The 97,370-nt window shown below is 63.9% G+C and carries 103 protein-coding genes and 1 pseudogene (1 of these 104 cut by a window edge); 61 read left to right on the forward strand and 43 right to left on the reverse strand.

Going from position 1 to position 97,370, the window contains the following annotated elements:
* The 3 genes in view from RLDS_RS51245 to RLDS_RS51255 are tightly spaced (at most 1 nt apart) and all read right to left on the reverse strand, a layout consistent with a single transcriptional unit that may run on beyond the window.
* Positions 1 to 322, reverse strand: the 5' end (the start) of a protein-coding gene (locus RLDS_RS51245) for an SMP-30/gluconolactonase/LRE family protein (protein ID WP_021228233.1). Its footprint begins 554 nt before the window's first position; the window shows 322 of its 876 coding nt (coding positions 1-322); it begins with the start codon at positions 320 to 322; the stop codon falls past the left edge of the window.
* Between the two features lies 1 nt (position 323).
* Complete coding sequence (locus tag RLDS_RS51250) at positions 324 to 1,082, reverse strand: SDR family NAD(P)-dependent oxidoreductase (RefSeq protein ID WP_021228234.1); 759 nt, start codon at positions 1,080 to 1,082, stop codon at positions 324 to 326.
* The gene (locus RLDS_RS51255; RefSeq protein ID WP_040603947.1) at positions 1,079 to 2,221 is read right to left on the reverse strand and encodes a fumarylacetoacetate hydrolase family protein; all 1,143 of its coding nucleotides are present in this window, start codon (positions 2,219 to 2,221) and stop codon (positions 1,079 to 1,081) included. The genes RLDS_RS51250 and RLDS_RS51255 overlap by 4 nt, the downstream gene beginning before the upstream one ends.
* Before the next feature lie 192 nt (positions 2,222 to 2,413).
* Here RLDS_RS51255 and RLDS_RS56590 point away from each other — a divergent pair, with 192 nt between their 5' ends.
* A complete protein-coding gene (locus RLDS_RS56590) occupies positions 2,414 to 2,575 on the forward strand; it encodes a hypothetical protein (RefSeq protein WP_021228236.1) in 162 nt (53 codons plus the stop codon).
* 103 nt (positions 2,576 to 2,678) lie between these two features.
* Here RLDS_RS56590 and RLDS_RS51265 read toward each other — a convergent pair whose 3' ends face one another.
* Positions 2,679 to 3,119: an EF-hand domain-containing protein gene (locus tag RLDS_RS51265; protein WP_021228237.1), complete on the reverse strand. Its 441-nt coding sequence runs from the start codon at positions 3,117 to 3,119 to the stop codon at positions 2,679 to 2,681.
* Between the two features lie 284 nt (positions 3,120 to 3,403).
* Here RLDS_RS51265 and purB point away from each other — a divergent pair, with 284 nt between their 5' ends.
* Positions 3,404 to 4,720 (forward strand): adenylosuccinate lyase, encoded by a 1,317-nt coding sequence (gene purB, locus RLDS_RS51270; RefSeq protein ID WP_021228238.1) that lies wholly within the window; start codon positions 3,404 to 3,406, stop codon positions 4,718 to 4,720.
* Positions 4,721 to 5,110: 390 nt separating this feature from the next.
* Here the strand turns inward: purB and RLDS_RS51275 are convergent, their stop codons facing one another.
* The 7 genes from RLDS_RS51275 to RLDS_RS51310 form a co-directional block, all read right to left on the reverse strand.
* The gene (locus RLDS_RS51275; protein ID WP_021228239.1) at positions 5,111 to 6,235 is read right to left on the reverse strand and encodes an AAA family ATPase; all 1,125 of its coding nucleotides are present in this window, start codon (positions 6,233 to 6,235) and stop codon (positions 5,111 to 5,113) included.
* Positions 6,236 to 6,268: 33 nt separating this feature from the next.
* Positions 6,269 to 7,026, reverse strand: a protein-coding gene (locus RLDS_RS55590) for an IS5 family transposase (protein WP_152528122.1) whose coding sequence is annotated in 2 segments (ribosomal slippage) — positions 6,269 to 6,687 and positions 6,687 to 7,026 — 759 coding nt in all. Because the reading frame shifts where the segments join, the coding sequence is not laid out codon by codon here.
* 55 nt (positions 7,027 to 7,081) lie between these two features.
* A complete protein-coding gene (locus RLDS_RS51290) occupies positions 7,082 to 7,438 on the reverse strand; it encodes a hypothetical protein (protein ID WP_021228240.1) in 357 nt (118 codons plus the stop codon).
* Between the two features lie 373 nt (positions 7,439 to 7,811).
* A complete protein-coding gene (blaSGM, locus tag RLDS_RS51295; protein ID WP_021228241.1) occupies positions 7,812 to 8,777 on the reverse strand; it encodes an SGM family class A beta-lactamase in 966 nt (321 codons plus the stop codon).
* 11 nt (positions 8,778 to 8,788) lie between these two features.
* Positions 8,789 to 9,124 carry a 2Fe-2S iron-sulfur cluster-binding protein gene (locus tag RLDS_RS51300; RefSeq protein ID WP_031299026.1) on the reverse strand — a complete coding sequence of 112 codons (336 nt, stop codon included), beginning with the start codon at positions 9,122 to 9,124 and terminating at the stop codon, positions 8,789 to 8,791.
* A 17-nt stretch (positions 9,125 to 9,141) separates the two neighbouring features.
* Complete coding sequence (locus RLDS_RS51305; protein ID WP_021228243.1) at positions 9,142 to 10,230, reverse strand: cysteine desulfurase family protein; 1,089 nt, start codon at positions 10,228 to 10,230, stop codon at positions 9,142 to 9,144.
* Positions 10,227 to 11,273, reverse strand: coding sequence for a cysteine desulfurase family protein (locus RLDS_RS51310; protein ID WP_021228244.1), 1,047 nt, complete (start codon positions 11,271 to 11,273; stop codon positions 10,227 to 10,229). Before RLDS_RS51310 ends, RLDS_RS51305 begins: the two co-directional genes overlap by 4 nt.
* Before the next feature lie 156 nt (positions 11,274 to 11,429).
* On the opposite strand from RLDS_RS51310, the gene RLDS_RS51315 reads away from it, so the two are divergent.
* Positions 11,430 to 12,086, forward strand: coding sequence for an alpha/beta hydrolase (locus RLDS_RS51315; RefSeq protein ID WP_021228246.1), 657 nt, complete (start codon positions 11,430 to 11,432; stop codon positions 12,084 to 12,086).
* 99 nt (positions 12,087 to 12,185) lie between these two features.
* On the opposite strand, the gene RLDS_RS51320 is transcribed toward RLDS_RS51315, so the two are convergent.
* The 4 genes from RLDS_RS51320 to RLDS_RS51335 all read right to left on the reverse strand — a co-directional run bounded on the left by RLDS_RS51320 (position 12,186) and on the right by RLDS_RS51335 (position 13,867).
* On the reverse strand, positions 12,186 to 12,734 hold the full coding sequence (locus RLDS_RS51320) for a hypothetical protein (protein ID WP_021228247.1): 549 nt from the start codon (positions 12,732 to 12,734) through the stop codon (positions 12,186 to 12,188).
* Positions 12,735 to 12,901: 167 nt separating this feature from the next.
* Positions 12,902 to 13,282 (reverse strand): hypothetical protein, encoded by a 381-nt coding sequence (locus RLDS_RS51325; protein WP_021228248.1) that lies wholly within the window; start codon positions 13,280 to 13,282, stop codon positions 12,902 to 12,904.
* Between the two features lie 54 nt (positions 13,283 to 13,336).
* Positions 13,337 to 13,591 (reverse strand): hypothetical protein, encoded by a 255-nt coding sequence (locus RLDS_RS51330; protein WP_021228249.1) that lies wholly within the window; start codon positions 13,589 to 13,591, stop codon positions 13,337 to 13,339.
* Positions 13,592 to 13,657: 66 nt separating this feature from the next.
* Positions 13,658 to 13,867 carry a hypothetical protein gene (locus tag RLDS_RS51335; RefSeq protein WP_021228250.1) on the reverse strand — a complete coding sequence of 70 codons (210 nt, stop codon included), beginning with the start codon at positions 13,865 to 13,867 and terminating at the stop codon, positions 13,658 to 13,660.
* A 160-nt stretch (positions 13,868 to 14,027) separates the two neighbouring features.
* On the opposite strand from RLDS_RS51335, the gene RLDS_RS51340 reads away from it, so the two are divergent.
* Positions 14,028 to 15,137 (forward strand): sensor histidine kinase, encoded by a 1,110-nt coding sequence (locus RLDS_RS51340; RefSeq protein ID WP_021228251.1) that lies wholly within the window; start codon positions 14,028 to 14,030, stop codon positions 15,135 to 15,137.
* A 7-nt stretch (positions 15,138 to 15,144) separates the two neighbouring features.
* A complete protein-coding gene (locus RLDS_RS51345) occupies positions 15,145 to 15,885 on the forward strand; it encodes a LytR/AlgR family response regulator transcription factor (RefSeq protein ID WP_021228252.1) in 741 nt (246 codons plus the stop codon).
* A 3-nt stretch (positions 15,886 to 15,888) separates the two neighbouring features.
* Here the strand turns inward: RLDS_RS51345 and RLDS_RS51350 are convergent, their stop codons facing one another.
* A complete protein-coding gene (locus tag RLDS_RS51350) occupies positions 15,889 to 16,080 on the reverse strand; it encodes a hypothetical protein (RefSeq protein ID WP_031299028.1) in 192 nt (63 codons plus the stop codon).
* 104 nt (positions 16,081 to 16,184) lie between these two features.
* Between RLDS_RS51350 and rpiB the strand changes: the two genes are divergently transcribed.
* The 4 genes from rpiB to RLDS_RS55595 all read left to right on the forward strand — a co-directional run bounded on the left by rpiB (position 16,185) and on the right by RLDS_RS55595 (position 19,723).
* Positions 16,185 to 16,622: a ribose 5-phosphate isomerase B gene (rpiB, locus tag RLDS_RS51355; protein WP_021228254.1), complete on the forward strand. Its 438-nt coding sequence runs from the start codon at positions 16,185 to 16,187 to the stop codon at positions 16,620 to 16,622.
* A 12-nt stretch (positions 16,623 to 16,634) separates the two neighbouring features.
* Positions 16,635 to 17,954: a serine hydroxymethyltransferase gene (gene glyA / locus RLDS_RS51360; protein WP_021228255.1), complete on the forward strand. Its 1,320-nt coding sequence runs from the start codon at positions 16,635 to 16,637 to the stop codon at positions 17,952 to 17,954.
* A 6-nt stretch (positions 17,955 to 17,960) separates the two neighbouring features.
* Positions 17,961 to 18,422, forward strand: a complete 462-nt coding sequence (nrdR, locus tag RLDS_RS51365) for a transcriptional regulator NrdR (RefSeq protein ID WP_031299029.1) — start codon at positions 17,961 to 17,963, stop codon at positions 18,420 to 18,422.
* Between the two features lie 83 nt (positions 18,423 to 18,505).
* A complete protein-coding gene (locus tag RLDS_RS55595) occupies positions 18,506 to 19,723 on the forward strand; it encodes a TrmJ/YjtD family RNA methyltransferase (protein ID WP_021228257.1) in 1,218 nt (405 codons plus the stop codon).
* Positions 19,724 to 19,731: 8 nt separating this feature from the next.
* Here the strand turns inward: RLDS_RS55595 and RLDS_RS51370 are convergent, their stop codons facing one another.
* Positions 19,732 to 20,493: a competence/damage-inducible protein A gene (locus tag RLDS_RS51370; RefSeq protein WP_021228258.1), complete on the reverse strand. Its 762-nt coding sequence runs from the start codon at positions 20,491 to 20,493 to the stop codon at positions 19,732 to 19,734.
* A gap of 79 nt (positions 20,494 to 20,572) precedes the next feature.
* Here RLDS_RS51370 and map point away from each other — a divergent pair, with 79 nt between their 5' ends.
* The 4 genes from map to RLDS_RS51390 all read left to right on the forward strand — a co-directional run bounded on the left by map (position 20,573) and on the right by RLDS_RS51390 (position 24,627).
* Positions 20,573 to 21,400, forward strand: coding sequence for a type I methionyl aminopeptidase (gene map, locus RLDS_RS51375; protein ID WP_021228259.1), 828 nt, complete (start codon positions 20,573 to 20,575; stop codon positions 21,398 to 21,400).
* A gap of 236 nt (positions 21,401 to 21,636) precedes the next feature.
* Positions 21,637 to 21,975, forward strand: coding sequence for a P-II family nitrogen regulator (locus tag RLDS_RS51380; protein WP_009821456.1), 339 nt, complete (start codon positions 21,637 to 21,639; stop codon positions 21,973 to 21,975).
* Positions 21,976 to 22,061: 86 nt separating this feature from the next.
* Positions 22,062 to 23,474, forward strand: coding sequence for a type I glutamate--ammonia ligase (gene glnA / locus RLDS_RS51385; protein ID WP_021228261.1), 1,413 nt, complete (start codon positions 22,062 to 22,064; stop codon positions 23,472 to 23,474).
* A gap of 103 nt (positions 23,475 to 23,577) precedes the next feature.
* Positions 23,578 to 24,627: an NAD(P)H-dependent flavin oxidoreductase gene (locus RLDS_RS51390; protein WP_031299032.1), complete on the forward strand. Its 1,050-nt coding sequence runs from the start codon at positions 23,578 to 23,580 to the stop codon at positions 24,625 to 24,627.
* Here the strand turns inward: RLDS_RS51390 and RLDS_RS51395 are convergent.
* Positions 24,624 to 25,271: a histidine phosphotransferase family protein gene (locus RLDS_RS51395; RefSeq protein WP_031299033.1), complete on the reverse strand. Its 648-nt coding sequence runs from the start codon at positions 25,269 to 25,271 to the stop codon at positions 24,624 to 24,626. The two genes, RLDS_RS51390 and RLDS_RS51395, sit on opposite strands and share 4 nt — an antisense overlap.
* A 90-nt stretch (positions 25,272 to 25,361) precedes the next feature.
* Entirely contained in the window at positions 25,362 to 25,763 is a 402-nt protein-coding gene (locus tag RLDS_RS51400; RefSeq protein WP_021228263.1) for a M67 family metallopeptidase, read from the reverse strand.
* Between the two features lie 17 nt (positions 25,764 to 25,780).
* Between RLDS_RS51400 and RLDS_RS51405 the strand changes: the two genes are divergently transcribed.
* The 3 genes from RLDS_RS51405 to RLDS_RS51415 all read left to right on the forward strand — a co-directional run bounded on the left by RLDS_RS51405 (position 25,781) and on the right by RLDS_RS51415 (position 28,519).
* Positions 25,781 to 26,734: an RluA family pseudouridine synthase gene (locus RLDS_RS51405; RefSeq protein WP_021228264.1), complete on the forward strand. Its 954-nt coding sequence runs from the start codon at positions 25,781 to 25,783 to the stop codon at positions 26,732 to 26,734.
* Between the two features lie 75 nt (positions 26,735 to 26,809).
* Positions 26,810 to 27,721, forward strand: coding sequence for an RNA polymerase sigma factor RpoH (gene rpoH, locus RLDS_RS51410; protein ID WP_021228265.1), 912 nt, complete (start codon positions 26,810 to 26,812; stop codon positions 27,719 to 27,721).
* A 165-nt stretch (positions 27,722 to 27,886) separates the two neighbouring features.
* Positions 27,887 to 28,519, forward strand: coding sequence for a glutathione S-transferase family protein (locus RLDS_RS51415; RefSeq protein ID WP_021228266.1), 633 nt, complete (start codon positions 27,887 to 27,889; stop codon positions 28,517 to 28,519).
* Between the two features lie 76 nt (positions 28,520 to 28,595).
* On the opposite strand, the gene RLDS_RS51420 is transcribed toward RLDS_RS51415, so the two are convergent.
* A complete protein-coding gene (locus RLDS_RS51420) occupies positions 28,596 to 29,333 on the reverse strand; it encodes a Bax inhibitor-1/YccA family protein (RefSeq protein ID WP_031299036.1) in 738 nt (245 codons plus the stop codon).
* Between the two features lie 122 nt (positions 29,334 to 29,455).
* Between RLDS_RS51420 and thpR the strand changes: the two genes are divergently transcribed.
* Positions 29,456 to 30,013: an RNA 2',3'-cyclic phosphodiesterase gene (gene thpR / locus RLDS_RS51425; RefSeq protein WP_031299038.1), complete on the forward strand. Its 558-nt coding sequence runs from the start codon at positions 29,456 to 29,458 to the stop codon at positions 30,011 to 30,013.
* Positions 30,014 to 30,028: 15 nt separating this feature from the next.
* Here the strand turns inward: thpR and RLDS_RS51430 are convergent, their stop codons facing one another.
* Positions 30,029 to 30,574 carry a superoxide dismutase family protein gene (locus tag RLDS_RS51430; protein WP_021228269.1) on the reverse strand — a complete coding sequence of 182 codons (546 nt, stop codon included), beginning with the start codon at positions 30,572 to 30,574 and terminating at the stop codon, positions 30,029 to 30,031.
* 193 nt (positions 30,575 to 30,767) lie between these two features.
* Here RLDS_RS51430 and trmFO point away from each other — a divergent pair, with 193 nt between their 5' ends.
* A complete protein-coding gene (gene trmFO / locus RLDS_RS51435) occupies positions 30,768 to 32,117 on the forward strand; it encodes a methylenetetrahydrofolate--tRNA-(uracil(54)-C(5))-methyltransferase (FADH(2)-oxidizing) TrmFO (RefSeq protein ID WP_021228270.1) in 1,350 nt (449 codons plus the stop codon).
* Positions 32,118 to 32,179: 62 nt separating this feature from the next.
* Here the strand turns inward: trmFO and RLDS_RS51440 are convergent, their stop codons facing one another.
* Positions 32,180 to 32,644, reverse strand: a complete 465-nt coding sequence (locus tag RLDS_RS51440) for an EF-hand domain-containing protein (RefSeq protein ID WP_021228271.1) — start codon at positions 32,642 to 32,644, stop codon at positions 32,180 to 32,182.
* Between the two features lie 45 nt (positions 32,645 to 32,689).
* The gene (locus RLDS_RS51445; RefSeq protein WP_021228272.1) at positions 32,690 to 33,346 is read right to left on the reverse strand and encodes a hypothetical protein; all 657 of its coding nucleotides are present in this window, start codon (positions 33,344 to 33,346) and stop codon (positions 32,690 to 32,692) included.
* Between the two features lie 111 nt (positions 33,347 to 33,457).
* Here RLDS_RS51445 and RLDS_RS51450 point away from each other — a divergent pair, with 111 nt between their 5' ends.
* The 6 genes from RLDS_RS51450 (at position 33,458) to RLDS_RS51475 (ending at position 40,125) form a co-directional block, all read left to right on the forward strand.
* Positions 33,458 to 35,536 (forward strand): pilus assembly protein, encoded by a 2,079-nt coding sequence (locus RLDS_RS51450; RefSeq protein ID WP_236616927.1) that lies wholly within the window; start codon positions 33,458 to 33,460, stop codon positions 35,534 to 35,536.
* 17 nt (positions 35,537 to 35,553) lie between these two features.
* On the forward strand, positions 35,554 to 36,132 hold the full coding sequence (locus tag RLDS_RS51455) for a TadE/TadG family type IV pilus assembly protein (RefSeq protein ID WP_021228274.1): 579 nt from the start codon (positions 35,554 to 35,556) through the stop codon (positions 36,130 to 36,132).
* 2 nt (positions 36,133 to 36,134) lie between these two features.
* A complete protein-coding gene (locus RLDS_RS51460) occupies positions 36,135 to 36,803 on the forward strand; it encodes a hypothetical protein (RefSeq protein ID WP_040603926.1) in 669 nt (222 codons plus the stop codon).
* Between the two features lie 189 nt (positions 36,804 to 36,992).
* Positions 36,993 to 38,897 (forward strand): TadE/TadG family type IV pilus assembly protein, encoded by a 1,905-nt coding sequence (locus RLDS_RS51465; RefSeq protein ID WP_161626758.1) that lies wholly within the window; start codon positions 36,993 to 36,995, stop codon positions 38,895 to 38,897.
* Entirely contained in the window at positions 38,894 to 39,475 is a 582-nt protein-coding gene (locus RLDS_RS51470; RefSeq protein ID WP_021228277.1) for a TadE/TadG family type IV pilus assembly protein, read from the forward strand. The genes RLDS_RS51465 and RLDS_RS51470 overlap by 4 nt, the downstream gene beginning before the upstream one ends.
* Complete coding sequence (locus RLDS_RS51475; RefSeq protein ID WP_021228278.1) at positions 39,475 to 40,125, forward strand: TadE/TadG family type IV pilus assembly protein; 651 nt, start codon at positions 39,475 to 39,477, stop codon at positions 40,123 to 40,125. Before RLDS_RS51470 ends, RLDS_RS51475 begins: the two co-directional genes overlap by 1 nt.
* A 45-nt stretch (positions 40,126 to 40,170) precedes the next feature.
* On the opposite strand, the gene RLDS_RS51480 is transcribed toward RLDS_RS51475, so the two are convergent.
* From RLDS_RS51480 to eno, 4 genes are all read right to left on the reverse strand, one after another.
* Positions 40,171 to 41,556: a pyruvate dehydrogenase complex E1 component subunit beta gene (locus RLDS_RS51480; protein ID WP_021228279.1), complete on the reverse strand. Its 1,386-nt coding sequence runs from the start codon at positions 41,554 to 41,556 to the stop codon at positions 40,171 to 40,173.
* Positions 41,556 to 42,632 (reverse strand): pyruvate dehydrogenase (acetyl-transferring) E1 component subunit alpha, encoded by a 1,077-nt coding sequence (gene pdhA / locus RLDS_RS51485; RefSeq protein WP_021228280.1) that lies wholly within the window; start codon positions 42,630 to 42,632, stop codon positions 41,556 to 41,558. Before pdhA ends, RLDS_RS51480 begins: the two co-directional genes overlap by 1 nt.
* A 240-nt stretch (positions 42,633 to 42,872) precedes the next feature.
* Positions 42,873 to 43,184: an FtsB family cell division protein gene (locus RLDS_RS51490; RefSeq protein ID WP_021228281.1), complete on the reverse strand. Its 312-nt coding sequence runs from the start codon at positions 43,182 to 43,184 to the stop codon at positions 42,873 to 42,875.
* 90 nt (positions 43,185 to 43,274) lie between these two features.
* Positions 43,275 to 44,549 (reverse strand): phosphopyruvate hydratase, encoded by a 1,275-nt coding sequence (gene eno, locus RLDS_RS51495; protein ID WP_021228282.1) that lies wholly within the window; start codon positions 44,547 to 44,549, stop codon positions 43,275 to 43,277.
* A 214-nt stretch (positions 44,550 to 44,763) separates the two neighbouring features.
* Between eno and RLDS_RS51500 the strand changes: the two genes are divergently transcribed.
* From RLDS_RS51500 to RLDS_RS51520, 5 genes are all read left to right on the forward strand, one after another.
* A complete protein-coding gene (locus tag RLDS_RS51500) occupies positions 44,764 to 45,375 on the forward strand; it encodes a hypothetical protein (RefSeq protein ID WP_021228283.1) in 612 nt (203 codons plus the stop codon).
* 55 nt (positions 45,376 to 45,430) lie between these two features.
* Positions 45,431 to 45,820: a hypothetical protein gene (locus RLDS_RS51505; protein WP_031299042.1), complete on the forward strand. Its 390-nt coding sequence runs from the start codon at positions 45,431 to 45,433 to the stop codon at positions 45,818 to 45,820.
* Positions 45,817 to 46,131: a hypothetical protein gene (locus RLDS_RS51510; RefSeq protein WP_021228285.1), complete on the forward strand. Its 315-nt coding sequence runs from the start codon at positions 45,817 to 45,819 to the stop codon at positions 46,129 to 46,131. The genes RLDS_RS51505 and RLDS_RS51510 overlap by 4 nt, the downstream gene beginning before the upstream one ends.
* A gap of 3 nt (positions 46,132 to 46,134) precedes the next feature.
* On the forward strand, positions 46,135 to 46,776 hold the full coding sequence (locus RLDS_RS51515; protein WP_021228286.1) for a DUF883 family protein: 642 nt from the start codon (positions 46,135 to 46,137) through the stop codon (positions 46,774 to 46,776).
* 104 nt (positions 46,777 to 46,880) lie between these two features.
* Positions 46,881 to 47,102, forward strand: a complete 222-nt coding sequence (locus tag RLDS_RS51520; RefSeq protein ID WP_009821422.1) for a DUF4170 domain-containing protein — start codon at positions 46,881 to 46,883, stop codon at positions 47,100 to 47,102.
* Positions 47,103 to 47,163: 61 nt separating this feature from the next.
* Here RLDS_RS51520 and RLDS_RS51525 read toward each other — a convergent pair whose 3' ends face one another.
* The 3 genes from RLDS_RS51525 to carB form a co-directional block, all read right to left on the reverse strand.
* Positions 47,164 to 47,823 carry a rhomboid family intramembrane serine protease gene (locus RLDS_RS51525; protein ID WP_021228287.1) on the reverse strand — a complete coding sequence of 220 codons (660 nt, stop codon included), beginning with the start codon at positions 47,821 to 47,823 and terminating at the stop codon, positions 47,164 to 47,166.
* 4 nt (positions 47,824 to 47,827) lie between these two features.
* Positions 47,828 to 48,304: a transcription elongation factor GreA gene (greA, locus tag RLDS_RS51530; RefSeq protein WP_021228288.1), complete on the reverse strand. Its 477-nt coding sequence runs from the start codon at positions 48,302 to 48,304 to the stop codon at positions 47,828 to 47,830.
* An 80-nt stretch (positions 48,305 to 48,384) separates the two neighbouring features.
* Positions 48,385 to 51,720, reverse strand: a complete 3,336-nt coding sequence (carB, locus tag RLDS_RS51535; protein ID WP_021228289.1) for a carbamoyl-phosphate synthase large subunit — start codon at positions 51,718 to 51,720, stop codon at positions 48,385 to 48,387.
* 30 nt (positions 51,721 to 51,750) lie between these two features.
* Between carB and RLDS_RS51540 the strand changes: the two genes are divergently transcribed.
* The 3 genes from RLDS_RS51540 (at position 51,751) to RLDS_RS56145 (ending at position 53,089) form a co-directional block, all read left to right on the forward strand.
* On the forward strand, positions 51,751 to 52,047 hold the full coding sequence (locus RLDS_RS51540) for a FitA-like ribbon-helix-helix domain-containing protein (RefSeq protein WP_021228290.1): 297 nt from the start codon (positions 51,751 to 51,753) through the stop codon (positions 52,045 to 52,047).
* On the forward strand, positions 52,037 to 52,447 hold the full coding sequence (locus RLDS_RS51545) for a PIN domain-containing protein (RefSeq protein WP_031299045.1): 411 nt from the start codon (positions 52,037 to 52,039) through the stop codon (positions 52,445 to 52,447). The genes RLDS_RS51540 and RLDS_RS51545 overlap by 11 nt, the downstream gene beginning before the upstream one ends.
* A 132-nt stretch (positions 52,448 to 52,579) precedes the next feature.
* Positions 52,580 to 53,089, forward strand: a complete 510-nt coding sequence (locus RLDS_RS56145) for a hypothetical protein (protein ID WP_152528137.1) — start codon at positions 52,580 to 52,582, stop codon at positions 53,087 to 53,089.
* On the opposite strand, the gene carA is transcribed toward RLDS_RS56145, so the two are convergent.
* Complete coding sequence (gene carA / locus RLDS_RS51550; RefSeq protein ID WP_021228293.1) at positions 53,078 to 54,244, reverse strand: glutamine-hydrolyzing carbamoyl-phosphate synthase small subunit; 1,167 nt, start codon at positions 54,242 to 54,244, stop codon at positions 53,078 to 53,080. The two genes, RLDS_RS56145 and carA, sit on opposite strands and share 12 nt — an antisense overlap.
* Positions 54,245 to 54,399: 155 nt before the next feature.
* On the opposite strand from carA, the gene RLDS_RS51555 reads away from it, so the two are divergent.
* From RLDS_RS51555 to RLDS_RS51595, 9 genes are all read left to right on the forward strand, one after another.
* Positions 54,400 to 54,852, forward strand: a complete 453-nt coding sequence (locus RLDS_RS51555; protein ID WP_021228294.1) for a GatB/YqeY domain-containing protein — start codon at positions 54,400 to 54,402, stop codon at positions 54,850 to 54,852.
* Positions 54,853 to 54,992: 140 nt separating this feature from the next.
* Entirely contained in the window at positions 54,993 to 55,400 is a 408-nt protein-coding gene (locus RLDS_RS51560; RefSeq protein ID WP_021228295.1) for a GIY-YIG nuclease family protein, read from the forward strand.
* Entirely contained in the window at positions 55,397 to 57,274 is a 1,878-nt protein-coding gene (gene dnaG, locus RLDS_RS51565) for a DNA primase (RefSeq protein ID WP_021228296.1), read from the forward strand. The genes RLDS_RS51560 and dnaG overlap by 4 nt, the downstream gene beginning before the upstream one ends.
* Positions 57,275 to 57,320: 46 nt before the next feature.
* On the forward strand, positions 57,321 to 59,375 hold the full coding sequence (rpoD, locus tag RLDS_RS51570; protein ID WP_021228297.1) for an RNA polymerase sigma factor RpoD: 2,055 nt from the start codon (positions 57,321 to 57,323) through the stop codon (positions 59,373 to 59,375).
* Positions 59,376 to 59,512: 137 nt separating this feature from the next.
* Positions 59,513 to 60,193 (forward strand): DUF6975 family protein, encoded by a 681-nt coding sequence (locus RLDS_RS51575; protein WP_021228298.1) that lies wholly within the window; start codon positions 59,513 to 59,515, stop codon positions 60,191 to 60,193.
* A gap of 77 nt (positions 60,194 to 60,270) precedes the next feature.
* On the forward strand, positions 60,271 to 61,116 hold the full coding sequence (locus RLDS_RS51580) for an AAA family ATPase (protein ID WP_021228299.1): 846 nt from the start codon (positions 60,271 to 60,273) through the stop codon (positions 61,114 to 61,116).
* A 3-nt stretch (positions 61,117 to 61,119) separates the two neighbouring features.
* Positions 61,120 to 61,527: a GFA family protein gene (locus RLDS_RS51585; protein WP_021228300.1), complete on the forward strand. Its 408-nt coding sequence runs from the start codon at positions 61,120 to 61,122 to the stop codon at positions 61,525 to 61,527.
* 86 nt (positions 61,528 to 61,613) lie between these two features.
* Positions 61,614 to 62,651 carry a hypothetical protein gene (locus RLDS_RS51590; protein ID WP_031299047.1) on the forward strand — a complete coding sequence of 346 codons (1,038 nt, stop codon included), beginning with the start codon at positions 61,614 to 61,616 and terminating at the stop codon, positions 62,649 to 62,651.
* A gap of 44 nt (positions 62,652 to 62,695) precedes the next feature.
* Positions 62,696 to 63,553, forward strand: a complete 858-nt coding sequence (locus RLDS_RS51595; RefSeq protein ID WP_021228302.1) for a DUF817 domain-containing protein — start codon at positions 62,696 to 62,698, stop codon at positions 63,551 to 63,553.
* Here the strand turns inward: RLDS_RS51595 and RLDS_RS51600 are convergent.
* Positions 63,541 to 64,905, reverse strand: a complete 1,365-nt coding sequence (locus tag RLDS_RS51600) for a methyl-accepting chemotaxis protein (RefSeq protein ID WP_031299048.1) — start codon at positions 64,903 to 64,905, stop codon at positions 63,541 to 63,543. The two genes, RLDS_RS51595 and RLDS_RS51600, sit on opposite strands and share 13 nt — an antisense overlap.
* Before the next feature lie 145 nt (positions 64,906 to 65,050).
* On the opposite strand from RLDS_RS51600, the gene RLDS_RS51605 reads away from it, so the two are divergent.
* Together RLDS_RS51605 and RLDS_RS51610 are read left to right on the forward strand one after the other, a co-directional pair.
* Complete coding sequence (locus tag RLDS_RS51605; protein ID WP_021228304.1) at positions 65,051 to 66,226, forward strand: vWA domain-containing protein; 1,176 nt, start codon at positions 65,051 to 65,053, stop codon at positions 66,224 to 66,226.
* A 139-nt stretch (positions 66,227 to 66,365) separates the two neighbouring features.
* Entirely contained in the window at positions 66,366 to 66,806 is a 441-nt protein-coding gene (locus tag RLDS_RS51610) for a hypothetical protein (RefSeq protein ID WP_152528138.1), read from the forward strand.
* A gap of 235 nt (positions 66,807 to 67,041) precedes the next feature.
* Here RLDS_RS51610 and RLDS_RS51615 read toward each other — a convergent pair whose 3' ends face one another.
* On the reverse strand, positions 67,042 to 67,395 hold the full coding sequence (locus tag RLDS_RS51615; protein ID WP_021228307.1) for a response regulator: 354 nt from the start codon (positions 67,393 to 67,395) through the stop codon (positions 67,042 to 67,044).
* Between the two features lie 5 nt (positions 67,396 to 67,400).
* Complete coding sequence (locus RLDS_RS51620) at positions 67,401 to 68,288, reverse strand: iron-containing redox enzyme family protein (protein ID WP_021228308.1); 888 nt, start codon at positions 68,286 to 68,288, stop codon at positions 67,401 to 67,403.
* A 156-nt stretch (positions 68,289 to 68,444) separates the two neighbouring features.
* On the opposite strand from RLDS_RS51620, the gene RLDS_RS51625 reads away from it, so the two are divergent.
* On the forward strand, positions 68,445 to 69,125 hold the full coding sequence (locus tag RLDS_RS51625; protein WP_031299049.1) for a GNAT family N-acetyltransferase: 681 nt from the start codon (positions 68,445 to 68,447) through the stop codon (positions 69,123 to 69,125).
* A gap of 64 nt (positions 69,126 to 69,189) precedes the next feature.
* Here RLDS_RS51625 and groL read toward each other — a convergent pair whose 3' ends face one another.
* Positions 69,190 to 70,833: a chaperonin GroEL gene (gene groL / locus RLDS_RS51630; RefSeq protein WP_021228310.1), complete on the reverse strand. Its 1,644-nt coding sequence runs from the start codon at positions 70,831 to 70,833 to the stop codon at positions 69,190 to 69,192.
* Positions 70,834 to 70,883: 50 nt separating this feature from the next.
* A complete protein-coding gene (gene groES, locus RLDS_RS51635) occupies positions 70,884 to 71,171 on the reverse strand; it encodes a co-chaperone GroES (protein WP_021228311.1) in 288 nt (95 codons plus the stop codon).
* Positions 71,172 to 71,488: 317 nt separating this feature from the next.
* On the opposite strand from groES, the gene yghU reads away from it, so the two are divergent.
* From yghU to RLDS_RS51650, 3 genes are all read left to right on the forward strand, one after another.
* A complete protein-coding gene (gene yghU / locus RLDS_RS51640) occupies positions 71,489 to 72,361 on the forward strand; it encodes a glutathione-dependent disulfide-bond oxidoreductase (protein ID WP_021228312.1) in 873 nt (290 codons plus the stop codon).
* 140 nt (positions 72,362 to 72,501) lie between these two features.
* Positions 72,502 to 73,806 carry a chromate efflux transporter gene (gene chrA, locus RLDS_RS51645; RefSeq protein ID WP_021228313.1) on the forward strand — a complete coding sequence of 435 codons (1,305 nt, stop codon included), beginning with the start codon at positions 72,502 to 72,504 and terminating at the stop codon, positions 73,804 to 73,806.
* Positions 73,807 to 73,912: 106 nt separating this feature from the next.
* Positions 73,913 to 75,733 carry a DUF885 domain-containing protein gene (locus RLDS_RS51650; protein WP_021228314.1) on the forward strand — a complete coding sequence of 607 codons (1,821 nt, stop codon included), beginning with the start codon at positions 73,913 to 73,915 and terminating at the stop codon, positions 75,731 to 75,733.
* 100 nt (positions 75,734 to 75,833) lie between these two features.
* Here the strand turns inward: RLDS_RS51650 and RLDS_RS51655 are convergent, their stop codons facing one another.
* The gene (locus RLDS_RS51655; RefSeq protein WP_021228315.1) at positions 75,834 to 77,318 is read right to left on the reverse strand and encodes a replicative DNA helicase; all 1,485 of its coding nucleotides are present in this window, start codon (positions 77,316 to 77,318) and stop codon (positions 75,834 to 75,836) included.
* A 113-nt stretch (positions 77,319 to 77,431) separates the two neighbouring features.
* Between RLDS_RS51655 and RLDS_RS51660 the strand changes: the two genes are divergently transcribed.
* The 5 genes from RLDS_RS51660 to RLDS_RS51680 all read left to right on the forward strand — a co-directional run bounded on the left by RLDS_RS51660 (position 77,432) and on the right by RLDS_RS51680 (position 82,514).
* Complete coding sequence (locus tag RLDS_RS51660; protein WP_021228316.1) at positions 77,432 to 77,914, forward strand: UPF0262 family protein; 483 nt, start codon at positions 77,432 to 77,434, stop codon at positions 77,912 to 77,914.
* A 67-nt stretch (positions 77,915 to 77,981) separates the two neighbouring features.
* The gene (locus RLDS_RS51665; protein ID WP_201767514.1) at positions 77,982 to 78,611 is read left to right on the forward strand and encodes a GH25 family lysozyme; all 630 of its coding nucleotides are present in this window, start codon (positions 77,982 to 77,984) and stop codon (positions 78,609 to 78,611) included.
* The gene (locus RLDS_RS51670) at positions 78,611 to 79,069 is read left to right on the forward strand and encodes a cytidine deaminase (protein WP_021228318.1); all 459 of its coding nucleotides are present in this window, start codon (positions 78,611 to 78,613) and stop codon (positions 79,067 to 79,069) included. The genes RLDS_RS51665 and RLDS_RS51670 overlap by 1 nt, the downstream gene beginning before the upstream one ends.
* A gap of 5 nt (positions 79,070 to 79,074) precedes the next feature.
* Positions 79,075 to 79,629 (forward strand): dCTP deaminase, encoded by a 555-nt coding sequence (dcd, locus tag RLDS_RS51675; RefSeq protein WP_021228319.1) that lies wholly within the window; start codon positions 79,075 to 79,077, stop codon positions 79,627 to 79,629.
* A gap of 110 nt (positions 79,630 to 79,739) precedes the next feature.
* On the forward strand, positions 79,740 to 82,514 hold the full coding sequence (locus RLDS_RS51680; protein WP_031299051.1) for a TonB-dependent receptor plug domain-containing protein: 2,775 nt from the start codon (positions 79,740 to 79,742) through the stop codon (positions 82,512 to 82,514).
* 5 nt (positions 82,515 to 82,519) lie between these two features.
* On the opposite strand, the gene RLDS_RS57325 is transcribed toward RLDS_RS51680, so the two are convergent.
* From RLDS_RS57325 to RLDS_RS51695, 3 genes are all read right to left on the reverse strand, one after another.
* Positions 82,520 to 83,125 (reverse strand): methyl-accepting chemotaxis protein, encoded by a 606-nt coding sequence (locus tag RLDS_RS57325; RefSeq protein WP_021228321.1) that lies wholly within the window; start codon positions 83,123 to 83,125, stop codon positions 82,520 to 82,522.
* Between the two features lie 144 nt (positions 83,126 to 83,269).
* Entirely contained in the window at positions 83,270 to 83,977 is a 708-nt protein-coding gene (gene ctrA, locus RLDS_RS51690) for a response regulator transcription factor CtrA (protein ID WP_009821390.1), read from the reverse strand.
* Between the two features lie 279 nt (positions 83,978 to 84,256).
* The gene (locus tag RLDS_RS51695) at positions 84,257 to 85,150 is read right to left on the reverse strand and encodes a LysR family transcriptional regulator (RefSeq protein ID WP_021228322.1); all 894 of its coding nucleotides are present in this window, start codon (positions 85,148 to 85,150) and stop codon (positions 84,257 to 84,259) included.
* Positions 85,151 to 85,256: 106 nt separating this feature from the next.
* Here RLDS_RS51695 and RLDS_RS51700 point away from each other — a divergent pair, with 106 nt between their 5' ends.
* From RLDS_RS51700 to RLDS_RS51740, 9 genes are all read left to right on the forward strand, one after another.
* Positions 85,257 to 85,976 carry a pirin family protein gene (locus RLDS_RS51700; protein WP_021228323.1) on the forward strand — a complete coding sequence of 240 codons (720 nt, stop codon included), beginning with the start codon at positions 85,257 to 85,259 and terminating at the stop codon, positions 85,974 to 85,976.
* A 121-nt stretch (positions 85,977 to 86,097) separates the two neighbouring features.
* Positions 86,098 to 86,697, forward strand: a complete 600-nt coding sequence (wrbA, locus tag RLDS_RS51705) for an NAD(P)H:quinone oxidoreductase (RefSeq protein WP_031299052.1) — start codon at positions 86,098 to 86,100, stop codon at positions 86,695 to 86,697.
* A gap of 258 nt (positions 86,698 to 86,955) precedes the next feature.
* Entirely contained in the window at positions 86,956 to 87,363 is a 408-nt protein-coding gene (locus RLDS_RS51710) for a hypothetical protein (RefSeq protein WP_021228325.1), read from the forward strand.
* Positions 87,350 to 88,099 carry a TorF family putative porin gene (locus tag RLDS_RS51715; protein ID WP_040603928.1) on the forward strand — a complete coding sequence of 250 codons (750 nt, stop codon included), beginning with the start codon at positions 87,350 to 87,352 and terminating at the stop codon, positions 88,097 to 88,099. The genes RLDS_RS51710 and RLDS_RS51715 overlap by 14 nt, the downstream gene beginning before the upstream one ends.
* A gap of 69 nt (positions 88,100 to 88,168) precedes the next feature.
* Positions 88,169 to 88,564: an MAPEG family protein gene (locus tag RLDS_RS51720; RefSeq protein ID WP_021228327.1), complete on the forward strand. Its 396-nt coding sequence runs from the start codon at positions 88,169 to 88,171 to the stop codon at positions 88,562 to 88,564.
* Between the two features lie 50 nt (positions 88,565 to 88,614).
* Positions 88,615 to 89,319 (forward strand): tRNA (guanine(46)-N(7))-methyltransferase TrmB, encoded by a 705-nt coding sequence (gene trmB, locus RLDS_RS51725; RefSeq protein ID WP_021228328.1) that lies wholly within the window; start codon positions 88,615 to 88,617, stop codon positions 89,317 to 89,319.
* A gap of 105 nt (positions 89,320 to 89,424) precedes the next feature.
* On the forward strand, positions 89,425 to 90,558 hold the full coding sequence (locus RLDS_RS51730) for a glycoside hydrolase family 43 protein (protein ID WP_021228329.1): 1,134 nt from the start codon (positions 89,425 to 89,427) through the stop codon (positions 90,556 to 90,558).
* 166 nt (positions 90,559 to 90,724) lie between these two features.
* A complete protein-coding gene (locus RLDS_RS51735; protein ID WP_021228330.1) occupies positions 90,725 to 92,044 on the forward strand; it encodes a chloride channel protein in 1,320 nt (439 codons plus the stop codon).
* 49 nt (positions 92,045 to 92,093) lie between these two features.
* Positions 92,094 to 92,945: an SDR family oxidoreductase gene (locus tag RLDS_RS51740; RefSeq protein ID WP_021228331.1), complete on the forward strand. Its 852-nt coding sequence runs from the start codon at positions 92,094 to 92,096 to the stop codon at positions 92,943 to 92,945.
* Between the two features lie 85 nt (positions 92,946 to 93,030).
* Here RLDS_RS51740 and RLDS_RS51745 read toward each other — a convergent pair whose 3' ends face one another.
* From RLDS_RS51745 to RLDS_RS57330, 3 genes and pseudogenes are all read right to left on the reverse strand, one after another.
* Positions 93,031 to 93,384: a UrcA family protein gene (locus tag RLDS_RS51745; RefSeq protein WP_021228332.1), complete on the reverse strand. Its 354-nt coding sequence runs from the start codon at positions 93,382 to 93,384 to the stop codon at positions 93,031 to 93,033.
* Positions 93,385 to 93,972: 588 nt separating this feature from the next.
* Entirely contained in the window at positions 93,973 to 94,791 is an 819-nt protein-coding gene (locus RLDS_RS51750) for a phosphotransferase family protein (protein WP_021228333.1), read from the reverse strand.
* Positions 94,792 to 94,861: 70 nt separating this feature from the next.
* Positions 94,862 to 97,370: pseudogene (locus RLDS_RS57330) on the reverse strand (hypothetical protein); the annotation flags it as partial.

Consider the following 97,370-nt stretch of genomic DNA (forward strand, 5'->3'; position numbering starts at 1 on the left):
CCACGCAAGCGTCATTCTGACGATTGCCGGGCAAATGCGCCTCGGGCGCGTGCAGCAGATCGAAGCGAGAACTGGCAGGATCGAAGCGATGCACGCCAGACTGAAGGCCAACGGCAAATTTGCCGTCCGCGGTGGGCACTATCCATCCCACCTGACAGGGCGCTGTCCAGCCGCGCGCCACTTCCTGAACCGGGTCGTAGCGGTGGATGCGATGCGTCTTGATATCCACGAACCAGAGCGCCGCGTCGCGCGCCACCCAGACAGGTCCTTCGCCCAGCGTCGCGCCTAGGGACAAAATGCTCTGCGGCTCCGCCACGCCCATGTCAGCGCCAGCCGGCGTCGATGAAATAGTCGTGTCCCGTGCAATAACGCGCATCATCCGAAGCGAGGAACATGGCCAGCGCGGCGACATCGACGGGAAGGATGCGGCCATCCAGACACTGGGCTGCGACGATTTCCGCCTCCCCTTCGGGCGTGTACCATTTTTCCTGACGCGGCGTCTTCACATTGCCCGGGATGATCGTGTTGACGCGAATGTTATCGCGACCAAGGTCGCGCGCCAGGCTCCGGGTCAGCCCCTCGATGGCGGCCTTCGCCGTCTGATAAAGCGTCAATTCCGGAAGCGCGAGATGCCAGCTGATGGACCCGAAATTGAGGATCACGCCGCCGCCCGCGCGCTTCATCGCCGGCGCAGCAGCCTGCGCGGCAAAGAAGAGATGCCGCAGATTGACCGCCATGCGATCGTCCCAATAGTCCGGCGTGACCTGTTCTATGCCATGACGGTCGTCATTGGCGGCATTGTTGATGAGGATGTCGATGCCGCCAAGCTGTTGCTCGACCTCAGCCATCATCGCCTGCACCTTGCCGATATCGCGCAGATCGACCTCGTAAAACACGGGCGCAAAGTCGCTTCCGGCCAGACGCGTGACCAAAGCCTGACTTTCGTCCCTTGCAATATCGCAAAAGGCGACATGCGCGCCCTGACCGGCGAAGGCTTCGACCAGCCCTTCACCGATGCCGCTGCCACCACCGGAAATGAAGACCCTTTTCCCCTTGAGGCTGGGGTAGATGGCGCGGCTCATGCAGGATCTTTCTGTTGTGTGTTCAGCAGGCCGCGAGCGGCGAGATTGGTCATCAGGGCAACGACACCGAAATCCCAGGCGGCAGCATCCTTCGATGTCACGACCTCATTCACCAGCGTGCCCAGGCGCGGGGTGGAAATGGCGACGCGGTCGCCCACCTTGTGGGTAAAGCCGCGACCAGGTTCATCCCGATCCTGAACCGGCGCGAACAGCGTGCCAAGGAACAGCGCAAAGCCGTCGGGATAGTGATGTTCCGACAGGGTCTGCCGGACCAGTTCAAGCGGATCGCGACTGATCTGGTTCATGCTGCTGACGCCTTCAAGCCGATACCCTTCGGGTCCGTCGATGGTGAGAGCGACTTCGGCATTGCGGACATCGTCGATGGTGAAATCCTCATCGAACAGGCGCACCAGCGGGCCGAGCGAACAGGAGGCATTATTGTCCTTCGCCTTTCCCAGCAGCAACGCTGACCGCCCCTCAAAATCCCGCAGGTTGACGTCGTTGCCCAGCGTGGCGCCGATGGCTAAGCCGGCTGCGTTAACGAGCAGCACGATCTCTGGCTCGGGATTGTTCCAGGTGGAATCCGATCGAATGCCGATTTGGGCGCCCGGCCCCACCGACGACAGGATCGGGGCCTTGGTGAAGACCTCTGCATCAGGGCCGATCGCAACTTCCAGATATTGCGACCAGAGCCCGTCCTCGATCAGCGCCGCCTTCAGCGCAGCAGCCTCCGATGTTCCGGGGACAACGTTGCGGATCGAACCGCCGACCCTGTCCTCCAGTCGTGCGCGGATTTCGCCGGCGGCGGCAGCGTCGCCCCGCGCGCGTTCCTCGATCACGCGTTCCAGCGCGGATACCGCAAAGGTGACGCCGCAGGCTTTCACACATTGCAGGTCGATCGGGCTGAGAAGGGGGGCGGGCAGGCTATCCAACGGCCCCATGCTCTGACCGGAGCCGGCTGCAAGAGGCAGCATGTCCGCTAACTGCGCGACCGTCGGGGCGACGCCGCTCATATCATAGGCAATGCCGTCACGCACCAGGATCGGGCTTGGACCGTCAGCGGTCTGCACGCGGCCGAGGAACAGGCCTTTACGCCAATCGCTCGGCAGAAAATCGAGCAAGGAAACAGCCCCCGACATCATCACCTCTCCACAAAAACCGCGTCATTGTTGATAGCGCTACCACCACAATTTCGGGGCTGGTGTCAAGTGTTGTCATGCGAATGAGACGTTTGGCGTATGCAGAATGCTGTTCGAAAAAATCCTCTTTCCGGGGTGCGCGGGTTGCGGCATTGTCGTTGCGTCAAATCGAAAGAGCCGGGAAACGGGATTTTGGAACAAGAGAGCGCGCCGATAAAGGATGGCAAGGCCAAGGAGGATCTGGCTGGTGCGGCGGGGACCGCGGCGGGGAAATCCGTGTGGATGGGCACGGCGGTGGGCATCGGGTCGGCGGCGATCGTGGCGGCGCTGCTCTATGCGCGGCGCAGGAAATAAGCGGATATGCCAAAGGGCGGCATGGCCTTCGTTCCATGCCGCCCCCTGGTGCGACCCGTTTGGGTTCTTTTTCCGCCCTTCGTGACTGGCGGGGATATTCGGCTCAGGCGCCGGCGCTGAGATAGGTGATGAGTTCAGGCTTGCTGACCATAAGGCTCTTGTCCGCGTCCGCCGTGCTGAACGCGCCATTGGCCCAGGCCGTGACCTGATCGGTGGGAAGCTGCTGGCCGGTCGCCTTCATCTCCTGATTCTTGAGCGCCAGCATCCAGCGGAAAAATTCCGACTGGTCGAGCTGGCCATCGCCATTGGCATCATAGGCCGGAAATTCGCTATCGACGATCGAGGCCACCGATGCGGCCGGGGTCGATTGGGCCGGGGTCGATTGCGCGGGGGTCGATTGCGCCGGGGTAGCGGTGGACGGCTGCGCCGGCATGGCGGCCGACGGCTGGGCGGGCTGCGTCGCGGTGCCGGGAGTCATGGCCTGCTGCGCCAGAGCCGGGGTCGCGGCCGTCAGAACGGTTGCCAATAAAAGTGCGCGGATCATCATGATCTCCTGTTTCTAATCTTCTTGGGCCAGCAAAGGCGAAGACGCCAGCCTGCCCATTAGTGAAGATAGAATAGATCAATCCGCCCGGATGTTCCTGAACCCCCGTTCATTTTGCGTCATTCGACCAGTAAAATCGTTCGATTCGTCCCTTTCTTCGTCATGGATCCGCTCGCTCGTCCACGCAGGCGGGAGAAAAAGCGCGCCGATTTGCCCGCGGCGGGCGACGCTGCTAGGGGGCGCGGCACATCGACTTTCCGTTTCCAGCCAGACAGGATTCGCCCATGATCCCCCGCTATTCCCGCCCGCAGATGACCGCCCTCTGGGAGCCGGAAGCCCGCTTCAAAATCTGGTTCGAGATCGAGGCGCATGCGACAGAGAAGCTGGGCGAGCTGGGCGTGGTGCCGCCGTCGGCCGCCAAGGCGCTGTGGGACTGGTGGGCGACCAGCCCCGCGATCGACGTGGACGCGATCGACGCGATCGAGGCCGTGACCAAGCATGACGTCATCGCCTTCCTCACCTGGGTCGCCGAGCAGGTGGGCGACGAAGCGCGCTTCATGCACCAGGGCATGACCAGTTCGGACGTGCTCGACACATGCCTGGCGGTCCAGCTGACCCGCGCCGCCGACATATTGATCGAGGATCTCGACCGGCTGCTGGACGTCATCAAGCGCCGCGCGTTCGAACATAAGCTGACCCCGACGATCGGCCGCAGCCATGGCATCCATGCCGAGCCGGTGACGTTCGGCCTGAAAATGGCGGAAGCCTATGCCGAATTCAGCCGCTGCCGCACCCGGCTGATCGCGGCGCGGGCCGAAGTCGCCACCTGCGCCATTTCCGGCGCGGTCGGCACGTTCGCCAATATCGACCCGCGCGTCGAGAAGCATGTGGCGGAGCAGCTGGGCCTGGCCATCGAACCAGTGTCGACGCAGGTCATCCCGCGCGATCGCCATGCGATGTTCTTCGCGACGCTGGGCGTCATCGCATCGTCGATCGAGCGGCTGGCGGTCGAGGTGCGCCACCTGCAACGCACCGAAGTGCTGGAGGCGGAGGAATATTTCTCGCCCGGCCAGAAGGGGTCGAGCGCGATGCCGCACAAGCGCAACCCGGTGCTGACCGAAAACCTGACCGGCCTTGCCCGCATGGTGCGCGCCTATGCCCTGCCCGCGATGGAGAATGTCGCGCTGTGGCATGAGCGGGACATCAGCCATTCGTCGGTCGAACGCTATATCGGCCCGGACGCGACCATCACGCTGGACTTCGCGCTCGGCCGCCTGACCGGGGTGATCGACAAGCTGCTGGTCTATCCCGAACGGATGATGAAGAATCTCGACAAGATGGGCGGCCTGGTCCACTCGCAGCGCGTACTGCTGGCGCTGACGCAGGCGGGGGTCAGCCGCGAGGACAGCTATCGCTACGTCCAGCGCAACGCGATGAAAGTGTGGGAATCGGACGGGCAATTGTCGCTGATGGAATTGCTCAAGGCCGACGCCGACGTCACCGCCGCCCTGTCGCCCGACCAGATCGAGGAAAAATTCAACCTCGATTATCATTTCCGGCAGGTCGATACGATTTTCGAGCGGGTTTTCGGCAAGGCCTGACCCCCTGACGCTCGGCGGCGCATTGCCGAGTCGCCGGGTGAAGTGGACAACAGGGCGAAGTTCACAGTGTCGTGGGCGATTTTCGGCCCGAAGCGACCCTGACGCGACCGCGAAGCGACCATGAGGCGACCACGAAGCGACACCCTGCGCGCGGCGTACGGGCGGCCTGTGAGGCGTCCGAAAAGCGTTGGCGCGGGCGAGCGAATGCGTCATCCGCAAGGGTAGATCAGAAATAATCCTACATTGGTAGGGGGTGTGGGTAACGACGCAGGCCGGTGCTTCGATCCCGAGCCGATCGCGATGACGCGGATTATTGACGAGCGAGGAATTGAACTTCGTACACGTCTGCTTTTCGCCATTTGTAGTCATTAGCGTGTGGGCGATGATGCCCTAAAGCGGGCACTCATCTTTTCTGAAGATGATGTTGCTAACCATTTCAGCACCTAGAAAAGCGATTAACATATTCGAGTTTGTAAAGTCATTCTTCGTGAGTGTTCCGATCGCCTGACCAACGACGACTTCCCATGGCTTCTTGCAATCGAGGACGGCGCAAATGAGTTGACGGATTTCCTTGATCTTCGTGTGTCGAAGCCGATCACCCGATGCGGTGGCCTGTTGGAGCATGCCGATGTCTGCATGGCCTGGATTGGCTGCGATCCATGCGGCCGCTTTTTCAACAAAACCGTCCCAAGATGCGTTCATCACCGCTAGGCAGGGATCGGTCAGCAATACATTCTCGATCGCGTAGCAATCGAGCCGGTATCGCATCAGCGGTAGGTTATGTTCGAGCGGTTCATCGACGACTCCATCGCCGTCGCGGAGGGAGAAAGCTATAGCGCTGTCGTAGAGCGTCGCGAGCAAGTCGACGCAGAACCGTTCGAGTTCCCCCTGTTGGTCAACGTTGCCTGCCAAGACCGGAAATACCTTAATACGGCCCTGTGACGTGCGCGCTGCCTGCTGCCAAACACGTTCGTCATCCTCACCTTCGAGGATAAGCGCCGCATCTTCGTTGAGCGAGAGTGATAACGGATGGCCGAAGAATGGCGCGATCTTACGTAGCTGATCGCTTGTCGGCTTTAATTCGACAGTGTTAACTTCGAAGCTCTTTGTGCCAATGGATACGTACTTCGAATCCGCAAGTGAGCAAACCAGTGGTGCGCTGTGTGTCGAGAGACATATTGCAATGTTTTCAGATTTATCCACGAACTCTTCCAGCATGGCAATGATTAGCTTACCAAGCCGCGCTTGAAGGTCAGGGTGAAGATGGACATCGGGCTCATCAAGAAGCAGCACATTGAACTTTTCAGGGTCTATTGTATCGAAAAAGTACAAAATCTCGGCAGCAAGCGCGACTGCCTCAGACTCGCCACTGCTGATAGCTTCAGGGTTTATGGTCTCGCCGCTGGCCAATGAGCGAAACTCGAAATCTGCGTTACCCATTACCAATTCAATATTCGTGAGCAACTGGTTGACCTTCCCAAGGCGGTCGACCGCAAAACTGCGAGTTGGATCCATCCTGATTTCCGGTGTGCTAGGGTTGAGACTCAATCAGAGCCAGAAGGCCAGCGCGGTGACAAGGGCTACGCCTGACAGGAAGTTGTCGGCGAGTTTGTCGTAGCGTGTGGCGACGCGGCGGAAATCCTTGATGCGGCAGAAGGCGTTCTCGATGAGATGTCGGCCTCGATAGCGTTGCTGATCGTAGCGAATGGCACGCTTGCGGTTACGCCTGCCGGGGATGACCGGGCTGGTGCCGTTGTCTCGCAGGGCCTTGCGCAAGCTGTTGGCATCGTAGCCCTTATCACCAAGCAGGTAGCGCATGCGGCCCGCGCGTTCGAGCAGCGCCGGGGCGGCCTTCACGTCGCTGACATTGCCGGCGGTAAGCATCAGCGCGTAGGGGCGACCGAGCACATCGGTCAGGGCATGGACCTTGGTTGTCCAGCCACCGCGAGAACGCCCGATCGCCTGCGTCTGGCGCCCCCTTTTCCCCCGAACGCCGAGCGCTGGGCCTTGATGTAGGTGCTGTCGATCGCGGTACTCTTCGTGACCGCGCCCGCTTCAGTCAGCGTGTCGAGCAACTTCGTCCAGAAGCCCCGCCGCGACCAGCGGTTGAAGCGGTTGTAGATCGTTGTCGAAGGCCCGTAGTCCGCCGGGCAATCGCACCAGCGGCAACCAGACTTCAGCACGTGGAAGATGCCCGAAATTACCCGCCGATCATCGACGCGCCGTGCTCCAGGCTGGTTCTTTGGCAAGTGCGGTTCGATCGCCAGCCAGGCTTCGTCCGACAACCAGAACAGCGAGCGCGACATCGACAGGGCCTCCCTCCATTGTGGAAGCCCATTGAATCAACCTATGCACATACTTTCAAGAGGCTGATTGGGTTTTAACCCTAGCGAGGCGGCGCAAGTAGAGCACCTCCGCTTCGCGAAAGAGCATTGCTGAAGCAGCTTTGAAGTCGGACGCCTGGTTAACAGCACGGGTCAGCCGAAGCCATTCAGGGTTATTACCCATGTTTGTGAGGATATTGCCGTCGCGCTTGAAAGACCCAGCCCGCTCTGGGCTGACATAGCGGACATAATAGAGCTGCTTGCTCCGATTGGTTATTTCTTCAATGTCACGCAGGAAGCGGCTTTTCCCTGCGCCGTTGCGTCCCATAATTACGTTGATGTTGTTCAGGCCGATCAGGTGGGCGGTTTGCCCTTTCAGTTCGTTTTCTTTCAATGTTACCCCCCGCGCTTCATCGCCTGTATATTCGGGGTTGCACCAGAGGGATAGGGCATCTCACCAGAAGAGCAGGCATGACGACTACTATCGCAAATCTGCCGCCCAAAACCCGTCAGTCAGCAATCGGCCACTTCGCACCAGTCAAGCGCAGCTCCCTAAGGTCCGAAATGCTTGGTCGCCAAATTTTTGCCCCAGATAGATGCGACGCCCACGACAAAGCGCCCCCTCGCTATCGTCACACCCCTCCGTCTGGCCTTTGGCCAGCCACCTCCCCTGCCAGGGGAGGATGCGGGGCGGATCGGGTGGGGTGGTCTTGGGTGACCCGTCCGGCGCTGGGATGGGCGCGGACCCAGCCGCCCGCCCTGCCCTGCTATTCCAACCCGCTCTTGCGCGCTTGGCCGACGAAGTTCAGCGCGGCGCGGGCGGTTTCGGCTATTGCGGCTTCGGCTTTCTTGGCGTCGATAGTCGGGCGGTCGAGATAGATGGCGAGGATATATTCCTCGCCCGTGGGGGACTTGACCAGCGCCACGTCATTATAGGCGGTGCCGCAGCTGCCGGTCTTGCTGCCCGAGGTCCAGCCTTCGGGCAGGCCGGCCTTGATCCGCTTGTCGCCGGTGCTGCTGGCGTTGAACCAGGCGCGCAGGCGGTCGGCGCTCTCCGCTTTGAGGTCGCGGAAGAAAAGGCGCGCCATCAGGCCCGCCATGGCGGCGGGCGTGGTCGTGTCGCGCGGGTCGCCTTCCGCATTCTCATTGAGCGTGGGCTCGTTGCGGTCGAGCCGGGTGACATCATCGCCATGGACGCGCATGAAGGCGGTCAGCCCTTCCGGCCCGCCCAGCATCGGCAGCAGCAGATTGGCGGCGCTATTGTCGCTGACCTCCACCGCCGCGCGCGCCAGTTCCTCCATCGACATGCGGCCGCGCTTCAGGTTCTTCTTCACCACCGGCGCGTAATCGAGCACATCCTCCTTGCCGAAGGGGATGGTCCCTTCCAGCCCGAACTTGCCGCCATCCGCGCCGGTCAGCACGGCGGCGGCCAGCGGCGCCTTGAAGGTCGAGCACATGGCGAACCGCTCGTCCCGGTTGAAGCCCAGGAGCAGCGCGCCCTGCCGGTCGACCAGCGCGACGCCCAGGCGGCCGCCCGTCTCCTCCTCAATCTCCTTGGGATTGCGGACCTGCTCCAGCGCCGATTGCGGCACCAGATAGCGCGGCGCGGCGGGCATGAGAGTGTCGAGATTGCCGGTCGGCGCGGGCTCCTTCGCCGGGGTCTTCTGCCGATCAGCGGCAGACGCGGGCGCGGCGAGCAGCGCCAGCAGGCCAAGGGCGGTGACGATCTTCATGGGGCGGCCCCTTACATTCCCTGCATATTGTTGAATTCGCCCGGAATGCGGACGGTGAGGCTATCCAGCGCGGGATCGAGGACGATCTGGCAGGACAGGCGGCTGGTGCGCGTGGCGGCGGCGGCGAGATCGAGCATGTCCTCCTCATCCTCACTGGCGCGGGGCAGCCGGGCGAAGTCGGCGGCGTCGACGATGACATGGCAGGTGGAGCAGGCCATCTGGCCCTCGCACGTGCCCTCCAGCGGCTGGCCGGCGGCCTGCGCGACCTCCAGCAAGATGGAGCCGGCCGGCCCGTCGACCTCCTGCCGCCGCTCCCCATCGGCGCTGATGAAGGTGACCCTGGTCATGATATGCGCTCCCTTCGTCACGGCGCCGCTTGTGCGGCTGCCGCCTCATTCAACGCCCTTGCAGCCCTCTCCACCTCATCCGGCGTCGTGTAGCGGCCAAAGCCGATCCGCACCGATCCGCGCGCCTGGCCATCGCTCAGCCCCAGCGCGCGCAGCACATGGCTAGGCCGCCCGGACCCGCTTGCGCAAGCGCTGCCGAGCGAAAAAGCGATATTGCGGCAATAAGACAACAGCCGCGCGCCGTCGATCCCGTCGCGCCGCAGGTTGAGATTGCCGGGATAGCGGTGCGTCGCGCTGCCGTTGAGCGACCAGTCGGGGAGAGCCGCGCGGGCGAGCGCGGCGAGGCTTTCGACATGGGCGCGGTCGCTGGCGGCATTTTCGCGCATCAGGCGGGCGGCGACGCCAAAGCCCGCGCACAACGCCGGGGACAGGGTGCCAGAGCGCAGCCCCCCTTCCTGCCCGCCGCCATGGAGCAGCGGCGCGGGACGGACGCCTTCGCGCAGCCAGAGCGCGCCCACGCCCTTTGGCCCATGGATCTTGTGCGCGCTGATCGTGATCATGTCGCAGCCATCGGGGATGGGCACGCGGCCATAGCCCTGCACCGCGTCGCACAGGAACAGCGCGCCCGCATCGCGCGCCAGTGCGCCAAGCGCCTTTATCGGCTGGATCACGCCGATTTCGTTGTTGACCAGCATCGCGGCGACCAGCGCCACACCGGGGCGGATGGCGGCGCGGGCCGCGTTCATATCGACCAGGCCGTCGCTATCGACCGGCAGGATCGTCACGTCCCGCCCCTGCCGCCGCATCGCGTCGGCCGTATCGAGCACGGCCGCATGTTCGGTCGCGATGGTGACGATGCCGCCGGACGGCGCGCCCTGGATCGCGATGTTGAGCGCCTCGGTCGCGCCGGAAGTGAAGATCAGCCGGCCGCCGGGGGGCAGCAGGCGGGCAATCTCGTCGCGCGCCACCTCGACCTGCGCGGCGGCTGCGCGGCCGGGGCGATGGGCGCTGTGCGGATTGGCGAACTGGTCGCGCAGCAGCGGGACCATGGCGTCGAACACTTCGGGCGCGAGCGGCGTCGTCGCCTGATAATCGAGATAGATCATGACCGCGCCCGGTGCGCCATGGTGGTCCAGGCGGCAAGGAACCGGTCGACGTCGTGCTCGCTGGTCTGCGGGCCGAAGCTGACGCGGACGACTTCGCCGGCCGCCGCCTCGTCCCAGCCCATCGCGCCCAGCACATGGCTGGTCTTCAAGGAGCCGGACGAACAGGCGCTGCCGGCGGACACCGAAATGCCCTGCATGTCGAACTGGATGAGTTGTGCGCGGGCGGAGAGGCCGGGCATGCGGTAGCTGGCGATGGTGGGGATGCGGGGCGCGTCGCGCGCGACGATCGTGCCGCCCGCAGCTTCGATCCCGGCGTCGAGGCGTGCGCGCAAGGCGGCGGCGCGGGGCAGCCAGTTGCTTTGCGCGTCGAGGGCGGCGGCCATGGCGAGGATCGCGGGCAGATTTTCGGTGCCCGCGCGATAGCCCTGTTCCTGACCGCCGCTGGGCGCGATCAGGGCAAGATCACCGATCAGCAGTGCGCCCACGCCAGGCGGACCGCCGAATTTATGCGCGCTCACCGCGATCATGTCGGCGTCCGGCAGGGGCAGCTTGCCCGCGCTCTGGGCGCAGTCGGCAAAGAGGATGCCGGATGCGCGGTCGATCCGGTCCAGGGGCTGGATGACGCCGGTTTCGTTATTGACATGCTGGATGGCGAGGATGGCGTTTGCGTGCGGACGCTCAGCCCGAACGGCATCCAGGACAATCCCGTTGGCGTCGACCGGAAGGCGGTCCGCGCCCGGCGTTACGCGCAGCACGGCGTCATGTTCGACCGGCGAGGTCACGACCCGGCGCGCCCTGGCGCGGGTCAGCGCGATGGCGATGGCTTCGCTGGCCCCGGAGGTGAAAATGACATGCCCCTTCCACCCCAAGGCGGCGGCGATCCGGGCGCGCGCATCCTCCAGCGCGGCGCGCGCGGCGCGGCCGTCGGCATGGGGGCTGGACGGGTTGGCCCACAGGTCCAGCGCAGCGACCATGGCGGCGCGCGCCTGCGGCAGCATGGGGGTCGTGGCGGCATGATCGAGGTAAAGGCGGTCGGCGGCCAAGCGGCGTTACTCATTGATTGCGGAAATGGCGGCGGCTTCTATATAGGCGGTCTGCCGCGCCGCGCCAGCTTCGCCTGATGCGTGCGCCAACCCTTTTTCCCCGCCGCCCCGGTCCTTGCCCAAGGAACAGGACGGCCCAGAACGATAACAGGTGCCATGCCCGACGTCATTTTCCCCGGACCCGAAGGCCGTCTCGAAGGCCGTTTCAGCCCCCCGCCGCGCCCGCGCGCGCCGGTCGCCATGATCCTGCATCCCCACCCGCAGGGCGGCGGCACGATGAACGACCGGATCACCCAGGCGCTCTACAAGACGTTCGTCAAGCGCGGCTTTGCCGTGCTGCGCTTCAATTTCCGGGGCGTGGGCCGCAGCCAGGGGACGTTCGACAATGGCGTCGGCGAATTGTCCGACGCGGCAGCCGCGCTCGACTGGGTGCAAAGCTTCCACCCCGAAGCGCAGACGACGTGGATTGCGGGCTTTTCCTTCGGTGCGTGGATCGGCATGCAGCTGCTGATGCGCCGGCCCGAAATTCGCGGCTTCATCTCGGTCGCGCCACCCGCCAACATGTATGATTTCTCGTTCCTGGCCCCCTGCCCGTCGAGCGGCATCATCGTGCAGGGGACGGCCGACGAAGTGGTGACGGCCAGCGCGGTGCAGAAGCTGGTCGACAAGCTGCGCACGCAAAAGGGCATCACCATCCATCATGACGAAATTCGCGGCGCGAATCATTTTTTCGAGCATGAGCTGGATCAGCTGATGAAGTCGGTCGACAATTATCTGGACATGCGCCTGTCGCCAGATTCGCCGATCCGCTGATCGGACCGCCCACGGCCGGATAGGCAAAAAGGGCGCGGTTGCCATTTGGCCACCGCGCCCTTTTTTGCTGACCCCGCGCTCCCCCCGAAGCGCAGGGCGTCAGTTCGCCTTGCTCATGTCCACCTTTTCCACCCATTCGGGGTAGAAGGTCGGTTCGCGGTTGGACCAGCCGGCCGCGGTCGCAGCCGCTTCGCTGATCGACTGGAGCAAGGTGCGGCGCTTTTCCGGGTGAAGGTGCGGCAAGCTCGCCGCCGCGCAAAAGGCGCCCGGCAGCCAGGGCCGCGATCCCGCGCCGAGCAACCGTTCATAGAGGAAGCGATAGGCCGAAAAGCTGCCCAGCCGATCCTGCCCCAGGTCGAACGCGGACACAGTGACCAGCGGCGCCATGAAGGGTTCGGCCTGTTCCAGGCCGCTGTCATCGGGCACGCGCATCTTGATGTCGTCGAGACGCCCGTAAATGCGGGCCTGCGCCCGGATCGAGGCTTCCTCGACCAAATCGCGCGACCACAGCTTTGTCGCGTCGCGACGGCGCAGGCCGATGTCCAGGGATCTGCGGATATAGCGTTGTGTCGCAGACGGGAAGCTCGCGAATTCGCGCAGTTCCGCCAAGGTGATGGCGCCGTCCGCTGGTCTTGCACTCGTGCCCATAGTCTTGCCCTCCGACTTCAAGTCGTACGACAGACTATGCGCCTTCCATGGTTACCGAAGGCTTAAGCGCCTATTCTGCCGCCATTCACAAGGGATCAGATTTGGTTGTGCAGCGCAACATGAAAATCCGCGTTTGCGACAAATGGATGACGGTTGCGCTACCGGGATCAGGCCACCGCGGCGACATCCTGCGTCAGCCAGGCAAAGGCCGTGTCGGCCCTGTCGAAAATTTGAAGGTAGGATTGCGTCATTTCCCGCTGCACCTGCAACCGCGCCAGTGCGCTGGCCGTGACGATGGCTATGCGGCGCGCTTGGGGGAAGCCGGCAAAATGCGTGCGAAACATGGCCAGCGCATCTTGCGGCTGAATGGCGCTTTGACTCATATCCATGCGCAGAAGGTAGCCGGGATAAAATCCGTTACGGTCAAATTCGGTCCAGCAGGCGCGGGCATAGGCTTCGACGTCGTGGACAGTGAAATAACGATGCCAGGCCACGTCCATCAGGCGCAGGTCAGAACGGAACGCGATATCATAATGACGGTCGGGCATTGACGGCGAACTCCAGGATCGCGCGTCAATGCCCTAAAAATCTTAGCAAAAGGCTTAGGCGTTCGTTCTGCTCGCCAAGGCCGCGCCGATCATGCTGCGCCATACCGCGACATCGCCAGCGCTCGCCATCTGAGCGTCAGGCTCCCGCAGGGTATGGAGGATGGCATAGGCATCCTCCACATGATCCGGCCAGGACGCGTCGACCGCGCTTGATGCATGGGCATCCTGGCCTTCGCCATTGAGACTAAGGTGACGGCCGGCCAGTACCCGGGCAATACGCTCCACGGCGGGCGTGCAGGACGTTGGCATCGAACGGGTCACTCCTTTCATTCTTCTATGTTCGCCGCATGATAGCATCAATATGGGCCGCCGCCATCATTCCTCTTCGCGATAGCCCGACGATGGCACGGGATCGCCCTTGTCGCCCGACCGCGCGGTCGATGGCGGATCGGAGGCATCCATCGAATCCTTGAGGCCCTCCTCCAGCTTTTCCTCCGCGCTCACGACATGATCCTGCTGATCGGTTTCGCGCTCGTCGCGCGCTTCCTCGCGGCTGTTCGGGCGGATGTCGCTCTTGTCACTCATGTCACTCTCCTTCTGCGCGCCGTTAGCGCGTCTTCGCCTAAGTCAACGACGGGTGGGAAGCGCGGTTCCGCTGTTGATCGTTCGACCAACACGCATCGCGGTTCGACCAGTTACTGCGGCGCAGGGCGACAAGAATGGCGGATAGCGCTAGACAGGCGCCATGACATTGTTTCCCGAAGACGGCGATCGCGGCGTTTCACCGGCCATCGCGCTTTATTCGATTCTGGGCTTCTGGCTGTTCTACACCATGCTGGTCAGCCTGCGCGCCGCCGTCGTGGGCTTTGAATCGCAGATGGAGATGGCCGCCCGCCGCATGGTGGTGGCGATCATCGGCATCATCATCACCTGGGTGCTGTATCTGGTGCTGCGCCGGTTCGATGCCCGGCCGCTGGCGCTGCGGATCGTCGCCGCCTTTTCGCTGGCCGCGCCCTTCGCGCTCGCGATGGCGGCGACCAACTATTATATGTTCAACGTCTATGACCCCACGATGTTCGCCGACGCGGACATGCAGAAAAAGGCGCTGGAGGAAAATTACGCGCTAGTCAGCATCGTCGAGGATGCGATCAGCCGCTTCTTCTTCTTGTCGGCCTGGGCGGGACTCTATCTTGCCCTGTCCTACGCCAGCGAAGCGCGACGCGTGGAGCGCCGCGCCGCCCGGCTGGAGCGCGCGGCGCAGCAGGCCGAATTGCGGTCGCTGCGCTATCAGGTGAACCCGCATTTCCTGTTCAACACATTGAATTCGCTGTCGTCGCTGGTGATGAAGGACCGGCGCGACGAGGCCGAGCAGATGATCATGTCGCTCAGCAATTTCTATCGCACGAGCCTGACCGGCGATCCGCTCGACGATGTGCCGCTGGCGGAGGAAGTGCATCTCCAGAAACTTTATCTGGATATTGAGGGCGTGCGCTTTCCCGACCGGTTGAAGACGGTGATCGACATCCCGCCATCGCTGCTGACCGCCTGCGTCCCGGGGCTGATCCTGCAACCCGTGGTCGAAAATGCGATCAAATATGGCGTGTCGCGCACGTCGCAGCCGGTGGAGATTCGCATCACCGCCCGCGAGGATGGCGATCTGATGCATATCAACGTGACCGATGATGGTCCCAATCCGCCCGGTGACGCCGATGGCGGCAACGGCATCGGCCTTGCCAATGTGCGCGACCGGCTGACCGCGCGCTTTGGCGAGAGCGGGCGGATCGTCTATGGTCCGCGTGAGGCGGGCGGCTTCGCCGTGCTGCTGACCCTTCCCATCCTTCGCAAGGGGTGCTGAACGCATCATGTCCATTCGCACGATGATCGTCGATGACGAACCGCTGGCGATCGAGCGGTTGCAGATGCTGTGCGCGCGTGAACCGCGCATCGCCCTGGTGGGCACCGCCAGCGATGGCGAGGCGGCGCTGCGCCTGATCGAGGGGTTGAAGCCCGACCTTGTCATGCTGGACATCGCCATGCCGTTGCTGGACGGCATCGGCGTCGCGCGCGCGGTCGGGCGGATGGGGATGCGTCCCGCGGTCATTTTCGTGACCGCCTTCGAAGGCTTCGCGGTCGAGGCGTTCGATCTGGCGGCGGTCGATTACATGCTGAAACCCGTCGCGCATGATCGCCTGTCGCGCGCCATCGACCGGGTGGAGGCGGCGCTGCGCAACCGCTTGCCCGAAGGCGAAGCGGCGGCCGAGCCGCAACCTGAATGGGCCGAGGAATTCTGGGTGCCGCACCGGTCCGAGCTGATCCGCCTGGCCGCCGACCAGATCGACCGGATCGAGGCGGAGCGCGACTATATGCGGCTGCATGTCGGGCAGCACAGCTATTTGCTGCACCAGACGATCAGTTCGCTGGAGGAAAGGCTGGACCCGCAGCAATTTGTCCGCCTGCACCGGTCGCATATCGTGCGGCGCGACCATATCGCGCGGCTGCGCCATGATGGCAGCGGCGTGTGGTTCGCCGCGCTGGCGGACGGGGGCGAGATCAGGATCGGTCGAACATTCCTGGCGAACGCGCGGGCGATGACGGGGCGCTGAGCCTCAGCGCGTTTCCAGCAGGCGCGCGTCCGGCCCCGGCAGCGCCGTGATCGCGACATTGGCGAACATGACGAGGCCGGCGATAATCATCAGCGCGCCGCGCTTGCGATCGCCCTTGCGCATGATCGCATAGATGCCGCCGCCCGTCAGCAAGACGCCCGCGAGCATGAGGATGGAAAGAAGCGTGCCGGCCATGGCCGATGCCATAAGCGGCAAGCTGGACTGTGGCAATTGCCGCCTTGTCCTCCTATGAGGCGCGCAGACACGAATCACCCGCAGGTGAAGGACCGTTGCAACCCATGAACATCGCCATCGCTTCCGATCATGCCGCCGTCGAATTGAAGGCGGAACTGGCGCAGTGGCTGCGCGCGGAGGGGCATGCGGTCGAGGATCTGGGACCGGCGACCGCCGACCGGGTGGATTATCCCGATTATGGTTACAAACTCGCGACGGCGATCGCGTCTGGCGCGGCCGATCGCGGCATTGCGCTGTGCGGATCGGGCATCGGCATTTCGATCGCGGTCAACCGCAACCCGGCGTGCCGCTGCGCCCTGGTCGGTGAGCCGCTGTCGGCCGCGCTGGCGCGCGAGCATAATGACGCCAATGTGCTCGCCATGGGCGCGCGCCTGACCGGCGTCGACATGGCCAAGGCGTGCGTGACCGCATTCCTGACCACCGAATTTGGCGGCGGGCGCCATGCCGGCCGCGTCGACAAACTCTCCCAGCCTGCGCTCTGAAAGGACCCCGCGATGAGCACCGACACCCTCTCCCCCCCCGCCCTGTCGGACATTCGTTCGGACGGCTATTTCACCCGCAGCCTGGCTGATGCCGACCCCGCCGTCTTTGGCGGCGTGCAGCAGGAACTGAAGCGCGAGCAGACGCAGATTGAACTGATCGCGTCGGAAAACATCGTGTCCAAGGCGGTGCTGGAGGCGCAGGGGTCCGTCTTCACCAACAAATATGCCGAAGGCTATCCGGGCAAGCGCTATTATCAGGGCTGCGCGCCGTCGGACGTGGTGGAGCAGCTGGCGATCGACCGCGCCAAGCAATTGTTCGGCTGCAACTTCGTCAACGTCCAGCCCCATTCGGGCGCGCAGGCCAATGGCGGCGTCATGCTGGCGCTGGTGAAGCCGGGTGAGACGATCATGGGCCTTAGCCTGGACGCGGGCGGCCACCTGACCCATGGGTCCAAGCCCAGCATGTCGGGCAAATGGTTCAACGCCGTGCAATATGGCGTGCGCGAGGACACCCACCTCATCGACTATGACGATGTCGAGCGGCAGGCGATCGAATGCCAGCCAAAGCTGATCATCGCTGGCGGCAGCGCCTATCCGCGCCAGATCGACTTCGCCCGCTTCCGCGCCATCGCGGACAAGGTCGGCGCGCTGTTCATGGTCGACATGGCGCATTTCGCAGGGCTAGTGGCCGGCGGCGCGCACCCGTCGCCCTTTGGCCACGCCCATGTCGTGACGACCACCACGCACAAGACGCTGCGCGGTCCGCGCGGCGGCATGATCCTGACCGATGACGAGGCGATCGCCAAGAAGATCAATTCCGCCATCTTCCCCGGCCTTCAGGGCGGCCCGCTGATGCATGTCATCGCCGCCAAGGCGGTGGCGTTCGGCGAGGCGCTGCGCCCTGAATTCAAGACCTATGCGCAGCAGATCGTCACCAACGCCCGGGCGCTGGCGACGAAGCTGGAGCAGCGCGGGCTCGCCGTCATTTCCGGCGGCACCGACACGCATCTGGCGCTCATCGACCTACGCCCCTACGGCATTTCGGGCAAGGACGCGGACGAGGCGCTGGAGCGCAGCTTCATCACCTGCAACAAGAATGGCGTGCCGGGCGACCCGCTGCCGCCGACCAAGACCAGCGGCATCCGCGTGGGTTCGCCCGCCGGCACGACGCGCGGTTTCGGCGTGGCGGAGTTCGAGGCGATCGGCGACATGATCGCCGACGTGCTGGAGGGCCTGCGCGACAAGGGCGAGGAAGGCGACGCGAGCGTCGAAGCCAATGTGCGCGAGCGCGTCAGCGCCCTGTGCGCGCGCTTCCCCATCTACGAGGGGTAAGACCGCTTGCGCTGCCCCTTCTGCGCCCATGAGGACAGCCAGGTGAAGGACAGCCGGCCGACGGAGGATGGCGCCGCCATCCGCCGTCGCCGCCAGTGCGAGGCGTGCGGCGCGCGCTTCACCACGTTCGAACGCATCCAGCTGCGCGACATCTGGGTGGTGAAGAGCGAGGGCCGCAAGGAAGCGTTCGACCGGGACAAGCTGGCGCGATCGGTCGGCATCGCCTGCCGCAAGCGGCCGATCGACCCCAGCCGATTGGAAAAGCTGATTTCCGGCATTCAGCGCCAGCTTGAAACCAGCGGCGAGGGCGAAGTCCCTGCGCGCGCGATCGGCGAAATGGTGATGGAAGGGCTCAAACGCCTCGACAGCGTGGCCTATATCCGCTTCGCCAGCGTCTACAAGGACTTCACCGACGCCAAGGATTTCGAAGAATTCGCCGGCACGGTGCAGGAGGTGGGGCGTGAGTGAGGGGCCTTGGCCCACACGCCAACTGCCGTTCGTCCTGAGTAGCCATTGAGCGAAGCCGAAATGGCGTATCGAAGGACCGCGAGATGAGTTTTCACACCTATATGCTGCGCTGCGCCGATGGCAGCTATTATCTCGGGCATACCGATAGTCTCGATGCGCGGATTGCGCAGCATCAGTCCGGCGACATTGCTGGCTATACGCACAGCCGCCGGCCCGTCTCCCTGGTGTGGCAGCAGGACTTTGGCTCGCGTGAGGAAGCCATAGCTGCCGAGCAGCAGATCAAGGGTTGGTCGCGCAAGAAGAAAGAGGCGCTGATCGACGGCGATTGGGGCTTGATCAGCGCGTTGGCGCGCAAATCCTTCGATACGGGGCTTCGGCAGGCTCAGCCCCTGCTCAGGACGAACGGGGAAAGGGGGCACATATCTCCTGCGATCGTCCTCGTCCGCCCGCAAATGGGCGAGAATATCGGCAAGGCGGCCCGTTCTCGACCACGGGTCCCGGCTCCGCTCGACCCTGGCTCGAACCGAACGGAAGATGGCGTAGCTCCGCAGGCCCAGCCCCCACTCAGGACGAACGGGGATGTGGAGAAAGCATTCCCCGTCATCGTCCTCGTCCGTCCGCAACTGGGCGAGAATATCGGCAAGGCGGCGCGGGCCATGCTGAATTTCGGGTTGACCGAGATGCGGCTGGTCAGCCCGCGCGATGGCTGGCCCAATCCCGATGCCGGGCCGGCGGCGGCGGGCGCGGACGTCGTGCTGGACGGCGCGCAGGTCTATGAGACGCTGGCCGATGCGGTTGCCGATTGCGCCCATGTCTATGCGACCACGGTGCGCAAGCGCGGCGTGACCAAGCCGGTGGTCACGCCCGAGGAAGCCGCGCGCGAAATCCATGGCGCGACGGGGCGCAGCGCGTTCGTCTTCGGCCCGGAACGATCGGGCCTGGAAACCGACGATGTCGCATTGGCGCGCAAGATACTGACGGTGCCGATCAACCCCGACTTCGGATCCCTCAATCTGGCACAAGCGGTGATCCTGTGCGCCTATGAATGGTCGAAACAGGCGTCGCTGACGCAGCCCACCATGTCCGATCTGGGCGAACCCGCGCCGCAAGAGGAGCTGGAAGGGATGATCGGCCAGCTGGAAACGCTGTTGGACAGCGCAGGCTATTTCTTCCCGCCCGATCGCGCGCCCGCGACCAAGCGGACGCTGCGCAACCTGCTGACCAAGCCGGGCTGGAATCATCTGGAGGTACGGACCTTGCGCGGCGTATTGTCCGCGCTGGGCAATCCGCGCGCCCGCTGACCCGCCGGTCAGATGCCGCCGGGATGCACCGGCCAGCCGCCCTGCTCCAGCGCGTAGGTCAACGCGGACACGCAGGCGTCAAGCCGCGCCTGATCCGTCGAGCGCACGACGAAATTCGCGCCAGTGCGGCCTTCGCGGAAAAAAGGGTAGCTGCCGATCTGGCAGCCTTCATGCGCCCTCTCGGTCTTGCCCAGCAGGTCGGCAACCTCGCTTTCGGCGACCCAGCAGCCGATCGTCGTCGCCAGCAGCGGGCTGCCCCCTTCCAGCGTGCCCGTCAGGGCTTCGAGCATGCCGGCGGTGATCGACGGCACGCCAGCCATGATGAAGATATTGCCATGCCGGATGCCCGGTGCGCCCGACATGCGGTTTTCGATCAGGCTCGCCCCATCGGGCACGCGCGCCATGCGCAATCGCGCGTCGGTGAGGCCACCGCGCGTCTCATAATAGCTTTCAAGCACCGCCCGCGCCTTGGGATGGACAATGACCTCGACGCCCAGCGCCGCCGCAATGGCGTCGACGGTGATGTCATCATGGGTGGGGCCGATGCCGCCGGTGGTGAACAGATAATCATTGCGTGCGCGCAGGATATTGACCGCCTCGACAATGGCGGGCTGGTCATCGGCGACGACGCGCACTTCGGCCAGCCTGATGCCCTGGACATTAAGCCAGGTCGCGATCTGCGCCACATTCCTGTCCTGCGTCCGGCCCGACAATATCTCGTCACCGATGACGATCAGGGCGGCGGTCCAGATGCGGTTGGGATCAGGCATGGCGCGGTCATAGCCGCGCCTGCGCGCCCTGCCTAGACGCCCCCTCGCATTATGGCGTGCGAGCGATTATAAACGGGTTATGACCGAATATATGACGATGACGGCCGATGCGCCGGTGAGCCGATCGACCGCGATCAAGCTGCACGACGAATCCGGCTTTGCAGGCATGCGCAAGGCCGGGCGGCTGGCAGCCGAGATACTCGACGCGCTGGTCCCCCATGTCGTGCCCGGCGTCACCACCGGCGAACTGGACGATATCGTGCGCGGCATGACGCTGGAGGGCGGCGGCGTCCCTGCGACGCTGGGCTATCGCGGCTATACGCATAGCTGCTGCATCAGCCTCAACAATGTCATCTGCCATGGCATTCCGGGCGACACGAAGATCAAGGATGGCGACATCCTCAACATCGACGTCACGCCGCAGGTCGATGGCTGGCACGGCGATACCAGCCGCATGTATATTGCCGGTGACGCGCCGATCAAGGCGCGCCGGCTGGTCGAGATCACCTATGAATGCCTGATGCTGGGCATAGAGCAGGCGAAGCCGGGCAATCATCTGGGCGACATCGGCCATGCGATCCAGCGCTTTGCCGAGAAGCATCGTTATGGCGTGGTGCGCGATTTCTGCGGCCATGGCCTGGGCCGCGTATTCCATGACAGCCCGGAGGTCGTGCATATCGGCCGCCCCGGCACGGGTCCGGAACTGCGGCCGGGCATGTTCTTCACGATCGAGCCGATGATCAATATCGGCAAGCCCGACGTGCGCATGCTGGACGATGGCTGGACCGCGGTGACGCGCGACCGCAGCCTGTCGGCGCAATTTGAACATAGCATCGGCATCACCGAAAGCGGATGCGAGATTTTCACGCAAAGCCCGGCCGGCCTGCACTGCCCGCCCTATCGCTGATCGAGCGATGCCCATTATTTGGGCAGGGCGACAGGATATTGCCCGGAATGCGGGCAATATGGACAAAGATTGCTGCATCGCCGAAAGCAGTCCTAGCGATTCGCCGATTGGCACGGTAATTGATAGCCATGAGGGACGGGAACCAGCCTTGCGGGGGCATGGGATCGTCGCTTGAGGAGAGGCATGGAGGCACCGCCCTGCATGTCGGGGCGCGTCATGGGTTGGGATTATTTGCGATGAAGAAGATCGAGGCGATCATCAAGCCGTTCAAGCTGGACGAGGTGAAGGAAGCGCTGCACGAAGTGGGCGTTTCGGGCATCACCGTTACCGAAGCCAAGGGGTTCGGCCGGCAGAAGGGCCATACCGAACTGTATCGCGGCGCCGAATATGTGGTCGATTTCCTGCCCAAGGTGAAGCTGGAAGTGGTGGTCGACGATTCGGTCGCCGATCGCGTGGTCGAAGCGATTTCCGCCGCGGCCCAGACCGGCCGGATCGGCGACGGCAAGATCTTCATTTCCAACATCGAGGGCGCGGTGCGCATCCGCACCGGCGAGCGCGACAGCGACGCAATCTGACAAGACGGCCGGTTCCACCGGGGCCGGCCGGCCAGGCATCAACAAACCCCTTCGGGGGGGTTTTTCTGAAAGAAGGGCAAGCGCATATGGCCAACACGCCAAAAGACATCCTGAAGATGATCGAGGAAAAGGAGATCGAGTGGGTCGATGTCCGCTTCACCGATCCCAAGGGCAAGTGGCAGCACCTGACCATGGTGTCGAGTGTGCTTGGCGAGGATGAACTGACCGACGGCCTGATGTTCGACGGCTCCTCGATCGAGGGGTGGAAGGCGATCAACGAGTCGGACATGATCCTCAAGCCCGACCTGGACGCCGTCTATGTCGATCCGTTCAGCGCGACGCCGATGCTCATCATCTTCTGCGACATTGTCGAGCCGGACACGGGCGAACTCTACAGCCGCGATCCGCGCTCGACCGCCAAGCGCGCCGAAGCCTTCGTCAAGTCGGCCGGCTTCGGCGACACGGTCTATGTCGGGCCGGAAGCCGAATTCTTCATGTTCGACGATGTGCGCTTCGAAAACGACTATTCGCAAAGCTATTACAAGATCGACGACATCGAATTGCCGACCAACACCGGCAAGGAATATGAAGGCGGGAACCTCGGCCACCGTCCGCGCGCCAAGGGCGGCTATTTCCCGGTCGCGCCGGTCGATCCGTGCACCGACATCCGCGCCGAAATGGTCAGCACCATGCTGGAAATGGGCTTGCCCTGCGACAAGCATCACCATGAAGTCGCCGCCGCGCAGCACGAACTGGGCCTGACCTTCGGCACCCTGGTGCAGACCGCCGACCGTATGCAGATCTACAAATATGTCGTGCAGATGGTCGCGCAGGCCTATGGCAAGACCGCGACCTTCATGCCCAAGCCGATCGCGCAGGACAATGGCAGCGGCATGCACACGCATATGTCGATCTGGGAAGGCGGCAAGCCGCTGTTCGCGGGCGACGGCTATGCCGGCCTTTCGGAAACCTGCCTCTATTTCATCGGCGGCGTCATCAAGCATGCCAAGGCCCTAAATGCCTTCACCAATCCGACCACGAACAGCTACAAGCGGCTGGTGCCGGGCTTCGAAGCGCCGGTGCTGCTCGCCTATTCGGCGCGCAACCGTTCGGCCTCCTGCCGCATTCCCTATGGCGCGGGCGCCAAGGCGAAGCGCGTAGAGTTCCGCTTCCCCGACGCGATGGCCAACCCCTATCTGTGCTACGCCGCGCTGCTGATGGCGGGCCTCGACGGTATCGAGAACAAAATCCATCCGGGGGCCGCGATGGACAAGAATCTCTACGACCTGCCGCCCGAAGAGCTGAGCCAGGTGCCGACCGTCTGCGCGTCGCTGCGCGAGGCGCTGACCAGCCTGGAAGCCGATTACGAATTCCTGCTCAAGGGCGATGTCTTCACCAAGGATCAGATCGAAGCCTATATCGAACTGAAATGGCCCGAAGTCTATCGCTGGGAAATGGCCCCGTCGCCGGTCGAATTCGACATGTATTACAGCGCCTGATCCTTTCCCAGGCATTGTGATGAGAAGCCCGGCCGCGCGAGCGGTCGGGCTTTTTTGCGTTTCGACGCTTGTTCGGTCGGCCCGGCCCCCTCACATCGGCGCGATGAACCCGCTTGCATCGTTCGGCCTTTCCGTCCCCATCATTCAGGCGCCAATGGCGGGTGTGTCCTCGCCCGACATGGCGGCGGCCGTCAGCAACGCCGGCGCCTTAGGCTCGATCGCGGTAGGCGCCGTCGACGCGAGCCAAGCCCGGGCCATGATCGATGCCGTGGCCGCACGCACCAACCGCCCCTTCAACGTCAATCTGTTCGTCCACCAACCCGCTATCCCGCGCCCGGACGTCGAAACGCGATGGCTGGCGGCCATGGCGCCCCTGTTCTCGCGGTTCGATGCCAAACCGCCACCTGCCCTGCGCGCCATCTATCGCAGCTTCGCCGAAGATGACGCGATGCTGGCCATGCTGGTGGAGGCTCGACCAGCAGTCGTCAGTTTTCATTTCGGCCTGCCCGATGACCGGCAAATCACCTTGTTGAAATCGGTCGGCTGCATCCTTCTTGCCAGTGTGACGAATGCGCGCGAAGCGCGGGCGGCGCGGGAAGCGGGCATCGACCTGCTGGTGGCGCAGGGGTATGAAGCCGGGGGACATCGCGGCATGTTCGACCCAGCCTTGCCTGATGCGCAACTCGGCACGATGGCCCTCACCCGGTTGCTGGTCGAGCAGTCTGGACTGCCCGTGATTGCTGCGGGCGGGATCATGGATGGCCGCGGCGTCAGGGCCGCGCTGAACCTGGGCGCGGTAGCGGCGCAGATGGGCACGGCCTTCATCGCGTGCCCCGAAAGCGACGCCGACGCCGCCTATCGCGCGGTGCTCTTCAACGAGGCCGCCCATGACACGGTCATGACCCATGCTGTTTCCGGCCGCCCGGCGCGCTGCCTGCGCAACGCTTTTGTCGATTGGGGTGAGGGGGTCGCAACGGCCCCGCCCGATTATCCGATCGCCTATGATGCGGGCAAGGCGCTGCACCGGGCGGCCAGGGCGCATGGCGAAACCGGCTTTGGCGCGCAATGGGCGGGCCAGGGCGCGCCACTGGCCCGCGCCATGCCGGCCGCTGAGCTGGTGGCGCGGATCGCGGCGGAAATGGCCGCGACTTAGCCCGGTATAACGGCCCCGAATAACAGGGTCGGCTCGCCGGCGGGGGACAGGACGATCTGGCCGCCGGCCTCCATCACCAGCTGGCGCACCATCCAGGCGGCGGCGGTCCGCGACGCCAGCCCCTCGATCGGCAGCGTGCCGGCCAGCGCGGCGCGCAGGTCGGGATCAAGCACCAGTTTCGGCCCTTCGGCGCGCACGACGATTTCGGTGACGCCCGGCCGCGTTTCCGCGCCGATGTCAAGCTGCCCGCCGCGCACCAGCGCGTCGCCCGCGATCAGCGCCAGATTGAGCAGAATCTTGGCCGCCAGCTTGCCCAGCATCTGTTCATCGACCATCCAGCCGACCTTGACCCGGCCGGCGCCCGCGAACATGCCTTCGATCGCGACCTTGGCCTCATGCGGCGGGACAGCCTCGCCAAAGCCGCCGGCCGAACCGAAGGCCAGGCGAAAGAATTTTAGCTTGTTCGCCGACGTCCGCGCGCTGTCCCCCAACAGGTCGAGGCAGCGTTCGCGCATCGCCGGATCGGTTTCGTCCGCCATCAGTTCCAGCCCGTTGTTGAGCGCGCCGACCGGGCTCAGCAGGTCGTGGCACAGGCGCGAACACAGAAGGCTGGCAAATTCGATGCTGTCGGTCGGGTTGGTCATGCGGATGCGGATCGCCAATGCTTGTAAGGGGACTGCTTGGCTAATGCGCCGCCCCGCCCCCCGATGCAACCCCGACTCACCGCCTTTCCGTCACCTCATGTCGAGCTTCGCCTCGGCAAATCGCACCGCGCCCCCCTCGCCCGGTCCGGCGACCCACAACCGCGCCACGCCGTCCGCCACGATCAGCCACAACGCGCCGTCGGGCGCGGCGCAGGCGGTGTCTGTCGCCGATGGGACCGCTACCCCCGATGGGTGCGAATGATAATGGCCGATGATCACCGGACCACCGTTCCGTGCGGCGCGATGGGCGGCGATCAGCACGGCCGGATCCAGTTCGAAATGCCGGGACGGATCGGACGCGACATTGGCCGCCGGCGCCAGGGCATCGATGCGCCCCGCGCTGCCCAGCAGCAGTCCGCATACCTCATTGCGATCGGCCGCGGACAAGGCCCTGATTTGCGCCAGCACGCCCCTTGCTATCTCGACCTTCATGCCTATCTCCCTAGCCAATGGTTCCGGGGGATTCCATCATCGAAGCGACAATCGGCCCGGCGCAGCATGGACTGCGGCTGGATCGCGCCTTAGCGGACCTGTTACCCGACCTGTCGCGCGAGCGGTTGAAGGCCTTGATTGGCGAGGGGCAGGTGCATGCCGCGCCCGCCGACAAGATCAGCGGATCGATGAAGGTCGCGGAGGGCCAGCGTTTCACCATCACCCTGCCCCCGCCCGTGCCATTGGACACGGTGGCGCAGGATATTCCGCTGACCATCGTGCATGAGGATGCCGACCTGCTGGTCGTCGACAAGCCCGCGGGCCTGGTCGTCCATCCCGCCGCCGGCAATCTGGACGGCACATTGGTCAATGCGCTGCTGCATCATTGCGCGGGACAGCTGTCGGGCATTGGCGGTGTCGCGCGGCCGGGCATCGTCCATCGCATCGACAAGGACACGTCGGGCCTGCTGGTCGTGGCCAAGACGGACAGGGCGCATGAAGGGCTGGCCCGCCAGTTCAAGGATCACAGCATCGAACGGGCCTATGCGGCGATCACCTATGGCGTCCCCGTGCCGCCGGCCGGCACCGTGGACAGCTGGATCGGCCGGTCGGACGCTGATCGAAAGAAGATGGCGGTTCATCGGGAAGGCCGCGGCAAACATGCCGTCACCCATTATCGCACGCTGGACAGGCTGCGCGGTGCGGCGCTGGTGGAGTGTCGGCTGGAAACCGGCCGCACGCATCAGGTCCGCGTCCATATGGCGCATATCGGGCACCCCTTGATCGGCGACCCGGTTTACGGTAGAGAAAGAAAAGGTTTCAAATCAATACTGGAAACGCTGGGTTTCAGAAGGCAGGCATTGCACGCCAGAACGTTGGGGTTCATACATCCGGTGAAGGACGAACCGCTTATGTTCGAAAGTGCACTTCCTGCCGATATGCAGGAACTGTTAAGCGCGCTTCACGTATAGGTTTCGACAAGTTTGCGACGGCGCCTGTGACGCCTCTTCTGGGTCCCGCCGCGCATGAAAGGGAAAGGTGACGACATGGCCAAGAGCAATGTCCCCGCGGTTCCGGCGCTGGGCGGTGAAGCCAGCCTCAACCGCTATCTGTCGGAAATTCGCAAATTTCCGCTGTTGACGCCCGAGCAGGAATATATGCTCGCGAAACGCTATCAGGAACATCAGGATCCTGAGGCGGCCGCGCAGCTTGTAACCTCGCACCTGCGGCTGGTGGCCAAGATCGCCATGGGCTATCGCGGCTATGGCCTGCCGGTCAGCGAGTTGATCAGCGAAGGCAATATCGGCCTGATGCAGGGCGTGAAGAAGTTCGAGGCCGATCGCGGCTTCCGTTTGGCGACCTACGCCATGTGGTGGATTCGCGCGTCGATCCAGGAGTTCATCCTGCGCTCCTGGAGCCTGGTGAAGATGGGCACCACCGCCGCGCAGAAGAAGCTGTTCTTCAACCTGCGCCGGATGAAGAACAATATCGAAGCGTTCGAGGATGGCGACCTGCGCCCCGAGGACGTGACGAAGATCGCGACCGACCTGGGCGTCAGCGAAGATGACGTCATTTCGATGAACCGTCGCATGGCGATGGGTGGCGACACGTCGCTCAACGTGCCGATGCGCGAGGATGGCGAGGGCCAGTGGCAGGATTGGCTGGCCGACACCGATCCGTTGCAAGACGAGCGCGTGGCCGACGAGCAGGAAAAAGTCATGCGCCACGACATGCTGGTCGAGGCCATGGATGACCTGAACGATCGCGAGAAGCACATCCTGGCCGAACGCCGGCTGGCCGAAGAGCCCAAGACGCTGGAGGAGCTGAGCCAGGTCTATGGCGTCAGTCGCGAGCGCGTCCGCCAGATCGAGGTGCGCGCATTCGAAAAGCTGCAAAAGGCGATGATGCGCATCGCCGGCGGGCGGCTCGACAAGCTGGCGCGGTTGGCGACGGCCTGATCGAACGGAAATCTTATCGGAAAGGCCCCGGAGTGATCCGGGGCCTTTTTTGTTTGCGCTGTTCAACATGCCGCCGGGCCTGACCGTTAAGCCAACGCAAAGGGATGGCGCACGCCGCCATATCGCGGCATCCTGATACTCCAACTGATTCACGGGAGCATCGATATGGCCCTGGACCTGACCCTTTATACCAATCCCATGTCGCGGGGGCAGACTGCCCGCTGGATGCTGGAGGAGGTGGGCGAACCCTATGACACCATCCTGCTGGGCTATGACGACGGGGGCATGAAATCCGCCGATTACCGCGCGATCAATCCGATGGGCAAGGTGCCCGCGATCGTGCATGGCGGGCGGATCGTCACGGAATGCGCGGCGATTTGCGCCTATCTGGCCGACGCCTTTCCCGCCGCCGGCCTCGCTCCGCCGCTTGAGGCTCGCGACGCCTATTATCGCTGGCTCTTCTTCGCCGCAGGGCCGGTCGAGGCCGCCGTCACCAACAAGGCGATGGGCTTCGTCGTGCCGGAGGGGCGCGAGAAGATGGCGGGATATGGTAGCTTCGATGATGCGATCGCGACGCTTGAAATGGCAGTATCGGGCGACGCCTGGATATGCGGAGAGCAGTTCACCGCGGCCGATGTCTATGTGGGGGCGCAGGTGGACTGGGGCCTGGCGTTTCAGTCGATCCCCTCCCGCCCCGCATTCGAAGCCTATGCCGCGCGACTGCGGGAACGGCCCGCCTATAAGCGGCAGAAGGAGATCGACAACGCCCTTATTGAAAATATGCAGAAGGACGGCTGAGCAGGCTTTCACGACCCATAAAAAGGCCCGGCGGGATGGTTTCCGCCGGGCCTTTCTGTCTTGCCTGAAATTGCGATCAGTCGCGGCTGCCGCCCATGAAGCGCAGCAGGAACAGGAACATGTTGATGAAGTCGAGATAGAGGTTCAGCGCGCCCATGACGACCGACTTGCCCATCATGTCCGTGCCGGCGACATGCGCGTAGATGCTCTTGATCTTCTGTGTGTCATAGGCGGTGAGACCCGCAAACAGCAGCACGCCAACAAAGCTGATCACCAAGTCCATCGCGCTGGAGCGCAGGAACAGGTTGATGAGGCTGGCGACCAGCAGGCCGACCACACCCATGATCAGGAAGGTGCCGAAACCCGACAGATCCTTCTTGGTGGTGTAGCCCCAGAGGCTAAGGCCCGCGAAAGCAGCGGCGGTCGCGAAGAAGGTCTGCGCGATCGACGTGCCGGTATAGACCAGGAAGATCGACGAGAGCGACAGGCCCATGACGGCCGCATAGACCCAGTAAAGCGTCTGCGCCGTGGCCGTGGACAGCCGGTTGATGCCAAAGCTCAGCACCATCACGAACGCCAGCGGGGCAAACATGATGACATATTTGAGGATGCCCGGCCCGGCGAGCACCTGATAGGCAAGACCGCTCGACGCGAACAGCAGCGCGACGATGCCGGTCAGCAACACGCCGCTCGCCATATAATTATAGACCGAGAGCATATAGCGGCGCAGCCCGGCGTCGAACGCCTCGCCGCGTGCGGTGGTGGCGTTGCCAAAACCCGCAACGCCGGATCGGGGGTCGGACCAGTTGGCCATGAAATTCATCTCCTTTGCCGGCGCTTGTCGCCGGTCCCCTCATTATCGGCGCTAATGGCCGCGACTTCAAGCCAAACCGGAACAGAACTGGCACATTGGCGATGCGCGGCTATAGTCGACCCATGCACCGCCTGTTCGTCGCCATCCGCCCCCCTGCCCCGGTTCGGTCGGCGCTGCTATCGCTGGCCGGCGGCGTGGAAGGCGCGCGATGGCAGGATGACGAACAATTGCATCTGACGCTGCGCTTCATCGGTGATGTCGACCGCCACCGGGCCAACGACATAGCCGACCTGCTGGGCGGCATCCGCTTCACGCCCTTCGACGTGCGGATCGAGGGGGTTGGCAGTTTCGACCGCAGGGGCGTGGTCGATACATTATGGGCGGGCGTGCAGCCGCGCGAAGCATTAGCGCAACTACACCGCAAGGTCGATCGCGCCTGCGCGCGGGCGGGTCTGCCGCCCGAAGGGCGCGCCTATCTGCCGCACGTGACGCTGGCGCGCTTTGGCCGGGGTGGAGCCTTGGTCGATGCGTTCCTGGCGGTTCACGCCGGCCTCGCCGGTCCGTCTTTCCGTGTCGATGGCTTCACCCTGTTCGAAAGCCGCCTTGGCCATGACGGCGCGCGATATGAGGCGGTGGCCGACTATCGCGCCGATGGCGGGAGCGTGTCCCCCGCCACCTGACCCTGTGCCGGGCGATCAGCCAGCCTTGAGCACGCCGCACGCTACGCGACCGCCAGCATTGCCCGCCGGGTCGCTCTTATTATCATCCGCCTGCGCATGGATGACCACCGCCGCGCCATCGCTGTCCAGCAAGGGCATGGACCCGGTCGCAATCATGCCGCCGGGCACGACATATTCCAGTTCACCCATGCCGTCCGATCCCGCCATCATGTTGGGCATGTCGCCCATATGCTTGCCAGCGGGATTTTCCGAGCCATGCTGGCGATTGGTCGGGTTCCAGTGACCACCGGCGCTGGTGAAATCGGGCGGCGTGCACATGCCGGTGGTGTGGATATGCACAGCGTGCATGCCCGGCGTCAGCCCCTGCGCCTTGACGAGGACGTGCAGCCCATCGGCGGCCTCCGTTACGGTGGCGGTGCCGCGCGCGCTGCCGTCGGCGGCCATCAGCTTCGTGCTGGCCATCGGCGCTTCGGCGGGCATCGGGGCGTCGGTGCCCGTCGTGGCGCAGGCTGACAAGGCGGCACCCAGCGGCAGGGCGAGCAGGACAGGCAGGAATTTCATGAGCAAATCTCCAAGGGCAGAAAGGCAATTCTGGTAGGCGAACGCGGCAGGCCGGCATTTGTTGCCGATGCGAACCGATTTGTCACGATGGGCGCCTTCGATGGCAAAGGGTGTGGCTGTTCCACATGGACGGCAAAGACCTGACAATAGGCCCTGTGCATGCTAGGGGCCGCGCTTTCCGGTTGAATTTGGAATGAGTGTGACGACGCATCAGGTGCATATCATTGGCGGCGGCCTTGCCGGGTCGGAGGCCGCGTGGCAGCTGGCGCGGGCGGGTGTTCGCGTGCGGCTGTCGGAAATGCGCGGCGCGGGCGACATGACGCCGGCGCACCAGACGGACGGACTGGCGGAGCTGGTCTGCTCCAACAGCTTTCGGTCCGACGACGCCGACAAGAATGCCGTCGGCCTGCTGCATCAGGAAATGCGGCGGCTGGATTCGCTCATCATGGCGAGCGCGGAGCCGGCCAAGGTGCCGGCCGGATCGGCGCTTGCGGTCGATCGCCATGTATTTTCGCAAGGCGTCACCCGCGCATTGGCCGAGCATCCCAATATCGAGATCGTGCGCGAACGGATCGACGCGCTGCCCCAGGACGGCATGACCATCGTCGCCACCGGCCCGCTGACCGCGCCCGCCCTCGCCCAGAGCATCGGCGCGGCGGCGGGGATGGAGCATCTGGCCTTTTTCGACGCTATTGCACCCGTCATCCACCGTGACAGCATCGACATGGAGCAATGCTGGATGGCCAATCGCTGGGACAAGATCGGTCCCGGCGGCGGCGAAGGCAAGGATTATATCAACTGCCCGATGGACAAGGACCAGTATCAGGCCTTCGTCCAGGGGCTGCTGGACGGCGAGAAGACCGAATTCAAGGAATGGGAGGCCAGCACCCCCTATTTCGAGGGCTGCATGCCGATCGAGGTGATGGCGTCGCGCGGGCCGGAAACGCTGCGTCATGGCCCCATGAAACCGATGGGCCTCGATAACCCCCGCACCGGCCGCTGGCCCTATGCGGTGGTGCAGTTGCGGCAGGACAATGCCAGCGGCACATTATGGAACATGGTGGGCTTTCAGACCAAGCTGAAGCATGGCGCGCAGGTCGAATTGTTCCGCACCATCCCGGGCCTGGAAAAGGCCGAGTTCGCGCGGCTGGGCGGGCTGCACCGCAATACCTTCATCCAAAGTCCCAAGCTTCTGGACGAGACGCTGCGTTTGAAAAGCGCGCCGCATATCCGCTTTGCCGGGCAGATGACCGGCTGCGAAGGCTATGTCGAAAGCGCGGCGATCGGCCTCATCGCCGGACGCTTTGCGGCGGCCGAACTGCTGGGCCGGGCGATGACGCCGCCACCGGCCGACACGGCGCTGGGCGCGCTGCTGGGCCATGTGACGGGCAATGTCGCCACCGCCGACTATCAGCCGATGAACGTCAATTTCGGCCTGTTTCCACCGCTCGACGACGTGAAGAAGAAACAGCGCAAGGAAGCCTATACCGCGCGGGCGCGATCATCCCTGGGCGCATGGATGGGCGAACTGGGACTGGTCTGAACATATATACACCGTCCGGTTCGAGCGCCGGTTCACGACACGCTCGAACTGAACGGGGAGCCTTAGCATTTGCATTTGGGCTTGGGCGTCCGTTTGGGCGCGGTGGTGGCGAATTCCGCCGGGGTCAGCTTGCCGTCCTTGTTCGCATCGGCGCTGGCGAAGCGATCGGACGTCGCGACCGCCCATTCCTCAAAGGACAGGAGGTTGTCGCCATCCTTGTCCAGCGCCTTGAACGCCTTGGTCCGGCTGCCCATCATTTCCAGCCGGGTGATGACGCCGTCGCGGTCCTTGTCATAGCGGGCAAAGCGCTTCTGCTCGCGGGTCTGGGGGCTTGCCTCGGCCGGCATGGGCGGCGGCTTGCCCTTGGCGTTGGGGTCGCCTTTGGGCAGCGGTTCGATCGCGGGCGGCGGCGGTGGCGCGGCGGCCAGTTGCGGCAAGGGCGCCTGGCTCGCGCGGCTCGACCACCAGAAGAGGCCGCCCGCCATCAGCAGCAATGCCGCCATGCCGCCCGTCAGCATACGCCCCATCGTCGCCCTCCTCCGTTCGCGCGACGGGCAACCTAGCCCGATGCGTCAGCGTCCGACAAGCGCGATCCGCAGCAGCCGGAACGCCTGACCACGGGGCATGCCGCGCGGCATCCCGCGCCCCTTGGCGACATCCTGCCGCGCCAGGGTTGACGCGATGCGCAGCGGTCGCCACGCAGCGGGCCAGCGTGCTTGATCGACGCGCGGCGACAAATCCCGAGCCAGCGCCAGCGCCGCATCAGCAAGCGCCGCCTCCTCGACATGGCCGGCCAGGTCCCACAATGCCCAGACCTGCCCCGCCGCGACCAGCCAGTCGGGCGCATCATCCTGCCCGGCAAGCGCGCGGAACAGCCCGCCCCCGCGCCCGGTGGCATAGTCGCGCAAGCCCTGCGCGTCGATTTCAGCGTCGACCACCAGCACTTCCCAACCGTCGATCATCGCGACGAGGCCCGGCGCCGCCATGCCGCCGCTTGCGCGCAGGGCGTCGATGACCGGCTCCCCCTGCCCCTTCACGCCGGACGGGTCTTCGATGACGTCATTCCACCAGGCGAGGCGCATCTGGCCGATGGCCCGCTCGCGCGTCGTGCGCGCGACCTTGGCCAGCTGTGCGTCGAACGCCCAGATCGCCCGGTGGCGCGGCCCATCCGCCCCGGCATGGGCCGACAGCAGTGTCGGCAGCGGCGTCAGCAGCAATTCGATGCTCACGACCGGCCTGCGCGCCGCGGCTTTTCGAGGCCGATTTGCGATATTTTAAGCATTATCCTCCTAAAGACGTCCCGCGTGCGCACGCAGACGCGCGCAAAGCGCCCAGCCTAGATGTGGGGGGTTGTCGGGCGCGACATGGGTGATTGCGGACTGATGGGCAAGACGAACACACATGCCAAGGGCTTTATGAGCCGTCTGGCGCGCAACCAGAAGGGCAATGTCATGGCGATGGTGGCCGCGGCCATCATCCCGCTGGCGGCGCTGATCGGGGGCGGGCTGGACATGGGCCGCGCCTATATGGCCCGCGCGCGCATGCAGCAGGCCTGCGATGCCGCCGCGCTTGCCGGTCGGCGGGCGATGACGACGTCTTCGATGACCCCGGCCAACATCACCGAAGCCAAGAAATTCTTCGACTTCAATTTCCCGCAGGGGACGTTTCAGGCCGCGACCTTCACGCCCGTCATCCGCAGCAAGCCGGGCGAAACGACCACCGTTCAGGTCACGGCGTCGACCACGATGCCGACGACGGTGATGAAGATTTTCCGCTTCGAAACCCTGCCCCTGTCGGTGACGTGCGAGGCGCGCTTCGACATCGGCAATACCGACGTGATGCTGGTGCTCGATACCACCGGGTCGATGGCCTATGCCATTTCCGACGGCAATGGCGGCACGACGACGCGGTTGGCCGCGCTCAAGCAGGCGGTCAAGGATTTCTACGACACGCTGGGCGCGGGATCGAACGCGACCGGCCGCATCCGTTACGGCTTCATGCCTTATAGTTCGACGGTGAATGTCGGCTATCAGCTGCCGACCAATTATCTGGTGGGCGGCATCAGCGGCGAGACATGGGATTACCAGACGCGGCGGCTGTTGACGAGCTATGGCACGGCGGTCAACGAGACGGGATCCTGGGTCCATACATCAGGAACGGTTTCTTCGCCGACAACCTATAGCAGCACCAGCGGAGGAACGGCTGCGCAATGCGTTGCGCCCGCCAGTGCCACGCCCGTCGTCAATACGCCGACCACGACGACCACAACCGACCCGGTCACGGGCGTTCGCACGACCACCACGGTCACGACGCGCACCACCAATGGCTACACCTATAACGCGAGCTATACCCAGGCGGTCACCGGAGGCTGGCAGTGGCAGGGATGGAGCCTGGTCTATGTTGCTCCAAAGCCAAGCCAGTGCGTCATCACGCGTAGCCAGTATAGCAACTATGTTGAAACGAAAACGGACCGGGGCGTACAGACGCCGCAGAAGAGCTGGGAATATGGCAAATTCCCGCTGACGGTATCGTCCTTCATTACTGGCAGCGCCGTTGCCAACCCGGCCTATGACGCCAGCGTGCCGACCGACTCCAGCGGCAATGTCGTGGCGGCCACGTCGACCTGGGCCGGCTGTATCGAGGAACGGGATACCGACAGCACTATCACCGCCAGCACATCGACCAGCAGCACGCCGTCCAATGCGCAGGATCTCAATATCGACGCCCTGCCCGACCCGACGCAGAAAGGCACCAAATGGCGCCCGCACTGGCCCGATGTCGAATTCACCCGCAGCAACAGTGCATCGGGCACCTGGCTCAACACGCAGGCGCGCAAGGATGGCGGTTGGAACGCCTGCCCCAGCCAGTCGCGCAGGCTGACCAGCTACGCCAACCGGACGAGCACGCCCACGGGCCAGTCCAGCAGCTTCAACAGCTATGTCGACAGCCTGATCGCGGTCGGTGGCACCTATCACGACATCGGCATGTTGTGGGGCGCGCGCTTCCTGTCGCCCAAGGGCATTTTCGCCAGCGACAACAGCAACGCGCCCAACGGGTTCAACATTTCCCGCCATATCGTCTTCATGACGGATGGAGACATGAGCGCCTATCAGCAGGTCTATGGCGCCTATGGCTATCAATTGCTCGATGCGCGCGTTGCCGCCGGCAGCACCAGCGACACCGACCTGACCGCGATCCACAACACTCGCCTGCAAATGCTGTGCAATGCGATCAAGGCCAAGGGCATCACCATCTGGGTCATCGGGTTCCGCAACCAGTCCGAAGGCGATATTCAAACTCCGCTGAAAAATTGCGCCACCAGTGCCAATCACTGGACCATGGCCTATGACGCCGCGTCGCTCAGCCAGAAATTCAAGGACATCGCCAAGAATATTGGCGGTCTGCGCGTGTCGCAATGAGGGGGCGGATCACGTCCATGCTGGCGCGGCTGCGCAGGGATGCGCGCGGCGTCACGCTGCTGGAATTCGGCCTCATCGCGCCGCCGCTGATGCTGACGATCATGGCGATCGGCGACATGGGCTATCAATCCTACTGGCGCGCCGTTGCCCGCGGGGTGCTCGAAAAGGCCGCGCGCGCCGCGTCGGTCGGCACGCTCAATGACACGCAGTTCGATGCCTATATCACGCAGCAAATGCGTGCCATCAGCGCCCGGAACGCCAGCCCACCCCATATCGTCAAGAAAAGCTATTATAATTTCTCGCGCGTGGGAAAGCCCGAGAAGATCACGTCCGACACCGCACCGCTGGGCGTCTATAATAGCGGCGACTGTTATGAGGACGCCAATGGCAATGGCAGCTTCGACGCATCGGGCGGCAGCACCGGACTGGGGAGCGCGGACGACATCGTCTATTATGAGGTCACCTTGTCGCAGCCGCGCCTGTTCCCGATGGCCAGGCTGCTGGGATGGAGCGCCACCCAGTCGGTAACGGTGTCGACCATGGTCCGCAACCAGCCCTGGGCGAACCAGGCCACGCCGACGGTCCGCTGCTCATGACGATGCGGCATCCCCTGCTCTCGGCCCTGATCCCGGCCCTGCGCCGGTTGCGTCGCGACGATCGCGGCCTGGCGCTGATCGAGTTCGCCTTTTCGCTGCCGGTGCTGCTGATCCTGTGCATGTGCGGGCTGGAAGCGGCCAATCTGGCGCTGGCGCATCTGCGGATCAGCCAGATCGCGATGCTGGTGGCGGACAATGCCTCGCGCGTGCGCACATCCATCGACGAAGCCGACGTCAATGAAATCATGATCGGCGCCAATCAGTCGACGCAGTCGCTTGCGCTTCAGGCCAATGGCCGCATCTTCCTGTCGGACCTGGAACCCAACGGCCTGGCTGCGCCGAACGAGGGGCAATTTATCCGCTGGCAACGCTGCTGGGGCAATGGCGCCTTCACGTCCAGCTATGGCGTGGCAGGGAACGGTCAGACCAACGCCAGCATGAAGGACGGCATGGGTCCAGGCACGACCGCCGCGACCAAGGTCAAGGCGATGAGCGGGACCGCGGTGATGTTCGTCGAGGTTGCCTATCGCTATCAACCGATCGTCAGCAACGCCATCTTCGGACCCAAGGTGATCCGCTACACCAGCGCCTTCAATGTGCGCGAACGCACCGACCAGGCGATCAAGAATGCGGGCAATCTGGCGGCGGCGAACACGGCCCGTTGCACCTGACAGGGGCACAGGGCGCGCGGTCGCGCGCCTCCTGAATATCCCGCCAAAACAGCTCATCGCCCTTGCGGATTGAGGCGATTTCACACGCCATGGGCTTTTCCGCGTGACGTGAAACGGCAGCAATATCGGCACATCAAAAATTAGGAAATTTCATCCATATTGCACAATATTACACCGGAATGGATGATCATGAGCTCGCCGCGTCAGAAGATAACAACCGTGGTCCGTAATCGCCTGCATGATGCACAGGGAAGGATGGGAAGGCTGTGGGCTGACCGTCGCGGCTCCACGCTGGCCTTGATGGCGGCAGGCCTCATCCCCGTGATCGCTGCTTTGGGCGCCGGGATCGACGCCGGGCGGCTCTATCTGGTAAAATCGCAGCTTCAGGCCGGGGTGGACGCCGCAGCGCTCGCCGGCGCCCGCGCCTTCGCCGTGACCGATGGCTCCGCAGCATCGCGCGACAAGCAGGCGCAGGCCTATTTCTACGGCAATTTCTCCAAGGATTATATGGGCGTCAGCAATTTGCAGCTGACCCCCGATTTCAAGACGGTCAGCGGGATCAACGTGACCACCGTGACGGCGCGCGCCATGCTGCCGATGACCTTCATGCGGATCTTCGGCTTTCAGCCGCGCACCATGCAGGCCGTCGCCAAGGCGGAACTCCAGCCGCGACCGCTGGAGGTGATGGTGGTGCTGGACGATACCGGGTCGATGAAGTCCAATCTGTCAGGGGGGCGCACCCGGATGGTCGCGCTCAAGGAGGCCGCGACCGACTTTGTCGACATTCTCCATCAGGGCGCGTCCAGCCCTCGGGACCTCGCCATGGGGTTCATCGGCTATGACGTGACCGTTAATGTCGGCAACCTGTTGCCCAGCAACGCGGTCAAGAAGATCGAGGGTTTCAACAGCTTTGCGGGCGCGAGCGCCTATGGCGTATCTGTTCCCGGCTATGCCAGCGGCAATTATCTGGCCTGGAAAGGCTGCGTCATGGCTGATGCCACGGTCAAGGATGTCGACAAGAACCGCCTGACTTCGGAAACCGGCGCATGGGACCTGGTGCGATCGCTGCCTGGCGAAGGCAGTCATCCCGCCATAGAGCCCTTTTTCGTGCCGCCCATGTATGTGCCGAACGCGAAAAACAGTTCGGGCGCCAGCGATCCCGCCAGCGCCTATTACGGCATCTACAGCACGGAGCCGGGGAATAATCTCTACCGGATCGACAAGTCGACGTTCGGAGAAAAAGGCGCTGATTATCTCGCCCGCACCGAACTGTATCGGCAATATTTCTACGATTATTATATCGGCCTGAACAATGGCGACGCCAACAAGGCCGATGATGTGGTGCGCCGGCTGGATGGCAGCTATTATACTCCGTCAGCGGCAAATCGCGCCAGCAACGACTGGTATATCGATTGGAAGCGGATACCCAAATATTATGACGGCGCCGTGTGGAAAGACCCCGCGAGCGCGACGGTCAATCCCCTGGGCGGTTCGGTGGATTCCGGCAGCAAGAATACCACGCCAATGCCTTCGCCAAACTGGCAATGCCCCGAAGAGGCGATGCCGGTGCGCTATGGCCGGATGAAAAGCGAGTATCTCAGCCACATTACCAACCAGCATGGCGCCATCTATCCGGCGAACGGCACGATCCACCATGCCGGCCTGCTATGGGGTTATCGCCTGCTGGTGCGCGACGACGTGTTCACGCGCGCAAACCCGACCACCGAACGGCCGCGCCGCGCGCTGGTGTTCATGACCGACGGCGTGAACGAAATCGGCGAATCCCAGAATGGCTACCTGGATCGCACCTTCACCTGGTACGGCCGGTGGAGCGACTCGCGCATCGCTGCAAGCCAGTCGAACACGGAAACGCAAATGCTGCGGCGTTTCGAAAAGACCTGCGCGAATATCCAGCGGGAAGCGAACCCGCCCGAAATCTACATCATCGCGCTTGTCGCCAACAGCGCCGCCATCGACACCGCGTTCAACAATTGTGCGCCGGGCCGCGTCTATCGCACCAGCAGCACGGACGAGTTGCGGCGCGCTTTTCAGGACGTGGCGGCCGAGCTTGTGGACCTTCACCTGATCCAATGAGACATTTTCTTCCCCTTGCGAAAGACCGGACGGGCGTTTCGACGGTCGAATTCGCCATCATCCTGCCAGCCTTGCTGACGCTGATCTGCGGCGCCATCGAACTGGGGCACATGCTGTTGGCACGCGTGGTGCTGGAAGGCGCGATGACCGAAGCCGCCCGTATCTCCACCGCGTCGCTCGAAACGGCAGAGGTCAAACGAACGGCCGTGATGGAGGATAGTATCGAACGGGCCATGGGCAATTTCCCCCTGGCCGACGGCGCGCATGTCAGCGTGCAGACGATCGTCTACGGAAATTTCAGCAGCGCGCATCCCGAAACCTATGAGGATGCCAATGCGAACGGCCAATATGACCTGGGCGAATCCTATGTCGACCGCAACGCCAACGGCAAATGGGATGCGGCCACGCCCAAAAGCGGGACGCTGGGGGGCCCGGGCGATGTCGTCAGCTACACCGTGCACTTTCCCAAGCGCATATTGTTCGGCTTCCTGGGCGCGCAATGGCTGCTGGGCGACAGCATCATGCTGACCGGATCGACCGTCGTGCGCAACGAATCCGTCGTGCGAAGGACGTCCTGATGCGGGTGCCTCATTTTGTCCAAAGGCTGGCGCGGGATCGCAGCGGCCTGGCCCTGATCGAGTTTGGCCTCGCCCTGCCCCTGTTCCTGGGGTTCGTCCTGTCGGGCATAGAAATGGCCAATTACGTCATGGCGAACAATCGAACGCAAAGGCTGACCACCATGGCGGCGGACCTTGTCGCGCAAAGCGGCGCGGGGGCGATCGGCACCAGCGAAGCGCAGATTTACGATCTGTTTTCAGCGCTGGATCTGACAGCGCAACCGTTCGACCTGCGCAACCATGGCCGCATCGTCATCACCGCGGTCAAGGGCACGGACACGAATGCGGACAATGTCGTCGAAAGCCGCATCCTGTGGCAGAGGTTCGACGGCAAATATGTCGTGACGCCCGAGGTTGGCTGCGTTCAGTCGACCAGCCTTGCGACATTGCCGGAAAACCGGACTTTGGCGCTGGATGAGCTGCTGTTTCACGTGCAGGTCACCTATCGTTATCAGCCGGTTTTCAGCAGCGCGCCATTCCGGATGCTGTCGCTGCCGGTGGATTTTTCCCGCCACGCCATGTTCCGGGCGCGATCGACCCAGTTCCAGACGCCGGCGGCGGATGCGCGCTTTCCACCCAAGACCAAATGCGCGTCGGTCACGGGGCTGTGACCCGCTGAAAAAAGGGCGACCCCGACGGGGCCGCCCCTTCCAATCTTACTTGTAGCAGACCTTCTTGGCTGCCTCGACCACGCGGGCCGCGTCGATCAAAGCGGCCTTTTCCAGGTTCGCGGCATAGGGCAGCGGAACGTCCTCATTGGTAACGCGCAGCACCGGGGCGTCGAGGTCATCGAAACCCTTCTCCATGACGACCGCCGCGATTTCCGACGCGATCGAACAGGTCGGCCAGCCTTCTTCGACCACCACGATGCGATTAGTCTTCTTGAGGCTTTCCAAGACGGTATCGGTATCGAGCGGACGCAGCGTGCGCAGGTCGATGACTTCAGCGTCGATGCCCTCACCCGCCAGCGTTTCGGCCGCTTCCAGCGCGACGCCCACGCCGATCGAATAGCTGACCAGCGTCACATCCTTGCCCGGCTTCATGATCCGCGCCTTGCCGATCGGCAGGACGTAGTCGTCAAGCTTGGGCACGTCGAAGCTGCGGCCATAGACCAGCTCATTTTCCAGGAAGACGACCGGGTCTTCGGAGCGGATCGCGGCCTTGAGCAGCCCCTTGGCGTCGGCCGCGTCATAAGGCGCGATGACGATAAGGCCGGGGACGGACGCATACCAGGGGCCGTAATTCTGGCTGTGCTGCGCGCCGACGCGGCTGGCCGCGCCGTTGGGACCGCGAAACACGATCGGGCAGCGCATCTGGCCGCCCGACATATAGTTGGTCTTGGCCGCCGAATTGATGATGTGGTCGATCGCCTGCATGGCGAAGTTGAACGTCATGAATTCGATGATCGGACGCAGGCCGCCCATCGCAGCGCCCGTGCCGACGCCGGCAAAGCCATATTCGGTGATCGGCGTGTCGATGACCCGCTTGGGACCAAACTCGTCGAGCAGACCCTGCGTGACCTTGTAGGCGCCCTGATATTCGGCGACTTCCTCGCCCATCACGAAGACGCGCTCGTCCTTGCGCATCTCTTCGGCCATGGCGTCGCGCAACGCTTCGCGCACGGTCGTCTTGACGAATTCCGTGCCTTCGGGGATCGCCGGGTCCTGCACCGCGGGCTTGACCTCCGCGGCCAGATTGGCGGTGCCGCTCTCCGGCTTTTTGGGAGCGTCGGGCGATGCCTCGGGCTTGGCCGGCGGCGCGCTTTCCTCGGCCTTGGGCGCGGGCGCGGCATCTTCGCCGCCTTCGCCCGCCATTTCGGCGATGACGGTGCCGACCTTCACGCCTTCGGACCCTTCGGCCACCATGATCTTGCCGATCTTGCCTTCGTCGACGGCTTCGAATTCCATCGTCGCCTTGTCGGTCTCGATCTCGGCGAGAATGTCGCCGGACTTGACCTCATCGCCTTCCTTTACCAGCCACTTGGCCAGCGTGCCCTCTTCCATGGTCGGCGAGAGCGCCGGCATCTTGATTGCGATACCCATCAATATTGCTCCACCAGCACGTCGGTATAGAGTTCAGCCATATCCGGTTCGGGCGAGGTTTCGGCGAAATCGGCCGCCTCGCTCACGGTCTTGCGGATGTCCTGATCGATGCTCTTGATCTCATCCTCGCTCACGCCGGCCTCGATCAGATATTTCTTCACGCCTTCGATCGGATCGCTGTTGTCGCGCATGGACTGCACTTCCTCACGCGAGCGATATTTGGCCGGGTCGGACATGGAGTGGCCGCGATAGCGGTAGGTCTTCATTTCCAGCAGGATCGGGCCATTGCCGCCCTGCACCCATTTGAGCGCTTCCTCGGTGGCGCCGCGCACGGCGAGCACGTCCATGCCATTGACCTGAATGCCAGGGATGCGGAAGCTTTCGCCGCGGCGATAGAGCTGATCCTCGGACGAGGCGCGGTTGACGCTGGTGCCCATGGCATATTGGTTGTTTTCGATCACGAAAATGATCGGCAGCTTCCACAGCTCAGCCATGTTGAAGGCTTCGTAGACCTGGCCCTGGTTGGCCGCGCCATCGCCGAAATAGGCGACGCACACGCCGCCATCGTCGTTATATTTATGCGCAAAGCCCAGGCCCGCGCCCAGCGACACCTGCGCGCCGACGATGCCATGGCCGCCGTAGAATTTATGTTCGACGCTGAACATGTGCATCGAACCGCCCTTGCCGCGCGAAATGCCGGCTTCGCGGCCGGTGAGTTCGGCCATGATGATCTTGGGGTCGATGCCATAGGCCAGCATATGCCCATGGTCGCGATAGCCGGTGATAACGCTGTCCTTGCCGGGCTTCAAAGCCGACTGGATGCCGACCGCGACCGCTTCCTGGCCGATATAAAGGTGGCAAAAGCCGCCGATCAGGCCCAGGCCATAAAGCTGGCCGGCCTTTTCCTCGAAGCGGCGGATGAGGACCATCTGCTTGTAGAAGTCCAGCAACTCCTCCTTGCTGGCTTCGTAATCGGTGGGCGTTTCGGGGCGAGGCCGGTTATGGTCCGCTCCGGCGGCGGGTGCAGCCGCCTGTGCCTTTGCACTCGAAGCACGCGGCGTCGTTGGTTTCGCCAAGGCTCTTATCCTTTTGCGTGGGTAGGATGGAAGGAAGGCCGATATAGCGACAGGGTTGCATAGTTTGCAACTGCGGACGCCACGGAATCCGGGCGAAACCAATAGGACAAGCGGGAAATTTATGCCTCGATCGGACGGCGCTCGTCCTTCGTTTTTCGGCTTGGATACTAAAGTTGCCGACAGACCGCCGCGCACGCATATTCGTTGCGCCGAACTCTAACAGGCCCAGGACTCACCCTGTCAGTTGAGCGGCACGATCACTTCGTCATGATGGATGACGCCCAGCTGCCGCCGGACCAGTTCATCGGCCAGATCGGGATCGACGCGCCGGGGATTGAGCGCGTCCACCCGGTTGCGCAATTCCGCACGGGCCTGCTGCGTCTTCTTCAGCTCCAGCTTGGCGCTGTGCAGCTGGCGGCTGTAATCGCCCCAGGCAAGCACGCCGTTGGACCCCAGCACGACATAGCCGGCAAAGGTCAGCAGCAGCATCAACGCGATCGCCGGCCCGAAGGCCGACGCCAGCAACAGTCTGAGTTTCGCGATATGCGCCATGGCCTAGTGGAATCACAGGGAAAGGCCGGCCGCAAGCGAAAAATCATTTGCTTGCGACCAGCCGATCATTTTCAGCCCGAAAGCCTTGATTCAGCGAAAGATCGAGCGCCCGGCATAGACGGCCATGTCGCCCAGTTCCTCCTCGATGCGGATGAGCTGGTTATATTTGGCCAGCCGGTCGGACCGGGCCAGAGAGCCGGTCTTGATCTGCCCGCAATTGGTGGCGACGGCGAGGTCGGCGATGGTCGAATCCTCAGTTTCGCCCGAACGGTGCGACATGACCGCGCTGTAGCGGGAGCGATGGGCCAGATCGACGGCGGCGAGGGTTTCGGTCAGCGTGCCGATCTGGTTGACCTTGACCAGCAGCGAGTTGGCCAGCCCCTTGCCGATGCCCATGGCAAGGCGCGCGGGGTTGGTCACGAACAGGTCGTCGCCCACCAGCTGAACCGTGCCGCCAATCTTGTCGGTCAGCGCCTTCCAGCCTTCAAAATCATCCTCGCCCATGCCGTCTTCGATCGAGCGGATCGGATAGTCGGCGCACAGGGCGGCGAGATAATCGGCCATTTCCACCGGCGAGAGGGACAGGCCCTCGCCCGAAATCTCATATTTGCCGTTCTTGAAAAATTCGGTGGCGGCGCAATCCAGCGCCAGCACCACATCATCGCCGGGCTTGTAGCCGGCCTTTTCCACCGACAGCATGATGAAGTCGAGCGCATCGCGGGTGGAGGCGATGTTGGGCGCAAAGCCGCCTTCGTCGCCGACCGAGGTCGCCAGCCCCTTGTCATGCAGGCCCTTCTTCAACGTGTGGAAGATTTCCGATCCGATCCGCACGGCGTCGGCGATGCTGTCCGCCCCGACCGGCATGATCATGAATTCCTGGAAATCGATGGGGTTGTCGGCATGTTCGCCGCCATTGATGATGTTCATCATCGGCACCGGCAGCACATGCGCGCTGATACCACCGACATAGCGATAGAGCGGCAGGCCGCGCGCATCGGCGGTGGCCTTCGCGACCGCCAGGCTGACGCCCAGTATCGCATTGGCGCCCAGGCGCGACTTGTTGTCGGTGCCATCCAGATCGATCATCGCGGCGTCGACTTCGCCCTGGTCTTCGGCATCCAGCCCGATCAGCTGTTCGGCAATCTCGTCATTGACGGCAGCAACCGCCTGAAGCACGCCTTTGCCCAGATATTTCGCCTTGTCGCCGTCGCGCTTTTCCACCGCTTCATAGGCGCCGGTCGACGCGCCCGACGGCACGGCCGCGCGGCCGAAGCTGCCATCTTCGAGCATGACGTCGACTTCGACCGTGGGGTTGCCGCGGCTGTCGAGGATCTGGCGGGCGTGAATGTCGAGAATGGCGGTCATGATCGCTCCTGAGATGAAGGCCTGGCATCGCGGCCGGTCGCCGAATTCGCGCTTCGCTTAGCCAGCGGCCGGCTCGATGGCAATGCGGGGGCTTGCACCCGCGCAAAAAATGCCGATGGTCAAAATGTAACGGCAACGGAACTGTAGTCGCCCGCGAAGCATTAGGGGCTCGAACGCCTGCCGACACACTGTATCGAAAGGGAGAAACAGGACGATGGTCGACACCCCCGAAACTCCGCCCGTCAAGCGCGGCCGCAAGCCTGCCGCCGACAAGACCACCAAGGCAAAGCCCGCCAAGTCCGTCATGGCGTCCGATCCGGTGGCGGTCGAGCCGATCAAGCCCGCCGCGACCAGCGCGGCGGCCGGCGAAACCAGCAATGGCGTGGACAGCAAATGGAGCGCCCAGATTGCCCCCATCAAGGCGCAGGCTGAAAAGGCCGCAAAGACCGCCAAGGACAAGATCAACTCGGTGGACTGGAAAGCGCATGTCGATCCACTGAAAGACCAGGCGGGGAAGACCGCCAAGTCAGCCGCGATCGTCGCCAAGGACAAGACCGGCACGGCGATGCAGAGCCTGGCCAAGCTGATTTCGGACACCGCCGGCACAGTCGACGCAAAGCTTGGCCCGCAATATGGCGATTATGCCCGTCAGGCCGCAGAACAGGTTGCCGGCGCCGGCAGCGCGCTCGAAAGCAAGGATGTCGACCAACTGATGGACGAAGCGCGCGATTTCGTGCGGAAAAGTCCGGCGGTGGCGATCGGCGCGGCCGCCGTTGTCGGCTATGTGCTGATGCGCCTGGCCAAGGGGTCCGACGACAAGGCCTGAAGATAACAGGCTCGATCGAACCGAGCCTGTCCAATCCCGCGCAGCGGAGGGTATATTGATAGAAGAGCCAGCGGAAACGGCGGTGACGCCGCATACCGAGGGGCCGGAGGAGGCTGCGCGGCAGGCATCGGTGGGGGACGCGTTCAGGCGGCTCTATACCGACGCGCGCGGCTATGCCGCTGCCGAAGCCGAAAAGCAGAAGCTTCGTCTAAGCCTCATCATGGCGGGCGTGCGCAATGCGGCGATCTTTGCCGTCACCGCCTTCCTGATCCTGTTCGCCAGCCTGGTGGCGCTGCTGGTCGGCCTCATCCACGTGCTGGAGCCGATGATCGGGCCTTTGGGGGCGACATTGGTCATTTTCGCCGCAGGCATTGTCATAGCGATCCTTCTACTGCTGCTCGCGAAGGGATGCATCACCCGCATGAAGAAGGCCATTGCGCCATGAGTCCCAACGAAATGGCCTATCGCGCGGCCATCGCCAAGGCTCAAGCGCAGAAGGCGCAGTTGGTGGACAGCGCTCAAGCCGCAAAGGCGCGCATTTCGCCGGCGCGGTTGAAGCAGGACGCAAAGGACAAGGTTGCCGCGACGGCGCTGGATGGCGTCGCCTATGTCGGCGCCAAGGTGCAGCAGCGGCCCATCGCGGTCACGGCGGCCGCTGGCGCACTTGGCCTGTTCATGGCCCGTCGCCCGATCGCGGCACTTTTGCGCCGCTTATACGTTCGCATCCAGGACAGACATGAACAATCCGGAGACTGAGTGATGGCCGATATTCGCGCACAGATTTCCCGCGCCCGGGAAGCCGCCAATGACGCGGCGACCAGCGCGTCCGACCGCCTTCGTGAAACGAGCGGCAAGGCCCGCGAAAGCGCAGGCGAACTCATCAGCACCAGCCGCGAAAAGGCGGGCGATGCCTATGCCGACGCGCGTGACAAAACGCAGCGCGCGGCCTCTCGCGCCAACCAGATCGTGCAGGATCATCCCGTCATGGCGGTTGCGGGCGCCGTTGCTGCTGGCGCGCTGGTTGCGTGGATGTTCCCCAAGAGCCGCCGCGCGATAAAGGCGCTGCCCGGCCTTGCCACGACGCTGGGCTCCCGCGCGGTCGAAGCGGCGATGGCCGCCCGGTCCGCCGCGGCGGAAGAAGCCGATGTCGTATCCTACAAGGCTGGCGGCGTTCTGAAAAAAGCAAAGGCCCTGGCGGCCCAAAGCGCCGACATGGTGCGCGATCGCGCGGACGACGCCTACAGCGCGGCGAGCGACGCGGCATCGACGGCGCGGGAAAATCTGGCCGCCGCTGACCTCAGCGCCAAGGCGTCCAAGCTGGCGGATGACGTGACCGCACTGGTCGTTGCAAAGGTCGACGCCATCAGCGATGCCGTGAAAGCTCGGTTGCCCAAAAGCTAATCGCGGTTGCGCGCAACGCAATCGAGCTACCCATCCCTGTTCTTGGCGGATCGCGAAGTCGATGATAAGGCTTCGCGATCATCCAAAGGAGAACAGATAACGCCATGAGCAAAATGCATCTGGTGATGGGCGGTCGCGTAAAGGACCCGCAGACGCTGGAATTTCAGGATCTGAACCAGGTTGATCTGGTCGGCGTCTATCCCGATTATGCGTCGGCCGAAAAGGCGTGGCGTGGCGCGGCGCAACGGACGGTGGACGACGCGGAAATGCGCTACGTCATCGTGCACCTGCACCGTTTGCTGGAACCGGAACTTCCAACCGCCTGAGCTGCCTACTCCGGAGATTTCAACCCGTTCGATCGCTAAAGGTCGGACGGGTTTTTCTTATTCAATGGACGGCGCGCGGCTTCTTGCGAAAACGCCAGCGCAGCAGCGGTCGGGTGAGCGCAAGTCCGGCCAGGAACCCGCCGATATGCGCGGCAATCGCGATCTGCCCCAGGCCGCCGGCGCCGCCGGACGTCGCGACGCCGATCATCAGCTGGATGGCGATCCATCCGGCCGCCAGCCACAAAACCCGCACCAGGTTGGCCGACAGCGGCCCGACCCTGCGCACCTGCTGCTGGCTATAAAGTAGCGAATAGGTAGCGATGATCGCGGAAATCGCACCGCTGGCGCCGACCATCGGATTGGTAGACGCCGGATCGACCAGATATTGCGCCAGACAAGCCGCGTAGGCGCCGACACCGTAAAGGATAAGCGTCCCGCTCCAGCCCAGCACATGCTCCACCTGCCGCCCGCAAAAGACCAGCATCAGCATGTTGAAGCCGATATGCAGCCACCCGGCATGGACCAGCGTGCAGCTGAGCGGCGTCAGCCAGGCCGGCACGGCGGCCATGCCCGCCAACAGGGCTGGGTCGCCGAACCGCGCGGGAATAAAGCCGCCCAGGATCGCGGCGTCCTCGACCCGATTGGCCGCGATCAGCGCCAGGAAGACGGCGACGCTGATCCCTGCCAGCGCATTGGTGGCGCGGCCCGACGGCAGGCGCACAGGCTCAGATGAACTCGATCTTGTCGACCAGGTAGAATTTGTCGCCCGACGGGACAGACACTTCCACCTCGTCGCCGACTTCGCGACCGATCAGCGCACGGCCGAGCGGGCTGGAATAGCTGATCATGCCGGCCTTGGCATCGGCTTCGGCTTGGCCGACGATCTGATATTTCACCGGCTTGTCGTCCTCGTCCAGCAAGGTGACGGTCGCGCCGAAGATGATCTTGCTGCCCGACAGCGTCGTGGGGTCGATCACCTGCGCGCGCGACAGCTTGTCTTCCAGATCGTTGATCGTCGCTTCGACCTGGCCCTGCCGCTCCTTGGCGGCATGATATTCCGCATTTTCCGACAGGTCGCCATGCGCGCGGGCTTCCTCGATGGCGTCCACGATGAGCGGCCGTTCGGCCTTCAATTCGCGGAGCTGCGCATTGAGCTTGTCATAGCCCATTTGCAGCATCGGCATCTTCTCGACGGTCGCCATTCCTGTAAATCCTTCGTCAAAACTTCCCTTTGGCGGCCCCGACATAGGGCCGCCCCGCATCGTCATTCCTGTGCAGGGGATCAGGCGTGCGACCCGGGATAATAGGATTGGAGCGAGCGCACTTCAAGGGCGCGACTGCGCAACGCCTCGATCGCGTCGGCAGCGGCGACGCTGGCGGCTGCCGTGGTGAAGCTGGCGATCTTGGCGCGCAGGGCCGATGTGCGGATGGCCTTGCTGTCCTTCAAGGACTGCCAGCCTTCGGTCGTGTTGAAGATCAGCTGCACGTCGCCATCGGTGATCCGGTCGACGATATGCGGCCGCCCTTCGGCCACCTTGTTCACGCGCTCGACCGCGATGCCCTGCCCTTCCAGATAGCTGGCGGTGCCGCCGGTGGCGATGATGGTGAAGCCCATGTCCGCCATCTTCTGCACGGCCGGCAGAATGACCGGCTTGTCGCTGTCCTTGACCGACACGAACACGGTGCCGCCGGTGGGCAGCAATGTGCCGGCCCCCAGCTGCGCCTTGGCGAAGGCCGTCGCGAAATCCTTATCAATTCCCATGACTTCGCCCGTGCTCTTCATTTCCGGTGAGAGCACCGGATCGACGCCGGGAAAGCGGGCGAAGGGGAAAACGGCTTCCTTGACCGCGATATGGTCGATCGCGTTGCGGTCGATCGTCGGCAGGTCCTTGAGCTTTTCACCCGCCATCACCCGGCTCGCAATCTTGGCGATGGGCGTGCCAATCGCCTTGGCGACGAAGGGCACGGTGCGGCTGGCGCGCGGGTTCACCTCGATCAGGTAGACAACCCCGTCCTTGACCGCGAACTGGATGTTCATGAGGCCACGGACGCTGAGCGCGCGGGCCAGCACATCAGCCTGTCGCTCGATTTCCGCGATGATGTCGGCCGACAGGCTGTAGGGCGGCAGCGAACAGGCGCTGTCGCCGGAATGAACGCCTGCCTCCTCAATATGCTGGAGCACGCCGGCGACCACCACATCGTCGCCGTCGCATAGGGCGTCCACGTCGACTTCCACGGCATCGCGCAGATACTGGTCGATCAGCACCGGCGAGTCGCCCGACACCTGAACGGCGGTGGCGATATATTCTTCCAGCTGCGCCTGACCGTCGACAATCTCCATCGCGCGGCCGCCAAGCACATAGGATGGGCGCATCAGCACGGGATAGCCGATGCGGTTGGCGACGGCGATCGCCTCCTCCCGGCTGCGGGCGATACCATTGGCGGGCTGCTTGAGCTTGAGCTTGTCGATCAGCGCGGCGAAGCGTTCGCGATCTTCGGCCAGGTCGATGGCGTCGGGACTGGTGCCCAGGATCGGCACGCCCGCATCCTCCAGCGCCTGCGCGAGCTTCAGCGGCGTCTGACCGCCAAACTGCACGATGACGCCCGCCAGCGTGCCGTTCGACATTTCGACGCTCAATATTTCCAGCACATCCTCTGCGGTCAGCGGCTCGAAATAGAGGCGATCCGATGTGTCATAGTCGGTCGAGACCGTCTCAGGGTTGCAGTTGACCATAATGGTTTCATAGCCCGCCTCGGCCAGCGCGAAGCAGGCATGGACGCAGCAATAGTCGAATTCGATCCCCTGCCCGATCCGGTTGGGGCCGCCGCCAAGGATCACGACCTTCTGCCGGTCACTGGGCTGCGCCTCATTCTCCGCCTCGCCGAACAAGGGCGCTTCATAGGTGGAATACATATAGGGCGTCTTCGCCTCGAACTCGGCGGCGCAGGTGTCGATGCGCTTGAAGACGGGGCGCACGCCCAGCTTGTGGCGCAGCTTGCGCACTTCTTCTTCGGTGACGCCGCCGGTCATGGCCTTGACCGCATCATGGATCAGGCCGCTGCTGCGCGCGATGCCGCGTTCCATGCCGCGCAGATTGGCGGATTTGAGCGCAAGAAAAGCCAGGCGCTTGTCGGAAAAGCCCATCGACTTCAAACGCCGCATGCCTTCGGCATCCTGCGGCAGGCCGTTTTCCAGCACTTCGCCCTCCGCGTCGACGATTTCCTTGAGGCGCTCCAGGAACCAGGGGTCGAACTTGGCGATGCCGTGGATTTCCGCGACGGTCAGGCCTTCGCGCAGCGCCTGCGCCGCGATCAGCAACCGGTCGGGCGTGGGATTTGCCAACGCGGCAACGATGTCGTCGCGCGACGCCCCTTCCAGATGGTCCACAGTGTTGAAACCCGACAGGCCGGTTTCCAGCCCGCGCAGCGCCTTCTGCATCGATTCATGGATGTTGCGGCCGATCGCCATCACCTCGCCGACGGACTTCATCGCGGTGCCGAGCAAAGGCTCGGACCCCTTGAACTTCTCGAACGCGAAGCGCGGGATCTTGGTGACGACATAGTCGATGGTCGGCTCGAAGCTCGCAGGCGTCGCGCCGGTAATGTCATTCTCGATCTCGTCGAGCGTGTAGCCGACCGCCAGCTTCGCCGCGACCTTCGCGATGGGGAAGCCGGTCGCCTTCGACGCCAGCGCGGACGAACGCGACACGCGCGGGTTCATCTCGATCACGATCAGTCGGCCGTCCTTGGGATTGACCGCGAACTGCACGTTGGAACCGCCTGTTTCCACGCCGATTTCGCGCAGCACCGCAATGGATGCGTTGCGCATGATCTGATATTCCTTGTCGGTCAGCGTCAGCGCCGGCGCGACAGTGATGCTGTCGCCGGTATGGACGCCCATCGGATCGACATTCTCGATCGAGCAGATGATGATGCAGTTGTCGTTGCGGTCCCGCACGACCTCCATCTCATATTCTTTCCAACCGAGCAGCGATTCCTCGATCAGCACCTCGGTGGTGGGCGAAGCGTCGAGTCCAGCGGCCACGATCTGCTTGAATTCGTCCTTGTTGTAGGCGACGCCGCCGCCCGTGCCGCCCAGCGTGAAGCTGGGGCGGATGATCGAGGGCAAGCCGGTGAACTCCAGCGCCTCGAGCGCCTCCTCCATCGTGTGCGCGATGCGCGAGCGGGCGGATTCCAGCCCGATCTTGTCCATCGCATCGCGGAATTTGAGGCGATCCTCCGCCTTGTCGATGGCCTCGGCGTCCGCGCCGATCATCTTGACGCCGAACTTCTCCAGCGTGCCGTCGTTGAACAGCGCCAGCGCGGTGTTGAGCGCCGTCTGCCCGCCCATGGTCGGCAGCACCGCATCAGGCCGCTCCTTCTCGATGATCTTCGCCACGATCTCGGGCGTGATCGGCTCGACATAGGTCGCGTCGGCAAATTCCGGGTCGGTCATGATCGTGGCCGGGTTGGAATTGACCAGGATGATGCGATAGCCCTCCTCCTTGAGCGCCTTCACCGCCTGCGTGCCCGAATAATCGAACTCGCACGCCTGGCCGATGATGATCGGACCAGCGCCGATGATGAGGATGGAGGAGATGTCGGTGCGTTTGGGCATTGTTTAGCGTGCTCTCATGGAATAAATTGATTGCAATGCAATCATGGGGGGCTGGCGATGGGAAGCGTGACGATCCGCAATCTCGACGACGCGGTCAAAGAAGCTGCCCGTTTGTCGGCGGCAAAGCATGGACGATCGCTGGAAGCCGAGTTGCGGGCGCTGCTGGAGCGGACCTATGCGCCCGCCGGCATCGACGCGGATCATGTCCGCAATGCGGCCGGAGATGACTGGGTTCGCGACCTGATCGCCATCGCCGGAGGCGCGGATATGACCCTGCCACCTCGGCGGGACAAGGTTTCTCAACGCGAGACTTTTGGTGCTGATTGACACCAATGTCTGGAGCGAATTGACAAGGCCAAAGCCGGAGCCGCGCGTCATCGCCTTTCTGGCGGGCAACCGGGAACGCTGCCTGCTGTCGACCATCGTGCTGGCCGAAATGGAATATGGCATTGCAAAGGCGGCCGATCCGATGCGCCGATCACGCCTGATCGCCTTTCGCGACCGGGTCCAGACAATCTGCGGCGACCGGATCGTAGCCCCTGACGAAACAACAGCGACAATCTGGGGGCGCCTCAAGGCCCAGCTTGAAAAGAGCGGGGAGACGATAGCGGACATGGACCTGCTGATAGCCTCCCAGTCCATCGGCGCCGGCGCGCCGCTGGTGACACGCAACCTGTCGGATATGGCGAGAACGGGAGCGGCCATCATCAATCCGTGGGAACCTTGACCGCCCATTCCTGCATATCACCCATCGTCGGCCTTAAGCTGATGAGGGGGATGGAGGAGGGGCCGGTAGGTTTGGACATTGATATTCTCTTTCTACGTCGCGATTGTGCACTAAGGCTTTCGCGAGGAACACATGAAACCGCTGGAATTTCATCAATCAAATGATTTATTTTCCGCTCAAGAAGCTTTTAAGAAACTGGTTTCTACGGGCATATTGAGCAGCGAGGGCGTACGATCACCATGGTTTGATCCGGTAATCACAAAATTATTAATCTTATTATCTGATCTATTAAAAGCTGCCGACAGGATCGGCAAACGCTGTACGTTCACTAACGATATTCTCGTAATTGATGACGAAATTTCTTCCAAGATCACCGACGTTACAGATCTGATCATCAGATGCAGAGCTGCTGCTTGCCATATCAGGAGCGGCAATCAGCTTTTCGAAACAAATAAATTACTGATGTGCGTCGGTGTCGGCAAATGCGACTTAATATCGATAGGCGAAAAAACTCTCGGCTGCGAATATGACGATGACATTGCAGTAATCTGGGGACCAATGCGGTTGTATCTTCGCCGACATATGATGCGAGCCTTTGAGTACGTGGAATCGATGTTCCCCGATCCGCGGTCATGCTTTTAAGCCCTCCACGAACCGCTTGAACAGGTAGAAGCTGTCCTGCGGCCCCGGCGAGGCTTCGGGGTGATATTGGACGGAGAAGGCGTTCCTGTCCGTCAGTTCGATGCCGCAATTGCTGCCGTCGAAGAGCGAGACATGGGTGGCGCGCACATTGGCGGGCAGCGTGTCGGCGTCGACCGCAAAGCCATGGTTCATGCTGGTGATTTCGACCAGGCCGTCCGACAGGCGCTTGACCGGATGGTTCGCGCCTCTGTGGCCCTGATGCATCTTAATCGTCTTCGCGCCCACGGCAAGGCCCAGCAACTGGTGGCCGAGGCAGATGCCGAAAATGGGCACATTCTCGGTCAGCAGCGCCGCGATCACCGGCACGGCATAGGCGCCGGTGGCGGCGGGATCGCCGGGGCCGTTGGAGAGAAACACGCCGTCGGGCTTCTGCTCCATCACCTGTTCGTAAGATGCCGTGGCGGGCAGCACGGTGACGCGCGCGCCGGCTTTCACGAGATTGCGGAAGATATTATTCTTCGCGCCATAGTCGATCGCCACGACATGGGGGCGATCGTCGGTCGCCTCCCCCGCCCCATAGCCAAAGCCAAGCCGCCAGACGCCGTCCTTCCACAGGCGGCTTTCCTTGCCGGTGACTTCGATGGCAAGGTCCATGCCTTCAAGGCCCGGCCAAGCCGCGGCCTTGTCGGCAAGCGTGGCAATGTCGAACGCGCCATCGGGATCATGGGCGATGACGACATTGGGCGCGCCCTTTTCCCGGATCATGCGGGTGAGCGCGCGGGTGTCGACGCCCGACAGGCCGACCCGGCCATGCGCCGCCATCCATGCGTCGAACGGCGCGACGTTGCGGAAATTGCTGGGCGCGGTCACATCCTGCCGCACGATGCAGCCCAGCGCATAGGGGTTGTCGGCCTCGACATCCTCGTCATTGGTGCCGACATTGCCGATATGGGGGAAGGTGAAATTGATGATCTGCCCGGCATAGCTGGGATCGGTCATGATCTCCTGATAGCCGGTGATGGACGTGTTGAAACAGAGTTCGCCCACCGCATCGCCGACCGCACCGAAACCGCGACCAAAGACAGCCGAGCCGTCCGCAAAAACCACGACCCCTGTCGCTCCTTTGGGCACGGTGAGGGTCTTGGCGTCAGCCATGGTCTGCGGTTCCTTTATGCTTTTGCGGAGGCCCGTCTGGTGCGGGTTAAACGGCCGGTCAGGTAGGCGGGCGTCTCCCCAAGGTCAACGTCTGTTAAAAATCTCTTTTGCCGCTATATCTGGTCCTTTCCGAAAGAGACAGGATTCTATCGCCCATGATTCGCGAGCAGGTTAAGAGCGCCCAGGTTGAAGCGATGAAGGCGGGCGACAAGGAAAAGCTGGCCGCTGTCCGCCTGATCCTGGCGAAGCTGAAGGACCGCGACATCGAATTGCGCACCGCGACCAGCGTGCCCGATGACGACACCGTGGTCGTCGACACGCTGCAAAAGATGGTGAAGCAGCGCCGCGAATCGATCGAGATGTTCAGGAGCGGCGGGCGCGAGGAACTGGCCGCCAAGGAAGAAGCCGAACTGGCCGTGATCGAAAGCTTCCTGCCCGCGCAGATGAGCGAGGACGACACCAGGGCCGCGATCGAAGGCATCAAGGCCGAGGTCGGGGCGACGAGCGTCAAGGATATGGGCAAGGTGATGGCGGTGCTAAAGGAACGCCACGGCAGCGTCATCGACATGAGCAAGGCAAGCGGCCTGGTAAAGGCGGCCTTGGGGTGAACAAGGAGGATGCGCCTGCGCTCCCCCTCCCGCCTGGGGGAGGGGGTCGGATCGCCCCCTATCCCCGTTCGTTTCGAGCGAAGTCGAGAAACGCCCTACACGGCGCTCGACACGCTTAGGGGTTCGGTCATAATCGCATAATGGCTTTCTGGACCTATATGCTCAAATGCGCGGATGGTCGCTATTACACCGGACACACCGACAATCTGGAGCATCGCATAGGTCAACATCAATGCGGTCAGGGTAGCCGTTTCACCCGCGCGCGCCTCCCTGTCACGCTGGTCTGGAGCGAGCATTTCAGCAGTCGGATCGAAGCACTCGAAGCCGAACGCGTGATAGGCGGATGGTCGCGCGCCAAGAAGGAAGCGATGATAGCGAATAACTGGTCCCTGGTGTCATATCTCGCGAAACCACCCAAGGAGCGCGACACAGCGACAGGTGTGTTCGGCTCAAGCGAAGTGGAGAAGCGAGAAAAGCGCGCTAGCCGTTTCTCGACTTCGCTCGAAACGAACGGATTGGGTATGCCAGATGCTGAGCCACCCGCATGACCCTCACTCCGCAATGGCTGGACGAACTGCGCGCGCGCACGTCGCTGTCGACCCTGATCGGCAAGTCGATCAAGGTGCAGAAGGCCGGGCGCGAATATAAGGCCTGCTGCCCGTTCCATAATGAAAAGACGCCCAGCTTCACGATCAACGATGAAAAGGGCTTCTATCACTGCTTCGGCTGCGGCGCCCATGGCGATGCAATCCGGTGGATGACCGACCAGCGCGGCCTGCCCTTCATGGAGGCGGTGAAGGAACTGGCGGCCACCGCCGGCATGGAGGTGCCCGCCGCCGATCCGCGCGCGGCCAAGCGCGCCGAACAGGCCAGGGGCCTGCATGAGGCAATGGCGGCGGCGCAAAGCTTCTTCGAGGATCAACTGGGCGGCCTGGACGGCGGGGAAGCGCGCGCCTATCTTGGCCGACGCGGGATCAGCGACGCCACTCGCCGCACCTTCGGCTTTGGCTATGCGCCCGACGCCCGCGGCAAGCTCAAGACCGCCCTTCGCGACTTTGGCGAACCGATGCTGGTCGAGGCCGGCCTGCTGATCGACCCCGAGGGTGAGCGCGACAGCTATGACCGGTTCCGGGGCCGGCTGATGCTCCCGATCCGCGACATTCGTGGGCGGGTGATCGCCTTTGGCGGCCGCATCCTGGGCGATGGCGAGCCCAAATATCTCAATTCCCCCGACACGCCTTTGTTCGACAAGGGCCGCACGCTTTACAATATCGACAAGGCGTCACCCGCCAGCCGCCAGACCGGCCGCATCATCGTGGTCGAAGGCTATATGGACGTGATCGCGCTGGCGCAGGCGGGCTTTGCCGATGCGGTGGCCCCGCTCGGCACCGCGCTCACCGAACATCAGATCGAGCGGCTGTGGAAGATGGTGGAGGTGCCGATCCTCTGTTTCGATGGCGACGCGGCAGGGCAGAAGGCAGCGATCCGCGCGGCGACCCGCGCCCTGCCCTTGCTGCGCCCGGGGCACAGCCTGTGCTTTGCCACTCTGCCCAAGGGCCAGGATCCCGATGACCTGCTGCGCGCGAGCGGCGCTGGAGCGATGCAAGCGGTGCTGGACGCCGCGCAACCGCTGATCGAGCGGCTCTGGTCACATGAACTATCGGCCGCGCCGCTCGACACGCCCGAACAGAAGGCCGCGCTCAAGCAGCGATTGCGGGACATTACCGACGCGATCGGCCATCCCGATGTGCGCGCCCATTACGCCCATGAATTTCGCGAGCGGTACAGCGCGCTGTTCTTCGCCCGGCGAGAGGCGGCGCCGTTTCAGCCGCGCGCCCAAGGCGGCGGCGGCGGGCAACGCTGGCAACGGGACCGGCGGGGTAATTGGAAGCCGCCCATTCCGCCGGCCGGACAGGAAGCGCGGGCGATCGGCGCGGGCGGCATGGAACAACGGCTGCTGCGCGCCGTTCTGGCCGCATTGCTGCGCCATCCCGAACAGATTGCGCCGCATCGCGAGATGCTGTCGGGCCTCCACATCGCCGACCCGTTGCTGGGCCAGTTGATGGACGCGATGATTCGTTGTTCCTTCCGCAAAGAAACAGTTGAAACACAGGCCCTCCTTACCATATTGGGGCAAGGTGAAGTGTATAATATGGCCAAGGGGATGCTCCGGGCCGACACGTTCACACTCACCCCAAACAGGATGACCACCGACCCTGATCGCGTTGCGCGTGATCTGGAGGAGGCCGTTCGGGTGATTGCGCAAGGACCGGAGCTGGAAGCGGCGCTGGTGGAGGCTACGAGACGATTCGAAAGCGATTTCAGCGAAGCCAATTTCGCTGAACAGCAGCGCATCCGCGCACTGAAAGCCGAACATGATCGTCGCCTGGCGGAACTGGCGCAGTCCGAAGATAGTATTTGAACAAGGTTCGCCCTTTTGACGAAGGGCAGCGAAGCAAGGCGATTACATGGCGACCAAGGCGAACAGCAAGACCGGTGTGGCAGAGGGCGAGGATGGTGGCGATGCGCCGCTGCTCGACCTCAACGAAGCGTCCGTCAAGAAGCTGATCGCGCGCGCCAAGAAGCGCGGCTACATCACCTATGATGAGCTCAATGATGCCCTGCCGCAGGACCAGATGTCGTCCGAGCAGATCGAGGACATCATGGCCGCCCTCAACGAGATGGGCGTCAACATCGTCGAGAATGAAGAAGCCAGCGAGGATGGCGACGAGCAGCGCGAGCGCGAGCGCGAGGACGCCGAGGACGCCGAGGACGAATCGAGCGACGATGACGGCCCCAAGCTCGTTACCGAGAAGAAGAAGGAAACGGTCGATCGCACCGACGATCCCGTGCGCATGTATCTGCGCGAAATGGGCGCGGTGGAATTGCTCAGCCGTGAAGGCGAAATCGCCATCGCCAAGCGGATCGAGGCGGGCCGCGACACGATGATCCTGGGGCTTTGCGAAAGCCCGACAACCTTCAACGCGATCATCGAATGGTCGACCGCGCTCAACAATGGCGAAATGCAGCTGCGCGAGATTCTCGATCTCGACGCGATGCTGTCCAAGGACCCGGCGCCGGAAAGCCTGGAAGAAGGCGCCGAGGATGATGATGGCGAGATCAGCGAGAAGACCGCCGGCCCCAGCTTCAAGGAAGAGGAAGAGCCGGAGGAGGAATCCGCCGATGGCGATGAGGATGAGGACGGCCTGACCGAACGCCGCGCCCGCCGGTCCGAGGAAGAGGATGAGGAGGACAACACCCTCTCCCTTGCCCAGATGGAAGAAACGCTCAAGCCGATGGCGCTGGAGAAGTTCGCGACCATCACCGACATCTTTCGCAATTTCTCGCAGGCGCAGGAAAAGCGCATGCAGGCGATGGCGAATGGCGATGTGCTCAGCCAGAAGGCCGAGGATGATTATCAGGCGCTGCGCGAAAGCCTGACCGCCGAAGTCGAGAGCGTACAGTTCCACCAGCAGAAGATCGAATATCTGGTCGACCAGCTCTATGCCTATAACCGGCGCCTGACGGCGCTGGGCGGGCAGATGCTGCGCCTGGCTGAACGGCACAAGGTCAGCCGCAAGGATTTCCTCGACCGCTACGTCAATCACGAGCTGGACGATGGCTGGCTCGACAAGGTGAGCGGCCTTGACAAGAAGTGGACGGCCTTTGCCGCGGCGGAGGGCCGGTCGGTCGACCGCATCCGCAATGAAATCGCCGAAATCGCGCAGGCGACCGGCATGTCGCTGGGCGAATTCCGCCGCATCGTCAACATGGTGCAGAAGGGCGAACGCGAGGCGCGCATCGCGAAGAAGGAAATGGTGGAAGCGAATCTGCGCCTCGTCATCTCCATCGCCAAAAAATATACCAATCGCGGCCTACAGTTCCTCGACCTCATTCAGGAGGGCAATATCGGCCTCATGAAAGCGGTCGATAAGTTCGAATATCGCCGTGGCTACAAGTTCAGCACCTATGCGACCTGGTGGATTCGTCAGGCGATCACCCGGTCGATCGCCGATCAGGCGCGCACCATCCGCATCCCGGTCCACATGATCGAGACGATCAACAAGCTGGTCCGCACCAGCCGCCAGTTCCTGCACGAACAGGGTCGCGAGCCGACGCCAGAGGAAATGGCCGAACGCCTCTCCATGCCGCTCGAAAAGGTGCGCAAGGTGATGAAGATCGCCAAGGAGCCTATCTCCCTCGAAACGCCGATCGGCGACGAGGAGGACAGCCATCTGGGCGACTTCATCGAGGACAAGAATGCCATCATCCCGGTGGACGCCGCGATCCAGGCCAATCTCAAGGAAACGGTGACACGGGTCCTAGCCTCGCTCACGCCGCGCGAGGAGCGTGTGCTGCGGATGCGCTTTGGCATTGGCATGAACACCGACCACACGCTAGAGGAAGTGGGCCAGCAGTTCAGCGTGACGCGCGAACGCATCCGCCAGATCGAAGCGAAGGCCCTGCGCAAGCTCAAGCACCCCAGCCGGTCGCGTAAAATGCGCAGCTTTCTGGATCAGTAAAGCAATCTTAACCATGTTCGACGAAAAAGGGCGGCTTTCACGGTCGCCCTTTCTGATTCTGTAAACCGGGCGTTTACTCGGCAAGCGTATGCCGGTCGGGACCCCCGCACAGGCCGGGGCCTGACAGGGATTGCGACATGAGCGAAGCGGCACCGCGTATGCAGTTCGGCGACATTGCGCGGGTCGTCGATGCGCTGGTGGCGGCGGACGGCACGGCCGCCCACGCCTATGTCATCCGCGCGCGCACGGGCCTTGCGAGCGAGGGACTGCTCACGCTCCCCGATTTGGCCGATGCGGCGTCCTATATGTGTCTGCTGCACGGCCGCCATCCCGGCGTCATCGATCATGCCGCGACCCGCTCGGCAGAAAATGCAGCGCGCCAATGGCTGATCGAGGCGGCCGACGCCTTCGCCGCCGAACGCGCCTATCTCGCCCAGGTCACGGTCGCCGCCGGCCCCGCCCCCAGCACGGCGGGACAGGCCGATTGCGAAGCGGCGGTCAGCCAGCAACGCCATGCGCTCGACACGCTGGCCCAGTCCGACCGGCGCGGCTGCGCCATGGGTGCGGCGATCGCCCTGGTGCTCGACTGGCGCGGCATGCGGCAGATGCTCGACATGGCGGCCATCCGCGCCGGCATCGAGCCGCACGCCTGCACCCTGCCGGACCGCGCCGCAACGCTGGATGTCGCGCGCGCGATCGGCGGCGATGACATTATCGACCGGGCGATCCAGTTCGGCGCGCGGCAGTTGCTCGCCCAGCATCGCGGTCTGTGGGACTTGCTCGCCGCCCGCGCAGCTTTGCGCGGCCGCCCCGACTGACCGCCGCTTTCGCGATTGCGTCCCACCGCCGCTTTCCCTAGTCCGGTTGCAGGCAGCAACCGGAGCGGACCGATTTCATGCGCTTTGAAGGCACCCAGGATTATGTCGCGACCGATGACCTGAAGGTCGCGGTCAATGCCGCGGTGCTGCTGCGCCGCCCGCTGCTGGTGAAGGGGGAGCCGGGCACGGGCAAGACGGTGCTGGCGCAGGAAATCGCGCAGGCGCTCGACGCGCCGCTGATCGAATGGAACGTCAAATCGACGACCAAGGCGCATCAGGGCCTGTACGAATATGACGCCGTCGCCCGCTTGCGCGACGGGCAACTGGGCGACCCGCGCGTCCACGATATTTCCAACTACATCCGCAAGGGCAAGCTGTGGGAGGCATTCACCTCGCCCCGCCTGCCGGTGCTGCTGATCGACGAGATCGACAAGGCCGATATCGAATTTCCCAACGACCTGTTGCAGGAACTCGATCGCATGGCCTTCCATGTCTACGAAACCGGCGAGACGATCGCGGCGGCGGAGCGCCCCGTCGTGGTCATCACATCGAACAATGAAAAGGAACTGCCCGACGCCTTCCTTCGCCGCTGCTTCTTCCACTATATCAAATTTCCCGACCGCGAGACGATGGAGAAGATCGTCGAGGTGCATTTCCCCGGCATCCAGAAAATCCTGGTCAGCCGCGCGATGGAAATATTCTACGAGATCCGCGACGTGCCGGGCCTCAAGAAGAAACCCAGCACCAGCGAATTGCTCGACTGGCTGAAACTGCTGCTGGCCGAAGACATGCCGCTCGACGTGCTGCAAAACAGCGATCCGACCAAGGCGATCCCGCCGCTGCACGGGGCGCTGCTCAAAAATGAGCAGGACATCATGATGTTCGAGCGCCTTGCCTTCATGGCGCGCCGTCAGGGACGCTGAGCCATGGTCCATCATGCCGGATGCCTGTGCGGGCAGGTGCGCATCACCATCGATGCCGAACCAACGGGCGCGCGCCATTGCTGGTGCCGGCTGTGCCAATATCTGAGCGCGGGCGGCGGCACGGTGAACCTCGCCTTCCCCAGCGACGCGGTGCAGGTGGATGGCGACATATGCTGGCACGACAGCGTCGCCGACAGCGGCAATGCGATGCAGCGCGGTTTCTGCCCCCGTTGCGGGACGCCCCTGCTCAGCCGGGCCGAAGCGCGCCCTGCGGTCATGATTGTCCGGGCGGGCGCGCTCGACAATCCGTCGCTGCTGGCCCCGCAAATGGAAATCTGGACCAGCGCAGCGCCCGATTGGGCCTGCCATGATCCCGGCATCCCGCACCACCCTGAACAAAATCCGCAATAGGGCTTGCGCCCGCCGGGCAACCCTGTAGCCTCCCTGTCATAGTTCAAGGCCGCGCCAAGACGGTCTGGTTCTGGAGAGGGATGCCCATGCCCGCACGCGCCTTAATATTCCTGCCCATCGCCCTTGGTCTGGCGACGCCCGCACTCGCGCAGGCGGCGCAGGACATGGAGGCATGGACCCCGACGGCCACCGCCCTGCGCGCCAATGCCGCGGGCATCAGCCTGCCGCAGACCGTCGGCGGCCTGTCCCTCACCAAAAGCGGGGAAGCGTCCAATGGCGGGCGCGCGGTCGACAATTATGCGCAATATCTCTCGCAGGACGGCGCGGTCCAGGCGACCTTCTACGTCTATATGCCGACCTATGCCGATGCATCGCTCGCCGCCTATATGACGGACAAGGCGATCATGGAGCGGTTTGGCGCGAAGACGCGCCGAACCTCCTATGACAGCGCGGCGGTCGACGGACTGGCGGGCCGGGCCATTCGCGCGGTCTATGACGATGCCGCCGATGGCGCGCTGACCACGGCGGCGGGCTTCGTCCATGCCGGGCGCTGGATCGTCAAGATCCGCGTCACCGGGCCTACCGAACGGCGCCGGGATGTGCTGGCGGGCCTGGATGCGATGCTGGCGGGCTTGCAGGTCGAGGACAAGGCGTCGCTGCACAGGACCGCCCCGGCGCAATTCGCCGCCTGCCCGGTGGCGGATGCCGGCGAGGCCACATTGACCCGCGCAAAGGAGAGCACGCTCGCCCCAGCGCAGGATATCCGCATTCCCCGCGACGGGAAGGACCAGCTCTGCCTGCGCGGCGCGGTCGAAACCGCCGAGGGCCGCTACGATATCCTCCAGCAGGCCGGGCGCAGCGACGGCGCGATCATCGTGCCGGTCGACGATAGCGGCACCCTGCTCGCCTTCGATCCCGCCGCGCCGGACAAGGGCTATCGGCTGTCGATCCATATGGTGGGCCAGACCGACCTCTATGGCACCTATGACCGGGTGCCGAGCGCGCGCCAGATCGCCGCCATCCTCGATGGGAAGGACCCCCAGACCGCGCAGGCGCAGGCGATCGTCGCCTATGCCGCAACCGGCGAAGCGACGATGCAGCTGGGCGGCGCAGCCCGGCGCTGAGAGCGCATATTCCAGCGCTGCGTTTCGTGCCCTAAGCGGACCGCATGAGGCCCATCCCCGGCGCAACCCGATTCGCGCGCATCCGCGCCCGGCTGGAGGCCATTCGCCTGCCCCCCGGCCCGCGCGCCTGGGCGTTCGAATTTCTGCTCTTCGGTTTCAAACAGGGTTGGGCCTGTCTGTTCGGCGGGTTGATGCTCGCATTGCTGCTGGCGACGCATTTTTTCTATCCCGCCCACGCCGCTCTGCACCGCTATGATTTCCTGACGCTGGCGGCGCTTGCCATTCAGGCTGCCATGCTGGCCTTTCGCCTGGAAAGCTGGGCGGAGGCCAAGGTCATCTTCGCCTTCCACGTCATTGGCACGGTCATGGAATTGTTCAAGACGCAAGCCGGCTCCTGGATCTATCCCGAAGCCAGCCTGCTCCACATCGGCGCGGTGCCGCTCTTCTCCGGCTTCATGTATGCCGCCGTCGGCAGCTATATTGCACGGGTCTGGCGCATCTTCGATTTTCGCTTCACCCGCTACCCGCCGGTCTGGACGACGGTGGCGCTGGCCGGCGCGATCTACGTCAATTTCTTCGCCCATCATTGGTTGCCCGATATCCGGCTGATCCTGTTCGCCGCGGCCATCGCGTTGTTCGGCCGCAGCTGGATTGTCTTCACCCCCTGGCGCACGCCGCGCTCCATGCCGCTGCTGCTCGGCTTTTTCCTGGTCGCCCTTTTCATCTGGCTTGCCGAAAATATCGGCACCTTCGCCAATGCGTGGACCTATCCCGATCAGCGGGACGGCTGGCACATCGTCAGCGTCGCCAAATTGGGCAGCTGGTGTCTGCTCATGATCATCAGCTTCGTGCTGGTGTCGCTGATCCACGGCGTCCGCGCAAGCAACAATCAGATCAGATAGCCGACCTCATAAAGCCCCCAGCGCCGGCCGCCAAAGACCAGCGGCACGAATACGCTGCGCAGCGCTCGATACCGCCCCTCGCCCAGGTCCTGCCGGTAGGTGCACACGAAGAAATCATCGGCCCCGTCGAGCGCGCGCCGGGTCTGCGCATCCATGAATATCTGCCGGTTGCGGGCATGTTCCATATTCCATAGCCCCTCGCCCGGCCGCTGCGGCTGGCTGCGCGCGCTGATATGCGTGGGCAGATAGCCGTTCATGTCGATCAGGCAGCAGCCCACGACCGCGTCATCCTGCGCGCTGTGGCGGTCGAGCAGCGGACGCAGCGACGCGTCGGCAAAGGCGGTGAAGCCGGTCAGATATTGCGCGGGATCGGAGCCTTCGATGCGCCGATAATCGGTGTCGAACAAGGCCTCCAGGCTCAGCGTCCCGCGATCCAGCGCGCTGCCGATCGCCAGGCGCACCGCATCAGCCCCCTGCTGCGCCAGCGCGATATAGCGACTGTTGCGCGTCGCCTGCCCGCCATGCGCAGCCGTATTGAGCATGGCGTTGGCCATCTGCTCCAGCGCCTCCAGTTGCGTGCGTGCCGCCCCCACCCGCGCCGTGCTTTCGCGAGCGGAAAGGCTGAATTCGCCCAGTCCCTGCGTCAGCGCATCGACTTCGCGGCTGGCGGCATCGGTGCAATCGACGATGGTGCCGGACCGTTCGCCAAATTGCGTAACCAGCGACGCCATGTCCGCCAGGCGCAGCCGCAACTGGTCGATATGGGCGCCGGCACCCCGTCCGCGCAGGATATTATCCTCCACCCCCTGGATCAGCGTGCGCGCATCCTGGTCCAGCTGGTCCAGCTTGACGGCCACGGATGCCGAGGACTCGCCCGCCTGTTCGGCCAGCCGGCGAATTTCGTCGGCAACCACGGCAAAGCCCTGTGTCGCCTCGCCCCCGCGCGCGGCTTCGATGGCGGCATTCACGCCCAGCAGCCGCGTCTGCCGCGCGATGGCGCTCAACTGGCCCGACACGTCGCCCACCGCCTCGATAACCGCCAGAAACCGGCGCAACTGACCTTCCATCCCCGTGACATGATCGACCAGCGCCGTCACTTCATTCAGGGACAGGCCGATGACGTCATGCCCGTCGGCAACGATCTGCCGCGCGCGCCGGGCGGTCTGGCTGAGCTCCTGCGCCGCCGCGACGCTTTCTCCCTGGCTTTTCGCCAGGCGAGTCATGTTCGCCTGCAACCGGTCAAGGCGCGCGCTGTCCGCCTGGATGCGATGATCCACCTCGCCCAGGAAACCCGCCGTCTCGCTGCACTGCAATGCTATGTCGCCTGATCTTTCCCCCAGATCAGCCAACAACCCCCTGTTTTCCAATGCTACCCCGCTTATTTGCCCGCAACATGAATAGTGCCGGATTAACCATGCACTGCAACACTTAATATTCTGTCGGCGTGTTGGGTCGTTGGGCTTGCATCGTTATCGACACTGACGGACAAGGCGTGTCATGTTGCTCAACTTCCTCGACGCGCTGCGCACCGCCGGCATACCGGCCAGCATCAAGGAACATCTACTGCTGCTCGAAGCGCTGGATCGCGACGTCATCGCCCGCCGACCGGAGGATTTTTACTATCTCGCCCGCGCCACCTATGTGAAGGACGAAGCGCTGCTCGATCGCTTCGATCAGGTCTTCGCGCGGATATTCAAGGGGATCATGAGCGACGATGGCGTCGACGCCGACATTCCCGAGGAATGGCTGCGCCTCGTCGCCGAAAAATTCCTCAGCCCCGAAGAGATGGAGAAGATCAAACCCCTGGGCGACTGGGACGAGATCATGAAGACGCTCAAGGAGCGGCTGGAGGAGCAGAAGGACCGGCACCAGGGCGGCAACAAATGGATCGGCACGGGCGGGACCTCCCCCTTTGGCCATGGCGGCTATAATCCGGAAGGGGTGCGGATCGGCGGGCAGAGCCGGCACAAGCGCGCGATCAAGGTGTGGGAAAAGCGCGAATTCGCCAATCTCGACAACCAAAAGGAACTGGGCACCCGCAACATCAAGGTGGCGTTGCGCCGCCTGCGCCGTTTTGCGCGCGAAGGCGCGGCCGAGGAACTGGACCTGGACGCGACCATCCGCGGCACCGCCCGGCAGGGTTGGCTCGACATTCGCATGCGGCCCGAACGGCATAATGCGGTCAAGCTGCTGCTGTTCCTGGACGTGGGCGGATCGATGGACCCGTTCATTACGCTCTGCGAGGAACTGTTTTCCGCCGCGACCGGCGAGTTCAAGAATATGGAATTCTTCTATTTCCACAATTGCCTGTATGAAGGCGTGTGGAAGGACAATCGCCGCCGCTTTTCGGAGCGGACGCCGACCTGGGACATCCTGCATAAATATGGTCATGACTATAAGGTCATCTTCGTCGGCGACGCGGCGATGAGCCCCTATGAGATCAGCCATCCGGGCGGGTCGGTCGAACATATGAACGAGGAAGCGGGCGCCGTCTGGCTGCAACGGGTGACGCATACCTATCCGGCGACGGTGTGGCTCAACCCCACGCCGGAGGCGCACTGGACCTACAGCCAGTCGACCCGGATGATCCGCGACCTGCTTCAGGACCGCATGTTCCCGCTGACGCTGAGCGGCATCGACGCGGCGATACGCGAACTGACGCGCAAGCGGTAGACGCGCGCAATGAAGTGGCGGACGGTAGAATATAGCGCGTGGACAAATTCAGACTGTCCGGAAACTACCATTTGTAGCCATAAAACCAGATTTCGGCTTCGCGGATTGCGGACATTCCTGTCAGGTGCATAATGCCAATATGACTTCTGCGCGTTCAAATTTGATAGCTATGCTTGAACGGGTTGCTGACGGCGGCGACGTTACTGCGCAGGAACTCGATAAAGTGATACCCGATCCGCTAGTCCTTGATGAGCGGGAAAAGACAGCATGGGAGGAACTTAGTCACTGGGCCGATGACGACGACATCCGCGCCAAGGATATCAAATATGCCGCATCCAAGCGCGAATGGATGCGAGGACATCTATCGACATTGCGAGATATTGACTGGCATCCACAGCCACCATCAATTCATCAGCGGATCAAGGTAGGCTTTTGGCTTGCTGTGTTTCTGTTTAGTGGAGCAAGCTATCAACTCCGCTGGGGTATTTTCGGCGGATATGACAAACAGGTGACTGTTGCGCTGTTGTTTGCCGGGCTTTGGATAATGCTGCCCATGCTCGGTTCACTCAAACGCCACTGACGCTCGCTGAGCGGTCATGTCAGCAAATTATCCCACGCTGCCCCATAACCGACTGTCCGCTCCCCACCCTGCTTCGTCATTCCCGCGAACGCGGGAACCCATCTTTCGACTATAGGCCATGTGCCGTGCTGAAAAGATGGATTCCCGCCTTCGCGGGGATGACGATATGAAACATACCGTCCGCAATCCACCCATCCCGGTCATCCCGCATTGCCAGCGGATTTGTCCACACGCCTTAGTGCATCAGGCGGTCCAGCGTCCCGATGATATCCCGGATGCCGTCAGGCTTGGTGAGGACCGGCGTGTGCGGGTGCGTGCCGGTCACCGCATGGCGCGCCGCCCCGGAGCAAAAGACATAAGGGATGCCATAGGCATCCAGATCGTCGGCGAGCAGCCCGGCGTCACTGCCGCGCAAGGCCAGGTCCAGCACGGCGCCCGCCGGAAACCGCGTCGCCAGCGCCGCCATTCCGTCGGCCAGGGTCGCATAGGGCCCATCGACGGCATAGTCGGCCTCTTCCAGCATGTCCGCGATCCGAGCGGCGACACGGCTGTCATCTTCCACCAGCAATATGCGGGGCAATTCGGCCATGGCGGTCAGTCCAGCCCGAAATGCGCACGATAGCGAGTAAAGCACCGCGCGCCGCAGCGCAGGCGAATGAGCGCCCCTTCGGCCATGGCGGTGGCACGGCGCGGGTCCGCCGCCACCAGCGGCTTTATCGCTTCCTCGTTCCAGTCGGCGCTATGCTTGATGTCCAGCACCGCGTGCAGGTCGAAATAGCGCCGCTGGCTGGTCGACAGACCCAGCCGGCGCAAGGCGCGTGCCGTATGCGCCGACCGGCCCGGCGCCGTCAGCTCGATCACGCCCAGCGCGCCGATGCTGTGCCAGCTATAGCAACGCTGGGTCGCCATCGCCGTCATCGCATTGGCCAGCGCCAGGCTTTCCCACACGGTATGCTCGATGCAGGTGTCAAGGTCGAGCAGGTCGACCAGTTGCCCCAGCATCGGGCCATGCATGCCCTTGATATTGCCCCGGCCCATCTCATCCCAATAATTGCGCGCCAATTCCATCTTGGCCCGGTCCGGGATCTTGACCTGCGTCATCGCCACCAGATCATCGAAACCCGCTTCGCCCGCCGCCTCCTGCGACAGGAACCAGCGGATATGGTCCATCCGCGCGTCTTCGGCGAGCCAGGGGAACAGGCTGTCATGCTGTCCCGGCCCTGTCGCCTCAAGCCCTTCGAACCAGGCGATGAATCCGTCCACATCCGTTGGCGCCTGCGCGGCCTCGACGCGCACTTCCGCGCGCAATTCCTCGATGAAGGCATGTTCCAGCCGCGCCATGCGCTGATCTTCGTTGAAGCGATCGGCCGACCAGTCGTCGGGAAAGCCGGGCGAAAGCCGTCGTCGATTCCACCGGCTCAGTTGCTGTTGGAAGGAGTCCTGCAAAAATTGGGATTCATCGTCCTTGAGCTGGGTCGCCACGTTCAGACCTTTCCTATTCCGTTGCCCGACCAATCCCGAACACAGGCCCTCCGTTCCCATAAAAACGCCTAACCTATGTCAGCCAAGGCGGGCGCGGTTGACGATCAGCCGCCATTGGGCGACGCCGCCCCTCACATCGAACAGGGAGCCAACGCCATTCATCCGCTCGACACACCCATCTGGAACAGCCTGCATGGCGGCTGGGCATCCCTGGCGCAGGGCGATGCGCAGGCAATTCGGCTGGACCGCGATCATGGCCCCTTCGCGGCTACCGCCCATGGCTTGCCCACGGAAATGACCGCGCTTGCCCCTCTATTGCCACCGGGCGATGAACTCTGGCTGCTGGGCCGCGACGCGCTGGCGGCTCCTCCCCCCGGCATGCAGGTCGTTCGCACCGCTATGCTGGCGCAGATGGTGGCGGACCGCCCCGTGAAGATCGGCGGCAGTGGCCCGGACTGGCAGGAACTAGGCGAAGCGGACGCTCCCGACATGCTGGACCTGGCATTGCTGACGCGTCCCGGCCCGTTCCGCGCCCGCACCCATCGCCTTGGCCGCTTCATCGGCGTGCGCGAACAAGGCCGCCTGATCGCCATGGCGGGCGAGCGGATGCGGATGCCGGGCTTCGCCGAAATCAGCGGCGTGTGCACCCACCCCGATCATCGCGGCCAGGGCCTTGCCGGTCATCTGATGCGGCGAATCGCGGGGCACATGCAGGACCGGGGCGAAACGCCGTTCCTCCACGCCTATGCCAGCCACGACCGCACCATCGCCCTTTATCGCAGCCTGGGTTTTGCGGTGCGCGCCCAGTTGCCGATGGCGGTGCTGTCCAAAGCGTGACGGACAAAGAAAAAGGCCGGCGGATCGCTCCGCCGGCCTCTTCCTGTTTCGCGGGTCGGTGGACTTAGAAGTCCATGCCGCCCATGCCGCCCATGCCGCCCGGCATCGCGGGAGCAGCGGACTTGTCTTCCGGCAGCTCGGCGATGGTGGCTTCGGTGGTGATCAACAGACCAGCGACCGAGGCAGCGTTCTGGAGCGCGGTGCGCACGACCTTGGTCGGGTCGATGACGCCAGCGGCAACCAGATTTTCATACGTGTCGGTCGAGGCGTTGAAGCCGAACGAAGTGTCGCTCTGGTCGAGCAGCTTGCCCGAAACCACCGCGCCGTCATGGCCTGCATTGGCCGCGATCTGGCGAACCAGCGCCGTCAGCGACTTGCGGACGATGTCGATGCCGCGGGTCTGGTCGTCATTGGCGCCGGTCAGGCCGTCAATCGCCTTGGTCGCGTAGAGCAGAGCGGTGCCGCCGCCGGGGACGATGCCTTCTTCAACGGCCGCGCGGGTGGCGTGCAGCGCGTCGTCGACGCGGTCCTTACGCTCCTTGACTTCCACTTCGGTCGCGCCGCCGACCTTGATGACGGCCACGCCGCCGGCCAGCTTGGCAAGGCGTTCCTGCAGCTTTTCGCGGTCATAGTCCGACGTCGTGACTTCGATCTGCGCACGGATCTGCTCGGTGCGGCCCTTGATCGCTTCGGCATCGCCAGCACCGTCAACGATGGTGGTGTTGTCCTTGTCGATGGTGACGCGCTTGGCGGTGCCCAGCATGCCCAGCGTGACGTTTTCGAGCTTGATGCCCAGGTCTTCGCTGACGACTTCGCCCTTGGTCAGGACGGCGATGTCTTCCAGCATGGCCTTGCGGCGATCGCCGAAACCGGGCGCCTTGACGGCCGCGACCTTCAGGCCACCGCGCAGCTTGTTGACGACCAGGGTCGCGAGCGCTTCGCCTTCAATGTCTTCCGCGATGATCAGCAGCGGACGACCCGACTGCACGACCGATTCCAGGATCGGCAGGATCGACTGAAGGTTGCTGAGCTTCTTTTCGTGGATCAGGATGTAAGGGTCAGCCAGTTCGACCTGCATCTTTTCCGGGTTGGTGATGAAGTAGGGCGACAGGTAGCCGCGGTCGAACTGCATGCCTTCGACGACGTCCAGCTCGAATTCCAGGCCCTTGGCTTCCTCGACGGTGATGACGCCTTCCTTGCCGACCTTTTCCATCGCTTCGGCGATCTTCTGGCCGACTTCGACGTCGCCATTGGCCGAAATGATGCCAACCTGCGCGACTTCCGACGAACCCGAAACGGGCTTCGACCGCGCGCTGATGTCCTCGACGACCTTGCCGACGGCGAGGTCGATGCCGCGCTTCAGGTCCATCGGGTTCATGCCGGCGGCGACCGACTTCATGCCTTCGCGCACGATGGCCTGGGCCAGAACAGTCGCGGTGGTGGTGCCGTCACCGGCGATGTCGTTGGTCTTCGAAGCGACTTCGCGGACCATCTGGGCGCCCATATTCTCGAACTTGTCCTTCAGTTCGATTTCCTTGGCGACCGAAACACCGTCCTTGGTGATGCGGGGCGCGCCGAAGCTCTTGTCGATGACGACGTTGCGACCCTTGGGGCCAAGCGTCACCTTGACCGCGTCGGCCAGGATGTCGACGCCACGCAGGATGCGCTCACGCGCGTCACGCGAAAACTTTACGTCCTTCGCTGCCATGATCTTATACCTTTCGAATAAGTGGGATGTTTAGGAAAAGCGGAGTGCGATCAGGCGATGACGCCCAGAATGTCGCTTTCCTTCATGATGAGCAGGTCTTCGCCATCAACCTTGACTTCGGTGCCCGACCACTTGCCGAACAGGATGCGGTCGCCGGCCTTGACGTCCAGCGGCGTGACCTTGCCGTCGTCGGCCTTGGAGCCGGTGCCGACGGACACGATTTCGCCTTCCTGCGGCTTTTCCTTGGCGGTGTCGGGGATGATGATGCCACCAGCAGTCTTCTCTTCCGCTTCCACGCGGCGGACGAGAACACGGTCGTGCAACGGACGAAATGCCATGTTAAGTGCCTTTCCCTTGGCGATGGGAGGGGATAGCGGCGGTGGCGGACCATGAAGCCCGCTGACCCGTCGCGCCGGTCCGTCTCCCGATGATCTTTCCTGTGTTAGCACTCTTTGGTGTCGAGTGCTAGCGACGCGAATATGGCCTGCGCGGCCAGAGCGTCAAGAGGGTTCCCGCATCTTTTTCTCTAGGCCACGGAACATTTTTCATCGATGCTTCTGCGACAGGACGCCTCTCGCGCCGGCCGTGCGCCTTGCCGCCCCTCGCGCGGCTTCCTACCTGCGGTCCTGTCTTCCAGCGGCATGAGGAACATGCGATGAGCGATACTCCCTATACCCCGCCCAAGGTCTGGACCTGGGACAAGGCCAGCGGCGGTCAGTTCGCCAATATCAACCGGCCGATCGCCGGCCCCACCCATGACAAGGATCTGCCGGTCGGCAAGCACAAGCTGCAACTCTATTCCCTCGCGACGCCCAATGGGCAAAAGGCCGCGATCATGCTGGAGGAATTGCTGGAGGCCGGCGTCAGCGCGGCGGACTATGACGCCTGGCTCATCAAGATTGGCGATGGCGACCAGTTTTCCAGCGGCTTCGTCGCCGTCAACCCCAACAGCAAGATCCCGGCGCTGATGGATCATAGCGTGTCCCCGCCGCAGCGCGTCTTCGAATCCGGCGCGATCCTGCTCTATCTCGCCGAAAAATTCGGCAAATTCCTGCCCGCCGATCCCGCCGCGCGCACCGCCGCGCTCAGCTGGCTGTTCTGGCAGATGGGCGCCGGCCCGTTGCTGGGCGGCGGCTTTGGCCATTTCTACGCCTATGCGCCGGAAAAATACGAATATCCGATCAACCGCTACGCCATGGAGGTCAAGCGTCAGCTCGACGTGCTCGACCGGCATCTGGCGGACAATGACTATATGGCGGGCGACGACTACAGCATCGCCGATATCGCCATCTGGCCCTGGTATGGCGGGCTGGTGCTGGGCCGCGCCTATGACGCCGCGGAATTTCTGGACGTCGCCAGCTACAAGAATGTCGTGCGCTGGGCCAGACAGATCGACGAGCGCCCCGCCGTCAAGCGCGGCCGCATGGTGAACAAGGCGAACGGCCCGCTGGAAGAGCAATTGCACGAACGCCATGACGCCAGCGATTTCGCGACCAAAACGCAGGACAAGCTGCAAGGCGGCGGCTAGGCCCGCCCGCCCCTCTTGCCTTCCCGCCGCGCTGTTGGCATGACGGCGCGGCGGGGCTAGGCAACCTCCCGTATCAGGCGTTCCCCGCCCAAGCGTTGCGGCATATCCGGGCGATGCGTCGCCCGCATGGGGGACGTTGCATGGCCGATCCAACCTTTTCCGACCTTGTCCGTCAATTCATCCGCATCGGCCTGCTAAGTTTCGGCGGACCCGCCGGACAGATCGCGCTGATGCACCGCGAGATCGTCGAGCAGCGCGGCTGGATCGACGAAGGCAGCTATCTACGCGCGCTCAATGTCTGCCACTTGTTGCCGGGGCCGGAGGCACAGCAGCTTGCGACCTGGATCGGCTGGCGCCTGCACGGCACGCGCGGCGGCCTTGCTGCCGGACTGCTATTCGTGATGCCGGGCGCCGCAATCATGCTGGCGCTCTCCGCGCTCTACGCCTTAGCCGCCAATCTTGCCCCGATTGCCGCTATCTTTCTGGGCATCAAGGCTGCCGTGCTCGCCATCGTGGTGCAGGCGCTGATCCGAATCGGGCGGCGCGCGCTCGACACCGGCTTAAAGCGCGCGCTGGCGCTGCTGGCCTTCCTCTCGCTGTTCCTCTTTGCTCTCCCCTTCCCCGTCGTGGTGCTGGCGACCGGTCTGGCCGGCTTCCTGCTCGCGCGCTGGCGGCCGGCGTGGCTCAACGCCCATGGCCACGCAACCGCGCCCGCCCCGGCTGGACCGCGCCCCTGGGCCAGTACGGTGCGGGCTGTGCTCGTCTGGCTCGCCATCTGGGCGGCACCGATGATCGCGGTCCTGCTGATGCTCGGTCCCGATCATGTGCTCTGGCGCATCGGCCTCTTTTTTTCGCAGCTGGCGATCGTGACGTTCGGCGGAGCCTATGCCGTCCTAGCCTATATGGCGCAGGAGGCAGTGCAGGCGATGGGCTGGCTCAGCGCGCGCGAAATGACCGATGGCCTTGGCCTTGCCGAAACCACGCCGGGACCGCTGATCCTGGTGACGCAGTTCGTGGGCTTCCTCGGCGCGTTTCGCGCGCCCGCGCCCTTTTCGCCCATGGTGGCGGGCACGCTGGGCGCGCTCATGACGCTCTGGGTTACCTTCGTCCCCTGCTTCCTCTGGATACTCGCCATCGCGCCCTGGATGGATCGGCTGGAGCGTGCGCCCCGCTTGCAGGGGGCGCTGGCTGCGATAACCGCCGCCATCGTCGGCGTTATCGCCAATCTGACGCTCTGGTTCGCGCTGCATGTCCTCTTCACTCGACTGGAGCGCATGGAAGCGCCGGGCATCGCGCTGCTGCTGCCCGATCCCGCCAGCCTCGACTGGCGCATCGCGCTGATCGCGGCGGGGGCCGCGATCCTGCTGTTCCGTCTGAAACGGGGTGTGCTGACGACGCTGGCGCTGTCGGCGGTGGCCGGCCTGCTAGTGACGCTGCCGATGTGAAAATGTCGGGCTCTGGTAATTTTATTGCCAAAGGCTGGACGCGGCGGACTATGGCAATAGAGTGCGGCCCATGCATAGAAGGCCCACGCATAGAAGGAGAGTCGCCATGGACCGCCGCCTATTTCTCGCCACCGCCGGAGCCTCCGCCCTCGCAGCCGGCGCGCCGCGCGCCTTTGCGCAGGCGGCCATGCCGGGAAATGGCGACGACACCCGCCTGTCCGCCGCCTTCGCCGCGATTTTCGAAGGCGTGCTCGATCGCTCGCCCATGTTCGTCACCAGCCTTGGCCTCGACAAGGGCGCGCGCGCCGACGCCAAGAGCCAACTCGACGACAACAGCAAGTCGGGCATGATGAAGGACCTTGCCGCGACGCAGGCGGCGATCAAGGAATTGGAGGGGTTCAAGGGCGCGAACCTGTCCGACGCGCAGCGCCTCAACCTCGACGTCATTCTCTATTCGCTGGGACAGCAGACGGTTGCGCCGGGCACGTTCGGCCTCAACAGCGTGCAGCGCCCCTATCGCATCTTTCAGCAGGGCGGCAGCTATTTCCGCGTGCCCGATTTCCTCAACACCGCACACACCATCAACGACAGCGCCGATTGCGACGCCTATGTCTCGCGGCTCGACGCCTTCGCGCGCAACCTGCGGACCGACACCGCGCTTCAGCGGGATGAAGCGGCGCGCGGCTATCTCGCGCCCGGCTGGTCGCTGGATCTGACGATCGGCCAGCTGAAGAAACTGCGCGGCCAGCCGGCGGCGCAAAGCTCGATGGTCCAGTCGCTGGTCAAGCGCGCCGCCGCCAAGGGAATCAGCGGCGATTGGCAGGCGCAGGCGACCGGCATCGTGGAAAAGGCGATCTATCCGGCACTCGACGAACAGATCGCGGCGATCGAATCGCTCAAGGGCAAGACGGCGGCGGGTGATGGCGTCTGGCGCACGCCGCGCGGCGATGAAATCTATGCCGCCGCGCTCAAGCAGGCCACGACCACGGACCTTAGCGCAGACCAGATTCACGCCATGGGGCTGGAGCAGGTAGCCGACATCAGCGCGCAGCTGGACGGCATCCTCAAAGGGGCCGGCTATGACAGCGGCACAGTGGGCGAGCGGCTGGCAAAGCTCAACGTCGAACCCTCGCAGCTTTACGCCGACAGCGCGGAGGGCCGCGCCGCCCTGCTCGCCCGGCTCAACCGCGACGTCGATGCGATGAAGGCGAAACTGCCGCAGGCCTTCGCCACCATTCCCGACACGAAGCTGGAAATCCGCGCGGTGCCGGTGGAAATCCAAGACGGCGCCTCCAACGGCTATTATAACCGCGCCGCGCTCGACGGGTCGCGCCCGGCCATCTATTTCATCAACCTCAAGGATGTGGGCGACTGGCCGAAATATGGCCTGCCCGCGCTCACCTATCATGAAGGCGTGCCGGGGCATCATCTCCAGATTTCGACCGCGCAGACCGCCGGCGACATTCCGATGCTGCGCAAGACCGCCTTCATGAGCGCCTACACCGAAGGCTGGGCGCTTTATGCCGAGCAACTGGCCGACGAACTGGGCGGCTATGCGACGCCGCTGGACCGGGCAGGCTATCTGCAATCCTTCCTGTTCCGCGCGGCGCGGCTGGTGGTCGACACCGGCATCCACGCCAAGCAGTGGAGCCGTGAGAAGGCAACCGATTATATGGTTGAAAAGACCGGCTTTGCCCGCCCCCGCTGCCAGCGCGAAGTCGAACGCTATTGCACCCAGCCGGGCCAGGCGACCAGCTACAAGGTCGGCCATGGCGTCTGGACAAAGGCGCGCGCGGCCGCGCAGGCGCAGCTGGGCGACGCCTTTGATATCAAGCAGTTCCACGCCATCCTTGAGGAAGGTGCAATGCCTTTGTCGATGCTGGAACAGCGCGTCGCGGCGCGGGCCAGGGCAGCGAAGGGGGCATAAGCCCCCTCCGTACACTTCGAGCGAAGTCGAAAAGCGGCCAGGCTCGCGCTTCAGCTTTCTCGACGTCGCTCGAAACGAACGGATCTACGTCCCGCCGACGTCACTCGTAGCTCATATCCTGATAGCCATCATCGGCAATGTCGGAGAAGCGCGTGATTTTCGCGTCGAACTTCATGCGGATACGGCCGGTGGAGCCATGGCGCTGCTTGGCGACGATCACCTCGGCCAGGCCGTAGATGCGCTCCATATTCTCCTTCCACGCGGCATAGGCAGCCTCGTCGTCGGGCTTGGGTTCCTTTGCGGCCTCGTAATAATCCTCGCGGAACACGAACCACACCATGTCCGCATCCTGCTCGATCGATCCGGATTCGCGCAGGTCGGACAGTTGCGGCCGCTTGTCCTCGCGCTGCTCGACCGCACGGCTGAGCTGGGAAAGCGCCAGCACCGGCACATGCAGTTCCTTCGCCAGCGTCTTCAACCCGCGTGAGATTTCCGAAATCTCGTTGACGCGGTTGCCGTCGCCCCGTCCGGTGCCCTGCAGCAGCTGGAGATAATCAACGACGATGAAACCAATGTCATGCCGCCGCTTCAGCCGCCGGGCGCGCGTGCGCAGCGCCGCGATGGTCAGGCCCGGCGTATCATCGATGAACAGCGGCAATTCCTGCAACTCGCGCGCCGCTCGCGACAGATTCTGGAAATCCGCGCGGCTGATCTTGCCCATGCGCAGCGCTTCGCCCGAAATGCCCGACTGTTCGGCGAGCACGCGGGTCGCCAGCTGGTCGGCCGACATTTCCAGCGAAAAAAACGCCGTCTTGGCGCCCATATTCTTTTCCGGCGGAATGCCATCGGCATTGTCGCGCACCCATCGCGACGCGGCATTATAGGCGATGTTGGTCGCCAGCGACGTCTTGCCCATGCCCGGTCGCCCGGCCAGGATCATGAGGTCGGAATTGTGCAGACCACCGATCTTGGCGTTGAGGCTGTTGATCCCGGTCGTGATCCCCGACACATGCCCGCCGCTGTTGAGCGCGCGTTCGGCCACCTGCACCGCCATGGTCGACGCCATCAGGAAGCTCTTGACCGACCCGGTTTCGCCTTCGCCCTCCGACACTTTATACAGCGCCACTTCGGCCGCTTCGATCTGCTCGCGCGGGTTGACATCCTCGCTGGTATCCAGCGCGTTTTCAACCAGTTCGCGCCCGACGCTCACCAATTCCCGCAACAGCGCCAGGTCGTAAATCTGGCTGGCGAAGTCACGCGCACCGATCAGCGCCGCGCCATTGCCGGTCAGCTGCGCCAGATAGGCAGCGCCGCCCAGTTCCTTCAACGCCGGGTCCTGCTCCAGCATGGGCTTGAGCGTCACCGGATTGGCGACCATGTCCTTGTCGAGCAGGCGCATGATCGCGTCATAGATGCGTCCGTGCAGCGGCTCGAAAAAATGTTCGGCCTTCAGCTTGAGCTGCACATCCTCGGCAATGCGGTTGTCGATCATGATCGCGCCCAGCAGGGCGGCCTCAGCCTCCACATTGCGCGGCAGTTCGGCGCCGCCATTGTCGGCGGGATTGATTTTCAGCAGTTCGACCATGGCCTCTCTTTCCTCTCCCGGCGGCGCGGGCGCAAGGGGCCATGGGGACGCAGCTGTGGATAAGTCCCGCTTGCATTTGCACGCGCGCCGCCGCACTGACTATCCGCTCGCATATGGCCGATCCGCGCATCATAGACATCAAGCTCGACGAGCGCACGATCCTGTGGCGCAATGCCGACGTGGAGCAGGAACGGCGCATCGCGATCTTCGACCTGCTGGAGGATAATCATTTCGCGCCCCAGCGGGTCCATACCGACGGCTATGCCGGCCCCTACAAGGTGGTGCTGCGGGTGGAGGAAGGTCGGCTGGTCATCGAAATCAACCGGCAGGACGACAGCCCGCTCGAAGCGATCATCTTGAGCCTGGGCCGGTTCCGGCGTCCGATCCGCGATTATTTCGCCATTTGCGACAGCTATTATCAGGCGATCAGCAATGCCTCGCCCCAGCAGATCGAAACGGTCGACATGGCGCGCCGCGCCATCCACAATGACGCCGCCGACATGCTGATCGAGCGGCTGGAGGGCAAGATCAAGGTCGATTTCGACACGGCGCGGCGGCTGTTCACGCTCATCTGCGTGCTGCATATCAAGGGGTGATGGAATCAGGGGTTTGACGTTCGGGGGATTGCTGGTCCGCATCGGGGCGGGACTGGCGCTGATCGCGATGCTGGCGCTGGCATTGTGGCTCTATGCGCGCGCCTGGGCGCCCAGCCGGGACGACTATCCGGTGCAGGGCGTGACGATCGGGTCGGCCGATGGCCCGGTCGACTGGGGCACGCTGGCGGCGCAGGGGGCGGACTTCGCCTATATCCGCGCGGTGCGGGCGCAGGACGGGCGCGACCCCGCCTTCGCCGTCAACTGGCGCGGCGCGCGCGCGGCGGGCATGCGCTATGGCGCGGTGATCGAATTCAGCGCCTGCCGCAGCCCGATCGATCAGGCGACCGGCTTCATGACCACGGTGCCACGCGACAATGCCGCCCTGCCGCCGGTCATCCGCCTCGCCTTTTCGGCCGGATGCGCCCGTCGGCCGGGCCGCGACCTGCTGCTCTCCAACCTCAACACCCTCATCAACCTGGTGGAGGGGCAGGCGGGCAAGCCCGCCCTGCTCAACGTGAGCGAGGATTTCGATGCGGCCTATGATATCGGGTCGGGCATCAACCGCACCTTGTGGCTGGACGGCAATTTCTTCCCGCCCGATTATGCCAGCCGCCCCTGGGTGATGTGGACAGCCACCAACATGCGGCATATCGACGGCGTCGATGGTCCGGTGCGATGGAATGTGGTGGCGCGATAATGAGTGATGATTCCGAGACGCAGGCGCTGATCGCCGCCGCGCGCGCGGCCATGGCCCATGCCCATGCGCCCTATAGCCGCTTTACCGTGGGCGCGGCCGTGCGCCTGACCGATGGCAGCATCGTCACCGGCTGCAATTTCGAAAATGCCAGCTACGGCCTGTCGCTTTGCGCCGAAACGGTCGCGCTCGCCACCGTGAACGCGCAGGGGCGCTTTGCCGACGTCGCCGCCATCGCGGTGGTGGGCGGCGCGATGGACAGCGCGGACGAAGCGCTCGTCACCCCCTGCGGTCGCTGCCGGCAGGTGATGAACGAAGCGGAACAAATGGCCGGCCGCCCGCTCGCCATCCACTGCGCGACGCCCAGCGGTGACCGCGTGCTGGCCCTCTCCCTTGCCGATCTCCTTCCCCATGCCTTTGGTCCCGCGGACCTTGGCATCGCCCCTGCCAAAAAGAGCTGACATATATGGCCATTCTTTCCGACAAATGGATCCGCCAGCAGGCGCTTTCGACCGGCATGATCGAGCCCTTCGTGGAAAGCCAGAAGCGCGAAGGGAGCATCAGCTACGGTCTGTCCTCCTATGGCTATGACGCGCGGGTGGCGGATGAATTCAAGATTTTCACCAATGTCGACAGCACCATCGTCGACCCCAAGGATTTCGACCCCAAGAATTTCGTCGACCGCAAGACCGATTGCTGCATCATCCCCCCCAACAGCTTCGCGCTGGCCCGCACGGTCGAATATTTCCGCGTGCCGCGTGACGTGCTGGTCATCTGCCTTGGCAAATCCACCTATGCCCGCTGCGGCATCATCGTGAATGTGACCCCGCTCGAACCTGGCTGGGAAGGGCATGTGACGCTGGAATTTTCCAACACCACGCCGCTGCCCGCCAAAATCTACGCCAATGAAGGCGCCTGCCAGTTCCTGTTCCTTCAGGGCAATGAACCGTGCGAAGTCAGCTATGCCGACCGCGCCGGCAAATATATGGGACAGCAGGGCGTAACTCTGCCCCGCCTCTAGATGATCGGGCGGGCACCCGCTCCGCCGCCTTCATGGCGGGTCGCCGCTGCCCCATCCGTTTCTCCTGATTGACGGCCGCCTGACCGGGCGGGCGACAAGGGGGAATGGCCATGCGCCTCTTTCAAGCCCTGGCCGGGCTTATGCTGCTTTGCTGTTCGGCGCTGCCCACGCGGGCCAATCCGCCGCCGGACAAGATACTGGATCAGCGGCACCGTTTCGACATTCATGTCCAGCCGCTCAGCGGCGCGTTGCGCCAACTGTCCGCGCAAACCGGCGTGCGCATCCTCTTTCCCTATGAGGAGGTGTCGGCGATCCGCAGCCGCCGTATCGACGGATGGATGACCACGGGGCAGGCGCTGCAAAAACTGCTCGCCGGCACGCATCTGCGCATGACGCAGACCAGCGCCGGGGTCATCGCGCTCGCCGCTCCGTCCCGCGCCACCGCGCGGCAAAGCCCGCTCTCCTTTCAGCTGAGCCAGGCCGCCTCCCCGCCGCCGCCGGTCACGGACCCGACGCCGATCATCGTCACCGGCACGCGCCTTGTCACCCGCACCGTCGCCGACAGCATGACGCCAATCGACATAGTGTCCGCGCGCGATCTGGAGGCGAATGGCCGGCAGTCGGTCCGCGACCTGCTTGGCGCACTGATCCCCGCCATCAATGTCTCCAACAGCGGCGCGGGCGCGAGTTTCGCGATCAAGACGCTGTCACTGCGCGGCCTGGCCGGCGACCATCTGCTCGTGCTGGTAAACGGCAAGCGGCGGCACAACAGCGCCACCCTTTTCATCAACGGCACGACGCAAAATGGCCAATCGCCCCCGGACCTTGATCTCATCCCGTCCAACATGATCGAGCGGATCGAGGTGCTGCGCGACGGCGCATCCGCCCATTACGGGTCGGACGCGATCGCGGGCGTCGTCAATATCCTGCTCAAGTCCGACAGCCGGGGCGGCGCGTCGGTGATGGGCGGCGGGACGGCAGACGGCGGCGGCGAACAGGGAAGGTTTCAGGTGGACAAGGGCTTTGCCATCGGCCCCGGCACGATCCACCTCGCCGCCGACGGCGTGCTTCAGGGCCGCACCATTCGCGGCGGGCCGATCACCTCCAGCCTCTATTTCCCCGGCGATCCGCGCGAAGCCACGGCCGACCGCATGCGTAACAAGCCCGGCCAGCCGCAAGTGTCCGGCCTCAATCTGGCCTATCAGGCGGTCATGCCGCTCGGCGCGTCAGAGCTCTACACCCATGGCACCTGGTCGCGCCGCCGCGCCGACGCCTATCTCACCTACCGACCGCCCAACTCCATCCTCTCCATCCCGGACATCTATCCCGAAGGCTATATCCCCCATCTTTTCATCCAGGATCGCGACAGCCAGGTCACCGGCGGCCTGCGCGGTGATGGCCCAGCCGGCTTCCGTTATGATCTCAGCACCAGCTATGCCCGCAATCAGGGGCGCTATTCCGAACAGTCGCTCAACGTCTCGCTGGGTCCGACCAGCCCGACGCGCTTCTTCCTGGGTGCCGTGACCGCCACCGAATGGACCAGCAATGTCGACGTGCAACGCGACGTGCAACTGGGGCTTGCCGCGCCGCTGCTGCTGGCGATCGGTGCGGAATATCGGGAAAATGGCTATCGCATCGTGGCCGGCGATCCCACCTCCTATGCCGATGGCGGCTATCGCTCGCCCGCAGGCGCGCCCTTTGCCGGCGCGACGCGCACGCCCGGCGCGCAGGGCGTTACCGGCTTCACCCGCGATAGCGCGGGCCAGTATCGCCGCCACAACTGGTCGGCCTATCTCAACCTGGAACAGAAGATCGCCAACGGGTTCGAAATCGCGCTGGCCGCCCGGCATGAGGATTATTCCGACTTTGGCGCCACCAATATCTGGAAAGTCTCGACCCGGATCGAGCCGGCGCCCGGCTTAGCCCTGCGCGGCACGGTCAGCACCGGCTTTCGCGCGCCCACGCTCCAGCAGCGCCATTACGCCTCGTCCAGCACGATCGGCGTGCTGTTTCCCGGGGAAACCACCACCCGCCTCGCCCCGGTCCGTGCGCTTCGCGTCAATGACCCAGTCGCCATCGCCTGGGGCGCACAACCGCTGAAGCCGGAGCGGTCGACCAACCTCTCCGCCGGGCTGGTGCTTGCGCCCGTGCCCCGGATCAGCCTAGCCATCGACGCCTATCAGATCCGCATCCGCGACCGCATCCTGCTCAGCGGCACGCTGTCGGCCCTGCCCGATGCGACGCGCGCCCGCGGCTATAACGCGCTGGGCGAATTGCTGCTCGCGGCCGGGCTCGATCCGGTGCAGAGCGGCTTCTACTTTTCCAACGCCGCCAGCACGCGCACGCGCGGCGTCGATATGGTCGCCACTTGGCGCGCGGATATGGGCACGCTGGGCCAAGCCCTCCTGACCCTGTCGGGCAATATCAACCGCACCATCTTCACCCGGCTCGACGTGCCGCCGGTGCTGGCCGGGATCGGCGTCGACCTGATCGACCGCGCGCGTCAGGGCGACATCACCAAAGGCACGCCGCGCAGCAAAATCATCGCCAATCTCAACTGGACGCGGGGGGACGCGATTCTCAACCTGCGCGCCACGCGCTACGGCAGCATGACCCAGGTCGCCGCCCGCACCGTCACCGTGGACGGCGTGACCTATTATCCCGACGATCGCATCACGCCCAAGCTGATCTTTGACGTCGAATATAGCCACCGGCTGGCCGCTGGCGTTCGCCTCGCGGCCGGGGCCAACAATCTCTTCAACATCTACCCGACAAAGCTCAGCGCGATAAACCAGGGCACATCGGGCTTCGCGCTGTACAACAGCTATGCGCCCTATGGCATCAGCGGCGGCTATTATTATGGCAAGCTCTCGCTCGCCTTTTGACCCCCTTATTGCGCCGCGACCACCATCGCCCGCGCCCGGTCGGTCGCGCTGCGCGTGTCGCCGGCCAGCTTCTTGACCTCGGCCGCCACGACCGCAAAGCCCTTGCCCGCCTCGCCCGCCCGCGCCGCCTCGATACTGGCGTTGAGCGCCAGCATATTGGTCTGGTTCGCGATCAGCCCGATGCTGTTCACGATATCGGACAGGCCATCGACGGTATTGCGCAATTCCGTCCGAAGTTGATGCGCGGCCGAATTGTCGGTCGCGATCTTGAGGATGCGGTCGACCGATCCGTCGGCGTGGAATACCGGATTATAGGTCGCCTGCAACCAGACCGGCCGGCCGCCCTTGCCCACGCGCCGATATTCGCCCGCGTCATATTCGCCCCGCCCCAGCTTGCGCCAGAACGCGGCATATTCCGGCGTGTCGCCATGGCCGGGCTCGCAGAAGATGCGATGATGCTGGCCCTGTATCTCCCCCAGCGCATAGCCCATGGTCGACAGGAACCGGTCATTGGCCCACAGCACGATGCCGGACGGGTCGAACTCTATCACCGCCTGGGACCGGCAGATGGCATCCCATGCCGCTTCGGGACTATGCGTTGCCTGACCCATCAAACAGAAACTCCTTCACCGCGGCGCTACACCGCATAAGGTGACCAAGCTGTTAAGATTGCTGGCGCCCGCACCCCGGACACGGAAAAGGCCGGCCTCCTGCTAGAGCCCGGCCTTTCCACCCCCGTATTTAGTGTTTGAACGTCAGGCGACCTTGGCCTGCGTTTCCTCGACCTCGTCCGGATCGCGCAGCACATAGCCGCGACCCCAGACCGTCTCGATATAATTGTCGCCGCCACATGCGAGCGCCAGCTTCTTGCGCAGCTTGCAGATGAAGACGTCGATGATCTTGAGCTCCGGCTCGTCCATCCCGCCATAGAGATGATTGAGGAACATTTCCTTGGTCAGCGTCGTGCCCTTGCGCAGCGACAGCAGCTCCAGCATCGCATATTCCTTGCCGGTCAGGTGGACGCGATTGCCGTCCACTTCCACCGTCTTGGCGTCCAGGTTGACCGACAGCTTGCCGGTGCGGATGACCGACTGGCTATGCCCCTTGGACCGGCGGACGACCGCGTGGATACGCGCGATCAGTTCCTCGCGGTGGAAGGGCTTGGTCACATAATCGTCCGCGCCAAAGCCGAAGGATCGCACCTTGCTGTCCATCTCGCTGATGCCCGACAGGATCAGCACCGGGGTCTGCACCTTCGCCGCGCGCAATTTCTTGAGCACGTCATAACCATGCATGTCCGGCAGGTTCAGGTCCAGGCAGATGATGTCGTAATCATAGAGCTTGCCGAGGTCCAAACCCTCTTCGCCCAGATCCGTGGTATAGACGTTGAAGCCTTCGGTCGTGAGCATCAGCTCGATCGCCTTGGCGGTGGTCGGTTCGTCCTCAATCAGCAGCACGCGCATATGAATGCCCCTTTGCGTCGCAGTCCCGTTCACCCCACCAGAACGGCTTCCGCTTCAAATCATTAACCAAAAAACTTCTGAAGGACAAAGGTTAATTTTTAGCTAACCGGCAGAAATGCGCGAGTCGTGGCAAAACGAATCTATTTACAAAGGGTTGAGCGCGGTGCGACCCACGCAAAGTCAAGATAGATTCACCTTCGAAACGACAATGTGGGGACATTATGCCGCTAAGGATATGCCATCCCTGCGCAAAAAATTTACGAAGGTTGACGGTGATCCTTAACAGCCATGATGGCGGGCGATGAAATCGATTAACGCATCCACCCGCGCCGGGCGCAGCCGCGACGGCGGCGTCACCAGATGCAGCCCGACCGGCGGCGCGCGCCAGTCGACCAATATTTCCTCGAGCTCGCCCTTGGCCAATGCCTCGCCCACTATGAAGTCGGGCAGGCGCGCGATGCCGATACCCTCCCTCAACGCCGGCAACATCGCCTCCCCGCTATTGACCGTCAGCCGCCCGCGCACCTGCACCGCGACGACTTGCTGCCCCGGCCCCGAAAAACGCCAGACGTCGGACGGCGTGACATTGGAATAGCAGATGCAAGCATGCGTCCCCAGGTCGCTCGGATGCGCCGGCCGCCCCCGCGCGTCCAGATAGGCGGGCGAAGCGATGACATGCAGGTTGACGTCCGCCAGCCGCCGGGCGCGCAACGAACTGTCGGGCATGTCGGCGATGCGGATCGTGGCATCCAGCCCCATTTCCACAATGTCGATCTTCGCGTCCGACAGATGCAGGTCGATGTCGACCAGCGGATGCATTTTCGTGAACTGCGCCACCAAAGGGGCGATGCGCAGCAGGCCGAAGGTCATCGGCGCGCCCAGCCGCACCACGCCCGACAATTCCGCCGTCTCGTCCCGCGCCGCCTCTTCGGCCGCCTGCCCTTCGGCCAGGATGCGTTGCGCATGGTCGGCCAGCCGTTTCCCGCTTTCGGTCAGCGCCAGCCGGCGGCTGGTGCGGTTGAACAGGCTGGTGTCGAGATGCTCCTCCAGCCGCGTCACCGCCTTGGACACTGTCGCCTTGGACACGCTCAACGCTTTGGCCGCGTCGGTGAAGCTGCGATGCTCGACCACGGCGGCGAACATCGCCCAGGCCTCAAAATCGGGAAGGCGCATTGGAAACAATCCGTTTCAAAGCTGTTCGTTCAGGAAACGATCCTGCGGACTATATTGGCGGAAAGCAAGCCGGAAGCTCCGGCTCCCGAAACGAAAGGTATCTGCCATGACCACGACCATAGCGAGCCGTATTGAACGCCGCCCCTTCGCGTCGCTGGGCCATGCCGACCATGGCTGGCTCAATGCGCGCCATCATTTTTCCTTCGCTGACTATTATGACGATGAACGGATGCACTGGGGTGCGATCCGCGTCTGGAATGATGATGAGATCGGCGCGCGCTCGGGCTTTCCGCCCCACCCGCACAGCGACATGGAAATCATCACCTATGTCCGCACCGGCGCGATCACGCATCAGGACAGCCTGGGCAACAAGGGCCGCACCGCGGCGGGCGATGTTCAGGTGATGTCGGCCGGCACCGGCATTCGTCACGCCGAATATAATCTGGAAGATGAAACCACCACCCTGTTTCAGATCTGGATCATGCCGCGCAGCCGTGGCGGCCAGCCGAGCTGGGGCGCCAAGCCTTTCCCCAAGGGCGACCGCGCGGGCAAGCTGGTCGTGCTGGCGAGCGGCGATGATGCCGACGCAGAAGCATTGCGCATCCGCGCCGATGCTCGCCTGCTGGGCGGCACGATACAGGCCGGGACCAGCGTCACCTATGACAGCGCGCCCGGCCGCCACCTCTACCTCGTCCCCGCAACCGGACGGATCGAGATTGACGGGCAGGCGTTCGAAGCGCGCGACGGCGCCGCCATCATCAGTGGCGGCTCCATCACCATCACCGCGCTGGAGGACGCTGAAATCGTGCTGGTCGACAGCATCTAGAAAGTCTTTGGCCCGTTCTTTCCCCTCCCCCTCATGAACGGGCCGGGCCGCCTGCGCCTTCCTCCCTCCCGCGCAGGCGGCCATCCTTCACGCAAAGCATTTCAGGCAAGGAGACATGACGATGGCAAAGGTTCTGGTTCTCTATTATTCATCCTACGGTCATATCGAAACCATGGCGAAGGCCGTGGCCGAGGGCGCTGCGTCCGCTGGCGCACAGGTCGACATCAAGCGCGTGCCCGAAACCGCGCCGCTCGAAGTCGCGAAAAACGCGCATTTCAAGCTGGATCAGGACGCGCCGATCGCCACGGTCAACGAACTGGCCGATTATGACGCGATTATCGTCGGCACCGGCACCCGCTTTGGCCGTATATCCAGCCAGATGGCGGCCTTCCTCGACCAGGCCGGCGGTCTGTGGGCGCGCGGCGCGCTCAATGGCAAGGTTGGCGGCGCGTTCACTTCGACAGCCAGCCAGCATGGCGGCCAGGAAGTCACGCTCTTTTCGATCATCACCAACCTCATGCATTTCGGCATGACCATCATCGGCCTCGACTATGGCTTCCAGGGCCAGATGGGCGTCGACAAGGTGCGCGGCGGATCGCCCTATGGCGCGACCACGCTGGCCGACAGCGACGGCAGCCGCCAGCCCAGCGAAGAGGAACTGGACGGCGCGCGCTATCAGGGCCGCCGCATCGCCGAAACCGCGATCAAACTCCACGGCTGACCGCCCGCCGCGGCGTCTCGACAATGCGGCACCTTCGGGTCGCACGAAGGAAAAGTGCCGCAGGGGCTGGCGCAGGACCATGCGTCAGCCCCTTTTTGCGCACCAGCTTGGGACAAGTGCGACAGGCATAAGAGCCAGCGGAAACCGTCCGGCGCGTCGTCCTTCTTCATGATCCGGCAAAAGAGCAGCAACAGGGCTTTCCTACATCTGCGCTGACGACCGCGCGCAAAAGCGCGGCGTTCAACGCAGGAGACACGCATGAGCATCATTCTCGCCCTGGCGGCCGCAGCCGCGACCCACAGCGTCACGGTGCAGCATCATGGCCAGCCGATCACGGCCACCTACACAGCCCGCGCCGACATGCGCAGCAAGACGGTCGGCGCGAAGACCCCCAATCGCATGGATATGCAGCGGTGCCGCTGGAGCGCGACGATCATTGTCGACCGTCGGCTCGACCATGGCCCGGCACTCGCCCGCACCATCGCCACCGACCAGACCTTGTCGGGCAGCGAAGCGGGCGCCTGCACGCCCGGCCGCAATCCCGCCGAACAAGCCCTTGCCAATCATCGCGAAAAGATAGAGGCGCATCTTGTCGCGGCGGCGAAGGCCGATCACGGCGTTCTGCTCGCTGAACTGGACTCGGTACGCAATCTTGCCTCAAACTGACTTTTTCACTCGTACGACATGGCTGGGGGCATTGCTGCTTGCCGGCCATGTCGCTCCGGCAGCGGCCCAATATGCCGCCGGCCCCACCATCACGCTGGAGGCGGCGAGCGACGAACGCCGCCGGGGCCTCAGCTGGAGCGACGGCGATCCGGTGCTGCGCGGCAGCGTGTCGGTGCCGGTCGCGCCGGGGCTCAGCCTTGACGGCGCGGCAACGACGCTCTGGGGCAGCGACCGCCATGGCGGCGCTGACGCCGTCCTCGACCTGGGCGGCACCTATGCCCGGCAACTGGGCGGCCTTCGCCTGACGGCCGAGGGCCGCTATCATATCTTCCCCGGAGCGGCCGATAGTGGCGATGGCTGGGGCTATGGAGAAATGGGCGCGATCGCCGGCTTTTCGCTTGGGCCCGCCAGCCTGGATCTGGGCGCGCGCTACGCCCCGCGCCAGTCCGGCATCGGCGGCGACAATCTCTATCTGTCCTCCAGCGCGGCGGTCGGCATCCCCGGAACCCCGCTCACCGTGTCGGGCCATGTCGGCCGATCCTCGGGCGGCACGCGCGATCCGTTACGCGCTGCGCGCCTGCGTCCGGCTGGCGATTATTGGGATCATGGCGTCGCGCTCGACTGGTATCGTGGCCGCTGGTCGGCGGGCCTGCGCTATGCCGATACCGACATCGACGCGCCCGACAGCGCCCATGCCGGCGCGACCCTGATCGCACGCGTGGGCCTCACGCTCTAAGCGAGCAGCGTTTCGCTATCCCGCCGCCATCGCCTTTGCTAAAAGGCGTGTGAAAGGGAGCAAACCGCCATGCCCGTCGAAATCACGATCCTAGCCTGGGGCATGGTCCTGCTCCTCGTCCACATCTTCGCCGCCGGCCATGCCAAGACGAAGCAATATGGGCCGAAATGGAATATGGGCGCGCGCGACGAAAGCCTGCCGCCGCTCAATCCCGTCGCCGGTCGCCTGTGCCGGGCGGAGGCCAATTATCGCGAAACGCTGCCCCTCGCCATCGTTGCCCTGCTGGGCGTGGTGCTGGCCGGGCGCACCAGCGAATGGACGGCGCTGGGGGGATGGATCTGGCTTGGCGCGCGGATCGTCTATCTGCCGCTTTATGGCTTTGGCGTGCCCGTGGTGCGCTCGATCATCTTTCTCGCCAGCCTTGTTGGCCTGCTCATCGTGCTGTGGCCGCTGCTTGGCCTTTAGCGCCTCGCCCCGCTTGCCCCGGGCCGCTCCCGCCGCTAAGCGCGCGCCCCATGACAGCGCATAAATCCGGCGACCCGACCACCCTCAACCGCCTCTATGGCCGCCAATCGGGGCCAAAGCTGCGCAAGGGCCAGCAGGAACTGGTCGACACGCTGCTGCCCGCCATCGCCGTCCCGGCGGAAGGGCCGGTGACGGCGGCCGACCTGTTCGGCTATGATCGCCCGCTCCATTTCGAAATCGGCTTTGGCGGCGGCGAACATATGGCCTGCCGCGCCGACCTGCTGCCCGACCATGGCTTTATCGGCTGCGAACCCTTCCTGAACGGCGTCGTGCAGGCGCTCGGCCATGTCCGAGACAAGGCGCTGGGCAATGTCCGGCTGCATATGGGCGACGCGCTCGACGTGCTCTCGCGTATTCCCGACGGCGCGCTCAGCTTCGTCTATCTGCTCCACCCCGATCCCTGGCCCAAGGCGCGCCATGCCAAGCGCCGCATGATGAACCCCGGCCCCGTCGCGATGATCGCGAAAAAGCTCAAGCCCGGCGGCGAATTCCGCTTCGGCACCGATCATCCCGTCTATCTGCGCTGGGCGCTGATGGTCATGAACGGCCATCCCGATTTCGACTGGCTGGCCAGCGAACCCACGGATTTCCAGAACAGACCCGGCGGCTGGCCCGAAACCCGCTATGAAGCCAAGGCGCGGCGGCTGGGTCATGAAGTGTGGTATTTCCGCTACCGCCGCCGCGCCGAGGGCTGAAGCCAGGCTCCGTCCCACGCCTCACCGCCCGAACAAAAGCATTTACGACATGGCCCTTTCGATGGTAGCGCTATCTTAACAGATGCAATCGGGAGAGGATGCACGATGCGCAAATCCATATTGACCTTGGGCGCGGTGGGCGCGCTCGCGCTGACCGCGGGCTGCCAGCGGCAGTCCGACACCAGCGCCAATGCCGCGAACGCCCAGCAGGCGGCGGGGAAGCGTCCGGCCTCAGAATATCTCTCGCAACCGCTGGTGACGGACATATTCACCGCCGATCCCTCCGCCCATGTCTGGAACGGCAAGATATACGTCTATCCCAGCCATGATATCGACGGCCCGACGCCAGAGGATGATCTGGGCAGTCATTTCGAAATGCGCGACTATCGCGTGCTGCGCATGGACCGCATCGGCGGCCCGGTGACGCTTGGCCCGGTCGCGCTCGATGTCGATGACGTGCCTTGGGCGGAAAAGCAGATGTGGGCGCCCGACGCCGCGAAGAAGGGCGACACCTATTATCTCTACTTCCCCGCGAAGGACAAGGAAGGCGCCTTCCGCATCGGCGTCGCCACATCGAAGGACCCGATGGGTCCGTTCACGGCACAGCCCCAGCCGATCAAGGGCAGCTATTCGATCGACCCGGCCGTCTTCACCGACGATGACGGGCAAAGCTATATGTATTTCGGTGGCATCTGGGGCGGCCAGCTGCAACGCAACGTCAACGGCGCCTATGATCCGAACGGGTCCAAGACCGACCTTGGCCAGGATGACAAGCCTGCGCTCGCCCCGCGCGTCGCAAAAATGACCGGCGACATGCTGGAATTTGCCGAAACGCCCCGCGCCGTCCAGATCGTCGATGACCAGGGCAAGCCGCTGCTGGGCGGCGACCACGACCGCCGTTTCTTCGAGGCGTCTTGGATGCACAAATATAAGGGCAAATATTATTTCAGCTATTCGACCGGCGACACCCATTATCTGGCCTATGGCATAGGCGATAGCCCTTATGGTCCCTTCACCTACAAGGGGCGGATCATGGAGCCGGTGGAAGGCTGGACCACCCATCATTCGATCGTCGAATGGAATGGCAAATGGTGGCTCTTCTATGCCGACACGCAATTGTCGGGGCAGACCCGCCTGCGCAACGTCAAGGTGACGGAACTTCATTATAATCCCGACGGCACGATCCAGACGATCAACCCGTTCGTGACCAAGGCAACGCAGGGCGCCGCCAAGCCCTGATGTGGCTTTTCCCGGTCGCCGGCCTTGCCTCTGCGGGCTGGCGACCATAGAGGGAAGGCGCAAGGCCGATCGTTGGCCTTTTCAGCCGAACCGCGGAGCAGCCAGTGGCCCAGCCCACCCCCCTCGTCGCCCCTTCTTTCCCTTCTGACGGGAAGACTCTCCGGGCATGAGCAACACGGGCCGCCGATGGACGATGCGCCGCGTGCGCGCGCTGATCCGCCACACCGGCCCGACGTCACTCCTCTTTCGCCGCCGCCTCGCGCTGATGGGCGGGGCCATCCTGGTCGGCCTGGCCGCGCTACTGTTCGCGCGCGCGGCCGACGCCAGCAGCGAAGCCTTCGACCATCTCGCCCGACAATGGCCCTGGCTGCCGCTGCTGCTGACGCCGCTCGGTTTTGCCGGCATCGCCTGGATCACTCGGCGCTATGCGCCCTTTGCCGGCGGATCGGGTATCCCGCAGGTCATCGCCGCCACCCGCCTGCCCGAACAGATTGGCGGGCGGCTGGTCGACCTGCGCACCGCCCTGCTCAAGGTCGCGCTGACGCTGGCGGGCCTGCTGGTGGGCGCATCGGTCGGCCGCGAAGGACCGACGGTCCAGATTTCCGCCGCCATCCTCGCGCGCGTCCATTCGGTGCTTCAGGTGCCCCTGCGCGCATCGGTGATGGTCGCGGGCGGCGCGGCGGGCGTGGCGGCGGCCTTCAACACCCCGCTCGCCGGGATCAGCTTCGCGATCGAGGAACTGGCGTCGGCCTATGAACAGCGCATGACGTTGCTCGTCATCACCGCCGTCATCATCTCGGGCATGGTCAGCCTGGGGCTGGCGGGCGATTATGTCTATTTCGGCGTCGTCGCCGCGCATCTGCCGCTCGGGTCAGCCATGGTGGTCGCGCTGTTCGCCGGTGTGCTGGGCGGCCTGTCGGGCGGCCTGTTCGCCCGGCTGGCGCTGGCGGCGGCGACCAGTCGCAATCGCCTGACCGATTTCAGCCGCGCCCATCCGATCCGCTTTGCCGCCTGCTGCGGCGCGGTCGTCGCGCTGATCGGCGTGCTAACGGGCCTCACCTGGGGCACCAGCTATGCGCCTGCCCGCCACCTCATCACCGGGGGCCAGGAACCGCTCTGGTTCGCGCCGGCCAAGTTCGTCAGCACGCTGGCGACCAGCATTTCCGGCATTCCAGGCGGCATCTTCGCCCCGTCGCTGGCGACCGGCGCGGGCTTCGGCAACCTGCTGCGCTGGATGTTCCCGGAACAGCAGGGCAGCGCCGTCGTGCTACTGGGCATGGTCGCCTATTTCACCGGCGTGGTTCGCGCACCGCTCACCGCCGTCATCATCATTTCCGAAACCACCGGCAGCCGCGGCTTCATGCTGCCCTTGCTCGGCGCGGCGCTGGTGGCCGACGGCGCGGCGCAGCGCGTGTGCAAGGAACGTCTCTATCACGGTCTGTCGCGCAATTTCCTCGACCGCGCGAAGGCGGCCCCGCCCGGCTGAACAAAAGCGGTGCGGCATGTGTTGGCCTCTTTTGCGAAGGAGAGCCCCCATGAGTCACTATGAAGACATGATCCGCGAAGACGGCCTGCCCGGCCATGAGTCAGGGCTTGATCCCAAGCCCGAATGGGAACCGCGCTATCCCGGCTCGGGCCGCCTCGCAGGCAAGGTAGCGCTCGTCACCGGCGCGGACAGTGGCATCGGCCGCGCTGTCGCCGCGCTCTACGCCCGCGAAGGCGCTGACGTCGCCATCCTCTATCTGTGCGAGCATGACGACGCGCGCAAAACCGCCGACATCGTCGAAGCTGAAGGACGACAGGCGCTCACCATCGCCGGTGACGTCGGCGACACGGCTTTTTGCGACAGCGCCATCGCCCAGGTCATCGACCGTTTCGGCAAGCTCGACATTCTAGTCAACAATGCCGGCGAACAGCATCCCGATCAGGACATCACTGACATTACCGAGGATCAGCTGCGCCGCACCTTCCAGACCAATATTTTCGGCATGTTCTTCCTGACCCAGGCCGCGCGCCCGCATCTCAAGGACGGCGCGGCGATCGTCAATTGCACGTCCGTCACCATGTATCAGGGCGCGTCCGAACTGCTCGACTATAGCAGCACCAAGGGCGCGATCACCGCCTTCACCCGCAGCCTGTCGGAAAATCTGATCGACAAGGGCATCCGCGTCAACGCGGTCGCGCCCGGCCCGATCTGGACCCCGCTCAACCCCTGCGGCGGCGCGAGCGAGGAGAAGCTCGAACATTTCGGCGAATCCACCCCCATGGGCCGGCCGGGCCAGCCCAATGAAGTCGCGCCCGCCTTCCTCTTTCTCGCCTGCCAGGACGCCAGCTATATGAGCGGGCAGGTGCTCCACCCCAATGGCGGCATGATCGTCAACGGCTGACGAGGCAACCCCGCCCAAAGGCGCCACGCACAAAAAAGGCCCGGATCACCTCCGGGCCTTTTTCCTTGTTGCGCGGGGCACCGCGTCAGTTGCCGACGATCGCCCGCCTTTCCTTGACCGTCTCGCCGCCCGCATCGGCATAGCGTTCGCCGGTTTCGGCGCGGGCGATGGCGGCGGCCATCGGCGCTTCGACGTGGGCGATCGCCTTGGACTTGCAGGACAGCGCCGTCATCCGGTCGCTCGAAGAACAGACGCGGACGGCGGCGCGGGCGATGCGGCTGCGCAGCGTCCTCTGCTGGGCGGCATCGGCCAGGTTCAGGTCGCCATGATAGACCTGGGCGGTGCGGCCATTGGACACAAAATCCTCAGCCTGGGCGGTGCCGGCGGTCAGGGCGAAGGCGGCGATGGCGGGCGCGGCAAGCGCGAACATACGGAACATGGGCAAATCTCCTCATATCTCTGTCATGACCCGCGCCGCCTGTTAAGGGGGGCGTCGCGGCGCTGGGTGCGACCGGGCGGAGCCTGTCGGGGTCTGGTGGGGTTTGACGGCCCCTCTCCCGTTCGCCTCATCCTTCTAGGCGCGGCATGATCCGGCCGCGCGCCCGCTTCGACCGGTCGCACGCCAGGTCGGCAAACGGCGCTGCCATCGACAAAGGGGGGACAGGCGGGGGACGAACGGCGCGACGAACGACATGACCCGCGCTACAAACGACAGGACACCGTAGGGGAATATCCGAATCGTAACGAAATCGCCGCATAAAGAAAACGCCCCCGGCGCAAGGGAAGGCCGGGGGCGTATCCAGGCGCTGTCGGGCACTCCGGATCGGGATAAACTGTCAAAAGGCAGACGACGCCATCAGCGGTGAACCGTGCCTTAACATGATCGATCATAGCGGACGGGCCGTGCATGGCAGCCGTCCTTCGACGATCCGCCGCCCGATCCCGCCCGGCGGCATCCCATTGCGACCAGAGGGCGGCCAGCGCCGACCAACGACATGAATGCAGCCGCGCGCGCCCCCGCAACGGCTTACAGCGGCGGCAACCCCGCCTCGCGCAGCGCCTTGGCGACATAATCGGCGAAGGCCGCGTCCCGCGCCGGCGCACGCTGGCGCATCCAGGCCAGCGCCACCAGCGCCCGCCACGCGATCAGCGCCTCCTTGTCCAGCCCTATGCGCGCGCGACAGCGCCGCAGATACCAGGCCGCCGCCGCGTCCCGCATCATCGCTTCCCCCCGCGCCACGTCGCCGCCCCCGCGCGCCGGGCCAAAGCGCATCACCATCTCGGTGCGCACCAGGTCGGTGGCGATCGTCCCGCACGCCGCGCGCGACCAGTCGATCACGGCGACGCCCGCCTCCGTCACGATCAGATTGCCGGGGTGCAGGTCGCCATGGGTCAGCCGGTCGCGTTCATTCAGCAGGTCCAGCCGCGCGATCGCCGCCTCCCGCAGCGGCTCGGCTATGTCGGCGGCGGCAATATCCTCCGCCAGCACGCCCTTGCGACTGCGCAGCGTCGGCGCATGGCATTGGTGGATACGCGCCTGAAGCTGCGCCATCTGCTCCAGCGCCCAGGCCGCACGATGCGGATGGCGCGCCATATAGGTCAGCAGATTGGGGCCGCGCATCTCGGCATAGATGATCGCCTGCCGCCCCTCGACCCGCGCTTCGCCGAACACCGCGGGCACCGGCAGGCCGCTCGCCTGCACCACCCGCGCGATCGCATATTCGCGCGCGACGATCGACGGGTCGATCCCGGCATGGAACAGCTTGAGCACCCGCCCGCCGTCGATCCGATACACCTGCGCGCTCGCGCCCGCGGCGATGAAGGCGGAAGGATCGGGCGCACGCATCACCCGCCCCTCTGCCCGCTGCGCGCCCGCTTGGCCAGCCCGTTTGTCGACGGGCTGGCCCCATGCGGCTTTACACCACGACGAAATCCGCGCCGGTCAGCGGCGGATGCCCCGCGACCACGCCGAACAGCACGGCCGCGCCGCCCAGCGACCCGTCCGCGTCGTAGAAGAGCTGCCCGCTGTCCGTGTCATAGATGATGCGCTGATCGACCGAGGTCGCCGTGCCGCTGGCATTGGCCACGAACGCGCTCGTATCCAGCTTGCCAAGGTTCAGCCCGGCAAAGACGGCATCGTCCAGTTCGATGACATCCACGCCCTTTTGAAAATCCAGGATCGTGTCGACATTGGTCGCCGCGTTCAGCACGTCGCCGAAATGGAAGCGATCCGCGCCGCCGCCCCCGGTCAGCCTGTCCGATCCCGCCCCGCCGTCCAGCAAATCGCCATAGCGCGACCCCAGCAATGTGTCGTCACCGCCATGGCCCAGCAGGCTGATGCTCGCCGACTTGTCGACCCACACCGCGTTCAGCGAGTTGTTGAGGTCGTTGCCCTGCGCCACCACGCTCGCTCCTTCGGCCACGCCCACCAGCCTCAGCCCTTCGACATTGGCGCCCAGCTTATAGCCGACGCTGCTGGTGATGACGTCATAGCCCTCACCCGCCTGCTCATAGACCAGGTCGGTTACGCTATCGACGACATAGCTGTCATTGCCACGCCCGCCGCGCATGGTATCGGCCCCGGTCCCGCCATCGAGCAGGTCGTCATAGCGCGACCCCAGCAACCGGTCGTTGCCACCCCCGCCCAGCAGGCTGATCTTCGCCTGCTGATCGACATAGACAGCGTTCAATTCATTATTGAGGTCGTTGCCCTGCGCCACCACGCTCGCCCCGGCCGCCACGCCGACCAGCCGCAGCGCCTCGACATTGGCGCCCAGCTTGTAGCCTACGCTGCTGGTGATGACGTCATAGCCCTCACCGGCCAGTTCGTAGACCAGATCGCCGACCTGATCGACGACATAATTGTCATTCCCTCCGCCGCCACGCATGGTGTCGGCGCCGGAGCCGCCGTCAAGCAGATCATCATAGCGCGATCCAAACAACCGATCGTTGCCGCCCTCGCCCAGCAGGCTGATCTTCGCCTGCTGATCGACATATACAGCGTTCAATTCATTATTGAGGTCGTTGCCCTGCGCCACCGCAGTCGTCCCACCAGCAACGCCCGCGAGCGTCAACCCTTCGACATTGGCGCCCAGCTTATAGCCAACGCTGCTGGTGATGACGTCATAGCCCTCACCCGCCTGTTCATAGACCAAGTCGCCCACACGATCGACCATATAGCGGTCATTCCCGCCCCCGCCGAACATGGTGTCGGCGCCGGTGCCGCCGTCCAGCAGGTCGTCGTAGCGCGATCCGAGCAACCGGTCATTGCCGCCCTCGCCCAGCAGACTGACGCTCGCCTGCTGGTCGACATACACAGCATTGAGCTCATTGTTAAGCGCATTGCCCCGCGCCACGGCAGTCGTTCCGGCAGCCACACCCACCAGACGCAGCGCTTCGACATTGGCGCCCAGTCTGTAGCCTACGCTGCTTGTGATGACGTCGTAGCCTTCGCCGGCCAGTTCGTAGACAAGGTCGCCAGCGTTATCGACCAGGAAACTGTCATTGCCGAGGCCACCCAGCATCGTATCAGCGCCGCTGCCGCCGTCCAGAATGTCATTGCCGCTCCCGCCGTCCAGGCGGTCAGTGCCGGCGAAACCGAACAACTGATCGTCGCCGTCCACAGCTGCAAAATAATTATTGCCGGCGTCTCCGTTCATTACGTCGTCACCAGCAGTACCGAACCTGTCGTTATCTTTGATCATCACTTTGATGATGCCGGTATCAGAACCAGAATCGAAAATTCGGCCGCTGGCTGACACCTTGAAGGCCAGCACTTCGTCGCCCTCGATGGCGAGATCATCGACTATGCTGATCGTCGGCAAATCGATCACATAGTCGCCAGCAGGCGATTGGGCGATGGTATAGCTGCCACTGAACGAGGGAATATCCGCGTCTTTCAGTGAGATGGTCGAGTTATCAGGATCAAAGGTCAGCGACACCTGCCCGATATAATTGCCCACGGCGTGGAGCGTGAGGTTGGGAGCGAAGGCCCCGTTGACGCCTTCGGAAACGACTGACGCGCTGTTGACTGTGGCTGTCACTCCAGCGTTTTTGTCGATCACTTCAAAACTTGTCGCGATACCTAGCGTTTTCAGATCAGCAGCCGTGTAATAAGAATAGTTTCCGGCCTTATCATATAAGTAGACGCCACTGATATTGTATGTGCCGGCGCCGGAAGTAGCATCGATATATTCTTGACTGGAAGACAGGCCATCCGAAAAGCTGTCGGTTGAGTCATGGGCAGAAAATGATGAATCATTCCCATATTGGCCCTGCCAGCTATGATCGAAGATCACGCTGACGTAGGAAACGCCCAGACCGGTGTCGGTCGCACCTGCCGTAAACGTCACATACTTGCCGCCGGTCGTGACATCCACGGTGCTGGCAAAGTCCAGCGACGTCAGAACCGGTTTCGTCGTGTCG

Source organism: Sphingobium lactosutens DS20 (genome assembly GCF_000445105.1).
In the GTDB taxonomy this organism is placed as follows: domain Bacteria; phylum Pseudomonadota; class Alphaproteobacteria; order Sphingomonadales; family Sphingomonadaceae; genus Sphingobium; species Sphingobium lactosutens.

What these genes read in the sequence shown, in the direction of transcription:
- RLDS_RS51250 (WP_021228234.1), bottom strand. Translation starts at nt 1,082, where the DNA reads ATGAGCCGCGCCATCTACCCCAGCCTCAAGGGGAAAAGGGTCTTCATT.
- RLDS_RS51255 (WP_040603947.1), bottom strand. Translation starts at nt 2,221, where the DNA reads ATGTCGGGGGCTGTTTCCTTGCTCGATTTTCTGCCGAGCGATTGGCGT.
- RLDS_RS51265 (WP_021228237.1), bottom strand. Translation starts at nt 3,119, where the DNA reads ATGATCCGCGCACTTTTATTGGCAACCGTTCTGACGGCCGCGACCCCG.
- purB (WP_021228238.1), top strand. Translation starts at nt 3,404, where the DNA reads ATGATCCCCCGCTATTCCCGCCCGCAGATGACCGCCCTCTGGGAGCCG.
- RLDS_RS51275 (WP_021228239.1), bottom strand. Translation starts at nt 6,235, where the DNA reads ATGGATCCAACTCGCAGTTTTGCGGTCGACCGCCTTGGGAAGGTCAAC.
- blaSGM (WP_021228241.1), bottom strand. Translation starts at nt 8,777, where the DNA reads ATGAAGATCGTCACCGCCCTTGGCCTGCTGGCGCTGCTCGCCGCGCCC.
- RLDS_RS51300 (WP_031299026.1), bottom strand. Translation starts at nt 9,124, where the DNA reads ATGACCAGGGTCACCTTCATCAGCGCCGATGGGGAGCGGCGGCAGGAG.
- RLDS_RS51305 (WP_021228243.1), bottom strand. Translation starts at nt 10,230, where the DNA reads ATGATCTATCTCGATTATCAGGCGACGACGCCGCTCGCGCCCGAAGTG.
- RLDS_RS51315 (WP_021228246.1), top strand. Translation starts at nt 11,430, where the DNA reads ATGCCCGACGTCATTTTCCCCGGACCCGAAGGCCGTCTCGAAGGCCGT.
- RLDS_RS51320 (WP_021228247.1), bottom strand. Translation starts at nt 12,734, where the DNA reads ATGGGCACGAGTGCAAGACCAGCGGACGGCGCCATCACCTTGGCGGAA.
- RLDS_RS51325 (WP_021228248.1), bottom strand. Translation starts at nt 13,282, where the DNA reads ATGCCCGACCGTCATTATGATATCGCGTTCCGTTCTGACCTGCGCCTG.
- RLDS_RS51330 (WP_021228249.1), bottom strand. Translation starts at nt 13,591, where the DNA reads ATGCCAACGTCCTGCACGCCCGCCGTGGAGCGTATTGCCCGGGTACTG.
- RLDS_RS51335 (WP_021228250.1), bottom strand. Translation starts at nt 13,867, where the DNA reads ATGAGTGACAAGAGCGACATCCGCCCGAACAGCCGCGAGGAAGCGCGC.
- RLDS_RS51340 (WP_021228251.1), top strand. Translation starts at nt 14,028, where the DNA reads ATGACATTGTTTCCCGAAGACGGCGATCGCGGCGTTTCACCGGCCATC.
- RLDS_RS51345 (WP_021228252.1), top strand. Translation starts at nt 15,145, where the DNA reads ATGTCCATTCGCACGATGATCGTCGATGACGAACCGCTGGCGATCGAG.
- RLDS_RS51350 (WP_031299028.1), bottom strand. Translation starts at nt 16,080, where the DNA reads ATGGCCGGCACGCTTCTTTCCATCCTCATGCTCGCGGGCGTCTTGCTG.
- rpiB (WP_021228254.1), top strand. Translation starts at nt 16,185, where the DNA reads ATGAACATCGCCATCGCTTCCGATCATGCCGCCGTCGAATTGAAGGCG.
- glyA (WP_021228255.1), top strand. Translation starts at nt 16,635, where the DNA reads ATGAGCACCGACACCCTCTCCCCCCCCGCCCTGTCGGACATTCGTTCG.
- RLDS_RS55595 (WP_021228257.1), top strand. Translation starts at nt 18,506, where the DNA reads ATGAGTTTTCACACCTATATGCTGCGCTGCGCCGATGGCAGCTATTAT.
- RLDS_RS51370 (WP_021228258.1), bottom strand. Translation starts at nt 20,493, where the DNA reads ATGCCTGATCCCAACCGCATCTGGACCGCCGCCCTGATCGTCATCGGT.
- map (WP_021228259.1), top strand. Translation starts at nt 20,573, where the DNA reads ATGACCGAATATATGACGATGACGGCCGATGCGCCGGTGAGCCGATCG.
- RLDS_RS51380 (WP_009821456.1), top strand. Translation starts at nt 21,637, where the DNA reads ATGAAGAAGATCGAGGCGATCATCAAGCCGTTCAAGCTGGACGAGGTG.
- glnA (WP_021228261.1), top strand. Translation starts at nt 22,062, where the DNA reads ATGGCCAACACGCCAAAAGACATCCTGAAGATGATCGAGGAAAAGGAG.
- RLDS_RS51390 (WP_031299032.1), top strand. Translation starts at nt 23,578, where the DNA reads ATGAACCCGCTTGCATCGTTCGGCCTTTCCGTCCCCATCATTCAGGCG.
- RLDS_RS51395 (WP_031299033.1), bottom strand. Translation starts at nt 25,271, where the DNA reads ATGACCAACCCGACCGACAGCATCGAATTTGCCAGCCTTCTGTGTTCG.
- RLDS_RS51400 (WP_021228263.1), bottom strand. Translation starts at nt 25,763, where the DNA reads ATGAAGGTCGAGATAGCAAGGGGCGTGCTGGCGCAAATCAGGGCCTTG.
- RLDS_RS51405 (WP_021228264.1), top strand. Translation starts at nt 25,781, where the DNA reads ATGGTTCCGGGGGATTCCATCATCGAAGCGACAATCGGCCCGGCGCAG.
- rpoH (WP_021228265.1), top strand. Translation starts at nt 26,810, where the DNA reads ATGGCCAAGAGCAATGTCCCCGCGGTTCCGGCGCTGGGCGGTGAAGCC.
- RLDS_RS51415 (WP_021228266.1), top strand. Translation starts at nt 27,887, where the DNA reads ATGGCCCTGGACCTGACCCTTTATACCAATCCCATGTCGCGGGGGCAG.
- RLDS_RS51420 (WP_031299036.1), bottom strand. Translation starts at nt 29,333, where the DNA reads ATGGCCAACTGGTCCGACCCCCGATCCGGCGTTGCGGGTTTTGGCAAC.
- thpR (WP_031299038.1), top strand. Translation starts at nt 29,456, where the DNA reads ATGCACCGCCTGTTCGTCGCCATCCGCCCCCCTGCCCCGGTTCGGTCG.
- RLDS_RS51430 (WP_021228269.1), bottom strand. Translation starts at nt 30,574, where the DNA reads ATGAAATTCCTGCCTGTCCTGCTCGCCCTGCCGCTGGGTGCCGCCTTG.
- trmFO (WP_021228270.1), top strand. Translation starts at nt 30,768, where the DNA reads ATGAGTGTGACGACGCATCAGGTGCATATCATTGGCGGCGGCCTTGCC.
- RLDS_RS51440 (WP_021228271.1), bottom strand. Translation starts at nt 32,644, where the DNA reads ATGGGGCGTATGCTGACGGGCGGCATGGCGGCATTGCTGCTGATGGCG.
- RLDS_RS51450 (WP_236616927.1), top strand. Translation starts at nt 33,458, where the DNA reads ATGTGGGGGGTTGTCGGGCGCGACATGGGTGATTGCGGACTGATGGGC.
- RLDS_RS51455 (WP_021228274.1), top strand. Translation starts at nt 35,554, where the DNA reads ATGCTGGCGCGGCTGCGCAGGGATGCGCGCGGCGTCACGCTGCTGGAA.
- RLDS_RS51460 (WP_040603926.1), top strand. Translation starts at nt 36,135, where the DNA reads ATGCGGCATCCCCTGCTCTCGGCCCTGATCCCGGCCCTGCGCCGGTTG.
- RLDS_RS51465 (WP_161626758.1), top strand. Translation starts at nt 36,993, where the DNA reads ATGAGCTCGCCGCGTCAGAAGATAACAACCGTGGTCCGTAATCGCCTG.
- RLDS_RS51470 (WP_021228277.1), top strand. Translation starts at nt 38,894, where the DNA reads ATGAGACATTTTCTTCCCCTTGCGAAAGACCGGACGGGCGTTTCGACG.
- RLDS_RS51475 (WP_021228278.1), top strand. Translation starts at nt 39,475, where the DNA reads ATGCGGGTGCCTCATTTTGTCCAAAGGCTGGCGCGGGATCGCAGCGGC.
- RLDS_RS51480 (WP_021228279.1), bottom strand. Translation starts at nt 41,556, where the DNA reads ATGGGTATCGCAATCAAGATGCCGGCGCTCTCGCCGACCATGGAAGAG.
- RLDS_RS51490 (WP_021228281.1), bottom strand. Translation starts at nt 43,184, where the DNA reads ATGGCGCATATCGCGAAACTCAGACTGTTGCTGGCGTCGGCCTTCGGG.
- eno (WP_021228282.1), bottom strand. Translation starts at nt 44,549, where the DNA reads ATGACCGCCATTCTCGACATTCACGCCCGCCAGATCCTCGACAGCCGC.
- RLDS_RS51500 (WP_021228283.1), top strand. Translation starts at nt 44,764, where the DNA reads ATGGTCGACACCCCCGAAACTCCGCCCGTCAAGCGCGGCCGCAAGCCT.
- RLDS_RS51510 (WP_021228285.1), top strand. Translation starts at nt 45,817, where the DNA reads ATGAGTCCCAACGAAATGGCCTATCGCGCGGCCATCGCCAAGGCTCAA.
- RLDS_RS51515 (WP_021228286.1), top strand. Translation starts at nt 46,135, where the DNA reads ATGGCCGATATTCGCGCACAGATTTCCCGCGCCCGGGAAGCCGCCAAT.
- RLDS_RS51520 (WP_009821422.1), top strand. Translation starts at nt 46,881, where the DNA reads ATGAGCAAAATGCATCTGGTGATGGGCGGTCGCGTAAAGGACCCGCAG.
- greA (WP_021228288.1), bottom strand. Translation starts at nt 48,304, where the DNA reads ATGGCGACCGTCGAGAAGATGCCGATGCTGCAAATGGGCTATGACAAG.
- carB (WP_021228289.1), bottom strand. Translation starts at nt 51,720, where the DNA reads ATGCCCAAACGCACCGACATCTCCTCCATCCTCATCATCGGCGCTGGT.
- RLDS_RS56145 (WP_152528137.1), top strand. Translation starts at nt 52,580, where the DNA reads ATGAAACCGCTGGAATTTCATCAATCAAATGATTTATTTTCCGCTCAA.
- carA (WP_021228293.1), bottom strand. Translation starts at nt 54,244, where the DNA reads ATGGCTGACGCCAAGACCCTCACCGTGCCCAAAGGAGCGACAGGGGTC.
- RLDS_RS51555 (WP_021228294.1), top strand. Translation starts at nt 54,400, where the DNA reads ATGATTCGCGAGCAGGTTAAGAGCGCCCAGGTTGAAGCGATGAAGGCG.
- RLDS_RS51560 (WP_021228295.1), top strand. Translation starts at nt 54,993, where the DNA reads ATGGCTTTCTGGACCTATATGCTCAAATGCGCGGATGGTCGCTATTAC.
- dnaG (WP_021228296.1), top strand. Translation starts at nt 55,397, where the DNA reads ATGACCCTCACTCCGCAATGGCTGGACGAACTGCGCGCGCGCACGTCG.
- rpoD (WP_021228297.1), top strand. Translation starts at nt 57,321, where the DNA reads ATGGCGACCAAGGCGAACAGCAAGACCGGTGTGGCAGAGGGCGAGGAT.
- RLDS_RS51575 (WP_021228298.1), top strand. Translation starts at nt 59,513, where the DNA reads ATGAGCGAAGCGGCACCGCGTATGCAGTTCGGCGACATTGCGCGGGTC.
- RLDS_RS51580 (WP_021228299.1), top strand. Translation starts at nt 60,271, where the DNA reads ATGCGCTTTGAAGGCACCCAGGATTATGTCGCGACCGATGACCTGAAG.
- RLDS_RS51585 (WP_021228300.1), top strand. Translation starts at nt 61,120, where the DNA reads ATGGTCCATCATGCCGGATGCCTGTGCGGGCAGGTGCGCATCACCATC.
- RLDS_RS51590 (WP_031299047.1), top strand. Translation starts at nt 61,614, where the DNA reads ATGCCCGCACGCGCCTTAATATTCCTGCCCATCGCCCTTGGTCTGGCG.
- RLDS_RS51595 (WP_021228302.1), top strand. Translation starts at nt 62,696, where the DNA reads ATGAGGCCCATCCCCGGCGCAACCCGATTCGCGCGCATCCGCGCCCGG.
- RLDS_RS51605 (WP_021228304.1), top strand. Translation starts at nt 65,051, where the DNA reads ATGTTGCTCAACTTCCTCGACGCGCTGCGCACCGCCGGCATACCGGCC.
- RLDS_RS51610 (WP_152528138.1), top strand. Translation starts at nt 66,366, where the DNA reads ATGACTTCTGCGCGTTCAAATTTGATAGCTATGCTTGAACGGGTTGCT.
- RLDS_RS51615 (WP_021228307.1), bottom strand. Translation starts at nt 67,395, where the DNA reads ATGGCCGAATTGCCCCGCATATTGCTGGTGGAAGATGACAGCCGTGTC.
- groL (WP_021228310.1), bottom strand. Translation starts at nt 70,833, where the DNA reads ATGGCAGCGAAGGACGTAAAGTTTTCGCGTGACGCGCGTGAGCGCATC.
- groES (WP_021228311.1), bottom strand. Translation starts at nt 71,171, where the DNA reads ATGGCATTTCGTCCGTTGCACGACCGTGTTCTCGTCCGCCGCGTGGAA.
- yghU (WP_021228312.1), top strand. Translation starts at nt 71,489, where the DNA reads ATGAGCGATACTCCCTATACCCCGCCCAAGGTCTGGACCTGGGACAAG.
- chrA (WP_021228313.1), top strand. Translation starts at nt 72,502, where the DNA reads ATGGCCGATCCAACCTTTTCCGACCTTGTCCGTCAATTCATCCGCATC.
- RLDS_RS51650 (WP_021228314.1), top strand. Translation starts at nt 73,913, where the DNA reads ATGGACCGCCGCCTATTTCTCGCCACCGCCGGAGCCTCCGCCCTCGCA.
- RLDS_RS51655 (WP_021228315.1), bottom strand. Translation starts at nt 77,318, where the DNA reads ATGGTCGAACTGCTGAAAATCAATCCCGCCGACAATGGCGGCGCCGAA.
- RLDS_RS51660 (WP_021228316.1), top strand. Translation starts at nt 77,432, where the DNA reads ATGGCCGATCCGCGCATCATAGACATCAAGCTCGACGAGCGCACGATC.
- RLDS_RS51665 (WP_201767514.1), top strand. Translation starts at nt 77,982, where the DNA reads ATGCTGGCGCTGGCATTGTGGCTCTATGCGCGCGCCTGGGCGCCCAGC.
- RLDS_RS51670 (WP_021228318.1), top strand. Translation starts at nt 78,611, where the DNA reads ATGAGTGATGATTCCGAGACGCAGGCGCTGATCGCCGCCGCGCGCGCG.
- dcd (WP_021228319.1), top strand. Translation starts at nt 79,075, where the DNA reads ATGGCCATTCTTTCCGACAAATGGATCCGCCAGCAGGCGCTTTCGACC.
- RLDS_RS51680 (WP_031299051.1), top strand. Translation starts at nt 79,740, where the DNA reads ATGCGCCTCTTTCAAGCCCTGGCCGGGCTTATGCTGCTTTGCTGTTCG.
- RLDS_RS57325 (WP_021228321.1), bottom strand. Translation starts at nt 83,125, where the DNA reads ATGGGTCAGGCAACGCATAGTCCCGAAGCGGCATGGGATGCCATCTGC.
- ctrA (WP_009821390.1), bottom strand. Translation starts at nt 83,977, where the DNA reads ATGCGCGTGCTGCTGATTGAGGACGAACCGACCACCGCCAAGGCGATC.
- RLDS_RS51695 (WP_021228322.1), bottom strand. Translation starts at nt 85,150, where the DNA reads ATGCGCCTTCCCGATTTTGAGGCCTGGGCGATGTTCGCCGCCGTGGTC.
- RLDS_RS51700 (WP_021228323.1), top strand. Translation starts at nt 85,257, where the DNA reads ATGACCACGACCATAGCGAGCCGTATTGAACGCCGCCCCTTCGCGTCG.
- wrbA (WP_031299052.1), top strand. Translation starts at nt 86,098, where the DNA reads ATGGCAAAGGTTCTGGTTCTCTATTATTCATCCTACGGTCATATCGAA.
- RLDS_RS51710 (WP_021228325.1), top strand. Translation starts at nt 86,956, where the DNA reads ATGAGCATCATTCTCGCCCTGGCGGCCGCAGCCGCGACCCACAGCGTC.
- RLDS_RS51720 (WP_021228327.1), top strand. Translation starts at nt 88,169, where the DNA reads ATGCCCGTCGAAATCACGATCCTAGCCTGGGGCATGGTCCTGCTCCTC.
- trmB (WP_021228328.1), top strand. Translation starts at nt 88,615, where the DNA reads ATGACAGCGCATAAATCCGGCGACCCGACCACCCTCAACCGCCTCTAT.
- RLDS_RS51730 (WP_021228329.1), top strand. Translation starts at nt 89,425, where the DNA reads ATGCGCAAATCCATATTGACCTTGGGCGCGGTGGGCGCGCTCGCGCTG.
- RLDS_RS51735 (WP_021228330.1), top strand. Translation starts at nt 90,725, where the DNA reads ATGAGCAACACGGGCCGCCGATGGACGATGCGCCGCGTGCGCGCGCTG.
- RLDS_RS51740 (WP_021228331.1), top strand. Translation starts at nt 92,094, where the DNA reads ATGAGTCACTATGAAGACATGATCCGCGAAGACGGCCTGCCCGGCCAT.
- RLDS_RS51745 (WP_021228332.1), bottom strand. Translation starts at nt 93,384, where the DNA reads ATGTTCCGTATGTTCGCGCTTGCCGCGCCCGCCATCGCCGCCTTCGCC.
- RLDS_RS51750 (WP_021228333.1), bottom strand. Translation starts at nt 94,791, where the DNA reads ATGCGTGCGCCCGATCCTTCCGCCTTCATCGCCGCGGGCGCGAGCGCG.